Annotated in this window: 95 protein-coding genes and 1 pseudogene (1 of these 96 running past the window's edge); 57 read left to right on the forward strand and 39 right to left on the reverse strand. The window is 71.4% G+C overall.

Features of this window, described 5'->3' with window-relative positions; translation table 11 throughout:
- The first annotated feature begins 109 nt into the window (after positions 1 to 109).
- Positions 110 to 919, forward strand: a complete 810-nt coding sequence (locus FXF65_RS30305) for an N-acetylmuramoyl-L-alanine amidase (RefSeq protein ID WP_148353487.1) — start codon at positions 110 to 112, stop codon at positions 917 to 919.
- A gap of 61 nt (positions 920 to 980) precedes the next feature.
- On the opposite strand, the gene FXF65_RS30310 is transcribed toward FXF65_RS30305, so the two are convergent.
- Positions 981 to 1418 (reverse strand): MarR family winged helix-turn-helix transcriptional regulator, encoded by a 438-nt coding sequence (locus tag FXF65_RS30310; protein ID WP_148353488.1) that lies wholly within the window; start codon positions 1416 to 1418, stop codon positions 981 to 983.
- A 65-nt stretch (positions 1419 to 1483) separates the two neighbouring features.
- Between FXF65_RS30310 and FXF65_RS30315 the strand changes: the two genes are divergently transcribed.
- From FXF65_RS30315 to FXF65_RS30350, 8 genes are all read left to right on the forward strand, one after another.
- Complete coding sequence (locus tag FXF65_RS30315) at positions 1484 to 2530, forward strand: substrate-binding domain-containing protein (protein ID WP_148353489.1); 1047 nt, start codon at positions 1484 to 1486, stop codon at positions 2528 to 2530.
- Between the two features lie 48 nt (positions 2531 to 2578).
- Positions 2579 to 2923, forward strand: coding sequence for an alpha/beta hydrolase family protein (locus FXF65_RS30320; protein WP_222868791.1), 345 nt, complete (start codon positions 2579 to 2581; stop codon positions 2921 to 2923).
- 104 nt (positions 2924 to 3027) lie between these two features.
- Positions 3028 to 3996, forward strand: coding sequence for a DUF1702 family protein (locus tag FXF65_RS30325; RefSeq protein WP_148353490.1), 969 nt, complete (start codon positions 3028 to 3030; stop codon positions 3994 to 3996).
- 93 nt (positions 3997 to 4089) lie between these two features.
- Positions 4090 to 6105, forward strand: a complete 2016-nt coding sequence (locus FXF65_RS30330; protein ID WP_148353491.1) for a CRTAC1 family protein — start codon at positions 4090 to 4092, stop codon at positions 6103 to 6105.
- The gene (locus FXF65_RS30335) at positions 6102 to 7106 is read left to right on the forward strand and encodes an enediyne biosynthesis protein (protein WP_148353492.1); all 1005 of its coding nucleotides are present in this window, start codon (positions 6102 to 6104) and stop codon (positions 7104 to 7106) included. Before FXF65_RS30330 ends, FXF65_RS30335 begins: the two co-directional genes overlap by 4 nt.
- A 207-nt stretch (positions 7107 to 7313) precedes the next feature.
- Positions 7314 to 13172, forward strand: a complete 5859-nt coding sequence (locus FXF65_RS30340; protein WP_148353493.1) for a type I polyketide synthase — start codon at positions 7314 to 7316, stop codon at positions 13170 to 13172.
- Positions 13173 to 13177: 5 nt separating this feature from the next.
- A complete protein-coding gene (locus FXF65_RS30345) occupies positions 13178 to 13621 on the forward strand; it encodes an acyl-CoA thioesterase (protein ID WP_148353494.1) in 444 nt (147 codons plus the stop codon).
- Positions 13618 to 14154 carry a flavin reductase family protein gene (locus FXF65_RS30350; RefSeq protein ID WP_246199225.1) on the forward strand — a complete coding sequence of 179 codons (537 nt, stop codon included), beginning with the start codon at positions 13618 to 13620 and terminating at the stop codon, positions 14152 to 14154. The genes FXF65_RS30345 and FXF65_RS30350 overlap by 4 nt, the downstream gene beginning before the upstream one ends.
- Positions 14155 to 14366: 212 nt before the next feature.
- Here the strand turns inward: FXF65_RS30350 and FXF65_RS30355 are convergent, their stop codons facing one another.
- Positions 14367 to 15155, reverse strand: a complete 789-nt coding sequence (locus tag FXF65_RS30355) for a helix-turn-helix domain-containing protein (RefSeq protein ID WP_148353495.1) — start codon at positions 15153 to 15155, stop codon at positions 14367 to 14369.
- Between the two features lie 637 nt (positions 15156 to 15792).
- On the opposite strand from FXF65_RS30355, the gene FXF65_RS30360 reads away from it, so the two are divergent.
- Positions 15793 to 16464 (forward strand): ScbR family autoregulator-binding transcription factor, encoded by a 672-nt coding sequence (locus tag FXF65_RS30360; RefSeq protein WP_148353496.1) that lies wholly within the window; start codon positions 15793 to 15795, stop codon positions 16462 to 16464.
- A 107-nt stretch (positions 16465 to 16571) separates the two neighbouring features.
- Here the strand turns inward: FXF65_RS30360 and FXF65_RS30365 are convergent, their stop codons facing one another.
- From FXF65_RS30365 to FXF65_RS30380, 4 genes are all read right to left on the reverse strand, one after another.
- Positions 16572 to 18197 (reverse strand): DHA2 family efflux MFS transporter permease subunit, encoded by a 1626-nt coding sequence (locus tag FXF65_RS30365; RefSeq protein WP_148353497.1) that lies wholly within the window; start codon positions 18195 to 18197, stop codon positions 16572 to 16574.
- A gap of 16 nt (positions 18198 to 18213) precedes the next feature.
- Positions 18214 to 19020, reverse strand: a complete 807-nt coding sequence (locus FXF65_RS30370; RefSeq protein ID WP_148353498.1) for a class I SAM-dependent methyltransferase — start codon at positions 19018 to 19020, stop codon at positions 18214 to 18216.
- Positions 19021 to 19153: 133 nt separating this feature from the next.
- Positions 19154 to 20803, reverse strand: a complete 1650-nt coding sequence (locus tag FXF65_RS30375; protein WP_148353499.1) for a helix-turn-helix transcriptional regulator — start codon at positions 20801 to 20803, stop codon at positions 19154 to 19156.
- Positions 20804 to 20891: 88 nt separating this feature from the next.
- A complete protein-coding gene (locus FXF65_RS30380) occupies positions 20892 to 21341 on the reverse strand; it encodes a pyridoxamine 5'-phosphate oxidase family protein (RefSeq protein ID WP_222868792.1) in 450 nt (149 codons plus the stop codon).
- Positions 21342 to 21622: 281 nt separating this feature from the next.
- On the opposite strand from FXF65_RS30380, the gene FXF65_RS30385 reads away from it, so the two are divergent.
- The 3 genes from FXF65_RS30385 to FXF65_RS30395 all read left to right on the forward strand — a co-directional run bounded on the left by FXF65_RS30385 (position 21623) and on the right by FXF65_RS30395 (position 24391).
- Positions 21623 to 22162 (forward strand): hypothetical protein, encoded by a 540-nt coding sequence (locus FXF65_RS30385; protein WP_148353500.1) that lies wholly within the window; start codon positions 21623 to 21625, stop codon positions 22160 to 22162.
- A gap of 168 nt (positions 22163 to 22330) precedes the next feature.
- A complete protein-coding gene (locus FXF65_RS30390) occupies positions 22331 to 23662 on the forward strand; it encodes an aminotransferase class V-fold PLP-dependent enzyme (protein WP_222868793.1) in 1332 nt (443 codons plus the stop codon).
- Between the two features lie 48 nt (positions 23663 to 23710).
- Positions 23711 to 24391, forward strand: a complete 681-nt coding sequence (locus FXF65_RS30395; protein ID WP_148353501.1) for a winged helix-turn-helix transcriptional regulator — start codon at positions 23711 to 23713, stop codon at positions 24389 to 24391.
- A 68-nt stretch (positions 24392 to 24459) separates the two neighbouring features.
- Here the strand turns inward: FXF65_RS30395 and FXF65_RS30400 are convergent, their stop codons facing one another.
- On the reverse strand, positions 24460 to 25962 hold the full coding sequence (locus FXF65_RS30400) for a hypothetical protein (RefSeq protein WP_148353502.1): 1503 nt from the start codon (positions 25960 to 25962) through the stop codon (positions 24460 to 24462).
- Positions 25946 to 27748, reverse strand: coding sequence for a hypothetical protein (locus FXF65_RS30405; protein ID WP_148353503.1), 1803 nt, complete (start codon positions 27746 to 27748; stop codon positions 25946 to 25948). Before FXF65_RS30405 ends, FXF65_RS30400 begins: the two co-directional genes overlap by 17 nt.
- Before the next feature lie 208 nt (positions 27749 to 27956).
- Here FXF65_RS30405 and FXF65_RS30410 point away from each other — a divergent pair, with 208 nt between their 5' ends.
- Together FXF65_RS30410 and FXF65_RS30415 are read left to right on the forward strand one after the other, a co-directional pair.
- Complete coding sequence (locus FXF65_RS30410; protein ID WP_148353504.1) at positions 27957 to 29288, forward strand: phenylacetate--CoA ligase family protein; 1332 nt, start codon at positions 27957 to 27959, stop codon at positions 29286 to 29288.
- Positions 29285 to 30514 carry an aminotransferase class V-fold PLP-dependent enzyme gene (locus tag FXF65_RS30415; RefSeq protein WP_148353505.1) on the forward strand — a complete coding sequence of 410 codons (1230 nt, stop codon included), beginning with the start codon at positions 29285 to 29287 and terminating at the stop codon, positions 30512 to 30514. The genes FXF65_RS30410 and FXF65_RS30415 overlap by 4 nt, the downstream gene beginning before the upstream one ends.
- A gap of 92 nt (positions 30515 to 30606) precedes the next feature.
- On the opposite strand, the gene FXF65_RS30420 is transcribed toward FXF65_RS30415, so the two are convergent.
- Positions 30607 to 31305 carry a TetR/AcrR family transcriptional regulator gene (locus FXF65_RS30420; protein WP_148353506.1) on the reverse strand — a complete coding sequence of 233 codons (699 nt, stop codon included), beginning with the start codon at positions 31303 to 31305 and terminating at the stop codon, positions 30607 to 30609.
- A gap of 200 nt (positions 31306 to 31505) precedes the next feature.
- Between FXF65_RS30420 and FXF65_RS30425 the strand changes: the two genes are divergently transcribed.
- Both FXF65_RS30425 and FXF65_RS30430 read left to right on the forward strand, forming a co-directional pair.
- Complete coding sequence (locus FXF65_RS30425; RefSeq protein ID WP_148353507.1) at positions 31506 to 32357, forward strand: maleylpyruvate isomerase N-terminal domain-containing protein; 852 nt, start codon at positions 31506 to 31508, stop codon at positions 32355 to 32357.
- Positions 32358 to 32396: 39 nt separating this feature from the next.
- Complete coding sequence (locus FXF65_RS30430) at positions 32397 to 33356, forward strand: hypothetical protein (protein ID WP_246199226.1); 960 nt, start codon at positions 32397 to 32399, stop codon at positions 33354 to 33356.
- Positions 33357 to 33466: 110 nt separating this feature from the next.
- On the opposite strand, the gene FXF65_RS30435 is transcribed toward FXF65_RS30430, so the two are convergent.
- Entirely contained in the window at positions 33467 to 33946 is a 480-nt protein-coding gene (locus FXF65_RS30435; RefSeq protein ID WP_148353508.1) for a DoxX family protein, read from the reverse strand.
- Between the two features lie 168 nt (positions 33947 to 34114).
- On the opposite strand from FXF65_RS30435, the gene FXF65_RS30440 reads away from it, so the two are divergent.
- The 6 genes from FXF65_RS30440 to FXF65_RS30460 all read left to right on the forward strand — a co-directional run bounded on the left by FXF65_RS30440 (position 34115) and on the right by FXF65_RS30460 (position 43852).
- Positions 34115 to 34687, forward strand: a complete 573-nt coding sequence (locus tag FXF65_RS30440) for a TIGR03086 family metal-binding protein (protein ID WP_148353509.1) — start codon at positions 34115 to 34117, stop codon at positions 34685 to 34687.
- A 569-nt stretch (positions 34688 to 35256) separates the two neighbouring features.
- Positions 35257 to 38160 (forward strand): class IV lanthionine synthetase LanL, encoded by a 2904-nt coding sequence (lanL, locus tag FXF65_RS30445; protein WP_148353510.1) that lies wholly within the window; start codon positions 35257 to 35259, stop codon positions 38158 to 38160.
- Positions 38157 to 40058, forward strand: a complete 1902-nt coding sequence (locus FXF65_RS30450) for an alpha/beta hydrolase family protein (protein WP_148353511.1) — start codon at positions 38157 to 38159, stop codon at positions 40056 to 40058. Before lanL ends, FXF65_RS30450 begins: the two co-directional genes overlap by 4 nt.
- Positions 40059 to 40063: 5 nt before the next feature.
- Positions 40064 to 40216, forward strand: a complete 153-nt coding sequence (locus tag FXF65_RS44025; RefSeq protein ID WP_169809416.1) for a VenA family class IV lanthipeptide — start codon at positions 40064 to 40066, stop codon at positions 40214 to 40216.
- A gap of 148 nt (positions 40217 to 40364) precedes the next feature.
- The gene (locus tag FXF65_RS30455) at positions 40365 to 42149 is read left to right on the forward strand and encodes an ATP-binding cassette domain-containing protein (RefSeq protein WP_246199228.1); all 1785 of its coding nucleotides are present in this window, start codon (positions 40365 to 40367) and stop codon (positions 42147 to 42149) included.
- On the forward strand, positions 42146 to 43852 hold the full coding sequence (locus tag FXF65_RS30460; protein WP_148353512.1) for an ABC transporter ATP-binding protein: 1707 nt from the start codon (positions 42146 to 42148) through the stop codon (positions 43850 to 43852). Before FXF65_RS30455 ends, FXF65_RS30460 begins: the two co-directional genes overlap by 4 nt.
- An 11-nt stretch (positions 43853 to 43863) precedes the next feature.
- On the opposite strand, the gene FXF65_RS30465 is transcribed toward FXF65_RS30460, so the two are convergent.
- Positions 43864 to 44193 (reverse strand): plasmid stabilization protein, encoded by a 330-nt coding sequence (locus FXF65_RS30465; RefSeq protein WP_148353513.1) that lies wholly within the window; start codon positions 44191 to 44193, stop codon positions 43864 to 43866.
- Positions 44194 to 45058: 865 nt separating this feature from the next.
- Between FXF65_RS30465 and FXF65_RS30470 the strand changes: the two genes are divergently transcribed.
- The 3 genes from FXF65_RS30470 (at position 45059) to FXF65_RS30480 (ending at position 50727) form a co-directional block, all read left to right on the forward strand.
- Complete coding sequence (locus FXF65_RS30470; RefSeq protein ID WP_187412572.1) at positions 45059 to 46597, forward strand: M4 family metallopeptidase; 1539 nt, start codon at positions 45059 to 45061, stop codon at positions 46595 to 46597.
- 852 nt (positions 46598 to 47449) lie between these two features.
- Positions 47450 to 48019 (forward strand): TetR/AcrR family transcriptional regulator C-terminal domain-containing protein, encoded by a 570-nt coding sequence (locus FXF65_RS30475; protein WP_148353515.1) that lies wholly within the window; start codon positions 47450 to 47452, stop codon positions 48017 to 48019.
- A 932-nt stretch (positions 48020 to 48951) separates the two neighbouring features.
- Positions 48952 to 50727, forward strand: coding sequence for a CocE/NonD family hydrolase (locus FXF65_RS30480; protein ID WP_187412573.1), 1776 nt, complete (start codon positions 48952 to 48954; stop codon positions 50725 to 50727).
- A 71-nt stretch (positions 50728 to 50798) separates the two neighbouring features.
- Here FXF65_RS30480 and FXF65_RS30485 read toward each other — a convergent pair whose 3' ends face one another.
- Positions 50799 to 51503 (reverse strand): hypothetical protein, encoded by a 705-nt coding sequence (locus tag FXF65_RS30485; protein ID WP_187412574.1) that lies wholly within the window; start codon positions 51501 to 51503, stop codon positions 50799 to 50801.
- A 168-nt stretch (positions 51504 to 51671) separates the two neighbouring features.
- Between FXF65_RS30485 and FXF65_RS30490 the strand changes: the two genes are divergently transcribed.
- From FXF65_RS30490 to FXF65_RS30550, 13 genes and pseudogenes are all read left to right on the forward strand, one after another.
- A complete protein-coding gene (locus tag FXF65_RS30490; protein WP_148353517.1) occupies positions 51672 to 52274 on the forward strand; it encodes a TetR/AcrR family transcriptional regulator in 603 nt (200 codons plus the stop codon).
- A 138-nt stretch (positions 52275 to 52412) separates the two neighbouring features.
- Positions 52413 to 53108 carry a Crp/Fnr family transcriptional regulator gene (locus FXF65_RS30495; protein ID WP_148353518.1) on the forward strand — a complete coding sequence of 232 codons (696 nt, stop codon included), beginning with the start codon at positions 52413 to 52415 and terminating at the stop codon, positions 53106 to 53108.
- Complete coding sequence (locus FXF65_RS30500) at positions 53105 to 53575, forward strand: hypothetical protein (protein WP_148353519.1); 471 nt, start codon at positions 53105 to 53107, stop codon at positions 53573 to 53575. The genes FXF65_RS30495 and FXF65_RS30500 overlap by 4 nt, the downstream gene beginning before the upstream one ends.
- A complete protein-coding gene (locus tag FXF65_RS30505) occupies positions 53550 to 53987 on the forward strand; it encodes a Crp/Fnr family transcriptional regulator (protein ID WP_148353520.1) in 438 nt (145 codons plus the stop codon). The genes FXF65_RS30500 and FXF65_RS30505 overlap by 26 nt, the downstream gene beginning before the upstream one ends.
- 383 nt (positions 53988 to 54370) lie before the next feature.
- A pseudogene (locus FXF65_RS46300) lies at positions 54371 to 54535 on the forward strand (sigma factor); the annotation flags it as partial.
- Between the two features lie 211 nt (positions 54536 to 54746).
- Complete coding sequence (locus FXF65_RS45500) at positions 54747 to 55244, forward strand: sigma-70 family RNA polymerase sigma factor family protein (protein WP_246199229.1); 498 nt, start codon at positions 54747 to 54749, stop codon at positions 55242 to 55244.
- A gap of 70 nt (positions 55245 to 55314) precedes the next feature.
- Positions 55315 to 56469, forward strand: coding sequence for an NAD(P)/FAD-dependent oxidoreductase (locus FXF65_RS30515; RefSeq protein WP_148353521.1), 1155 nt, complete (start codon positions 55315 to 55317; stop codon positions 56467 to 56469).
- Between the two features lie 251 nt (positions 56470 to 56720).
- Positions 56721 to 57932 (forward strand): FAD-dependent monooxygenase, encoded by a 1212-nt coding sequence (locus FXF65_RS30520; protein ID WP_148353522.1) that lies wholly within the window; start codon positions 56721 to 56723, stop codon positions 57930 to 57932.
- Positions 57929 to 58180: a hypothetical protein gene (locus FXF65_RS30525; RefSeq protein ID WP_148353523.1), complete on the forward strand. Its 252-nt coding sequence runs from the start codon at positions 57929 to 57931 to the stop codon at positions 58178 to 58180. The genes FXF65_RS30520 and FXF65_RS30525 overlap by 4 nt, the downstream gene beginning before the upstream one ends.
- Before the next feature lie 55 nt (positions 58181 to 58235).
- Positions 58236 to 59132 (forward strand): intradiol ring-cleavage dioxygenase, encoded by an 897-nt coding sequence (locus FXF65_RS30530; protein ID WP_148353524.1) that lies wholly within the window; start codon positions 58236 to 58238, stop codon positions 59130 to 59132.
- Positions 59129 to 59557: a fumarylacetoacetate hydrolase family protein gene (locus FXF65_RS30535; protein ID WP_281288968.1), complete on the forward strand. Its 429-nt coding sequence runs from the start codon at positions 59129 to 59131 to the stop codon at positions 59555 to 59557. Before FXF65_RS30530 ends, FXF65_RS30535 begins: the two co-directional genes overlap by 4 nt.
- 724 nt (positions 59558 to 60281) lie before the next feature.
- Entirely contained in the window at positions 60282 to 61496 is a 1215-nt protein-coding gene (locus tag FXF65_RS30545; RefSeq protein WP_222868795.1) for an MFS transporter, read from the forward strand.
- A 10-nt stretch (positions 61497 to 61506) separates the two neighbouring features.
- The gene (locus FXF65_RS30550; protein ID WP_148353525.1) at positions 61507 to 61968 is read left to right on the forward strand and encodes a cupin domain-containing protein; all 462 of its coding nucleotides are present in this window, start codon (positions 61507 to 61509) and stop codon (positions 61966 to 61968) included.
- 116 nt (positions 61969 to 62084) lie between these two features.
- Here FXF65_RS30550 and FXF65_RS45505 read toward each other — a convergent pair whose 3' ends face one another.
- A complete protein-coding gene (locus tag FXF65_RS45505; RefSeq protein ID WP_246199231.1) occupies positions 62085 to 62306 on the reverse strand; it encodes a carboxymuconolactone decarboxylase family protein in 222 nt (73 codons plus the stop codon).
- Positions 62307 to 62340: 34 nt separating this feature from the next.
- Entirely contained in the window at positions 62341 to 62949 is a 609-nt protein-coding gene (locus tag FXF65_RS30560; protein ID WP_148353526.1) for a helix-turn-helix domain-containing protein, read from the reverse strand.
- A 182-nt stretch (positions 62950 to 63131) separates the two neighbouring features.
- On the opposite strand from FXF65_RS30560, the gene FXF65_RS30565 reads away from it, so the two are divergent.
- Entirely contained in the window at positions 63132 to 63884 is a 753-nt protein-coding gene (locus FXF65_RS30565; protein WP_222868796.1) for an MBL fold metallo-hydrolase, read from the forward strand.
- Between the two features lie 79 nt (positions 63885 to 63963).
- On the opposite strand, the gene FXF65_RS30570 is transcribed toward FXF65_RS30565, so the two are convergent.
- The gene (locus FXF65_RS30570; RefSeq protein WP_148353528.1) at positions 63964 to 64290 is read right to left on the reverse strand and encodes a hypothetical protein; all 327 of its coding nucleotides are present in this window, start codon (positions 64288 to 64290) and stop codon (positions 63964 to 63966) included.
- A 261-nt stretch (positions 64291 to 64551) separates the two neighbouring features.
- Complete coding sequence (locus tag FXF65_RS30575) at positions 64552 to 65805, reverse strand: DUF4407 domain-containing protein (RefSeq protein WP_187412576.1); 1254 nt, start codon at positions 65803 to 65805, stop codon at positions 64552 to 64554.
- A 19-nt stretch (positions 65806 to 65824) separates the two neighbouring features.
- On the opposite strand from FXF65_RS30575, the gene FXF65_RS44030 reads away from it, so the two are divergent.
- Positions 65825 to 66091: a hypothetical protein gene (locus tag FXF65_RS44030; protein WP_222868797.1), complete on the forward strand. Its 267-nt coding sequence runs from the start codon at positions 65825 to 65827 to the stop codon at positions 66089 to 66091.
- Positions 66092 to 66167: 76 nt separating this feature from the next.
- Here FXF65_RS44030 and FXF65_RS30580 read toward each other — a convergent pair whose 3' ends face one another.
- The 3 genes from FXF65_RS30580 to FXF65_RS30590 form a co-directional block, all read right to left on the reverse strand.
- Positions 66168 to 67109: a response regulator gene (locus FXF65_RS30580; protein WP_148353530.1), complete on the reverse strand. Its 942-nt coding sequence runs from the start codon at positions 67107 to 67109 to the stop codon at positions 66168 to 66170.
- 2 nt (positions 67110 to 67111) lie between these two features.
- Positions 67112 to 68161, reverse strand: coding sequence for a sensor histidine kinase (locus FXF65_RS30585; protein ID WP_148353531.1), 1050 nt, complete (start codon positions 68159 to 68161; stop codon positions 67112 to 67114).
- Between the two features lie 681 nt (positions 68162 to 68842).
- The gene (locus FXF65_RS30590; RefSeq protein WP_148353532.1) at positions 68843 to 69142 is read right to left on the reverse strand and encodes a putative quinol monooxygenase; all 300 of its coding nucleotides are present in this window, start codon (positions 69140 to 69142) and stop codon (positions 68843 to 68845) included.
- 141 nt (positions 69143 to 69283) lie between these two features.
- Between FXF65_RS30590 and FXF65_RS30595 the strand changes: the two genes are divergently transcribed.
- Both FXF65_RS30595 and FXF65_RS30600 read left to right on the forward strand, forming a co-directional pair.
- Complete coding sequence (locus tag FXF65_RS30595; RefSeq protein WP_148353533.1) at positions 69284 to 70240, forward strand: GlxA family transcriptional regulator; 957 nt, start codon at positions 69284 to 69286, stop codon at positions 70238 to 70240.
- Between the two features lie 565 nt (positions 70241 to 70805).
- Positions 70806 to 71351, forward strand: coding sequence for a DUF4360 domain-containing protein (locus FXF65_RS30600; RefSeq protein WP_222868798.1), 546 nt, complete (start codon positions 70806 to 70808; stop codon positions 71349 to 71351).
- Between the two features lie 66 nt (positions 71352 to 71417).
- On the opposite strand, the gene FXF65_RS30605 is transcribed toward FXF65_RS30600, so the two are convergent.
- Positions 71418 to 72650: an acetyl-CoA hydrolase/transferase family protein gene (locus FXF65_RS30605; protein ID WP_148353535.1), complete on the reverse strand. Its 1233-nt coding sequence runs from the start codon at positions 72648 to 72650 to the stop codon at positions 71418 to 71420.
- 219 nt (positions 72651 to 72869) lie between these two features.
- Between FXF65_RS30605 and FXF65_RS30610 the strand changes: the two genes are divergently transcribed.
- Complete coding sequence (locus tag FXF65_RS30610) at positions 72870 to 75233, forward strand: phosphoketolase family protein (RefSeq protein ID WP_148353536.1); 2364 nt, start codon at positions 72870 to 72872, stop codon at positions 75231 to 75233.
- The gene (locus tag FXF65_RS30615; RefSeq protein WP_342787632.1) at positions 75221 to 76330 is read left to right on the forward strand and encodes an acetate/propionate family kinase; all 1110 of its coding nucleotides are present in this window, start codon (positions 75221 to 75223) and stop codon (positions 76328 to 76330) included. The genes FXF65_RS30610 and FXF65_RS30615 overlap by 13 nt, the downstream gene beginning before the upstream one ends.
- On the opposite strand, the gene FXF65_RS30620 is transcribed toward FXF65_RS30615, so the two are convergent.
- Positions 76314 to 76988 (reverse strand): hypothetical protein, encoded by a 675-nt coding sequence (locus FXF65_RS30620; RefSeq protein WP_222868799.1) that lies wholly within the window; start codon positions 76986 to 76988, stop codon positions 76314 to 76316. The two genes, FXF65_RS30615 and FXF65_RS30620, sit on opposite strands and share 17 nt — an antisense overlap.
- Positions 76989 to 77194: 206 nt before the next feature.
- Between FXF65_RS30620 and FXF65_RS44035 the strand changes: the two genes are divergently transcribed.
- Both FXF65_RS44035 and FXF65_RS30625 read left to right on the forward strand, forming a co-directional pair.
- On the forward strand, positions 77195 to 77365 hold the full coding sequence (locus FXF65_RS44035) for a hypothetical protein (RefSeq protein ID WP_187412578.1): 171 nt from the start codon (positions 77195 to 77197) through the stop codon (positions 77363 to 77365).
- Positions 77366 to 77397: 32 nt separating this feature from the next.
- Positions 77398 to 78438: a zinc-dependent alcohol dehydrogenase family protein gene (locus FXF65_RS30625; protein WP_148353537.1), complete on the forward strand. Its 1041-nt coding sequence runs from the start codon at positions 77398 to 77400 to the stop codon at positions 78436 to 78438.
- 172 nt (positions 78439 to 78610) lie between these two features.
- On the opposite strand, the gene FXF65_RS30630 is transcribed toward FXF65_RS30625, so the two are convergent.
- A complete protein-coding gene (locus tag FXF65_RS30630; protein WP_187412579.1) occupies positions 78611 to 79123 on the reverse strand; it encodes a CBS domain-containing protein in 513 nt (170 codons plus the stop codon).
- 252 nt (positions 79124 to 79375) lie between these two features.
- Between FXF65_RS30630 and FXF65_RS30635 the strand changes: the two genes are divergently transcribed.
- Positions 79376 to 81019, forward strand: coding sequence for a sensor histidine kinase (locus FXF65_RS30635; protein ID WP_148353764.1), 1644 nt, complete (start codon positions 79376 to 79378; stop codon positions 81017 to 81019).
- A 71-nt stretch (positions 81020 to 81090) separates the two neighbouring features.
- On the opposite strand, the gene FXF65_RS30640 is transcribed toward FXF65_RS30635, so the two are convergent.
- The 3 genes from FXF65_RS30640 to FXF65_RS30650 all read right to left on the reverse strand — a co-directional run bounded on the left by FXF65_RS30640 (position 81091) and on the right by FXF65_RS30650 (position 83180).
- The gene (locus FXF65_RS30640) at positions 81091 to 81543 is read right to left on the reverse strand and encodes a pyridoxamine 5'-phosphate oxidase family protein (RefSeq protein ID WP_187412580.1); all 453 of its coding nucleotides are present in this window, start codon (positions 81541 to 81543) and stop codon (positions 81091 to 81093) included.
- Between the two features lie 232 nt (positions 81544 to 81775).
- Positions 81776 to 82636, reverse strand: a complete 861-nt coding sequence (locus tag FXF65_RS30645; RefSeq protein WP_148353540.1) for a universal stress protein — start codon at positions 82634 to 82636, stop codon at positions 81776 to 81778.
- A 160-nt stretch (positions 82637 to 82796) separates the two neighbouring features.
- The gene (locus tag FXF65_RS30650; protein WP_148353541.1) at positions 82797 to 83180 is read right to left on the reverse strand and encodes a hypothetical protein; all 384 of its coding nucleotides are present in this window, start codon (positions 83178 to 83180) and stop codon (positions 82797 to 82799) included.
- A 224-nt stretch (positions 83181 to 83404) separates the two neighbouring features.
- Here FXF65_RS30650 and FXF65_RS30655 point away from each other — a divergent pair, with 224 nt between their 5' ends.
- Together FXF65_RS30655 and FXF65_RS30660 are read left to right on the forward strand one after the other, a co-directional pair.
- Positions 83405 to 86050 carry a bifunctional acetate--CoA ligase family protein/GNAT family N-acetyltransferase gene (locus FXF65_RS30655; RefSeq protein WP_148353542.1) on the forward strand — a complete coding sequence of 882 codons (2646 nt, stop codon included), beginning with the start codon at positions 83405 to 83407 and terminating at the stop codon, positions 86048 to 86050.
- A gap of 312 nt (positions 86051 to 86362) precedes the next feature.
- Positions 86363 to 89377 carry a GDSL-type esterase/lipase family protein gene (locus FXF65_RS30660; protein ID WP_281288972.1) on the forward strand — a complete coding sequence of 1005 codons (3015 nt, stop codon included), beginning with the start codon at positions 86363 to 86365 and terminating at the stop codon, positions 89375 to 89377.
- Positions 89378 to 89490: 113 nt separating this feature from the next.
- Here the strand turns inward: FXF65_RS30660 and FXF65_RS44040 are convergent, their stop codons facing one another.
- The 4 genes from FXF65_RS44040 to FXF65_RS30675 form a co-directional block, all read right to left on the reverse strand.
- Positions 89491 to 89655 carry a hypothetical protein gene (locus FXF65_RS44040; protein ID WP_187412582.1) on the reverse strand — a complete coding sequence of 55 codons (165 nt, stop codon included), beginning with the start codon at positions 89653 to 89655 and terminating at the stop codon, positions 89491 to 89493.
- Between the two features lie 2 nt (positions 89656 to 89657).
- Entirely contained in the window at positions 89658 to 90701 is a 1044-nt protein-coding gene (locus FXF65_RS30665; RefSeq protein WP_148353544.1) for a glycosyltransferase family 2 protein, read from the reverse strand.
- A gap of 331 nt (positions 90702 to 91032) precedes the next feature.
- Positions 91033 to 91692: a class F sortase gene (locus tag FXF65_RS30670; RefSeq protein ID WP_187412583.1), complete on the reverse strand. Its 660-nt coding sequence runs from the start codon at positions 91690 to 91692 to the stop codon at positions 91033 to 91035.
- A 555-nt stretch (positions 91693 to 92247) separates the two neighbouring features.
- Positions 92248 to 93735, reverse strand: coding sequence for a substrate-binding domain-containing protein (locus FXF65_RS30675; RefSeq protein WP_148353546.1), 1488 nt, complete (start codon positions 93733 to 93735; stop codon positions 92248 to 92250).
- 572 nt (positions 93736 to 94307) lie between these two features.
- Here FXF65_RS30675 and FXF65_RS30680 point away from each other — a divergent pair.
- The 3 genes from FXF65_RS30680 to FXF65_RS30690 all read left to right on the forward strand — a co-directional run bounded on the left by FXF65_RS30680 (position 94308) and on the right by FXF65_RS30690 (position 97258).
- Positions 94308 to 94904 (forward strand): fascin domain-containing protein, encoded by a 597-nt coding sequence (locus FXF65_RS30680; RefSeq protein WP_148353547.1) that lies wholly within the window; start codon positions 94308 to 94310, stop codon positions 94902 to 94904.
- Positions 94905 to 95306: 402 nt separating this feature from the next.
- Positions 95307 to 96197 carry a pentapeptide repeat-containing protein gene (locus tag FXF65_RS30685; RefSeq protein ID WP_187412584.1) on the forward strand — a complete coding sequence of 297 codons (891 nt, stop codon included), beginning with the start codon at positions 95307 to 95309 and terminating at the stop codon, positions 96195 to 96197.
- A gap of 437 nt (positions 96198 to 96634) precedes the next feature.
- Positions 96635 to 97258, forward strand: a complete 624-nt coding sequence (locus FXF65_RS30690) for a superoxide dismutase family protein (RefSeq protein ID WP_148353549.1) — start codon at positions 96635 to 96637, stop codon at positions 97256 to 97258.
- Between the two features lie 155 nt (positions 97259 to 97413).
- Here the strand turns inward: FXF65_RS30690 and FXF65_RS30695 are convergent, their stop codons facing one another.
- The gene (locus FXF65_RS30695; RefSeq protein WP_148353550.1) at positions 97414 to 99675 is read right to left on the reverse strand and encodes an MMPL family transporter; all 2262 of its coding nucleotides are present in this window, start codon (positions 99673 to 99675) and stop codon (positions 97414 to 97416) included.
- 175 nt (positions 99676 to 99850) lie between these two features.
- On the opposite strand from FXF65_RS30695, the gene FXF65_RS30700 reads away from it, so the two are divergent.
- The 3 genes from FXF65_RS30700 to FXF65_RS30710 all read left to right on the forward strand — a co-directional run bounded on the left by FXF65_RS30700 (position 99851) and on the right by FXF65_RS30710 (position 103756).
- Entirely contained in the window at positions 99851 to 101038 is a 1188-nt protein-coding gene (locus FXF65_RS30700) for a sensor histidine kinase (protein WP_148353551.1), read from the forward strand.
- Positions 101013 to 101675, forward strand: a complete 663-nt coding sequence (locus tag FXF65_RS30705) for a response regulator (protein WP_148353552.1) — start codon at positions 101013 to 101015, stop codon at positions 101673 to 101675. The genes FXF65_RS30700 and FXF65_RS30705 overlap by 26 nt, the downstream gene beginning before the upstream one ends.
- A gap of 212 nt (positions 101676 to 101887) precedes the next feature.
- Positions 101888 to 103756, forward strand: a complete 1869-nt coding sequence (locus FXF65_RS30710) for a CocE/NonD family hydrolase (protein ID WP_148353553.1) — start codon at positions 101888 to 101890, stop codon at positions 103754 to 103756.
- A 133-nt stretch (positions 103757 to 103889) separates the two neighbouring features.
- Here FXF65_RS30710 and FXF65_RS30715 read toward each other — a convergent pair whose 3' ends face one another.
- The 3 genes from FXF65_RS30715 to FXF65_RS30725 all read right to left on the reverse strand — a co-directional run bounded on the left by FXF65_RS30715 (position 103890) and on the right by FXF65_RS30725 (position 107725).
- Positions 103890 to 104408: a flavin reductase family protein gene (locus tag FXF65_RS30715; protein WP_148353554.1), complete on the reverse strand. Its 519-nt coding sequence runs from the start codon at positions 104406 to 104408 to the stop codon at positions 103890 to 103892.
- Positions 104405 to 104650, reverse strand: a complete 246-nt coding sequence (locus FXF65_RS30720; protein ID WP_148353555.1) for a phosphopantetheine-binding protein — start codon at positions 104648 to 104650, stop codon at positions 104405 to 104407. The genes FXF65_RS30715 and FXF65_RS30720 overlap by 4 nt, the downstream gene beginning before the upstream one ends.
- Positions 104651 to 104824: 174 nt before the next feature.
- Positions 104825 to 107725, reverse strand: coding sequence for a helix-turn-helix transcriptional regulator (locus tag FXF65_RS30725; protein WP_222868801.1), 2901 nt, complete (start codon positions 107723 to 107725; stop codon positions 104825 to 104827).
- A 514-nt stretch (positions 107726 to 108239) separates the two neighbouring features.
- Between FXF65_RS30725 and FXF65_RS30730 the strand changes: the two genes are divergently transcribed.
- Positions 108240 to 108893: a TetR/AcrR family transcriptional regulator gene (locus tag FXF65_RS30730; protein WP_187412586.1), complete on the forward strand. Its 654-nt coding sequence runs from the start codon at positions 108240 to 108242 to the stop codon at positions 108891 to 108893.
- Here the strand turns inward: FXF65_RS30730 and FXF65_RS30735 are convergent.
- The 6 genes from FXF65_RS30735 to FXF65_RS30760 all read right to left on the reverse strand — a co-directional run.
- Positions 108883 to 109920 (reverse strand): LLM class flavin-dependent oxidoreductase, encoded by a 1038-nt coding sequence (locus FXF65_RS30735; protein ID WP_148353558.1) that lies wholly within the window; start codon positions 109918 to 109920, stop codon positions 108883 to 108885. The genes FXF65_RS30730 and FXF65_RS30735 overlap by 11 nt on opposite strands.
- Positions 109921 to 109942: 22 nt before the next feature.
- Positions 109943 to 111607, reverse strand: a complete 1665-nt coding sequence (locus FXF65_RS30740; RefSeq protein WP_148353559.1) for a dipeptide ABC transporter ATP-binding protein — start codon at positions 111605 to 111607, stop codon at positions 109943 to 109945.
- Positions 111594 to 112454: an ABC transporter permease gene (locus FXF65_RS30745; RefSeq protein WP_148353560.1), complete on the reverse strand. Its 861-nt coding sequence runs from the start codon at positions 112452 to 112454 to the stop codon at positions 111594 to 111596. Before FXF65_RS30745 ends, FXF65_RS30740 begins: the two co-directional genes overlap by 14 nt.
- Positions 112451 to 113410, reverse strand: coding sequence for an ABC transporter permease (locus FXF65_RS30750; RefSeq protein ID WP_222868802.1), 960 nt, complete (start codon positions 113408 to 113410; stop codon positions 112451 to 112453). Before FXF65_RS30750 ends, FXF65_RS30745 begins: the two co-directional genes overlap by 4 nt.
- Positions 113407 to 115023 (reverse strand): ABC transporter substrate-binding protein, encoded by a 1617-nt coding sequence (locus tag FXF65_RS30755; protein WP_148353561.1) that lies wholly within the window; start codon positions 115021 to 115023, stop codon positions 113407 to 113409. Before FXF65_RS30755 ends, FXF65_RS30750 begins: the two co-directional genes overlap by 4 nt.
- Positions 115024 to 115217: 194 nt before the next feature.
- A protein-coding gene (locus FXF65_RS30760; protein WP_148353562.1) for an MFS transporter crosses the window boundary here: on the reverse strand, positions 115218 to 115343 show its final stretch. The gene runs 1395 nt beyond the window's last position; the window shows 126 of its 1521 coding nt (coding positions 1396-1521); the start codon falls outside the window, past its right edge; it ends in the stop codon at positions 115218 to 115220.

The raw sequence follows: 115343 nt of genomic DNA on the forward strand, positions 1-115343 counted from the left end.
CCCTCCCGGCAGAGGGCCATCATGCCGTGGTTCAGGCCCGTGTTTAGGCACGGCTGGACGGCGCAGATTGGGAGAGTCGGGGACCGGAGCGTCACGGGGGGATGGGCCGGTGAGGATATTCGGGGCCTCCGTCCTGCTGTGCGCCGGAACGGCGCTCGCCGCGTGCGGCGGCGGTGGGAACGGTGGGAGTTCCCCCGCGCCGACGCCCGCCACGAGCACGGTTCCGCCGACCGCGCCGTCCGGGGCCCCGCCGGGCACGGCCTCGTCGCTGCGCGGGAAGACGATCGTGATCGACCCCGGCCACAACGGCGGCAACGAGGCCCATCCGGAGGTGATCAACAAGAAGGTCTTCATCGGGAACGGGTACAAGCCCTGCAACACCACCGGGACGAGCACCGGGCAGGGCTATCCCGAGCACGCCTTCACCTGGGACGTGGCCAACCGCCTCGCGGCGGTCCTGCGCGCACAGGGCGCCGAGGTGTCGCTGACCAGGAAGAACGACACCGGGGTCGGGCCGTGCGTCACGACGCGGGCGGAGATCGCGAACCGGCTGCGCGCCGACGCCGTCGTGTCGATCCACGCGGACGGCGCCGAGCCGTCCGGGCACGGGTTCCACGTCATCGAGCCCGAGCCGGTGGGGAGGAACGCGGGAATCGTCCAGCCGTCCGGGCGGCTCGGCACGGCCCTCCGCGACGCCTACCGCTCCGGGACGGGCATGCCCCCCGCCACCTACGTCGGACGCGACGGCCTCGACCGGCGGGACGACCTCGGCGGCCTCAACATGTCCACGGTCCCGGCGGTGTTCATCGAATGCGGCAACATGCAGAACGCGGGCGACGCGGCGAAGATCTCGAGCGCCGCGTTCCGGCAGCGGATGGCGGACGCCATGGCCTCCGGCGTCGGGAACTTCCTGCACTGACCCGCCGCCTGGGACGGGCGACAACTTTCTGGGAGAAGTATTTCTCCGTGAACCGGTGGCCTCAGTCGAGCTGCGCGGACATCCGGGTCAGCAGCGCCTGGAGCAGCGCCAGCTCCTCCCGGCCCACCGACTCGCGGACCCGGCTCCACTCGCCCTCGGTCGCGGCGGTCAGCCGGTCCAGCGACTCGCGGCCGTGCTCGGACAGGAACACGAGCACGCGGCGCCGGTCGGCGTCGTCCACCCGGCGGAACACCCGGCCCGCCGAGACCAGCCGGTCAACGATCTTGGTGAGGGTGGGGGCGGGGAGCAGCGCGAAGTCGGCGACCTCGGTCATCGTGTGGCCGGCGCCGTCCGACAGCAGGGAGAGGACGCGCCATTCCTCGACGGTGGAGCCGGCGGCCTTCAACGCCGCGCCGAGCCGGGCGGCGATGCCGCGCTCGACCCTGGAGAGCACGCGGGGCAGGTCCAGCTCGGCCTGCGGGATACCTGTTGTAGTCATCTTGGAACCGAAGATTACCGTCTCATTGAAACTATTTCGGCGTCGGTATCTACTAACGTCCCAGTATGGACGCCCTCGACGTCGCCCTCGTGGTGCCACGGCAGGGGCCCGCGGGACTCTTCGGGCCCTCGGCCGAGCTGTGCGCCCGGCTCGCCGAGGAGGAGGTCAACGCGGAGGCGGGCGTCCTCGGGCGGCGGCTGCGGCTCCGGGTCGTGGACGGCGGCGGCCCGCCCGCCCGCGTCGCCGCCGCGGTCGACGAACTGGTCCGGGACGGCGCCGTGCAGGCCGTGACCGGCTGGCACATCTCGGCCGTCCGGCAGTGCCTCGCGCCGCGCATCGCGGGCCGCGTGCCGTACGTGTACACCGCGCTGTACGAGGGCGGCGAGCGGTCGCCCGGCGTGTTCCTCACCGGCGAGACGCCCGAGCGCCAGCTCCGCCCGGCGCTGCGCTGGCTCGCGTCCGAACTGGGCGTCCGCCGCTGGACGATCCTCGGCGACGACTACGTGTGGCCGCGCGGCACGGCCCGCGCCGTCCGGGCCTACCTGGCCGAACAGGGCGCGGTCCTCTGCGACGAGATCTACGTCCGGCTCGGCACCCAGGACTTCGGCGAGCCGCTCCGCCGGATCGAGGCGAGCGGCTGCGAGGCCGTCCTGATGCTGCTGGTCGGCGACGACGCGGTGGCCTTCAACCGGGCGTTCGGCAAGGCGGGCCTGCCGCAGATCCGGTTCAGCCCGCTGATGGACGAGAACATGCTCCTCGCGACGGGCGTCGAGGGCACCCGCGGGCTGTTCGCCGCGGCGGGCTTCTTCGAGACGCTCCCGACCGGCGACGGACTGGACTTCGGCGCCCGCTACCACGGCCGGTTCGGCGCGCAGGCGCCGCCGCTGAACAGCATGGGGGAGTCGTGCTACGAGGGGGTGCGGCTGCTCGCCGAGCTGTTCCGGCGCAGCGGCGAGCTGGACGTCCGCTCGATGAACGCCGTCTCGGAGGGGCTCGGCTACGACGGCCCGCGCGGGCCGGTCGAGGTGCGCGACCGGCACCTGCGGCAGAACGTGTTCATCGCGGCCGCCGACGGGCTGGAGTTCGACGTGTTGCACCAGCTCACCCCTTGATTTTCGGTTCCGGCCTAAATAGTTTCTCTGGAAACTAAGGGGGGACTCATGCCCACGACCTTCGATCTCGGCGACCTCGTCCTGCAAGGCGGCGCGACGCTGCGCGGCGCGCAGCTGCTCTGGACGTGGCAGAACTCCGACGTCGGCCGCACCCCCGGGTTCGACGGGAACACCAGGGCGGCGCTCGCGTCCATCAAGGCCCGCGCGCTGGTCATGCCCGCCGAGAAGGACCTCTACTTCCCGCCCGAGGACGAGGCGTGGGCCGTCCAGCACATCCCGAACGCCGAGCTCCGCGTCATCCCGGGCGTGTGGGGCCACTTCGCCGGGCACGGCAGCAATCCCGAGGACACGGCCTTCATCGACGCCGGGCTGAAGGAGCTCCTCGCGACCTGATCCGCGCCGGCCCCCCGTTTAAGCCAGGGCAATTCAGAAGATGACGGTCGGACCTGACCGGAGCCAGGCTGACTGTGAAGATGCCCGGGCGACAGGGAGGACCGATGCCGACGCTGTCAGGGACGCTTCGAGACCGGCTGCTGACCCCGGACCCGGCGGAGGCCACGTTCGCGAAGAGGGGTTTCCACGCGCGCGACCCCCAGACCCGCGACCATCTGGAACAGGCGGGAGGCAACTTCCTCACCGGGTTCAAGCACGCCATGGTCAGCCGCGACCTGGGTGAGGCGGCACGGCTGTTAGGCACGGTCGAGCGCCCCTACCAGGGCTTCGCCTATGAGGGCGCCGCCATGGCGTTCGCGATCGTCGACGCGATCACGCCGTGGCGGTCCGCGAAGCTGCCGGAGTTCATCGCGGGCGCGGCCGACCCGCACGTGTACATGGCCAACGTCGGAGCGGGCTGGGCGATGGCGCGGCTGCCCCGCCCGCTCTGGCGCCGGATCAGGCTCCCGGACCCGCTGCTGCGCTGGCTCGCGGCCGACGGGTACGGCTTCCACCAGGCGTACTTCGCGACCGAGCGGCACGTCACCCGCCGCGAACCGCCCCGGCTGAGGCTTCCCTGGCCGGACGGGACGCGCTACGCCTCCCGCGCCGCCGACCAGGGCGTCGGCCGCGCGCTCTGGTTCGTGTGCGGCGGCGACGTGGAGCGCCTCGCCGCGACGATCGGCGGGTTCGGCCCCGGCCGCCGCGCCGACCTGTGGAGCGGCGCGGGGCTCGCCGCCACCTACGCGGGCGGCGGCGACGGCGCCGACCTGGAGAAGCTGCGCAAGCTCGCGTCCGGGTTCCGCGCCGAGGTGGCGCAGGGCGCGGCGTTCGCGGCGGCGACGCGGCTGCGCGCGGGACTCGTCGTCCCGCACACGGCGGTCGCGACCGACGTCTTCTGCGGCTCGTCCGTGGAGGAGGCGTCGGCCATCACGCAGGACACACTGCACGGCCTTCCCGCGGACGGCGCGATGCCCGCCTACGAGGCGTGGCGCAGGCGCATCCAGGCGGTGTACCGGCCCGCGGAGGGCTGACTCCCACGCCGTGACGGCGTTTCCCCGTAAATCCTTCCGCTCTGGCATGCCCATGGGCGAAAGAAAATCACCGAACATCAGAGGAGGACGCAAATGGCCGTTCTTTGGACGCGAGGCCGGAGGTTCGTCCCAGCGCTGGTCGTCGTCGTCCTGGTCACCGCGCTGTTCTTCGCGGCCCGGCTCCCGCAGGCGTCGAGCGCCGACCGGGACCGGATGGCCGACCGCTACAAGTTCACCGAGATGCCGATCGCGATGCCGCCCGGCTATTCGCCGACGCGGACGATCCGGCAGGTGAACCCCGCCTATTACCACGTGCGGTCGTGGATCTCCGCGGTCGGCGCGGGCGTCGCCCTCAACGACCTGCGCGGCGACGGCCGCGAGGACGACCTCTGCATCGTCGACCCGCGCACCGACCAGGTCGTCGTCACCTACGCGCCGACCACGCCGGCCGCGGAACGGTACACGCCGTTCACGCTCAACCCGGCGCCGCTCCCCATGGGCCCGGCGATCGCGCCGATGGGCTGCACGCCCGGCGACTACAACGGCGACGCCCGGATGGACCTGCTCGTCTCCTACTGGGGACGGACGCCGATCATCTTCCTGGCGAAGTCCAACGCCAAGGCGCCTGCGGCCGCCTCGTACGAGCCGGTCGAACTCGTCCCCTCGGGGACCGTGGACGGCTCCTACCGCGGCCCGAAGTGGCACACCAACACCGTCAACGTCGCCGACTACGACGCGGACGGGCACCCCGACATCCTGATCGCCAACTACTTCCCCGACTCCGACGTCCTGGACCCGCAGGGCCAGAAGAACGTGCAGATGAACGCGTCGATGTCGAACGCCAAGAACGGCGGCGGCGCGCACGTCATGCGCTGGCACGACGGGTCGGCGGGAGAGCGGCCGACGGCGCGGTTCGCCGAGGTGACCGCGGCGATCCCGCACGAGCAGGCGACGGGCTGGGCGCTCGGGGCGTCGAGCGCGGACCTGTCCGGCGACGGCCTCCCGGAGCTCTACATCGCCAACGACTTCGGCAAGGACCACCTGTTCGACAACGTCTCCAAGCCGGGCGCCATCAAATTCAAGGAGGTCCTCGGAACGCGCCACCCGCACACGCCGAAATCGTTCGTCCTGGGGAAGAGCTCGTTCAAGGGAATGGGCATCGACTTCGCCGACCTGAACGGCACCGGCCGTTTCGACATGGTGGTCAGCAACATCACCACCGCGTGGGGCCTCGAAGAGAGCAACTTCGCCTGGATCAACCAGGCGAAGGACGAGTCCGAAATGGCGAGGCTGCTCGCCCGGGGCAAGGCGCCGTTCGAGCAGAAGGCGCGCGAGCTCGGCTTCGCGTTCACCGGCTGGGGCTGGGACGTGAAGGCGGGCGACTTCCTCAACAGCGGACGGCCCGACATCGTCCAGGCGGAGGGATTCATCAAGGGGAAGATCAACCGCTGGCCCTGGCTGCAGGAGATGGCCATGACCAACGACGACCTCTACACCGACCCGAAGATGTGGCCGGACATGCAGCCGGGCGACGACATCGCGGGCTCGCAGCCGATCGCGTTCTACGCGCGTCCGAAGGACGGCGGCGCGTTCGTCAACCTCAGCAAGGAACTCGGGCTCGACGTCCCCATCCCCACCCGGGGCATCGCGATCGCCGACACGCGCGGCGTCGGCGCCCTCGACTTCGCCGTCGCGCGGCAGTGGGGCCCGCCCGCGTTCTACGCCAACAACTCGCCCGGCCTCGGCAAGCACCTCGGCCTGCGGCTCTACCGGCCCGCCGCGGGCGGCGCGGGCAAGGGCGGCGCGGGCAAGGGCGGTGCGGACAAGGGCGGCATGCAGGCGCTCGGCGCGCCCGCCTACGGGACGACGGTCCGCGTCCGCACCGCGGACGGCCGGACGCGGATCTCCCGGCTGGACGGCGGCGGCGGGCACAGCGGCAAGCGCGGCTTCGAGGTCGACTTCGGCCTCGGCGACGCGACCGGCCCGGTGTCGGCCGAACTGCGCTGGCGGGACGCGCAGGGGCAGCCGCACACGCAGACGCTCAGCCTCGCGCCGGGCACCCACGACCTTCTCTTGGACGGAACCGCACAGGAGGTTCAGCGCCGATGACATCCACAGCGTCCACCCCGGCCACGGCGGCCGCGACGGCCGCGACGTCCACCGCCCCGCCGGTCGACGCGAAGGCGCCCGCGGCGCCGGCCGCTCCGGCGAAGCCGAAGCCGGACGTCCGCTACCTCGCGCTGCGCAACTTCGCCATCTCGCTGACCGTCTTCAACACCCTCGGATACACCGTCCTCGGGTTCGAGCAGGCGTGGATCTGGCCGATCCTCGCGGCACTCACCGGGTACACGGCCGAGCTGAGCTTCGAATGGATCAGCGCGTGGGCGGAACAGCGGAGCCCGCGCTACCGGGGCCGGGGCATGCGCGGCCTGTACGAGTTCCTGCTCCCGGCGCACATCACCGCCCTCGCCGTCAACATGCTGCTGTACGCCAACGACCAGTGGTGGCCGGTCATGTTCGGCGTCGTGGTCGGGGTGGGCGGCAAGCACGTGTTCAAGGCGCCGGTGAACGGGCGGATGCGGCACTTCATGAACCCGTCCAACTTCGGCATCACGGTGACGCTGCTGTGCTTCGGGTCGTGGGTGAGCATCGCGCCGCCCTACATGTTCACCGAGTATGCCGGGACGCTGTTCCGGGTCCTGATCCCGCTGGTCATCATCACCGCCGGGACTGTCATCAACTCGATGCTCACCGGCCGCGTGATGCTGATCGTCGGCTGGGCGGGCGGGTTCGCGATCCAGGCGCTCGTCCGGCACTGGATCTGGGACGCCCCGCTCTACACCGGGCTCGCGGTGATGACCGGCGTCGCGTTCGTGCTGTTCACCAACTACATGATCACCGACCCGGGGACGACGCCGTCCAAGCCGATCCCGCAGTTCATGTTCGGCGGGAGCGTGGCGTTCGTGTACGGCGTGCTCATGCTGTTCAACGTCGTGTACACGCTGTTCTTCGCGACCTCGATCGTGTGCGCGGCACGCGGCGCCGGCTGGTGGGTCGCGCACTGGCGGGCCCGCCGGAGCGCGCTGCGCGAATCCGCCGAGCACAATTAATTACGCCATTATGAAACGTCGTTATCCAATACCGAAGCACAACGGAAGAAGACGGTTGGTTTGTCCTGGTGCATCCTGAAAAGGCCGGGCCGGATAAATTGCGAGGCAAATAAATTCGATGGCCACCCGATGCGGGCCCGAATCCGGCCCGGCCGCCGCGGCGACCGCCGCGGGCCGGTCCGGAACTCGGAAAGAAGGCATCGCATCATGGTCGGGATCGCCGTCGTAGGAATGGCCTGCCGTTACCCGGACGCCGCCTCCCCGCGGGAGCTGTGGGAGAACATCCTCGCCGGGCGGCGCGCCTTCCGGCGGCTGCCCGACGAGCGGATGCGGCTGGCGGACTACTGGGACCCCGACCCGGCGGCGCCGGACCGTTTCTACGCCCGGAACGCCGCCGTCATCGAGGGCTACGAGTTCGACCGGGTCGGGCACCGGGTGGCGGGCAGCACGTTCCGCTCCACGGACCTGACGCACTGGCTGGCGCTGGACGTCGCGGACAGGGCCCTCGCCGACGCGGGATACCCGCGCGGCGAGGGCCTGCCGAAGGAGACCACGGGCGTGGTCGTCGGCAACACCCTCGCGGGCGAGTTCACCCGCGCGAACCTGATGCGGCTGCGCTGGCCCTACGTGAAGCGCGTCGTCGGCGCGGCGCTGCTCGACCAGGGCTGGCGGGACGACCAGTTGGCGGGTTTCCTCGACCGGCTGGAACACGTCTACAAGAGCCCGTTCCCGGCGATCGACGAGGACACCCTCGCGGGCGGCCTCGCCAACACGATCGCCGGGCGGATCTGCAACCACTTCGACCTGAACGGCGGCGGCTACACGGTGGACGGCGCGTGCTCGTCCTCGCTGCTGTCGGTGGCGACCGCGTGCCGGGCGCTGCGCGACGGGGAGGCGGACGTCGTCATCGCGGGCGGCGTCGACCTCTCCATCGACCCGTTCGAGATCATCGGATTCGCCAAGACGGGCGCGCTCGCCCGCGGCGAGATGCGCGTGTACGACAAGGCGTCCAGCGGGTTCTGGCCCGGCGAGGGCTGCGGGATGGTCGTGCTGATGCGCGAGGACGACGCCGCCGCGGCGGGACGTCCCGCGCACGCCCGCATCGCCGGATGGGGCATCTCCTCCGACGGGCGGGGCGGGATCACGCGCCCCGAGGTCGGCGGGTACCGGCTGGCGCTGAGCCGCGCCTACGAGATGGCGGGCTTCGGCATCGACACCGTCGGCCTCTTCGAGGGGCACGGCACGGGCACCGAGGTCGGCGACGACACCGAGCTGACGGCGCTGTCCGAGGCGCGGGCGGAGGCCGTGAACGGGTCCGGCGGCCCGCCGGCGGCGATCGGCTCCATCAAGGGCATGATCGGGCACACCAAGGCCGCTGCCGGGGTGGCGGGGCTGATCAAGGCGGTGCTCGCGGTGCGCGAGCAGGTGCTGCCGCCGACCGCCGGCTGCCTCGACCCGCACCCGCTGCTCACCGCCGAGTCCGCGCCGCTGCGGATGCTGCGCAAGGCCGAGCCCTGGCCGGACGGCGGCCCGGTCCGCGCCGGGGTCATGTCGATGGGGTTCGGCGGCATCAACACCCACATCGTGGTCGAGGGGATGGAGGAGGGCACGCGGCGATCCGCTTCGCTGCCCGGGCCCGCGCGCGAGCTGGCCGCGTCCGCGCAGGACGCCGAGCTGCTGCTCGTCGACGGCGCCACCCCCGACGAGCTGCGCGACCGCCTGAAGCAGCTCGCCGACTGGGCGCCGCGCCTGTCCTACGCCGAGATCGGCGACCTCGCCGCCGCGCTGCAGCGGCGGCTCCGCGACCTCCCGTACCGGGCCGCGATGGTCGTCTCCTCGCCGGAGGACGCGGAGCGCCGCCTGGGCGAGGCCCTCGACGCGCTCGACGCGGGCGACGACGTCCCGGTCACGGCGGACGGGCGGCTGTTCGTCGGCCGCGCGTCCGGCGGCTGCCGGATCGGCTACCTGTTCCCGGGCCAGGGCTCCGGCCGGGGCACCGGCGGCGGGGCGCTGCGCCGCCGGTTCGCCGAGGTCGAGGACGTGTACGCGGGAGCAGCGCTGCCCGCGTCCGGCGACATGGCCGCGACCGCCGTCGCGCAGCCGCGCATCGTCACCGGGACGCGGGCCGGGCTGCGCGCGCTCTCGCTGCTCGGCGTCCGGGCGTCCGTCGCCGTCGGGCACAGCCTCGGCGAGATCTCCGCGCTGCACTGGGCCGGGGCCCTGGACGGCGAGACCCTGCTCCGCGCGGCCGTCGCCCGCGGGCGCATCATGACCGAGCGGTCCTCGTCCGGGACGATGGCCGGGATCGGCGCGCCCGCCGAGGCGGTGGAGCCGCTGATCGGCGACCTGCCCGTCGTCGTCGCCGGGTACAACGGGCCCGCGCAGACCGTCGTCGCGGGCGAGCGGGAGGCGGTCGAGGCGCTCACCGCCCGCGCGCGGGACGCCGGGCTGCGCACCACGGCCCTGCGCGTGTCGCACGCCTTCCACTCGCCGCTCGTCGCCCCGGCGGCGGACGAGTTCGGCGGCTGGCTCGACGGGGAGCCGTTCGGGCCGCTCGCCCGCCGCGTCGTGTCCACGGTGACCGGCGACGTGCTCGGCCCGCGGACCGACGTCCCGGACCTGCTGCGCCGCCAGATCACCGCGCCGGTCCGGTTCGCGCAGGCCGTCGGGCTCGCGGCCAAGGAGGTCGACCTGTTCGTCGAGGTCGGCCCCGGCCGGGTGCTCTCGTCCCTGCTGCCGGAGGTCACCGACGTCCCGGCCGTGGCGCTCGACACCGACGCCGAGTCGCTGCGCGGGCTGCTCCGCGTCGCGGGCGCCGCCTACGTGTCCGGCGCGCCCGTCGACCACGCCGCGCTGTTCCGGGGACGGCTCACCCGCCCGCTGGAGATCGGCGAGGAGCAGGCGTTCTTCACCAGCCCGTGCGAGAAGGCCCCGACCGTGAGCTTCGCGGACGTCCCCTTCAAGGATCCCGCGGTGGACGGGCGGGCCGAGGGCGGGGCCGCCGCCGAGGAGGAGGCCGCCGACGGCGTGTCCGGGGTCGAGCTGCTGCGGCGGCTCGTGGCCGAGCGCGCCGAGCTGCCGGTGGAGATGGTGTCCGACGACAGCCACCTGCTGGACGACATGCACCTCAGCTCGATCACGGTCGGCCAGGTGATGAACCAGGCGGCGCGGTCGCTCGGCGTGCCGGTCGCCCAGTCGCCGCTGAACTTCGCCACCGCGACGATCCGGGAGCTGGCCGAGACGCTGGAGGCGCTCGCCGCCGGGGCGCCGGACGGCGCGCCGCCCGCCGTCGTCGAGGGCGCGGAGGCGTGGGCGCGCCCGTTCGCCGTCGACCTGGACGAGGTCCCGCTGCGCGCCGCGTCCGAGCCGGGCGGGGAGGCGGGGGAGTGGTCGCTGTGGGCCGACCCCGGCGACGTCCTCGCGAAGCCGCTCCGGGACGCGCTGCGGAGCGCCGGTCTGGGCGGCGGCGTGCTCGTCTGCCTGCCCGAACGCTGCGCGGAGGAGCACCTCGCCCTCGCCCTGGAGGGCGCGCGGGAAGCGCTCGCGGGAGCGCCGGACGGGCGGTTCGTCCTCGTCCAGCACGGGCGCGGCGCGGCGGGTCTCGCGAAGACGCTGCTGCAGGAGGCGCCGAAACTCCGGGTGACGGTCGTGGACGTCCCGGCGAGCATCGAGGCGGTCGACTGGATCGTCGCCGAGGTGGCGGCGACCGGCGCGTTCAGCGAGGCGCACTACGACGCGGACGGGGTCCGGCGGGTGCCGACGCTGCGCCCGCTGCCCGTCGAGAAGGCCAGGACGCACACGCCGCTCGACGCGAACGACGTCGTCCTCGTCACCGGCGGCGGGAAGGGCATCACCGCCGAGTGCGCGCTGTCGCTGGCGGCCGAGACGGGCGCCCGGCTGGCCCTCCTCGGGCGCTCGGACCCGTCCGCCGACGCCGAGCTGTCGGCCAACCTGCGCCGGATGACGATCGAGGGCGCCACCGCCCGCTACTTCCGCGCCGACGTCACCGACGCGGCGCAGGTCGAGGCGGCCGTCGCCGAGATCACCCGGACGATGGGCCCGGTCACCGCGATCCTGCACGGCGCCGGGCGCAACGAGCCGCGCGGCCTCGCCGACCTGGACGCCGCCGCGATCCGCGACGCGTTCGCGCCCAAGATCGACGGGCTGCGGAACGTCCTCGCCGCGACCGGCCGCGACCGGCTCCGCCTGCTCGTGACGTTCGGCAGCATCATCGGCCGCGCCGGGCTGCGCGGCGAGGCCCACTACGCGACGGCCAACGAGTGGCTCGCCGACCTCACCCGCGAGTTCGCGGCCGAGCGGCCCGGCTGCCGCGCCGTCTGCATGGAGTGGTCGGTCTGGTCCGGCGTCGGGATGGGGGAGCGGCTCTCGGTCGTCGAGTCGCTCGCCCAGGAGGGCATCACCCCGATCACCCCGGACCAGGGCGTCGAGATCATGCGCCGCCTCGTCACCGACCCCGACGTCCCCGCCGTCACCGTGATCAGCGGCCGGACGGGCGGCGTCGACACCGTCCGGCGGGACGCGCCGCCGCTGCCGCTGCTGCGGTTCGTCGACCGTCCGCTCGTCCGCTACCACGGCGTCGAGCTGGTCGCCGAGGTCGAGCTGAACCCGGGCACCGACCGCTACCTCGCCGACCACCGGGTGGACGGCGACCTCCTGTTCCCCGCCGTGCTCGGCATGGAGGCGATGGCGCAGGCGGCCGCCGCCGTCACCGGGCGGACGGGCGCGCCGGTGATCGAGCAGGCGGAGTTCCCGCGCCCGATCGTCGTCCCGCCGGACGGGTCCACCACCATCCGGATCGCCGTCGTCGTCACCGGGACCGACACCGTCCGCGCCGTCATCCGCAGCAGCGAGACCGGGTTCGCGGCCGAGCACTTCCGCGCGGTCCTGCGCGTCCCCGCCGAGGGCGGGGCCAGAGCTGAGGCGGTGCCGGACGGTCCGCCCTACGCCGCGGGCGACGAGCTGCCGGGCGTCCCGCTCGACCCGGCGACCGACCTGTACTCCGGCCTGCTGTTCCAGGGCGACCGGTTCCAGCGGCTCCGCCGCTACCACCGCGCCGCCGCCCGCTGGGTGGAGGCCGACGTCGCGCTCCAGGACACCGACTGGTTCGCCGGCTACCTTCCCGGCGACCTCGTCCTCGGCGACCCCGGCATGCGCGACGCCCTCATGCACGGCTGCCAGGTCTGCGTCCCGGACGCCACGCTCCTGCCCATCGGCATCGACCGCCTGCACCCGGCCGGTCCTGATCTTGGTGGGGGGACGACCCCCCACGCCCCCCGGAACCCCCAGGAGGTGGCGTCGGGCACCGGTGAGCTGCGGTTCTGCGCGACCGAGCGCTACCGGGACGGCGACACCTACGTGTACGACATCGCCGTCCGGACGGGCTCCGGGGAGGTCGTGGAGCGCTGGGAGGGGCTGCGGCTGCGGGCCGTCCGGAAGAACGAGCGGCCCGGGTCCTGGGTCGCCCCGCTGCTCGGCGCCTACCTGGAGCGGGCCGTCGAGGACCTCGCCGGCGCCCGCGTCGCCGTCGCCGTCGAACCCGTCGTCGACCCCGACCGGACCCGCGAGCACCGCGCCCGCACCGCCCTCGCGGCGGGCCGCGCGCTCGGCCGCTCCGCGCTCATCACCTACCGGCCGGACGGCAGGCCCGGCCTGCGCGACGGCCGCACGGTCACGGCGTCCCACGGCGCGGGCGTCACCCTCTGCGCGGTCGGCGAGGGCACGCTGGCCTGCGACGTCGAGCCGGTCGCCGGGCGGGCGGCGGGCGACTGGGCCGACCTGCTCGGTGCGTCCGCGCCGCTCGCCGCACTGCTCACCACCGCGATGGGCGAGGACGCGGACGCGGCCGGCACGCGGGTCTGGGCGGCGCTCGAATGCCTCCGCAAGGCGGGCCTCCCGCCGGACTCGCCGCTCTCCCTGCTGCACGCGCGGCCGGGCGGCTGGGCGGTCCTCGCGTCCGGCGGGCTGTCGGTCTGCACCCTCGTCACCACGCTGCGGGACGTGCCGGGCCCGGTCGTCCTCGCGATCCTCACCGAAGGGCGGTCATAGTCCCCATGGCGGAGTATTTCGAGTACCTCCACACGGTCGGCTTCGAGGAGACGAACCTCGTCGGCAACGTCTACTACGTCAACTACCTGCGCTGGCAGGGACGCTGCCGGGAGATGTTCCTCAAGCGGAGGGCGCCCGAAGTGCTCGCCGACCTCCAGGACGACCTGAAGCTGTTCACCCTGAGGGTCGACTGCGAGTTCTTCGCCGAGATCACCGCGTTCGACGAGCTGTCCGTCCGGATGCGGCTGATCGAACTGGCGCAGACGCAGCTCGAGTTCGGGTTCGACTACGTCCGGCTCGGCGACGCGGGCGACGAGACGCTCATCGCCCGGGGACGCCAGCGCGTCGCGTGCATGCGCGGGCCCAACGGGCGGACGGCCCCGGCGCGCGTCCCGGACGTCCTCGTCCGCGCGCTGGCGCCGTACGCGCAGGTGGGGAGCCCGGTGTGAGCGCGCACCCGCCCGCGTCCGAGGAGCTCGGCTCCGAGGCGGTGCGCCGGACGCTCGGCGCGTTCGCCACCGGCGTGGTCGTGATGACCGTCGGCGGCGAGACCCCGCACGCGATGACGGCGAACTCGTTCACGTCGGTGTCGCTCGACCCGCCGCTGGTGCTCGTCTGCGTGGGCCACGACGCGGTCATGCACGCCTGCATGGAGGGCGCCGAGCACTTCGGGATCTCCGTCCTGGCGGCGCACCAGCACGGGCTGGCCCGGCACTTCGCCGACCGGGGGCGTCCGCTCGGCGCGGCGCAGTTCGAGTCCGTCGACTGGTCGCCGGGACGGGCGACCGGCGCGCCCATGATCGGCGGCGCGCTGGCGGCGCTGGAGTGCGAGGTCTGGCGGCGCTACGAGGGCGGGGACCACTCCATCTTCGTGGGGCGGCTGCTCTCCCTGGAGCGGCATCCGCATGACGCCGCGCTCGTCTTCCACGCCGGGCGCATGCTGACCCTGGACAACGCGCGGTCGCTTCCGCGGCCCACCTGACCTGCTCGAAGGCCCCGGCCCGCCGCGTGCTGCGCGGCGGGCCGGGGCCTTGCCAGGACCTGGTCCGGACGTGATCCGGATATGGCGGGTCGGCGGGAGCGTGGTGGATCGAAGTCGAGTGTGGTGGGCGGCGTGATTCGGGCGGCGTGTGTGGGCGGCGTGGTTGATCGGCGGCGGCGTGGTGAGCGGGTGGCGTGGGGTCGGTGGGCGGGTCAGATGGCGGCGGTGGCCATGCCGCGCGGCTCCAGCGGGGCCAGCAGGATCGGCGGGTCGAGCGGGGTCGCCGGTCTCAGCCGGACGTCCGCCGCCGACGCGACGCTGCCCGGACGGACGACGATCGGCCCGTTGACGCCCACCGCGGGAGTGCGGTCGGCGCCGGTGGCGTCGCTCCGCATCGTGTCCGCACCGCCCAGGCCCGCCAGTTCGGAGCAGGCCATCTCCGAGCAGGCCAGGACGTGCCACTCGCCCGGCGGGACGTTCTTCAGCGAGTAGGGGCCGGGGCCGGGCAGCTCGGCGCACCGCACCGGCCAGCCCTGCGGGATCGCGTCCGGGAACAGGCCCACGAACGTCTGCCGGCCGTACATGCCCTCGGGGAGGGTCACCATCCCGTGGATGGTGGCGGACCCCTGGTCGTCGTGGCGGCGGCCGGAGATGCCGTCGCGCGGCGGCGTCCCGCCGGTCTCGCGGTAGACGCTCGGCGCGACGCCGACGTTGATCTTGAAGCGGGAGCTGAACGTGCCGACGCTGGAATAGCCGACGCGGTTGCTGATGTCGGCGACGCTCAGCTTCGTCTCCGTGAGCAGGCGCTTCGCCTCCTCCAGCCGGAGCGCCGACAGGAACCTGCCGGGCGACGTCCCGGTGGAGTCCCGGAAGATCCTGGAGAAATGGAATTTGCTGAACATGGCGATCCTGGCCATGTCGTCGATCGTGATCGGTTCACCCAGGTTCTCGCGCATCGCGTGGATCACGCGTGCTATGGACCGCTCTACGCTGTCCTCCATCGTGTCCCCCTGGTCGGGTGTCCTATGCGTTCCATATATCGCAGACGACCTGCCGTCCTGCGGGTGACGACTTGTCATTTCCCCCCGGCCGCGGACCTTGTCCGCGGGGTTTTTCAGATCTGGAGAACAGCCCACCCCCAATGCGAGCCGATGGGTGTCGAAGCCGGAGCCGCCAAGGACGGCGGCACTCCATCGTTGATCAACTCTGGACTCCGGTGCAACATTTGGCGACGACCACTCTCGGTGAGGAGTCATGCTGGCCGGGTAGTAAAATCGGCCCCGCTCACGTATGAGCTCAGTTCTCATTCATTTAAAACCGGCGAGTTGGTTTTTGCAAGCGCCAGATGTGGCCAGCTTTGCCGTCCGGGCATATTGCAAAGGCAGGGGTTGATCATCTGGAGAGTCTCTGGTATTCCTTGCGCCCCACCGGCGAGTTCGATTACGGCTGTTGCAAGTGGTGCATCTACCCAGGTCCGAAGCCTGTTTTGTGACGGTCATCAGAACGGCTTGGGTCGTGTCCGTATCGGGACACTTCCTTAGTGTGACTGCCTATTGATTATCATCGTGGAAACGGGCATTGTTGACTGTACGCAACACGAGTCACCGTGCTCCCCGCCGCTGATAGAGGGGTCGCCAGATGCAGGAACGGGCCAGTCGAACCCGCGTGCAGATACTTCGGGCGGCCGCCGAGCTGTTCGAGGCCAAGGGGTATGCGGGTGCCCGGCTGGACGAGATAGTGGCACGTCCCAAAATGAGCAAAGGTGCGCTCTACTTCCACTTCTCCTCAAAAGAGGCGCTCGCCACCGCGATCCTCGACGAGTATCGCGAACTTTGGCCCTCGCTGATCAACTGCATGCGCGCCGAGTTCCCCCGCGCGATGCCCCTATTGTTCGCGCTCTCGGGCGAACTCGCCGGCCGCTTCCGCGCCGACGCCATAGTCCGCGCCGGAATTCGCCTCACCATCGAACGAAGCCTGGTCTCGCCTTCGGTGCGCTCCCTCTTCCAGCATTGGGCGGACGAGATCGGCGAATTGCTCCGGGAGGCGCGCACGCAGGGCGACCTCGCTCCCGGCGTCGACGTCGAGGCGGTGGCCGGTTTCCTGGTCGCCGCGTTCACCGGCTGCCAGCAGGTCTTCGCCGCGATGGGGGACCGCGAGGAACCGCTGCGCTGCGTCCGGACGATGTGGGCCTCGCTGCTCCCCGGGCTCATCGAGCCCGGCCGGCTGGCGGAGATGCGGCGGCTGCTGGACGAGGTGACCGACGCCGGCGCGGCGCCCGAGGTCATGGCCCTCTACACCGCGCGCTCCTGAACCACCCGGTCCCGATCCCCCGAACGGGAGACCCCCGACGCGCGTACGCGGCGGTTCCGCCGGCCGGAACGTCCCGGCGGAACCGCGCGCGCTTGCCGACCGGCGTCTCACCCCACCGGATCCTGTTGCTGGCGCGGGGGCATGGCCTCCGCCGCATCCGCGGTCGTCGCCGCCTTGGCCGCCTTCGCCCGCTTGGGCAGCAGCAGGAAGGTCGGGGCCACCACCAGCAGCAGGATGATGAGCATGTAGAGCGTCGGACGTTCCGCCGCGGCGAACGCCGCGCCGTAGGCGTCGTGCGTCAGCCGCTGGACGAGGCCGGCGTCGCCGCCGGGACCGGCCTGCTGGCCGGAGGCGAACCCGCCCTCGCCGACCGCCTTGCTGAGCTGCGACACGAAGGTCGCGCGCTGCTCCGGCGGCAACTGCTGCGCGACGCGCTCGGCCTCGGGCGTGATCTGGTGCGCGAGGCCGGTGCTGAGCGCCGCGCCGACGACGGCGATGCTGAGCGCCCCCATCATCTGCCGGCTGCTGTTGAACACGCCGGACGCGGCGGCGACGAGCCGCTCGGGCAGGTCCATCATCGCCTCGGTGGTGGCCGGGGCCATGACGAACGCGACGCCGATCCCGACGACGAACAGCGGCAGCAGGAAGTCGGTGGACGTCGAGGTCGCCGACTCCACCACCGCCATCGCGCCGAACCCGGCCGCGAGCACGAGCGTGCCGCCGAAGATCAGGTAGCGGGCGCCGGTCCGGTCGGTCAACCGGCCCGCGACGGCCGCGAAGATGCCCATGGCCAGGGCCATCGGGACGTAGGTGAGGCCGGTGCGCAGCGCGCTGTGCCCCGACACCGACTGCAGGTGCAGCGTGACCAGCAGCGTCACTCCGTACATCGTGAGGTACATGACGGAGTTGAGCAGCGTGGCGACGGTGAAGGCCCGGTAGCGGAAGAGGTTGAGCGGCAGCAGCGGCTCCGGGTAGCGCCGTTCCCACCAGACGAACGCGACCAGGACCAGGGCTCCCACGACCAGGATGCCGGGGATCGTGATGACGCCGGTCACCTGGCCCCAGTCGTAGCGCTGGCCCTCGATGAGCCCGTAGGTGATGGCGCCGAGCCCGGCGGTCACGAGGAAGACGCCCATGAGGTCGAACTTGTGGCGGTTCGCCGGTCTCGCGTCAGGCACGAACAGCAGCGTCAGCACGATCGCCGCCGTGCAGACCGGCACGTTGATGTAGAAGATCCAGCGCCAGCTCCAGTCGTTCAGGATGAGCCCGCCGAGGACGGGCCCGCTCATCGCGGAGATGCCGATCGTCCCCGTCATCACGCCCATCGCCGCCCCGCGCCGTTCGGCGGGGAAGATGTCGGAGATGAGCGTCATCACCTGCGGGACGAGCAGCGCTCCGGTCACTCCCTGAAGGAACCGGGCGAGCACCAGTTGGGTGACGTTCTCCGAGACGCCGCAGAGGGCGGAGGCCACCAGGAACCCCACCAGGCCGACCAGGAACATCCTGCGGGCGCCGAGCACGTCGCCGAGCCGCCCGCCGGTGACCAGCAGGGCGGCGTTCACCAGCACGTAGCCGTTGACGACCCACAGCACGTTGTCCATGTCGCCGTCGAGGCCGGCGGCGAGGCTCGGGAGAGCCACGTTGACGATGGTCGCGTCCAGCGAGACCACGAGCATCCCGAGGCTGAGGGTGGTGAGGACCACCCCCGGGTGCTTCAGCGCGGTAGAGGTCATGTCGGTCCTCCGGCTCTCAGGCCTTGACGACGATCGTTTCGAGGTAGTCCGCGTGGGCGACCAGCGTGCCGTCGGACGCCTGGTTGCCCGCGCCCCACACCGCGACCATGTCCGCGTGCAGCGCCTTGCGCCGCTCGTCGTCGAGACGCTCGAACGCGCCCCGGGCCGGGCCGTACCAGGCGCGGAAGTACTCGACCGCGAACTCCACCGACGGATGCCGGAAGGGCTGGGCCTTGCGGACGCTGTCGACGGACCGGGCGCGGTCGGCGAACAGCTCGCGCGCCCGCGCCGGGGTCCCCCATTCGAACGGGGACCGCAGCCCCGGCGGCGGCTGGATGTACTTGCCGATGGTGGCGGCGTACTCGCCGATGATCCCGTCGGGGCACCAGGCGAGGACGCCGATCCGGCCGCCGGGCCTTACGACGCGCAGCAGCTCGTCGGCGGCCCGCTGCTGGTCGGGCGCGAACATCGCGCCGAACGTGGACACCGCGACGTCGAAGTACTCGTCCTCGAACGGCAGTTCCTGGGCGTCGGCGGTGTGGGTCTCCAGTTTCAGGCCCTCGGCCGAGGCGAGCCGCTCGGCCTTGACGAGCCCCTCGGGCACGAAGTCGGTGGCGATGACCTCGCAGAACCGGCGGAGCGCGGCGATCGAGGTGGTCCCCGTCCCGGCGGCCACATCGAGGACGCGTTCACCCGAGTGCAGGTCGAGCGCCTCGCACAGCGACTCCGCGTAAAGCGGCGGTGTATGGGCGGCCAGTTTGCTCAGGTCGCCCAGAGACCAGGCCTTCTGCTGGGCCTGCGTCACGATGGCGTATTCGGTCATGGAAGCGACGCTACGGACGGCGGGCCGGTGGCGGCTTCGACCGAGCGGGCCAACCGGCCATCCCGGGGGAGTGGCCCGAACGGGCCATGTCCCCGGCGAGCGCGCGGTCGGCGCGCCCGGTGGCCCGGACGGGTCAGAGCAGGTCGACGCGGGAGGCGTAGGCGACGGCGGCGGCGCGGGACGGGAGGTCGAGCCGGGTGAGGATGTTGGCCACGTGCCGCTTGACGGTGTGCTCGCTCAGCACGAGCCGTTCGGCGATCTCGCGGTTGGTCAGCCCCACGGCCAGCAGCCGCAGGATCTCCACCTGGCGGGCCGTGAGTTCGAGGGTGGACGTGCGCCGGGCCAGCCCGACCAGCCTGCTCGCCCGGCGGGCGTCGGCGATCGCGCCCAGCTGCTCGAACGTCTCCTGCGCGGCCAGCGCCTCCTGCGCGGCGGCGCCGGTGCGCCCGCTGTCAGTGAGGATGGCGGCGAGGTCGAGCCGGGCACGGGCCGCGTCGTAGGGGCCGCGGGCGCTCTCGAACAGCTCAACGCCGCGGGTGAGCAGGGTGATGGCCTGGTCGGTGTCGCCCTGCATGCCCCAGCCGACGCCCTGCGCCCACAGCGCCGAGGCTTGGAGTGCTTCGCCGCCGACGTCTTCGGCGATCTCGGTCAGTTCCTTCGTCGCGCCGGGGAGCAGGTCGGGGCGCTTCGCCGCGGCGGCGGCCCGGACGAACGCCTCCAGCACCGGACTGCGCTCAAGGCGGTCCTCGTCGGAGATGCCGTCCAGGACCCGTTCGAGGACGTCGACGGCCTCCTGGGCGTCCCCTCGGTCGAGCAGCAGCTCGGCCTTGCCGAGACGGGCGGCGGGCAGGGACCGGCCGCGCTCGAAGAGTTCGGCGGCCTCGTCCCAGTGGCCCTGGCGTCGGCGCAGCTCACCGAGCCGCGCCCACGCCTCCGCGGCGAACCGGGGGCGCTGCTCCTGGAGTTCGTCCGCGGCGCGCAGGAGCTGGGTCTCGGCCTCGTCCCAGTCGCCGCGCCACAGCAGGACGGTGCTGTAGTGGGTCCGGCAGCGGGAGAAGGGCGACCCGAGGTCGTACCGGCGGCAGAAGTCCATCACCCGGCCGCACCACTGCTCGGCCCGCTCCCAGTCCCGCGTCTGCTCGCACCCCTGGACGAGGTAGCAGGTCGGGATCCAGACCGAGCCGACCTCGCGCACCTCCCCGGCGAGCGCGGCGGCGGCCGCCTCGTCCAGCAGCCGCATGCCCTCGCTGATCCGGCCCTGGCTGACGTAGGCGGTGCCGCTGAGCGCCATGCCCTGGATCTCCAGGTCGGGCGAGTGCAGCCGGCCGCCGATCGCCATCGCCTGCTCGGCGTAGGCGATCGCGTCGGTGAGCTCGCCGCGCAGGCGCGCGGCCATGCCCTCGAACAGGGCGAGGAGCCCGTGCTCCTCGCTCTCGGGGAGGTTCGCGAGGAGCCGTCTGGCCCGTTGGAACCAGCCCTGCGCGATCGCGGTCTCGCCTTTGAACTGGACCGCTCCGTTGCCCAGCCAGGCCGAGACGCGCGCCGCGCCGCAGTCGTCGCCGACGGCGCGGTAGTTGCGGTACGCCTGCTCGTACCGCTCCGTCATCTCGGCGTCGTCGTCCAGCCACCACGCGGCCGCCGCGGCCCCTTCGGCGGCCGTGGCCTCGGCGGCCGCGTCCAGCGGGGAGGCGAGCGCCGCGGCGAACCTCGCGTGGGCGTCCCGCCAGGCTCCGCGGCGCAGCAGGTCCCATCCGTCGAACAGAACGCCATCGGTTGCCGTCACGCTGCCATCATCGCTCACCACCGGCCTGGCGGCACCCCTGGACGGGGCAGCGATGATCAACGGTTTCCGATCGCGCGCGGGGGTCCGGTCACGGCCAGTCGGTCTGGTCCTGCGACAGCCAGTTCTCCGGACGCATGGACACCGCGATCATCATGGGGGTCGCCTCGGCGGTGGCCTGGACGAACGCCTCGCCGAACTCCGGGCCCAGGTAGCGCGCGGCGAGCTGCTTGCGCTCGTCGGGCGTGACCGTCTCCTGGATGGAGACCGGCCCCTCCACGGTCACGTACCGGTAGGGCGGCTCCGGCGACTGGACGCAGAGGGTGATCCGGCCGGCGCGGCGGATCATCTCGGCCTTCTGGCTGTCCCCGCGCGTGATCACGCGGACGTCGCCGCCGGGCTCGTAGCCGTACCAGATGGGCAGGGCCAGCGGGCCGCGCCCCTCCTGGGAGACGGTCAGCACGGCGGTGTGCGCCTCCGCGAGGTACTTCTCCCGCGCTTCCGGGCTCATCTGCGGCGGTCGGGTCAGTTCCTGCGTCACAGCCGGTTCCTTTCGTCGAAGCCGCCGCGGGGACACGGCCGGTGGGCTACGGCGATGGACGCTACGGCGGACCCGAAGTGGTCGGCTTCGCCTGCGCGGGCCATTCGGGGCGTCGGGGCATGGCCCGAACGAGCCATGCCCCGCGCGGGCCCGCGCCGGGCCTGCGCCGACGGCCGACACCTGGCCCTCCAATGACTATCCAAACGTGTAGCAATTTGGGAGATGACGGGGTTCTGGGGTGCGAATCACTATGTATTTACACACCGATTGGAGGGGTCCCCATGACCCAGACCGCCACCATCCTCGGCAGCAAGCACTTCGCGGGCGTCCGCCTCGACGGCGAGATCACCCTGCACTTCCTGCAGGGCGAGACGTTCGACTGCCGCAACGTCGAGGGCATCAGCGGCGTCCGCACCGCCTCCGAGGTCACCCGCGACGCCGACGGCCGCCCGCAGGTCGCCCTCGAGCGCCTGCTCACCCACTTCCACAGCGACGAGGCCGACATCCTCATCGAGCAGAACCACGCCCGTCAGAACAAGGGCACCCTGACCGGCCACGGCGAGGAGCTGCTGCCGGGCACCGCGACGTTCGAGCAGTACCTGCTGATCACGGTCGGCGACAAGGTCTACGCGAACCGCGACGCCCTGGTCATGACCTCCACCGACGTGTCCGAGTGGGCGCCGGTCGGCTCCACCTTCACCTCGAAGGCCGCCGTGGACTTCTACGCGGTCGACGAGATCGACGACGCCGCCGCCAAGCCGGTCCTCACGCTGGCCGCCAAGTGCGCCGCCGAGATCCGCGACGAGCTGAGCCTCGGCTGAGCTCCCACCGCGGTGAGCTGAGCTTCGGCTAGCTCTCAGTGGCAGAGGAGGCCCCCGGATGGCATCGGGCCGGGGGCCTCTTCTCACGTGTCACGCACCTTTTCCCCGCGTTTCTCCCCGCCGCCGTCCGGTGCCGCCCCCGATGCCGCCCCATGCAAGGAGTTCGCCGTGATCCGCAGGTACGTCAACCCGACCCGCAGGGCCGTGATGCGCGGCGCGCTCGCGGGCGCCGGGATGTCCCTCGCCGCGCCGGGCGCGGCGGCGCTCGCCGCGGGCCCCGGCGAGTCGCGCGGCGGACGCTTCGACCCGGGCGACTGGGCGTCGGTCCGGGCGCAGTTCCCGCTGAACCGCCGCCACCTCCAGTTCACGGCCTACTACCTCGCCGCGCACCCCGCGCCGGTCGCGGCCGCGATCGACCGGCACCGCCGCGCCCTCGACCGGGACACCGCGATCTACGTCGAGAGCTTCGACGCGCGGCAGGAGGCGGTGCGCAAGGCGGCGGCGGCCTTCCTCGGCGGCGGTTCCGACGAGATCGCGCTCACCGACAGCACCACGATGGGCCTCGCCCTCCTCTACGCCGGGCTCCGCCTGAAGCCGGGGGACGAGGTGCTCACCACCGAGCACGACTTCTACGCGACGCACGAGTCGCTCCGCCTGCGCGCCGCCCGGGACGGCGCGGCGGTGAGGAGGGTCCGGCTCTACGAGGACCCGGCCGCCGCGTCCGCCGACCAGATGGTCGCCCGGCTGCGCGCCGGGATCACGCCGCGGACCCGGGCCGTCGCCGTCACCTGGGTCCACTCCGGGACGGGCGTGAAGCTCCCGGTCCGCGCCGTCGCCGACATGGTCGCCGACGCCAACCGCGGACGCGACGAGGCCGACCGCGTCCTGCTCTGCGTCGACGCCGTGCACGGCTTCGGCGCGGAGGCGCCCACCCCGCTCGAACTCGGCTGCGACTTCTTCGTCACCGGCACCCACAAATGGCTGTTCGGCCCGCGCGGGACGGGCGTCATCTGGGGCGCCAAGGCGGCCTGGGCCCGGATGGACCCGACGATCCCGAGCTTCTCGATGCCCGCGCTGCTCGGCTGGTGGAGCGGCAAGCCGCCGGAGGGGCCGGCGGCGGTCCTCACCACGCCCGGCGGGTTCCACACCTACGAGCACCGCTGGGCGCTGCCCGAGGCGTTCGAGTTCCACCGCGCGATCGGCCCGGCGCGGATCGCGGCGCGCACCCGCGAGCAGGCGGCCCGGTTGAAGGACGGCCTCGCGCGCATGCGGCACGTCACGCTGCTCACGCCGCGCGACCCGGCCGTGGCGTCGGGCCTCGTGTGCTGCAACGTCACCGGGCGCAAGCCGGGCGACCTCGTCACCGGGCTGCGCGAGGAGCACGGCATCGTCGCCAGCGTCACCCCGTACCGCGACCAGGCGCTGCGGTTCGGGCCGAGCATCGTCACGACCCCGGCCGAGGTGGACGCCGTCGTCCGGGCGATGGCCGGGCTGGGATGATCCGCCGTGCTCGCTCCCGTTGATCAACAAGCGGTATATGATCGTGAAGTGCCGGTACGAGACAAGCAGGCCGAGAGCGGGCGCCGCCGCCGCGCCTACGGGCAGTACTGCGGGCTCGCCGGGGCGCTGGACGTGATCGGCGAGCGGTGGTCGCTGCTGATCGTCCGCGAGCTGCTCACCGGGCCCTGCCGGTACAACGAGCTGCTCGCCAGCCTGTCCGGCATCGGCACGAACCTGCTGGCCGCGCGGCTGCGCACGCTGACCGAGGCGGGCGTCGTGCGGCAGGTCCCGCGGCCCGGCTCCAAGGTGCGGGCCTACGAGCTGACCGAGCTCGGCACGGGCCTGCGCGGCGCCGTGCTGGAGCTCGCCCGCTGGGGCCTCGGCGTCCTCGGCGCGCCCAGCGAGGGGGACCTGGCGCGCCCGCGCTGGGGCGTGCTGGCGCTGGAGGCGATGATCGTCCAGGACGCGGCGGGCCCGGACGAGACGTACGAGTTCCGCGTCGACGACGAGGTCTTCCACATCCGCGTCGCGGACGGCGCCGCCGGGGTCGTGCAGGGCCCGGCGCCCGGCGAGCCGGTGCTGGCCGTCCGCACCGACGCGTTCACGTTCATCGAGATCGGCGCGGGGCGGCTCAGCCCCATCGAGGCGACGCTGACCCGGCGGCTCGTGATGGACGGCACCGACCAGGCGATCATCCGCTGCTCGCGGCTGCTCGGCCTCACGGCCTGACCGTGTGAGCGGTTGACCGCCTGGTCGGCGCTTCGTCTTCGTATCGCGCTCTCCCCTTGCCCGTCCGCTCAGCGGAGCGGGCCGGTGGCGACGGTGATCGTCCCGCCGGGGAGCCAGCTCGTGCCCGAGTGCGGATGCTGCGCGAGCACCGCGGGCGGCATCAGGTTGACGAGCGACGCCGAGTACAGCCGGGCCGGGCCGGTGTCCGCGGCGCCCCGCCACGCGCGGAACCCGGCGGCGGACGGCGTCTCGTCCGGGAACCGGGACCGCAGCTCGGCGGCGTACCGCAGCGGCTCGGGGTCGCGCGGGGAGAACCGCAGCGGCAGCATCTGCCCGGCCGGGACGGCGAGCAGCGGCGCGGTGAGCAGCCACGGCGCGAGGTAGGCGCCCTGCCCGCGCAGCGCGCCCCGGGCCAGGTCGCGGAGCGTCGCGTCCGCCCCCGACCAGCCCGCCACGACGACGACCGGACGGTCGGCCGCCGCCTTCGCCGCGACCGTCACCCCGGCCTTCGCGCACGCCTCCCGCACGACCGCCTCCGCCGCCGCCGAGCGCGGCGACCCGTCGCCGACCAGGTGGACGGACCGGACGCGCCGCCCGGCGATGAACGCGACCGTCGCGCGGAGCGCGTCCGCGTCCGCCGCGTCGAGCCGGTCGGCCGGGCACGGGACGTCCGCGCCGCGCGTCCCCGCGACCAGCGCCCCGAGCGCGGCGCTCGCGCATTCCGGGCCGTCCGTGCGCAGCCGTGGTGACGCGGGCTGCACACGTCCGGTGTCGACCGCGACGGACGCCGTCCGCCCGCCCGAGCCGACGTACAGGGTGCTGCGCCCGGACGGCAGCCACACCGTCCGCCAGGTGCCGGGCGCGCCCGCCAGCCGCTCCGTGGCGCTCAGCCGGTCGCGCGACGTCCCCACCGAGACCGGGGCGTCGCCCGCGTGGACGAGGTTCCACCCCGGCCGCTGCGGCGTCACGAGGATCGACGGCCGCGCGCCGCCGAGCGCGACGTCGCGCAGCAGCGGGACGCCGGGCACGGCGCGGTCCGGGCCCGGCGCGGCGGCGGTGAGCGAGCCGCTCGCGACGATCGCCGCGAGCGCGCCCGCCAGCACGGTGCCGACCGCGACCGAGCGCCGGGGGTGGGGGAGCAGGCGCGGCGCCGCGAGCGCGACCGCCGCCAGGGCGAGCGCCAGGACGACGCGGTCCACGGCCACGAGGTAGCCGACCGCGCCGACCGCCGCCGCGACCGACACGGCGGCCGTCAGCCGCCGGGACGGCGGTCCGGTGCGCGGCCGGAGCAGCGCGGCGCCCGCGACGACGGCGGTGGCGAGCAGCGCGACGACGCGGATCGCCGTCGTCGGCCAGCCGCCGCCGGACACCGCGCCGTGCCCGCCGTGCCCGCCGTCCGCCCAGGCCGTGAAAGCCGGAGCGGCGAGGGCCGGGGCGGCCGCGACCAGCAGCGCCCCGAGCGCGGCCGTCCGCACCGCTCCACGTGCCGCCGTCCGCGCGTCGGCGGACGGGGAGCGGCGGGACGGCCGCGCACGTTCCCGGCCGTGCCCGACGTCAGCGGACGTCGGCATCGGAGACCGCGAACAGGACGCCGTGCGGGCGGGCGTCGCCCGTCGCGCCGTGCGGCCACTCGGCCCGGTTGAACTCCACGCACGGGTGGCCGGTGCGCTCGTCCTTGAACCGCTGGTCCAGCGACAGCTGCTGCTTCGGCGAGATGTTCACCATGCAGACCCGGTGGTCGCCGTCGAACGGCGTCGCCGCGACGAAGTAGTTCGCCATCGCGAGCCGGTCCGGCCGCCGCGTCTCCCGGTAGAGGCCGTCGTAGCCCGGCCGGAAGTTGTCCAGTGCCGCCCAGTGCGGGCCGCCGGACGTCGGGTCCTCGATCGGCAGGACGCTCACCAGCGACGGGCAGTCGGGCTCGCGGCCGCCGCGGGTCGTCTCGTCCAGCGTGTCGATGCTGCACTGGGTCTTCTTGCCCGACGCGACGAGCTTGCGGATGTCGAGCACGTACACCATGCCGGTGTCCTTGCCGCCGGACGACTCGTCCCCCCGGCGCATGACCGTGTGGTACAGGTACTTGTCGTCGGCGCTGGTCTGGAGCCAGGCGCCGCCGTCCATGCCGACGCGGTTCTCCAGTTGCGGGGCGAGCCTGGTGAACGCGGTGGTGTCGTCGAACACCTCGCGCCACTTCGGCTTCGGGTCGGTGATGTCGGGCGTGTAGAAGATGGAAGCGCCGCCCATCGTCGACGCGAACGCGCCCCGGTGCCGACGCTCGTTGGTGACCGTCGTCTCCATCACGACGCGCGGCTCCTCGTAGGTGCCGAACGGCTCCTTGCGCGGGCCGTCGGGCAGGTGCGAGACCGACAGCAGCTTCGGACGGTCCCGCTTCGCGATGTCGTAGATCCGCACCGTGTCGCGGGTGATGTAGAAGTCGGCGGGCGGCGTCCCGAGCAGGTTGCGGACCTCGGCGAAGTCGCTGGTGATGAGCCGGTTCAGGTCCTCGCGCGCCTGGATGCCGTGCGGGTTCGCGCAGCTCGGCGGGTCGAGCTGCGGGATGCTGTGGCAGGTCTCGGCCTCGGGTCCCTTCGTGGCGGCCGGGTACTCGACCCGCACCTTGCCGTTCTGGTCCAGCCGGAGCACCTCGCCGGGCGTACCGCCCGCGCCGTTGCCGATCCGCGTCTCGCCGTGCGTGTACGTGCAGGGGCCGGACACGTTGGGGCCGCCCATGTAGGCGCCGTAGGCGGTGCCGTCCTTGAGCGTCCAGAAGGCGTCCGGGACGGTCCCGCAGGGCGTGTCGGTCGGCGTGACGACGCCGCTGAGCTTGATCTTCGGGAGCTGGCCGACGTCGAACACGTACGTGGTGTCGCTGAGCAGCCCGCCCGCGAAGACCTTGTCGCCCTTGTGCCACACGTACTGCATGTGGTGCGGCTCGTTCTGCAGCGTCGGGCCGAGGGTCGCCGTGTTGACGACCTTGCCGTAGTCGGGGGAGCCGCGCGTCGCGTCGATCACCGCGAGGAAGTCGGGGTCGGCCGAGCCCTTCGCGCCGGTCTTCCCGTGCGCGGCGTGGCCCTTGCCGCCCGCCTCGGGGCCCGCGTCGCCCGTCCAGACCAGCAGCCACTCCTTGCGGTGGCCGCGCGCGTCCTTACCGCGAACGATGTGGTTCGTGACCGTGTAGTCGGTGCCGTCGCCGCCCTTGAAGCTGGACGTGCTGACGGCCGCGTCGGCGGCGCCGGCGTCCGCGCCGGCGGCGGGCTGGAACCCGACGCCGGCCACCAGCAGGCCGGCGGCCGCCGCCCCGAGCGCGGCGAGCGCGGGCGTTCTTCGGCGCGGGAACGAGCGCGGTTGAATGCTGGCCATGACCTTCTCCTGAGTTTCCGCAGCGGGATCGCCAATTGGCGTCAATTTACTACACGAATAACCGCCTTCCTAGGTCGGGAAATCAATCACTGTGTTTTATAACTCGGTTATTTAATGGGCTGATGAGTGAGCAATCCAGAAGATGGACAAGGGCTCGCGAGATTACTTTGCTTGGCGTTGTGGGGGTGCCTCGAAGAGGAGGATTCCGGTGGCCGAGTACTCCGTTCTGCAACGCCGCCGCCCGGCGTTCGACGCGGACGCCTTCGAGGGCGCCGTCGCCGACTTCGAGTTCGCCCGCGCGCGGGTTCCCTTCTTTCGGCGAGAAGGGCGTGAGCAAGGCCCCGCGCGGATCGACGGGCCGGCGGATTGGGCGCGCGTTCCGCTCACCCGCCGCGCCGACTATCGCGCCGATTTCCCGCGCGGGGTGCTCGCGCGGGGCCGGACCCTGGGCGAGCCGGGAACCCTCGTCCAGGGGAGCGGCGGAGTGGGCGACGACCGGGTCGCGACCGCAGTGCGAGCCGTCCTCCTGGCCGCGCGGCGGGCCGTGACGCTGGCCGCCCACCCGCCGCTCCGGGACGCGATCCTCGGCGGCGCGTCCGGGCGGTCGGCCCGGTACACCGCCCCCGAGTGCTCGGGCGTCGAGTGCGCCAGCCCGTACACCCCGATGGAGCGGCGGACGCTCGGCGACGGGACGCTCGTCCTGCCGTCCACGCCGGACCCGCTCGCCGCCCCCGACGCCCTGCTCGGCCGCGCCGCCGACGAGCTGCGCGCGCACGCCCCCGCCTGGCTGGAGGCGGACGCGACGGCCCTCGCCTTCCTGCTCCGCCGCCTCGCCGCCGCGGGACGCGAGGCGCCGCCGGTCGGCGCGATCGTCCTGACGTACACGCCCGCCACCCGGGTGGCGCGCCGCCGGATCGCCGAGCACTGCGGCCCGGCGGTCGTCGCGGAGGCGGTGACGATGTCGGAGTTCGGCTGGCTCGCCGTCGAATGCCCGCGCGGGCTCACGCACCTGAACAACCGGTCCTACTTCGTGGAGCCGCTCGCGGGCGGCGGCCGCCCGGCCGCGCCCGGCGAACTGGCCGAAATGGTCGTGACCAGCGTCGGCGACCGCCTGTCCCCGCACATCAGGTACCGGACGGGCGACCTCTACCGGGTGTGGGACGAACCGTGCCCCTGCGGCTCCGACCTGCCGCTCTGCCGCTTCGAGGGGCGCTCGGGCACGCTGCTCACCGTCCCCGGACGTCCAGCGCCGATCGGGGCGCGCGACGTCGACCGCGCCGTCGGCGACTGCCCCGAGCTGGACGTCTACCAGGTCAGCCAGCACCGGGAGGACGAGGTGCGCGTCGAGTACGTCCCGAACGTCAAGGACACGCGGGCGCTGGAGGACGGCCTGGTCGAACGCCTCCGGGCCCTGCTCGGCGAGCGGGTCCGGCTGACGGCGTCCGCCGTCCGCTACCTGCCCGCCGGACCGGACGGCCGCCTCCGCCCCTGCGTCTCCGACCTGCCCGTCCGTCCCCTGGACCAGGAGAGGCCAGCATGATCGACACGGAGTCCGTCACCGACCTGCCGAGGCGCGTCCGCGCCGACTTCCCGATCCTCGGACGCCGCGTGGACGGGCGCGACCTCGTCTACCTGGACAACGCCGCCACCACCCTCAAGCCGCGCCCCGTCGTCGACGAGCTGACCCGCTACTACACCGAGGTCAGCGCGAACATCCACCGGGGCAAGCACCGGCTCTCCGAGACCGCGTCGGCGGACTTCGAGGCGGTGCGCCGCCAGGTCGCGCACTTCGCGGGCGTGCGCGGCGACGAGGTCGTGTTCACGCTGAACACCACGGAGGCGCTGAATCTCGTCGCGTCCGGGCTGGGCCTCGGGTCGGGCGACGTGGTGCTCGTCCCGTTCGACGGGCACCACTCGAACGCGCTGCCGTGGCGGCGGCACGCCCGCGCGCGGCACATCCCCGTCGACGGCTCGGGCCGCGTCGACCTCGAAGCCTACGAGAAGCTGCTGCGCGGCCGTCCCCGCGTGGTGGCGCTCAGCCACTGCTCGAACGTGACCGGGGTGTACGCGCCCGTCCAGAAGATGGCGACGATGGCGAAGGAGGCGGGCGCGGTCACGGTCGTGGACGCCGCCCAATCGGCCCCGCACGGGCGGCTGCACTTCGACGACGTCGACTTCTTCGCCTTCTCCGCCCACAAGATGCTCGGCCCGACCGGTGTGGGCGTCCTGTGCGGGGCGGACGGCGCGCTCTCCCTCCTCGACCCGCCGAACCTCGGCGGCGGGACGGTCGACTGGGTCGACACCGAGCGGTATCAGCTGCGCCGCCCGCCGCACCGCCTGGAGGCGGGCACGCCCAACATCGGCGGCGTCTACGGGCTCGGCGCGGCGATCGCCTACCTGGACCGGATCGGCGCCGCCGCCCTCGCCGCGCACGACCGGGCGCTCGCCCGGCGGCAGGCCGCGGAGGCGCTCGCCCGGCCCTACCTGCGGGTCCTCGGGCCCGTGTCGCCGTCCGCCGACCGGTCCGCGACGATCAGCCTCGCGATCCGCGGGGTGCGGAACCTGCGGGAGGTCGCGCGGATCCTCAGCGACTCCTACGGGATCATGTGCCGGTCCGGGCACATGTGCGCGCAGCCGCTGGTCGACAGCTTCACCGACAACGAGGTGCTGCGGATCTCCGCCTACCTCTACAACGACGAGGGCCAGGTCGCGCGGGTGTTCGCCGCGCTGGACGAGATCGTCGAGACCGTCGCCGCCCCCGCCTGACCCGGCTGGAGCCCGGCTCGGATCGCCGAGCCGGGTGGTCAGGCGGGGTGGTCGGGCCGGTCTGGCCGGGCGGGCGTCAGGCCGGGCGGGTGTCAGGCGGAGCGGGCGGCGACGCCGTCCTGCTTGAGCGTCCACGGGCGGATCAGCTCGTCCTCCAGCCGCCGTCCGGACGCCTCGACCGACCGCGCCGCGGTCTCCGGGTCGTCGCCGACGCCGACCATCAGCGACACGAGCTGCGCCTCGAAGCACGTCTCCGCGTCGTAGGGCGGGATGAGGTAGCCGCCGAGCTCCAGGATGACGAGGCCGTGTGTCGCGCTCCACATCTGGTGCGCGACGAGGCCCGCGTCGTCCGCGCGGAAGCGGCCGGCGGCGATGCAGCGCCCGGCGCAGGTCGCGACCCGGGTCAGCGTGTACCGCCCGTGCTGCCGGTCCTCCTCGGACAGGCTGAACCCGGCGAGGGACGCGGCGCCGAACATCACCGCGTACAGGTGCGGGTTCTGCATCGCGTTGTGCCGGTAGGCGCGGCCGAGGAGGGCCATGTCCGCCACCGGGTCGTCCGAGGCGCGGATCAGGCTGAAATGGTTCTCCAGCCGAGCGAAACCCTCGTAGACGATCTCTCTCGCCAATCCGGCCATGCCGCCGAAATTGGTGTAGACCGGCATTGTTGAACTGCCCGCCTCGGCCGCTATCCGGCGCGCGGACAATGCTTGCGGCCCTTCTTCGGAAAGCAGTCTCGCGGCGACGTCCAAGAGTAGGGAACGCGCTTCGGGATCGACCTTTCTGGGGCTCATCCGGCAGGCATTCCCTTCCGCGCGCAAGCGCTCCCCGCTGCCTTTGCACGGCTCAGCCTAGCGACGCCCCGTGTCGATCATCTTCTCCGAGCTTGCGCAGTGCGCCCGGCCGTCTTGACCGCCGCCTCCGCGTCGGGTTCCGTCGCAGTTGACAAGCATTCCCGGCGGACCGCCGCTCGGCGGAGAGGAGCGTGCCGCCCATGGCCGCACCGGTGACATCCGACCAGCTGCAGTCCGCGCGACGGGCCGTCGACAAGGCCACCCGCAGATTCGGCGACCTGCTCTCGGACGTCTCCGACCCCGCGGCGATGGCGACCAGGGACTGGACGGTCGCCGACACCGCCGCGCACGTCGCGACCATCGCGCGCCTCTACACCGCCCTCGTCCGCGGCCCCCGCGAGCCGCTCCCCTTCGACGGCATGGACGGGCTGCGGACGGCCACCGTCGACACCGTCGCCGACCTCAACGAGGTGATGCTCGGCCAGTTCCGCGAGCGGGACCCGGCCGAGATCGCCGCCGCGCTGCGCGCCGACGTCGCGGACGTCCTGGAGGTCAGCGCGGGCGCGGAGCCCGGCGAGCCGGTCCACTGGCTGGGCGGGGCACGCGTCCCGATGGCGGGCCTGCTCGCGCACCTGCTGAACGAGATCCAGCTCCACGGCCGCGACATCGCCCGCGCGAGCCGCGCGGACTGGACCATCCCGCCGGGCGACATCGGCATGTTCTTCGAACTGTTCGTCGCGGGGATGACCCGCAACGGCCTCGGCCACCTGCTGGACTCGACCGCGCCGCCGCCGCGCCGCCGCGTCGCCGTCGAGTTCCGGTCCAGGCACATGACGCCGGTCACGATCGTGCTCCAGGACCGGCGGGTCTTCGTCGAGGAGCCGGGCGGCGACGTCGACGTCCGGCTGACGTTCGACCCGCCCGCGCTCAGCCTGATGCTCTTCGGGCGCATCAGCAAGGCACGCGCCCTCCTCAGCGGGCGGGTGGTGGTCCGGGGACGTCGCCCGTGGCTGCTGCCCGTCTTCATGCGCACGGTCCGCTTTCCCGGATGAGCCGTGCGCCCACCCCCGTTTCCCGATGCGGAGGCCACCGTGACCCGAGCAGCCGAACCCTCGCCGATCACCGTCCCGAAGCCCGCGCCGGCGTTCGTCGTCGGCGCCTTCCCCCGCAGGCGCCTGCTGGTCCTCGCGGCCAGCGTCCTCGCGGGATTCCTGCTGACCGTCGTCTGGTCGGCGGAGTTCGTCGACCAGACCATCGGTGACAACGTGGCCGACACCCTCCTCGGCCACCACGCGAAGGGCACCCCCATCGCCGGGACGATGGCGGGCATCGCGTTCGCCCTCGCGTCCGGTGTCGCGGGCACCTTCACCGCCTGCAACATCGCCGTGTTCGGCGCGCTCGCCCCCATGGTCGGACGCCGGTCCAAGCGCGACCGCCTCGTCCAGGCGCTCAGGCCGCTGGGCTGGCTGTCGGTCGGCATGATCTCCGTGTCGGCCACGTACGGCGCGGTCGTCGGGCTCGTCGGCACCCACATGCCGCAGTTCCAGACGACGAAGACCATGGACGTGTGGACCCCGCGCCTGATCCAGGCGATGGTCGTGTTCGGGATCATCGGGGTGACGCTGATCTGCCTCGGGCTGTCCGCGCTCGGCATCATCCCCGACCCGCTCGCCCGGCTGTCGGCGAAGCACCCGAACGCGCCGCTGGTCGTCATGGGCGCGCTCATCGGCGGCTTCCTGGTCGGACGCCCGTTCGCCCTGTTCCGGCAGATGTTCCGGGACGCGGCCGAGAGCCACAACCCGCTCTACGGCGCCGCGGCGTTCAGCCTCCAGTCCCTCGGCAACATCGTGATCCTGTCCGTGCTGTTCCTCGCCGTCGTCCTGCTGGCCGGGAACCGGCTCCAGGGCTGGCTGGCCGCGAAGCCCGGACGCGCGTCCGGCATGGTGGCGGCCCCGCTGCTCACCGCGGGCGTCTTCACCGTCCTGTACTGGAACGTGCGGATCCTCGGTTCCCGCGACCTCATCTGGTACCCGCTGGCGCCCTGGACGTAGATCCCTTCGTTCGCGAACGCCGAAAGCCGACCAGGGGAACCTGGTCGGCTTTCGCGCGGGTCCGGGCCGGGACCGGGCTGGGGTCGTGCTGGGCTGGTCCGGGGCTCGGCTCAACGGCGGAACAGGTCGAGGAGCCCGCGGGCCTTCTCGCGGCGGTTCCAGGCGATCACCGCGAAGACCACGCCGAGCAGGGCCGGGAACGGCACGACCTCGGGGCTGCCGAGCCCGATGTTGGTGATCACCGCGCCGATCATGACGCCGACCAGCCCGGTGGCGGCGGCGGCGGACAGCCGGGGGATCAGCAGCCCGAGGCCGCCCGCGATCTCGACCGCGCCGGTGAAGTAGCGGAACCACTGGCCCCAGCCGATGTCCTCGAAGACCTGCACGGCGGTGTGCTCGCCGAACAGCTTCGGCAGGCCGGACGCGACGACCATGAACACGGCCAGCGCGATCTGCACGGCCCACAGGACCCGGCTCCGCCAGCGGACGCCGGAGCCGGCGGGGGACTGAGCCGCGGTGCCCTGGGAGGTGGCGGCGCCCTGGGAGGCGGCGGGGGTCTGAGCGGTGGCGGGGGTCCGGGTGGCGGCCATCGTGCTCTCCTTCGGTGGGGGTTCTCGCCAAGGCAGACCAGGGGCGTCCGGAAAACTCATCGGTCCTCCGGGGCGAACTTTTGTTCGAATGTGGGAGCGCGGCCGGATCGGGCGAGGCTAAGATCCGCCGGGTATCCAGTCGGCCCGAGAGCACAGGGGATGTTCGCCATGGCGCTGCCCGACCGTCCGGACGAGAGGCACCGGCACATCGCCGGACTGTTCACCGACAGGGTCCGCGCCGTGCGGTCGTGGGACGTCCCGTCCCCGGTCCCCGACTGGACCGCGCGCGACGTCGTCCGGCACCTGACCGGATGGTTCCCGGGGTTCCTGGCGTCCGGCGCGGGCATCGAGCTGCCGCACGGCCCCTCGGTGGACGACGACCCCGTCGCCGCCTGGCAGGTCCATTGCGACGGCGTGCAGGCCGTCCTGGACGATCCCGGCACGGCCGACCGGGAATTCAGCAATCCGCACACCGGAAATCTGCCGCTCGCTGCCGCGATCGACCAGTTCTACACCGCTGACGTGTTCATGCACACCTGGGATCTTTCGCGGGCCACCGGCCAGGACGATCGGCTCGACCCCGACTTCTGCGCGCGGCTCCTCGGCGGCATGGAGGGAATGGAGGACGTCCTCCGCTCCTCGGGCCAGTACGGCGCCCGGGTCGACGTCCCCGCCGACGCGGATATCCAGACCAAACTGATAGGTTTTATAGGCCGCGATCCATTCTGGTCGGGCGCCTGAACGAGCTCGGCGCCGCCCCGTCCCGTGCGAATGGGGGCGGCCGTCACGACCTTCGCCGAACGTCGGAAAGGCTTACGGCGTAGGGGATGCGGGCATGTCGGACGGCTGCCCGAGTGCTCCGTCGCGACCCTTTTGACCAGTGTTCGATCACATCGCGTGACGGTTCGTAGCACATCTCCAGGACGCCGTGCCAGCGGCGCGCGTGGCAGTCTTCGGCCATGACCCGGACCAAAACCGATTCGGAGTCAAATTGGCGGAAGCCCCGCCGATCTGCCAGTCAGCAAAGCTGGACATAGTTCACATTTTGGTCTTCTCTCCGGCTTCGTCCGGCTCTGTCGTCACACTCGTCACCCGACGACTTTCCGCTGAGTAAGGTTTCTATTCCGCCGCAGTAAAGATCAGTTGTTAGTCCCCTCTGGCGCTTTTCGGGGATTCGTGGCTACCGTGTCCTCGTTCGCCCTGAGACGCACATTGATCGGTGGAAATGATCGATCGATAAAGGGCGGACCGGACCACATCGCGTGGTCCACCGAGGCCGGCGGAACGGGAAAGAGGGCGGCGAACCCAGCATGGCGGAATTCAATTTCAGCGTCTTCTCCGGGGCCGCGGCCCCGGAGTCCGGCGACGCCCGCCTGACCGAGGTGCTCGACCGGGCGCTCGCCGCGCTTCCCGCCCCGTCCGGCTGGACCGTCCGCCGCAGCCCCGTGTGGCGGCACCTCACCCGCGACGGCGGCGGCTGTCCCGCGCAGGGGTGGAAGCTGCACGTCTCGGCGACGCCCGCGTCGGCCGAGGAGGTGCTCGACCGGGCGCTCGCGGTCCTCCTCGCCGGAGGCTCCTCGTTCAAGTTCGCGGCGAGCCACGACCAGGTCGCGGTGCTGAACGCGCGGAACACCTCGCGCGGCCACTCGGGCAAGTTCCTCACCGTCTACCCCGGGAGCGACGACGAGGCCGTCCGGCTGGCGGCGGAGCTGCACGAGGCGACGGCGGGGCTCGCCGGGCCGCGCATCCTGTCCGACCGCCAGTACGCGCCGGGCAGCCTCGTGCACTACCGGTACGGCGCGTTCGTCGAGGACCGCCGGATCACCAACGACGGGTTCTACGCCTGGATGATCCTCGACCCCGACGGCAACCCGGTGGAGGACCGGCGCGCCGGCACCTACCAGCCGCCCTCCTGGGTGACCTCCCCCTTCCCCGACCGCCCCGCGAGCGCGGGCGGCGGCGACGGGCAGGGGGAGATCCTCATCGGGACGCGCTTCGCGGTGCGCGAGGCGATCCGGCACACCAACAAGGGCGGCGTCTACCGCGCGCTCGACACCCGGACGGGCGAGCCGGTCGTCCTCAAGGAGGCGCGCCCGCACGTCGCCGCCGACGAGACCGGGCGGGACATCCGCGACAGCCTCCGGGCGGAGCACCGCGCCCTCGCCGCCATCGCGCACCTCGGGGTGGCGCCGCGCCCGGTCGAGCTGTTCACGCAGGGCGGCCACCTGTTCCTCGCGGAGGAGATGATCCCGGGGACCGCGCTGCGGCAGTGGAGCTCGGACCTGATCGTCGTCCGCGGCTGGGGGCCGCACCTGCCCGCCGCGCTGGAGATGGCGGAGCGGCTGACCGGCCTGATGATCGCGGCGCACGGCGCCGGGCTGATCGTGCGCGACTTCAACCCGAACAACATCATGGTCCGCCCGGACGGGACGCCCGTCCTCATCGACCTGGAGCTGGCGGTGCCCGCCGACGATCTCGCGGGCGCGCCGCTGCGCTCGGGCACCCCCGGATACTCCGCGCCGGAGCAGATGGACGGGGCGTCCCCGCACCTCGCGGCGGACTACTTCAGCCTCGGCGCCACGCTCTGCCACGTGATCACCGCCGGGCCGCCGTACCTGCTGGGGGAGCGTCCGGCGGCGCGTCCGCTGGCCGAGCGGCTCGCGGAGCTGCTGCGCGCCCGCACCCGCGGCCTGAACCTGCCCGCGCCGGTCATCCCGATGCTGCTCGGGCTGACGGCCGACGACCCCGACCAGCGCTGGACCCCGGCCCAGGCGCGCGAGGCGCTGGCCGACCTCCGGACCGCCGCCCCCGATACCACCACTGAGGCCGCGTCCGCCCCGGCCGCGAGCGCACCGGCGGTCAGCGCCCAGAATGCGGGCGTGCCGGCGGCGGACGCGGCGGTCCCGGGCGAGGCGGGCACCGGCGCGGAGCGGCGGGGCGCCGGACGCTCGGACGGCCGCCGGGAACGGCTGCGGGAGCAGGCCCGGCAGGCCGTCGCCGGGATCAGCGGACACCTCCTCGCCACCATGACCCCCGGGAACGGCGACGCGCTGTGGCCCGCGTCGTGCGTCCACGGCGCACCCGATCCGTGCAGCGTCCAGCACGGTGCGGCGGGCGTCCTCGGCGCGCTGGTCCGGTGCCACGAGCTCGCCGCCGTTCCCGGCCTCCGCCCGGCCGTCGGCGAGGCGGCCCGCTGGACTCTCGCGCGGCTGGACGACGGTTCCGCGCGTCCCGCCGGGCTTTACTTCGGCGCCGCGGGCGCCGCGTGGGCGGTGCTGGACGCGGGCCTCGCGCTGGACGACCCCGACCTCGTCGACGGCGCCCTCGCCGCCGCCGACCGGCTGCCGTTCGCCGTCCCCGGCCCCGACATGACCCACGGGACGGCTGGCCTCGGCATGACCGCGCTCCACCTCTGGGCCCGCACCGGGCGCGAGCGGTACGCCGACCGGGCCGTCGCCGCCGCCGACGCGCTGGTCGACGGGGTTGTGGCGGCGCCGGGCGGTCCGACCTGGAGCACTCCCGCGCAGCACGAGTCCAAGCTCGCCGGGAAGCGGTTCCACGGGTTCGCGCACGGCGTCGCCGGGGTCGGCTGCTTCCTCATCGCCTGCGCCGAGGCGACCGGCCGCGACGACTACCGGGGCCTCGCCGTCGAGGTGGGGGAGAGCCTGCTCGACGCGGCGACGATCACCGACCGGGCCGCGATGTGGGGCGCCGGGCACGGCGACGCGCCGACCGCGCCGTTCTGGTGCCACGGCGCGGCCGGGATCGGCGCGTTCCTCGCGCGGCTCGGCGCGGCGACCGGGGACGAGCGGTTCAACCGGTACGCCGAGCGCGCGGCGCGGGCCGTCCTGGACAACCGCTGGCGCGCCGCGCTCGGGCAGTGCCACGGGCTGTCCGGCAACGGCGACTTCCTGCTCGACATGGCGGCCCTCACCGGCGACGACCGCTACCGCGACGGCGCGTGGCGGCTCGCCGAGCTCGTCCTCGCCAACCGGGCGCGGCGCGACGGGCACCTCGTGTTCCCCGACGAGTTCGGCCAGGTGTCGGTGACGTGGGGCGACGGCATGAGCGGCATCCTCGGCTTCCTGCTCCGACTACGGCACGGCGGCGCCCGGATGTGGACGGCGGACGGCGCCGCCGACCTCGCGACCGACCTCGCCGCCGACGACGCGGGCGTCCCCGCAGCGGCGCTCGACTCCGGGCGGCTCTCGTGAACGCCGCCGCGACGGACCTCGCCGTCCCGGACCTGCCGCCGGTCCCGACCCGGTTCGGGTTCGCGTTCTCCGCGGGCGGACGGTGGGCGGCGTGCCTCAGCGCCGTGCTCGACGACGTCACGCTCGAACGCTGGGACCTCGCCGGTCCGGCGCCGACCCGCCGCGCGCTCGCCTCCACCGACGAAGGCGCCGCCCCCGCGCACACCGCCGACGGGCCGCTCGTCGGCCGCGCCTGCGCCGTGCTCCCGCTGGACGACGGCCGCGTCCTGGTCGTGCGGCCCGCGACCGGCGACCACGGGGAGCCCGCCGGGCACGGATCCGTCCTCGCGGCGGGACCGGTCGGCGCGGGCCTGCGGATCACGCGGTCCTGGCAGGTCCCGTCCATGCTCGCCGGGTTCCTGCTCGCCGGTCCCGACCGGACGGCGCTGCTCGTCACCGTCGAGGACGAGCGGAGTTCGAGGATCTCGCGGCTCACCGCCACCGGGCTCGAAACGGTCCTGCGCGTTCCCGGCGTCCTGTCGGGCGGCGTGTGGATCGACCGGGGGCGCACCCTCGCCCTGGACCACTCCGAGCCGGGACGCCGCACCGACGGCATCCTCGTCGACCTGCGCGAACGCTCCTGGCGTCGAGTCTGGTCGGTGTCCGACACCACGTCCGACCGGATCGCCGCGTACAACCCGCGCTCGGGGGCGCTGGCCGTCACCACCACGTCGCCGGGCGTCCAGCAGGCGGGGGCGCAGCAGACCGGGCTGCGGTTCCCGGACGGCGGACCCGTCCGGTTCCCGGAGACGCTGAACCGGTCGTCCCGGCTCCGGACGCCGCTGACCTTCGACCCGAGCGGGGAGCACCTCCTCCTCCGGGAGATCCACGGCGCCTCGGCGCGGCTCGCCGTCTACACGCCGGACGCGGACCGCGTCACCCCGGTGCCCGGCCCGCGCGGCATGCTGTGGGGGCCCGCCCGCTGGGCCGACGACGGCCGGATCCACGTGCGCTTCGCCGCTCCGCACCGTCCGCCGACCCTCGCGACGGCGCCCGGACCGGCGCCGGGCCCGGCCGGACCGGCCTGGACGTTCGCCCCGGCCGCCCCCGGCGCGGGCCGCGGCTGGCGGCGCGCCGAGCTGATCGAGCTGCCCGGACCGGCGGGCCCGATCGAGGCGATCGTCTACGGCGACCTCGGCTCCCGCCGCCTCGTGCTGGCGCTGCACGGCGGGCCGCTCGCGGCCTGGCGGTTCGAGTTCGAGCCGCTGTTCCAGCACCTCGCGGCGGCGGGCGCGGCCGTGGTCGCGCCGAACTACCGGGGCAGCACCGGCTACGGCGAACGGCACCTGCGGCCCGTCCTCGGCGACTGGGGCGGCCCCGACCTGGACGACGTCGTCCACCTCGGCGGGATGATCGCCCGCGACCGCGACGACGTCGGGCTGCCGCGCCCGGTCGTGCTCGGCGGGAGCTACGGCGCGTTCCTCGCGCTGCTCGCCGCGTGCCGGTTCCCGGAGCTGTGGTCGGGCTGCGCCGCCCTCGCGCCGTTCACCTCGGCGGACGGCCTGCGGGCCGCCGCGCCCGGCGCGGTCGGCGACCGCGTCGCCCGGCTCAGCCGGATCGCCGCCCGCGGCGAACCCGGGCCGGGACGCGACGTGCTGGCCGAATGCGCGTCGCTCACGGTGCCGCTGCTGCTCGCGCACGGCGCGCGGGACGAGATCGTCCCCGTCGCGCAGTCCCGGGCGCTGCGGCGGCGCCTCCTCGAACTCGGCAGGACCGAAGGAGTCGACTTCGACTACCTGGAGGCCGACGGCGACCACCACGGCGTCGTCCAGGCATGGCCCCCGGTCCTGCGCGAAACGGTGGTCCGGTTCTGCCTCACGGCGGAGCGGACCTACGCGATCGACCAGGAAAGGAGGTGAACACCATGGACACGTTCGACGGCGACCTCGTGGCCGCTCTGCAGGAGCTGCCGGAGACCGACCCGATCGAGATCGACGGCGTCCAGCTGGGCGGCACGTGCGCGTGCACCGGTCTGCTGACCCTGCTGAACACGATCTGCATCGGCGTCACCTGCTAGTACGACGCATCCCATGCGGAACCCGGGACCCCTGAGAAAGACCCCGGCCCGCAGAACCCCGGTCACGGACCGGCAACAGCCGGTCCGTGACCGGACCCACCTCTGATTCTAGAAAGACTTCGGCCAGAACGGAACGGAGCCGACCAGGGTGGTCCGGAAACCGACGGTCGACGCGGCGCCCGGCGGGTCCGCCCTCCTCCGCGCCGGAGGACGGCGGCTGATGCGCGCCGCCGTCCGCCGCTTCCGGGTGCGGATGGGCGTGCTCGCGGCGCTCACCGCCGTCCGCGTCGCGGCGACGCTGACCACGCCGGTGATGCTCGCCCGCGCGATCGACGCCGCGCAGGCGCAGGAGAACCTGGGCGCGGCGACGACGGCGCTCGCGGTGACGCTCGGCGTCGCGATCCTGGCCGACGCGGGGGAGGACGTCCTCGGCGCCTACTGCGGCAGCCACCTCACCGCCTGGCTCCGGCACCGGATGCTCGGCCGCGTCCTGGCGCTCGGGCCGCAGGGCCGGCGGCGGTTTCCCACGGGGGACGTCCTCTCCCGGCTGACCGAGAGCGCTTCGGGGCCCGCGGCGTTCCCCGTCCTGCTGCTGGCAGCGGCGGCCGCGATCGCGTCCACGGCGGGCGCGGTGATCGCGCTCGCGCTCATCGACTGGTGGCTCGCCGCCGCGTTCGCGGCGAGCGTGCCGCCGCTGGTCCTGGCGCTGCGGGTGTTCGTCGTCCAGGCCACCGAGCCGTTCGCGCGCTACCAGATCTCCCAGGCCGCCATCGCCACCCGGCTGCTGGACGCCCGGCAGGGCATCCGGACGATCCAGGCGAGCGGCACCGCCGACGCCGAGGCCCGGCGGATCCTCGCGCCGCTCCCCGAACTGCGCGAAGCCGGACGGGAGACGTGGGAGGTGCAGGGCCGGGTGAGCCGGCGGCTGGCGCTGCTCGCCCCGCTCACCCAGGTCGTGGTCGTCGCCGTCGCCGGGGTGCGGCTCGCCACGGGCGACGTCACCACCGGCCAGCTCGTGGCGAGCGCGTCCTACGCGGCGATGGCGGTCGCGTCGGCGTCGCTGTTCGACACCTTCGTCCAACTGCTCAACTGCCAGGTCGGCGCGGGACGGATCGAGGAGGTCCTGGCGGCCGTCCCAGCGGTGCGGCCGCCCGCGCGGCCCCGTCCCGTCCCGGACGGGCCCGGACGGCTCCGCCTCCGGCGGGTCACCGTCCGGGCCGGGGGCCGCGCCGTCCTCGACGGCCTCGACCTGGACGTGCCGCCCGGCGCCGCCGTCGCCGTCGTCGGCGCGTCCGGCGCCGGGAAGAGCCTGCTCGTGGCGACGATCGGACGGCTCCTCGACCCCGACGACGGGCACGTGGAGCTCGACGGCGTGCCCGTGACCGCGCTTCCGCTCCCGCGGTTGCGGCACGCCGTCGCCTACGCCTTCGAACGTCCCGCGCCGCTCGGTGCCACCGTGCACGACACGATCGCCTACGCCCGTCCGGACGCGACGCGCGCCGAGGTCCGCCGCGCCGCGCGGGCCGCCGCCGCCGACGACTTCGTCCGGGCGCTGCCCGAGGGATACGACACGCCCCTCGCGCGTGCCCCGTTCTCCGGCGGCGAGCTGCAGCGGCTCGGGCTGGCGCGGGCCGCCCTCGCCGACGCGCGGATCGTCGTCCTCGACGACGCCACGAGCAGCCTCGACACGGCCACCGAGCTGAAGGTGACCGAGGCGCTGCGGCGCGTCCTCGCCGGACGCACCAGCCTGGTCGTGGCGCGCCGTCCGGCCACGGCCGCCCGCGCCGACCTCGTCGCCTGGCTCGACGCGGGCCGGATCCGGGCGCTCGCGCCGCACGCCGAGCTGTGGCCGGACCCCGGCTACCGCGCCGTGTTCGACGCGCGGCCCGCGGCGGACGGCGCCGCCGCGCCGGAACCGGCCGCGGGCGCATGACGGCGCCGCCCGCCGCCCGCCTGCTGCACCGGCACGTGCGCGGGCAGTGGCCCGCCGTGCGGCGGCTCGCCGCCTGGTCGGCGGTCGAGGCCGTCCCGACGTTCGCGTCCGGGCTCCTGCTGTCCCGCGCCGTCGACCGCGGGTTCCTCGCCGGGCGTCCGCTGACCGGCCTCGGCTGGCTGGCCGCGCTCGCCGTGCTGTACGTCGTCGGCGCGGTGGCGACGGGCCGGGTCTACCCGTGGCTCGCCGCGACCGTCGAGCCGCTGAGAGACTCCCTGGTCGGCGAGGTCGTGTCCGCCGCGCTGCGCCGGATGACCGGCGGCGCGCCGGACGCGGCGGGCGCCGGGGTCTCGCAGGTCACCGAGCAGGCGGAGGCCGTCAGGGCGCTGCTCGGGGCGGCGCTGCGCAACGTCCGCCAGCTGCTGTCGGCGGGCGTCGCAGCGCTCGTCGGGCTGACCCTCCTCGCCCCCCGGCTGGCGCTGGCCGTCGGGCTGTCGGTGGCGCTCGGCGTGGCGGTGTTCGGCGCGTTCGTCGGGCTCCAGGTGCGCCGCTACCGGGCCGTCGTGCTGCGCGCGGAGGAGATCGGGGAGAGCGCGGCGGCGGTCGTCCACGGCGTCCGGGACGTCGTCGCCTGCGCCGCCGAGGACCGCGCGGCGGACACCGTCGGCCGCGTCGTCGACGCCCAGGCGCGGGCCCTGCGCGCCTATGCCAGGACGCGGCTCGTCCGCCTGCCCGTGCTCGCGCTCGGGGTGCACCTTCCGTTGCTGGCGCTGCTCCTGCTGTCGCCCTACCTGACCGCGCACCAGGGGTTCACGGCGGGGGACATCGCGGGCGCGGTCGCCTACCTCGTCACCGGGCTGCAACCGGCCGTGACCGTCCTCGTGGACGCGGGCGGAACGCTGCTGCTCAGCCTCGCCGTGGTGCTAGGACGGCTCGCGGAGATCTGCGCCGTCCCGGCGGCTGCGGCGCCTTCCGCGCTTCCGGCGGCGGTCGAGTCCTTCGACGTCGAGACCGAGCGGGTGACGTTCGCCTACTCGCCGCGCGCGGCCCCGGTCATCGAGGACCTGTCCCTCTACGTCCCCGAGGGGACGCACCTGGCCGTGGTCGGCCCGAGCGGCACCGGCAAGTCGACCCTCGCCAACCTGCTCACCGGGCTTCTCGCACCGCAGCGGGGCCGCGTCACCCTCGGCGGCGTCCCCCTCGACCCGGCCCACGCGCGGACGGCCATCACCCTCATCCCGCAGGAGAGCTACATCTTCGCCGCGCCGCTGCGCGACAACCTGGCCTACCTGTGCCCGCAGGCCAGCAAGGCGCGGCTGGACGACGCCGTCCACGCCGTCGGACTGGGGGAGACCGTCGAACGGCTCGGCGGGTACGACGCCGAGATCCCACCGGGGGGCGGGGGGCTCTCGCAGGGGGAGCGCCAGCTCGTCACACTGGCGCGGGCCTACCTGTCGCCTGCGCCGATCCTCGTCCTGGACGAGGCGACCAGCCACCTGCACCCGGCCGCCGAGGCCCGCGCCGAGCGGGCCCTCGCCGACCGGGGCGGCACGCTGATCGTCATCGCCCACCGCATCAGCTCCGCCGAGCGCGCCGACATGATCCTGCTTCTCGACGGGCCGTCCGCCGTCCTCGGCACGCACGAGACGCTGCTGCGCCGCAGCCCCCTGTACGCCGAGCTGGTCGGCCACTGGCACACGTGATCGGGGGCGCGTCAGACGCCGAGCGCCTTCTCCAAGTCCGCCTTCGACATCTTCGAGCGGCCCTCGATCTTCTTCCGCCTGGCCTCGGCGTACAGCTGCTCCTTCGTCCGGCCGCGCGGGCCGGACCCGCCGGAACGGAGCCCGCCCCGGCGCTGCGGGGAGATGTCCTCGGTCGACGTCCTGCTCTTCTGCTTGGCCTCCCCGGTCCGCGCGCGGTTCTTGTTGACGGTGCGCGCGGCGATCTCCTCCGCGCGGCGCGTCCCGGCCCCGCGCTCCTCCTGGGACTGCTTGATGTCCTCGTACTGGCGTTCGCGCTTCTTGCTCCACGCCCGCTGCGGCATCTCGGCCTCCTTGAGTCGCCTGTCCAGACCCCTTCCCCGTCTGCGGATGTGAAACAGAAGGTCATGGCGTCCCCTGCCGTCGGCCACGGGGCGGCCCGCGCGGCGCCGGCGTCGGCTCCCGGCTACTTCCATTGTTGCTGGAACGGTGAACTGGCCTGCGGTTTCACGGGGTCCGCGACCGCGGTGTTTTAACTTTTCAATTAGGGCGTCAAGTTCGCCGATCCAGTTATTCATGGTCCATTCAATCGCTGATCACACCGGAGGCGCGCCGTCTGCCGTGTAGTGGTTCGCCGACGTGTGTGCAATTCCCAAGATCAATGATCATTGCACACCCGACGGACCCATTGACGGAGGGCTCCCGGCGTCTTCGATCGCTCCAGAAGCTCGGATCTCGGAGCCCTGGCTCCCTGCATCGTCGCAGGTAGAGATGCTTGTGCGGGCAGGGCGTCCAGCGGGCTCGGTATCCGGCAGATGTCTCCGTTTGACCTGGAACGACGGCGCGACCACCAATGTCGGACGGGCCGCATCGCCTTCGGCCCGTCGCCCGTGAAGTCCTATCTGGCCGGTATTCGAAAATGCCGCAGTTCACGCCCCATAGCGCGAAGCTATGCCGAAGTGGAAGGCCCCTTTCGGATTCGCAGATGTCACTCTCGTGTTCGCAAGGCGCAACCCGACCGTCCGCCCGCTCCGGTGCCCGCTCCCGATCACCCCGCATTTTCACCGTCCGCCGTAAGGAACCGGCCAACTCCCCGCCGGCCCGCGCGTGACATGGGCGCCCGGCCCGCCGGCGGCGGTCGTCGTGCCCTGCGGCCGCCCCAACCCCCCGCGGGGCGGCCTCCCCCCATGTCGATGGAGGCATGCAGCAGTGAAACGCACACATCTCCTGGCGGTCCCCGCGTCCGTCGCCCTCGTCGCGGCCGGGCTGTCGCCGCTGGTCGCGCAGGCGCTCCCCGCGTCGGCCGCCCCCGACCCGACGCTCGCCGCCCGCGCGACCGCCGAGCGGATCGTCGCCGCCCGCGCCCCCGAGCTGCACCCGAGCGCGAACGACGCCTTCGTCCGCACGCAGGTGATCGGGACGCCCTGGAACCTGAACTACGTCGCCTACGAGCGCACCTACCGCGGGCTTCCCGTGGTCGGCGGCGACTTCGTGGTCGTCACCGACAACCAGGGCGAGGTCCGCGACCTGTCGGTCGCCCAGAAGCAGGCCATCGACGTCGGCATCACCTCGAAGATCGGCCAGGCCGCGGCGGCGAAGACGTCCCGCGCCGCGCTGACCAAGGCCGACGGCACCGCCGTCAAGCCGCGCCTCGTCGTCTACGCGCTGGGCGCCCCGCGCCTCGCGTGGGAGGCGACCGTCTCCGGCCGCGACGGCAAGGAGAACAGCCGCAAGAAGGTGTACGTCGACGCGCGCACCGGCAAGCGGTTCGCCGAGCAGGAGCTCGTCTACGCGGGCACCGGCACCGGCATCTGGGAAGGCTCGAACCTGACGATCGGGACGACCCAGTCCGGCGGCCAGTACACCCTGAGCGACCCGGCCCGCTCCGGGCTGACCTGCGGCGACTACAGCGGCAAGCAGATCTTCTCCGGCCCGGACGACCTGTGGGGGAGTGCCTCCAAGACGAACAAGGAGTCCGGCTGCGTCGACGTCATGTACGCCGGCGCCGGATTCTGGGACCTGCTGAAGTCCTACGGGCGCAACGGCCTGAACGGCAGCGGCCGCTGGTCCCCGGCGTACGTCGGGCTCAACCAGGTCAACGCCTACTGGACCGGCAGCGAGGCCGACTTCGGTCACAACAACCAGAACCAGTGGATCACGTCGACCGACGTCGTCGACCACGAGTTCGGCCACGGCCTGGACAACTTCACCCCGGGCAGCATGTCCGGCGGCGGCACCCAGGAGTTCGTGGGCGACGTGTGGGGCGCGTCCGTCGAGGCGTTCCTGAACAACCCGGCCGACACTCCCGACTACACCGTCGGCGAGCTGGTCAACCTCACCGGCAGCGGCCCGATCCGCAACATGTACAACCCGTCGCTGGTCAACAACGACCCGAACTGCTACTCCAGCTCCGTCCCGAACATGGAGGTGCACAAGGCGGCCGGGCCCGGCAACCACTGGTTCTACCTGCTCGCCGAGGGCTCCAACCCCGGCGGCGGCAAGCCGACCAGCCCGACCTGTAACAACAGCCAGGTCACCGGCGTCGGCGTCTCGACCGCCTCGAAGATCTTCTACAACGCGATGGCGATGAAGACCTCCGGTACCAGCTACCCCCGGTACCGCGTCCTGACGCTGTCCGCGGCGAAGAACCTCGACCCGACCTGCGGTCTGTACGCCAAGACCAAGGCCGCGTGGGACGCCGTCAGCATGTCCGCGCAGTCCGGCGAGCCGACCTGCACGGCCCACTGAGGATGACACCGCGGTGCCGGAGCCGGTCGGGCTGAGCGCGACTCCCGGCCGCACGCACCGAGACATGTTCGGCCCGGCCCTCCGCCGATGGGGATGGACGGCCGGGGCCGGGTCGGACATTTCGATTTCGCCGAGATCGACATTCGGATTACCGGACCGTCCGGGCGCACATTGCCCTGGCGGTCCTTCGAACGTTTATGATCGCGCGGGGCGCCGCCGCGGCGGCCTGCCGAAGGCCGTACCGGACGGCCCCGCGATGGGTGACGACAACGGACTTGCGCGCCCTGTGGGAACCGGTCACGCGACTGGTCACCCACCCTCTTCGCGCACGCCGACGATGCCGCGCGGCGACTTCCGGGGCCCCGGCCGCCCGGCCATTCGCAGTGAGGCAGAGCGCTGGGTTCGCGGGCGGTTCCGGGGCTTTCTTGCCCGATGACGCATCGCCCGCATGAACGAATATGTCGCTAAATAGCGGCCAATTCCCTGAACGGTTTCGATGCCGAGATGAAGATCACTGATCGGCCCGGTGAGACCCGGTAGGCGCGCGGGACGGCACGACGTACCGGCCGGACGGTCGTGACGGTCCCGTGCGCGCTCCCGGAGGTGCGGCCGGACCGGCGATCCGGCCCGCGCGGAGGTGCTGCCTGGGGACGGTCAGCGCCGCGGCCCGACAAGTTCCTGGTGGGCAAGATTTTGTTTTCGTTGCGTCGAAAAGGTGTGGCCCCATATGTTGGATTCGCCATCACGCGATGCCGGTCATTAGACGGTTGCGGCTTTATGCGCGGGTGCCCGTCCCCCAACCGAGGATGGCGCGTCGCAGGTGATGGGGAGGCCAAATGACCTGGGGAGATCATGCAGCCCGAACCGGCATCCGCGTCGAGTTCCGCGCCCGAGAGTCCCGCCGATGGCGTGCGGCGCCTCGTGGTCGAGGCGGTGAGCCATTCCATGCGGTCGGTCCAGGGCACCGAACACGGTGAGTTGCACCTTTACCTCTCGCTGCTCCAGGACCGGCTGCCCGTCTACGTCGGCACCGTCGCCGATCTCCTCGCGCACGCCGGAGGCGCCGGCGTCCGCAAGAACCTGGTGATGGTCGCGGAGGCGACCATCAATTTCTACAGCGAGGTCCTCGCCGCCAAGGTCGCGGTATTGGCCAACCCGGCGCAGCTCGTCCGGCTGCGGCAGGTGATGCGGCCGCGCCGCCTCGGCCCCCACCAGGCGGAGCACGCCGTCGCCGTCTACCTGCGGCAGGAGCAGGAAATCGGCCGGGTCGCGGCGGACGCGGACCCGGTCGGCGCCGCCCGCCTGCTGATCGGCGCCTGCCTCAACTACGCCTTCACGCTCCTGCTCCTCGGCGACGACGCGCTACCGCCCCGCCACGAGTACGCCGCCGTCCTCGTCCAGGGAATGCGCGTAACCCCCTGACCCGGGTACGGCTATGGCAGCAGGGCCGAATTGAGCTGACCCTTGTGCTGTTCGACCCACCGGTACGCGGCTTGCACTTCGGTGACGGCACCGGCCTGCCGAAGCCGGGCCATCGCCGGCTCCCCGACCTGGGCAGCGGCCTCGATCCCGCGCGTTCTTCGGTGACAGATCGTTGTGGCAGACCACTTCCTCGCGTCCGGCCAGGACGTCGCGGCCGTCAGTACGAGGAGTTCGTGGACGGACCCGAACGGGCCGCGGGACGCCTGCGAACCGTGTCGCCCACACGGACGCTGGCGTTCACGAACCCACCGGGCAACGGTGACTCGGACACCCCACCATCCTGCACGGCTGAACGAAGGCCCGGACGGCGGCCGGCCTCGCGCGTACGCCGGACTGGCCGCGGCGTCACGCCGCCGGATAGGCTCCCCGCGCGGCATGATCACGGCGGGGCCGGAGGCCCGGGACGCCGCCGAAGCCGAGTGCACCTTCCGAGCGGCGCAATCGTCCAACGGCCCTGATCGAGCGATGATCGACCGCGGCGATCGGCGAACGGTCGGTTCGGCGCGTCCGACGGCGGCCGACCGTCCGGAACACACCAACAAACCTGGGCAATCTTCGCGAACACCCCGTTCGTCGCGGGCGGTGGTCCGTTCGGCGGAGGGCCCCGTGCTGCTCGCCGCGGCAGGCCCGTGACTCGCCGCAACGCCGCGGCCGACCTCCTGACCAGCCAACATGATCATGCGATGCTCCGGCCGACGACGTCGAGCGGTCGAAGGGCGAGCAGGAGGCCCCCGGAAGGCCGACGACCGGCCCACCGGCCTCGACCGGGAAGGGAAGCGGCGATGCGAGCGAAGCGGCGAATGACCTGGGCGGGCGGACGAAGGCGGAGCTGGCGTCTGTCTCTCGGGGCCGCGGTCTTCGTGCTGGGCGGGATGGCGGTCGCCCCGGGCGCCAGCGCGGCCGGGAAAGGGGCGGCGGCGGACCAGTGCGAGTTCACGGTCCAGAAGGACGTGCCGACCACCATGCGCGACGGGACCGTCCTGCGCTCCAACGTGTTCACCCCGAAGGGCGACGGGGATTTCCCCGTCATCCTGATGCGGCTGCCCTACAACAAGGAGGGCGCCGAGAACATCTTCTACGCCAACCCCGACCGCTACGCCTCCGCCTGCTACCTCGTCGTGGTCCAGGACGTCCGCGGCCAGTACAAGTCGGACGGCGAGTTCTACACCTACAAGTACGAGGCCGAGGACGGCTACGACACCATCGAATGGTCCGCGAAACTGCCGCACTCCAACGGCAAGGTCGGCATGTACGGGTTCTCGTATCCGGGGCTCACTCAATGGCTTCCGGCGACCCTCACGCCACCGCACCTGGTCACGATCGTCCCGGCGTTCACGTCGTCCGACATCTACGACGGCTGGACCTATGAGGGCGGCGCGCTGTACCAGTCGTTCACCGAGGACTGGCCGCTGAGCTTCCTCGCCAGGGGCGCCATCCAGCGCCTCCCCGACTATCCGAAGCTGTCGGCGGAGATGAGCCAGGCGTCGCGGGCGCTGTTCGCCAAGTGGTACTGGCATATGCCGCTGAACGAATTCCCGCCGCTCTACCCGAAGGACAAGCGCGTCGCGCGCTACTTCTACGACTGGGTCGACCACCCGAGCTTCGACTCGTACTGGAAGCGGTGGAGCATCCGCGAGAAGTACCCGAAGGTCACCGTCCCGGCCCTGAACTACGGCGGCTGGTCGGACATCTTCCTGAACGGGACGGTCGAGAATTTCGCCGGAATGCAGGCCCGCGGCGGTTCGGCCACCGCCAGGAACGGCACGAAACTGCTCGTCGGGCCGTGGACGCACGGAAGCTCCGGCCGAAGGGTCGGCGCGCTCGACTACGGCCCGGAAGCGGTCGTGTCGATCGACGAGGTTCAGTTCCGCTGGTTCGACCATTGGCTGAAGGGCGTCGACAACGGCGTGGACAAGGACCCCGCCGTGAAGATATTCGTGATGGGCGCCAACAAGTGGCGCACCGCCGACTCATGGCCGATCCCCGGCACCGCGTTCACCGAGTACTACCTGCACAGCAACGGCGACGCGAACACCGTGACCGGCGGCGGCACGCTCAGCACCGCCGCGCCGACCACCGAGACGGCCGACCAGTACCGCTACGACCCGGAGAACCCGGTGCCGAGCTTCGGCGGACGGTTCCAGAGCTCGGTGCCCGGCGGCCCGCAGGACCAGCGGCTCATCGAGCAGCGGCCGGACGTCCTCGTCTACAACACGCCGCGGCTGGCGAAGGACACCGAGGTCACCGGCCCGATCTCGGTGACGCTGTACGCCTCGTCCTCGGCGCGCGACACCGACTGGACGGCGAAGATCACCGACGTCGGACCGGACGGCACCTCGATGCTCGTCCGGGACGGGATCCAGCGGGCCCGCTACCGGGTCTCCCTCGAACGCCCGTCGCTGATCCGTCCCGGAAAGGTCTACAAGTACACGATCAAGCTGTGGCCGACCAGCAACGTCTTCCAGGCGGGCCACCGCCTCCGGCTGGAGATCTCCAGCAGCAACTTCCCGATGTACGACCGCAACCCGAACACGGGGGGGCAGTTCGGCAACGACGACCGGACGAAGCCCGCCGCCCAGACGATCTACCACGACGCCGAGCACCCGTCCTCGATCACCCTGCCGATCATCCCGACCCCCATCGACTGACCGGCCGAAGCGTTCGCGACTGAGAGGTGCCCGGGCGGAAACGCCCGGGCACCTTCGTTCCTCCGCCGATTTCAGCCGAGGTGCGTGGCCACCCGCTGCCCGGACCGGACGGCGGACGCCCGCGGCGCCGTGGTCGTGCTCCGTGCGCTCCGGAGGATGCCGACGCTCACGGCCAGCGTCCAGACGCTCCAGAGCGCGCCCATGCTGGCCGTGGTGCCCCAGCCCTGCGCGCTGTAGAAGTCGGCCGCGTCGTCGCCGAAGTACACCGCCGGGACGAACGCCAGGTTGATCGCGGCGACGACGAACGCCGACCGCCCCACCCACGCGGGCAGCAGCCTGAGCCGCAGGACCGTGATCCCGAAGGCGATCAGGAACAGCGCCATGAGCAGCCGCGAGATCCCGCCCTGCATCAGGTACTGCGCCGCCGCGAACGGGCCCTCCGTCGTGGTGTCGATGTCGTGGTCGACGGAGATGGCCGCCCCGACCTCCATGGATTGCGGGACGAACACCATGGCGACCCAGAGCAGCCCCGCCATCTGGACGATCGATCCCAGCCAGTCGTGCGCCGGGCTGACCTTCACGATGAGCTGCCGGAGCCCGATGAAGTAGACGACGTACAGGGTGCAGCCGGTGATGCCGATCAGGCTGCGGGTGAGGATGTTCCAGTCCGGCGGCGCCCCGGAGTACAGGAAGTAGAGCGGCACCTGGACGATGATGAACAGGCTTGCGACCACGCCGAACAGGCCGGCGTACCTGCGGGTTGATGCCTCGCTCACGGCGAGCCTCCTTCACGGGCCCCTCCGGGACCCGGTCGGCCGGACCGGTGCCGAACAGCGCACGGCCCTAGAACGGGACGAGACGTCTCGTCTTGTTTCGCCTCGACGATAGGAAGCCGCCACCCCACTGTCAAGACGCTCCGTCTCGTCTCGTATAGGATTCCGGGCATGAACATGCCGAACGAGCAGCGGCGCAGCGAGCGCTCGCGCCAGGCGATCCTGGCCGCGGCGCTCGACCTCTGCCGCGAGCGCGGCCTCGCGCGGACGACGGTCGAGGAGATCGCCAAGCGGGCCGGGGTCGGCAAGCAGACGATCTACCGCTGGTGGGGGTCCAAGGCGGCCGTCGTCCAGGAGGCGCTCAACGAGCGCGTGAACGCCACGACCGACTTCCCGGACACCGGCGACCTGCGCGCCGACCTGCGCGCCCAGATGGTCGTGGTCGCGGAGGCGTTCGCCAGCGCGGACTTCGCGCCGTACGTCAGCCTCATCGCGGCCGCGCAGGAGGACCCCGAGATCGCCGCGTCCCTCCGGAAGGTCATGCTCGAGCCGCGCGTCCGGGCCTGCGCGGAGCGGCTGCGGCGAGGCCAGGAGCAGAGGCAGTTGCGCGAGGACGTCGACGTGGACGTCGTCGTCGAGATGCTGTACGCGCCCCTGTACTACCGCCTGCTGCTACGCACCCGTCCGGTCACGCCCGAGCAGGTGACGGAGATCATCGCAATGGCCTTCGAAGGGCTGGCACCGCCCGGTCGCGACGGGACGCCCGGCCGCTAGCCGGCGGTGCCATGGCCTGTGACTAAGGGGCCGAGGCCACACCGAAGATGAGGTCCCGCGCCGGAAGCATCCGGTCTTCGGCCATCTTCTTGGCGTGATGTCTTGCGCTTCGCTAGAGGTAATAATACCTTTAGACGCATGGCAGCGGATCGGTACAGGCCAGGGGAACCCTTCTTCACCGACGAGCAGCTCGCCATCTTGAAGAAGGAGGGTCAGATCCTCCAGCGCCCTCCGAAGCACCTGTTCTTCAAGGAGGGCGAGTGGACGAACTTCGTGCTCGTCCCTCTCAAAGGGCACCTGAAGGTGACGAAGGGCGCGCCCGAGCGCCTCATCGGGATCCGCAAGGGCCTGCAGCCCGTCGGCGAGTCCTCGGCCCGGTACGGCTCGCCGCGGTCGGCCAACGTCTGGTCGATCCGCGACGTCGAGGTCCTGCACCTGTCGGCCAACCAGTGGAACGACTTCGTCGACGAGAACCCGCGGGTCCTCGACGCCCTCATCTACATGCTGACCAGCCGCCTGGGGGAGGCCGACACCCGGCTGACCCACAGCGAGCTCGCCGCCGAGCCGCGGCTCGCCCTGGCGCTCCAGGAGCTCATCGAGAGCGGCCTCGGCGACGAGATCGCCACCGGTGTGCTGCTGGAACTCGACCACGAGGAGCTGGCGCAGGTCTCCGGCCTGTCCGTGGAGTCGGTGAAGAAGATCATGAAGATCTTCCGGGACGGCAACCTCGTCCGCACCGGGCGGCGCCGGGTGATCATCCAGGACGTCCCGTTCCTCCGCAGGATCGCCACCGGCGACCGGACCGCCTCCGCTCGAAGGGACACGGCGGAATGACCCACGACAACGGCTCTCCCGCCGGGCTGCTGGAGCACCCCCTGCTCAGACGGCTCGCCGCCATGGACCTCGACCCCGACGACTTCGTCATCTTCGGCAGCGGCCCGCTCCTCGCGCACGGCCTGCGCCGCGGCGTCAGCGACCTCGACATCGTGGCCCGCAACCACGTCTGGGACTACGCCTACGTCCGCGGCGTGCACGGCCGCGGCCGGTACAGCGGCGACATGATCGTCTCGCTGTGGGGCGGACGGCTCCAGTTCTCCCGGCAGTGGATCCCCGGCGCGCGCGGGGCCGACGAGCTCATCGACGACGCCGACGTGTTCGGGGGCCTCCGGTTCGCCCCGCTGCGGGACGTCCTGGCCTACAAGCTGCGCTTGCGACGGCCGAAGGACCTTCTCGACATCTCCACCCTGAGCGGACGGCTGCGGGAGGAGGCCGGCTATGGCCCGCGTGCCAGCAGCCAGTGACCGGCTCGTGGGCGTCCTGCCCGACTTCCTCTCCATGTTCTCCGCGGCCGAGCGCGCCGACCTGCTGCGGCGCGGGCTGCGCCGGATCTGGCCCGCGCGGACGACGCTGTTCAGGCAGGACGAGGACGACACCACGGTGGTGATCGTTCTGTCGGGCGAAGTGGAGGTCGGATCCGGCGCCGACGACCGGCCGCCCCAGATCTCAGGCCCCGGCTCCCTGCTGGGTGCCGTCTCGGCGCTCGGTCGCCGACCTCGCTCGGCGACCGCCGTCGCGACGACGTCCGTCCAAGGGGCGGTGCTACCCGTGGAGGAATTTGAGGGCTTCCTGCTGAGCCATCGCAGCGACACCGCGTTCCAGTTCCTGCGGATCCTCTGCGAGCGGTTCGCTCGCGTGGATGTGCAGCCGCCTTAGCCCATGAACGCCGAGGGCGGCCCCTTGGGTTCAGCAAGAGGCCGCCGTAACGGCTACTCCCGTCCATCCCGTGCGACAGAATGTCTAGGAGTCCACCCATGAGCGTACAACGAACACCCATCGAAGACACCCGTCCAGTCGGTGACTGGAGATGAGCCTGCAGGTGACCGGGAGCAACCCGCCTCCGGCTCGAGCTGTCCGGCGTGTTCATTCCGATGCGCGTCCTGCTCCATACGTCCGTCGTCCTCGCCTCCGTCCCGGCGGCCTGGCCGTCCCCGTCATGCTCCGCCCCTAGCGCCACGAGGCACCGCACCGACCGGCCCGGAGGACGGCCGTCCCTAGAATCGGCGGTCGATCGCCGAGCCGGGGGAAGGGGACCGCGGATGGAGTCGACCGGGGCGTTGGCGGAGTCCGACTGGGAGGCGCATCGTCCCGCGGTCTTCGGCGCGGCCTACCGGATCCTCGGGACGGTGGCCGAGGCCGAGGACGTGACGCAGGAGGTCTGGCTGCGGGCGGCCGCCGCCGACCTGTCCGAGGTGCGGGACCTGCGGGCCTGGCTGGTGACCCTGGCCGCCCGGACGTCCTTCAACGTGCTGAAGTCGGCCCGCGTCCGGCGCGAGTCCTACGTCGGCCCCTGGCTGCCCGAACCGCTGCTGACCGGCCCGGACGCGGCCGCTCAGGTGATCATGGACGAGGCGGTGAGCACCGCGATGCTCGTGGTCATGGAGACCCTCAGCCCCGCCGAACGCGTCGCGCTGGTTGCTCCACGACGTCTTCGGCCTCCCGTTCGGGCGGATCGCCGAGGTGCTCGGCGGCACGCCCGCCGCCGGCCGCAAGCTCGCCTCCCGCGCCCGGGCGCGGGTCGCCGCGGTCGCGGAGCGGCCACGGGCCGGCCGTGCCGAGACCGAACGCGTGCTCAGGGCGTTCAAGGCGGCCGCCGACGCGGGGGACCTGGCCGCCCTCGTCGAACTGCTGCACCCCGAGGCGGTGTACGTCGCCGACGGCGGCGGCGAGGCGACCGCGGCGCTCGCGCCGGTCCGGGGCGCGGACCGGATCGCCCTGCTGGCGATCAGGCAGGTCGAGATCAGGCGTCCCGACGCGTTCCGGATCGTCGAGGCCAACGGGTACCCGGCCCTCGCGACATACCGCGCGGGCACGTTGGTCTGGCTCGACACCGTGGAGGTCGCCGACGGGCGGATCACGGTGTTCAGGAGACTGGTCAATCCCAAGAAGCTCGGCCGTATCGGTCACGTTTGAGTCCGCTGTCTTGACTCCCTGCCGATTCCCTCCGATCCGCGGAGGGCGAGGCTGGGAGAGGACGACCACGATGGCGCACGTTGTGATCATCGGAGGCGGTTTCGCGGGCGTGTGGAGCGCGGCGGGAGCGGCGCTGGCACGCGGGGACGCGGACCTGCGCGTCACGCTCGTCGCGCCGGGCGAGCACCTGGTGCTTCGTCCGCGCCTGTACGAGCCGGAGCCCGACCTGGCCAAGGTGGAGCTGAGCGGGATCCTCGACCCGATCGGCGTCGAGCACCTGCGGGCCACGGTGAGCACGATCGACGCCGAGCGCCGCACGGTGGTGGCCGACGGCGCGGAGATCGGCTACGACCGACTGGTGCTGGCGGCGGGCAGCAGGCTCGTCCGGCCCCGGAACCTGCCCGGGGCCGACCGCCTCTTCGACATCGACACGCTGGACGGCGCCCGGCGGCTCACCGGCTTCCTGCACGGCCGGAGGGACTGCTCAGTCGTGGTCGTGGGCGCCGGATTCACCGGCCTGGAGATCGCGACCGCCCTTGCGGCCCGCGGCAGGGTCCTGCTGGTGGATCGGTCCGAGACGGTCGGGAGCCGGTTGGGTCCGGGCCCGCGCGAGGAGATCGAGTCGGCACTGGACGAACTCGGCGTCGAACGCCGCCTCGCGACGACGGTGACGGAGGTCGGCGACGGATACGCCGTCCTGAGCGACGGCACCAAAGTTGAGGCGGACGCGGTGGTGTGGTCGGTCGGGATGAGGGCGAGCGAACTCACCGCGCAGATCTCGGACGAGCTCGACCACCTCGGGCGGGTTCCGGTCGACCGGTGGCTGCGCGCCCGGCCCGGGGTGTTCGCCGCCGGGGACGCGGCCAGCGCGGCGTTCGACGACGAGCACACGGTCCTGCAAGCGTGCCAGCACGCCACCCCGCTCGGGAAGGTGGCCGGATACAACGCGGCGGCCGACCTGCTCGGCGTCCCGCCGCGCGACTTCACCCCCGGCCCCTACGTCACCTGCCTGGACCTGGGCGCCGCGGGCGGCGTCTTCACCCGCGGTTGGGACCGCAGGGTGATGGCGTCGGGCGCCGAGGGCGCGGACATCAAGAGGAGGATCAACCAGGCGATCCACCCGCCGGTCGACGACGCGTCCGCGATCCTCGCCGCCGCCGACCGCGTCCACATCGAACTGCCCTTCTTCCCCCGCGACGACGAGGCGGCCTCGCTCGCCGGGTGAACGTCCGACCCCGTGGCCGCGGCGGCCCGCCGCGCCCACGGGCCGGGCGAAGAGGACGTCCAAGAAGCGAGAACCCAGGGTCTCCCCCGTTCACGGGTACGGGGCATGCGGGGAAGCTACCTCCCCCTCGGCCTCGGGTGGGCGACAGCCCAACAAGCATGTCCATCAGATGAACACACTGATGGCGTGCGAGGGGCGGGAGGGAATCATCGCGGTACCGGGTTGGCCGAGGAGTGCGGGAGCGTGAGCGGATGATCGACGCAGGGGCCGAAGGCCCGCGGATCGCGATCGTGGGAGGGGGCATCGGGGGCCTCGCGGCCGGTGCGTTCCTGCGTCGCGAAGGGATCTCGGCCACGGTCTACGAGCAGGCGTCGCAGCTCAGGGAGGTGGGAGCGGGCCTGGTCGTCGCCCCGAACACGGCCCGGCTGCTGCGGCGGCTCGGTGTGCTCGCCGCCCTCGCCGCCCGCGCCGTCCGGCTCGACGTCGGCTGGGAGTTCCGGCGGTGGCGCGACGGCGCCGTGCTGTCCGCCGAGGACCTGGCCTCGGCATGCGAGCGGCTGTACGGGGAGCACACCTATACCGCGCACCGCGCCGACCTGCTGGAAGCCCTGCGGTCGGCCGTTCCCGACGGCGGCGTCCGGCTCGGCAGCCGGTGCGTCGACCTGACCGTCCGGGGCGACGGGCGGCCGGTGCTGCGCTTCGCCGACGGCGAGACCGTCGAGCCCGACGTCGTGATCGGGGCGGACGGGATCCACTCGGTCGTGCGGGGCGCGATCACCGAGTCGGCGTCCGCGACCTACTCGGGCCTCTGCGCGTTCCGCGCGCTCGTCCCGTCCGAACACGCCCCGGACTTCGCTCGCCGCGCCGCCCAGACCCTGTGGATCGGACCCGGCCACCACCTGGTCCACTACCCCGTCTCCGCCGGGCGTTCCGTGAACCTCGTCGCGTTCGCGCCCGCGCGGGACGACGCCGTCGAGTCCTGGACCGCGACGGCGACGGTGGAGGAGTTCCTGGCCGAGTTCGAGGGCTGGGACCCGAGGCTCACCGCACTTATCCGCGCGGCCGGGACCCCAGGCCGCTGGGCCCTCCTCGACCGGGCGCCGCTGCGGCGCTGGAGCGAGGGCGCCGTGACCCTCCTCGGGGACGCGGCCCACCCGATGTTCCCCTTCTTCGCGCAGGGCGCCGCCCAGGCCGTCGAGGACGCCGCCGTCCTCGCCCGCTGCCTGGCCGATGACCTCGACGATCCGCCCCGTGCCCTGCGGCGCTACGAGCGGCTGCGGATCCCGCGCACAAGTCGGCTGCAGGATGCGAGCCACACCAGGTCGCTCGTGAACCACCTGCCGGACGGACCGGACCAGCAAGCCCGGGACAGGTCCTTCGCCGAAGCCGACCCGCTGGTGGCCAACGGCTGGATCTATGCCTACGACCCCGACGACGCCCTGCTCAACACGGCGGACGCATGAACGCGCCCGACCCCTCCTGGCGGATGCGCTTCGAGCACGAGACCCTTCCGCAGCGGGTCCGGTTCGCCTCCGGCGAGGCCGCGGCGGCGCTCGCCGAGGAGGTCGCTGCGGTCGGCGCGTCCCAGGCGATGGTCATCGCCGCGGCGCTCCGACCTCGTTGCGCGACCTCGGCGTGCCCGAGGACGGCATCCCGGCCGCCGTCCAGGCCGTGCTGCACGTCCTTCCCGCGGGGAACCCGCGAACCGTGACCGCCGACGACCTCACCGCCCTGCTTCGGGCGGCCTGGATAGGAGCAGAGCCCCGATGACCCACGATCACAGCGCGCCCGACATCGCCGCCGAGCGGGCACGCCGCGAACAGGACCTCCTCGAACGAGTGCTGCGCTCGTTCGACGACTGCGCCGACCCACGGCTCAAAGAACTGATGCGGGCGCTGGTGCGGCATCTGCATGCCTTTCTCCGCGAGGTCCGGCTCAGCGAGGAGGAGTGGCGGAAGGGCGTCGAGTTCCTCACCCGGGTCGGCCACATCACCGACGACGTGCGGCAGGAGTTCATCCTGCTCTCGGACGTCCTCGGTGCGTCCATGCAGATGATCACGATGAACAACCCGGCCCACGGCGACGCCACCGAGGCGACCGTGCTCGGACCGTTCTTCGTCGACGGCGCGCCCCGGATCGAACTCGGCGGCGACGTCTCCGGAGGCGCGCCGGGCGAACCGTGCTGGGTGGAGGGAACCGTCCGCGACACCGCGGGCGCCGCCGTCCCCGGTGCCAGGGTCGAGGTGTGGGAGGCCGACGCCGACGGCTTCTACGACGTGCAGTACGACGACGACCGCACCATGGGACGCGCCCACCTGTTCACCGGCCCGGACGGGGAGTACCGGTTCTGGGCGAACACGCCGACCCCGTACCCGATCCCGCACGACGGCCCGGTGGGCGCGCTGCTCGCCGCCGTCGGCCGCTCTCCCATGCGTGCCTCCCACCTGCACTTCCTGGTGAAGGTGGACGGGTACCGGACGCTGGTCACCCACATCTTCGTACGAGGCGACGACCTCCTGGAATCCGACACCGTCTTCGGCGTGCGGGACTCACTCGTCAAGGACTTCGAAAGCCGCCCCGCCGACACACCGACCCCCGACGGCCGCGCGATCAACGGCCTCTGGTCGAAGGCCCGATTCGAAATCGTCCTCGCCCCCGTTTGATCCGCCGGGCCGTCCTGCTCACCTCGCTGGCGCGCGGCCCAGAGCGCCGCCAGCGTCCGAGACAGGGCGAGTCGCTCGGACCCGCGGTGGTGACGGCCGACGAGGTCGGCGATTTCGGCGCACTGCGGCTCACTACCGCGGTCAACGGCGAGACCGTGCAGGACGCCCCGCTCTCCGACCTCGCCGTGGAGGTGCCCCACCTCATCGAGCGGTTCAGCTGGCACTTCGCCTTCCGGCCGGGCGATGTGATCAGCACGGGCACGCCCGCCAGGGTGGCCGCCGGGCGACGTCCGCCCGTCCACCTGCGGCGCGGCGACGTCGTCACGGTCGCCGTCGCGGAGATCGGAGAACTCACGAACACCGTGGCGGGGCACCATTCGGATGAAAGGCGTATTCGGGTGGAAGAGAGAAGAGATGCCGACTGATCGTCTACGGAGCGGGAGGGCGGAGCGATGCGGAGCCCGGTGGTGAGCGAGGGTCCGGCGAGCACCGAGGCCGAAGCGCTGCGCGAGGCCGAAGCGCTGCGCGAGGTCGAGCGTCGCGTCCTGTGGCTGTCCAGCGCGATCGTCCACCATGCCAACCAGGTGCGGCCCAACCCGTCCGGGCTCAAGGTCGGCGGCCACCAGGCGTCCTCGGCGTCGCTGGTGTCGATCATGACCGCGCTGTGGTTCAGGCACCTGCGGCCCGAGGACCGGGTGTCGGTGAAGCCGCACGCGTCGCCGGTGCTGCACGCGATCAACCACCTGCTCGGCCGTCTCGACGCCTCCTACCTGCCCCGGCTGCGGGAGTTCGGCGGGCTGCAGAGTTATCCGAGCCGGGCGAAGGATCCCGATCCCGTCGACTACTCGACCGGGTCGGTGGGCATCGGCGCCACGGCGCCGATCTGGGGCGCGATCTCCCGCCGGTACGTCGACACGGCGTTCGGCGGGACGGGCGCCGGGCGGCAGTACTCGCTGGTCGGCGACGCCGTCGGGATCGCTCGCGGACGTCTACCGCCACCACGGCATCGACACCGACGGCATCGTCCGATCCGCACTGGACCTCGCCGACTGAGCACGTTGACGGCGAAAAGCCGCCAGAGCTTCGCGGGTGATGACTGTTGGGTGGGACGCACTTCCAGTGCGCTCCCCAACCAACAGGGTGGAACCGATGTCGATGGTCGACACCGCGCCGTCGTCCCGCTCGTCGATGACGGGCTGGGCGGCGGTGCTCACGGTGACGATGGGAATCTTCTCGATCGTCACCACCGAGATCCTGCCGATCGGGCTGCTGACGTCCATCGGCTCCGGCTTCGCCGTCTCCGACGGGACGGCCGGGCTGACGATGGCCTTGCCCGGGTACCTGGCGGCGGTCGCGGCTCCCACGGTCACCGTCGCCACGGCGCGGATCGACCGGCGGCTGATGCTGTGCGCCTGCATGTTCCTGCTGGCGTCGGCGAACTTCATCGCGGCCGCCGCGCCGGGCTACTGGGCGATGCTCGTCTCGCGCGTTCTGGTCGGGATCGTCATCGGCGGCTTCTGGTCGATCGGCGCGGGACTGGCGAACCGGCTGGTGCCCGAGGGCTCGACGCGCCGGGCTACCGCGCTGATCTTCTCGGCCGTCCCGCTGGGCTCGGTACTCGGCGTGCCGCTCGGGACCCTGATCGGGGACATGGCGGGGTGGCGGGCCAGCTTCGCGGTGATGGGCGTGCTGTCCACGGCGGTGCTCGTCGCGCTCGCCGTGCTGGTTCCGCCGCTGCCCGCCGAGCACGTCACCCGGCTCGCCGTGCTGCGCGACATGACCCGGAACGTCGGCACCCGGTTCGCGCTGCTGGTGACCTTTCTGATCGTCCTGGCGCATTTCGGCGCCTACACCTATGTGACGCCCTTCCTTGAGCGGGTCACGCACGTGTCATCAGGACTGATCACGGTGTTTCTGCTGGCTTACGGCGTCGCCGGAATCCTCGGCAATTTCCTGTGCGGTACGGCTGGCGCCCGCTACCCGTACGCGGCCTTCGGCCTCGCCGGGGGGCTCATCGCCTTCGCCACGCTGATGTTCCCCCTTCTGGGGCGATGGGACGCGGGCGCCGTCGCGTTGCTGATCGTGTGGGGCGTGGGCTACGGCGCCGTTCCGGTCTGTTCGCAGACTCTGTTCGTCAGGGCGGCCCCGCACGCGCCGGAGGCCGCGTCCGTGCTGTTCACGGCGTCCTTCCAGGCGACGCTCTCCACCGGTGCCCTGGTCGGGGGCATCGTGGTGGACCGCACGTCCCCGTCAACGATCATGTTCCTCGCCGGGATCGCGGCCAGCGTCATGACGATGACCGTGCTATCTCGCTCGGGTTCCGGACTGGCCCGACCACGTAGCCGACCGAGGCCCGTTGGGTAAGGGTGGGATCGTGACGGACGAGACGCGGGTACGGGGAACGGCGGCCTGGCACGGGCGCATCGAGCACGTTCGCGGCGCCGACTTGGGCGCCGACACCGCTCAGACCTCGGGAATGCGCAGGTACGAGGCGATCTCGGAGAAGAGCGTGGGCTCGGAGCGGCTTTGGATGGGCCGCACGCACGTCGGGCCCGCGACCAACTCGGGCGACCACCACCACGGCGAGGCCGAGACGGCGATCTACATCGTCTCCGGACATCCCGTGTTCGTCTTCGCCGACGGCGACGATGAGGTCCGGGTGGAGACGGGGCCGGGCGACTACATCTTCGTCCCGCCGTACCTCCCGCACCGGGAGGAGAACCCTTCCCCTGACGAGGAGGCCGTCGTGGTGATCGCCCGCAGCACCCAGGAGGGCATCGTCGTCAACCTGCCCAGCCTTTGGGCAAAGGTCGAGCGCCCCGCCGACGACGCATGACGACCGCTCCAACGCTCACCGAGCTCTGTCAGCCGTGGACGGGGTACCGGCTGGTGGTCGCGACACGGTTGAAGGCGTTCATCACCGTCGTCAGCCAGACGACCGCCGAGACCTGCTCAGGGGAGAGGACCGTCGCGGGTGTGCATGCGCAGACAGAACGCGCAGTCGTTGATCTGGGAGGTGCGGATCCTCACCAGTTCGAGCAGGTGGGTGCGGGCGAGGTCGGTCCGGACCATCGCCATGCGCCTGAACGGCTCGCCGTGCGCGGCGCGCAGATCCTCCAGCCGGTCGGGCCGCCGGGAGGTGGCGACGACACAGTCGACTTGGTCAGGTGCCACCGCCTCGGTGGACCTCGTAAGAACCGGCGGCCGATCAGGCTCTGCGCGAGATGACCATGATGTATTCGCAGGGAGCATTCGTTCTGTTGGCGAAGCCGTGGTCCGCGTCGGCTTGGAAGAACAGGGAGTCGCCTGTGTTCAGGGTCTCGCTGATTCCGCCGATCGCGACGTCGAGGGTGCCTTCGAGCACCACGAGTTGTTTCTCCGTCCCCGGCGGGTAGGCGGGCAGGAGCCCGGTGGAGACCTGCGCGGGAAGGTAGTGGACGACCATGTCGGCTCCTCCCGCGCCAGGGGCCGCCGACACGATGTGCCGCTCGAAGCCGGTCTCCGGGTCACGGAAAACAGGGCGATCGTTCTTGCGCATGACGACGGCCACACCAGACGCGGCGGCGGCCGGTGCGCCGATCAGGTCCGAGAGCGACGTGTCGAGCGCGTGGGCGATCCTGGACGCGACGCCGATCGTCGGGCTTTTCTCACCGCGTTCGACCTTGGACAGCATCGCCCTGCTGACCGACGACCGCGTGGACAGCTGCTCCAGCGTCAGGCCCGCCTCCTCACGGCGTCGCCGCACGTTGCCGCCGAACGCGCCGGCCAGGTCGTCACCGTGCTGCGGGTCGGCCGCGTTTCCGTCTAGCTGGACCACCGTGCTCCTTGATCGATGGGTGCCTCGCTGCGCACAGCGTAGTAGCTTCTCCTAAAGAAGAATGTATCTTCCATTGAAGATGGCGCGCGATGTGCGCCCCACATGACGGAGGTTCCATGCGTTTGATCTCGAGTGGACGGCACCATGCCAGGTTTGAGTTCGGCGATCTGCAGGTGGTCTCCTTGCGAGACGGGTACATCGACATGCCGCCGACACGGCTCCGCGACGAGGACGGGTGCGCGCTCGACGAATTGCCGACCGCTGTCCCGCTCGTGGGCGACAACTTGCGGCTGTCGGTCAACGCTTTCTTCGTCACCGACGGCACGCGGTCGGTTCTCATCGACACCGGCGCGTCCAACGCCTGGCACGACCCCACCATGGGTTTGATCTACGACGCGCTTGACGAGGCGGGAATCGACCGTGCGCGCGTCACCGATGTGGCCATCACCCACAAGCACGAAGACCACGTGAGCGGTCTGATCGCGCCGGACGGCCCAGAGGCGTTCACCGAACTCGAACGCGTGTGGATCGGCGCGGGCGACGCCTCGGTGTTCACGGGGCGGCTGGAGCCGATCCGCGACCGGGTCGTACCCGTGCCGGAGAAGGTCGCGATCAACGACTGGACCACCGCCGTCCCGACACCGGGCCACACACCCGGTCACACCGTCTTCGAGGTCAGGAGCGGTACCGGCTGCCTTCTCGCCTGGGGCGACACCGTTCACGTTCCCACGCTTCAATTCGATCGGCCGAACGTGGCCTGGGAGTTCGACGGCGACCAGTCCCAGGCCCGCGCCGCGCGAGCGGTACTCCTCGAACAACTGACCCGACCGCACCATTTCGTAGCCGGCGCCCACCTCGACTCACCCGGCATCGCGCGCGTAACCGCGTCCGGCGACGGTTACGCGCTGGAGTACCTCGCCCCACCGATCGGCTGATCAAGCCCCTCCGGTAGGCGTCCAGGCGGGCCGCTGACCGCGACCGTGGGCGTGCGCGCCCACGGTCGCCGGCCCACCGTCATCCCCTGGTTTCGTATGTGACGAAGATGTTCTGGTGGATGCTGCAGGTCACGCTCGAGACGGCTCCGACCGCCACCCACGGCCCATAGCAATCGAGGTCGCCGAGGAACGGGACGTACTGCCGTATCCACACCCGGTGTTCTCCGGTGCCGCCGGTGCACCGGCTCTCCGCGGTGCGGGCGTCACTTTTGAGGGTGGTGGAGCAGCCGGTCGGGCTGGCAAAGGCGCTGGACGCGGTGCCCATCAGTGCCGTCGCGGCGGCAACACCGGCGAGCGAGATCGCCGCCGTCCGTCTGCCGATCCGCGATACGCGTGTGCCCTTCATGGTTTCGTCCCTTCAGGTAGCGGTGGTCTGCGCCGCCCGCGCTTCCCGGTGACCGCTGGGTCACGACCACCAACCGCGAGCGACAACCCGGGATTCGCTTCCGAAGGATCGCTGGATGACCGATCAATGAGATTTCTGATCGGCGCGGCCGCACGACCCGCGACCCGCGACCCGCGGCACGTGGCGGCGTCGCCGTGGCTGAACGCGGATGTCCAAGTCCCCCCGGAGGCCGCTGAGCGCGCCGGGACTGCGCCGTTCCTCTTATGCTCCGTGCTTTTTGCGGCGGGCGTTCAGGTCGCTGACCGTCGCCTGTTTGCCGGTGGCGCGGCGTTGCTGCGCTTCGTACTGCTGCCTCAGTTTGAGGCGCAGCATCTTCTCCTCGGCGCGCTGGCGCAGCCGGGTCAGCGCCTGCCGATGCAGATACGCCAGGATCGTCCGCTGCGTTTGCATCTGCTCCTTGAGCGCGGTGGCCGGATCCGGAGGTCCGCCGCCCGGGCCTCCGCCGGGGGTGTCGTCGCCCAGGTTCTCCCAGAAGCTGCGTATGCGGTCGCGCAGGTTCTCATCGCGTACGCGTTGGTCGTGTACTTCCGCCTTGTGAGACAGCTTGTAGATGATCGGTGAGAGGTCGATCGCCAGAAGCAGGAGAGCCAGCATGACGCGGAAGAACAGGACGACCCCGCTCGACTTGGTCAGCGACCAGAATGCCTCCTCCTTGGCGAGCAGGCCCTTCACCGCTCCCGTGTCGGAGACGACCTTGGTCTTACGCCGGTCACGTTCGGCGTTGAGCCGGTCGATCTCTGGTTGGTTCTTCTCTTCGGCCTTCACGACGGCGTCGTGTGCCTGTTTCTTCTGCTGGCGCAGCGCGTCCAACGAGTTCTTGGCCTCGGTGAACAGCGGGCCCGCACCTGCCAGACCGCAGCTGCCCTGCAACTGGCAGTTGGCCTGCCGCTCGCGCGCGGCGTAGTCGTCGGCCACCTTTCCCTCGTACTTCTTCGCTTTGTCGATCTCCCTCTGGAACGGCTGGACGCGGCCCTTGTACTCGCGGTCCAGCCGTTCTTGAGCAGTTGTGATCTGCGCGCCGTGGTCGTTGTCGAGTTGCTGGCCTATGAGATCCTGGAAAATGTAGGTCAGTACGATCTCCGAGACCAGGAGGGACGCCACGACCGCGATTGCGATGCGCGGTCCGATCACCCCCCAGCCATGGCCGGGCGGATCCTTTTTCACCTCTAAGGTGGTCTCGGACGGCAGTTTCACCTCACCGAGAGGCGCTTTCACCGTCTTGGCGGATTTCTTCGTTACGAAGCGCACGTTCCGGTAGTTCGGGACGTAGCTGGTCACCGAGCGGTCGATGAAGAAGACGAAGCCGCCGAAGAAGAGCCCGACCGGCAGCATCGCGAGCATCGAACGATGCGTCGCCATGGCGGCGAGGGCGGTCGCGGAGCCGATCGCCAGCGCCGTGGTGAAGATCATGAGCATGCCCAGGTTCACGAACCTGATCTGCTCGTTGGGATTCATGTACTCCCAGCGACCTCCGGTGAGCGCGATGACGCGCCTGCTCAGCCATCGACCGGTCGAGGCGTCGCGCCGTGCCTGGTGGCGCCTGCCGGACGTCCCGCGCTTGGACGGCGTGCCGGGCTTCTTCGAGGGAGACCCGCCGGGCTTCTTCGAGGACGCGTTCCCGGATGATCCGGCACGTGCGGAGCCCCCGGAATTCTTCGGCCCCTTCGCTTTCGACTTGGGAGGTTTTCTTGGCGGAGGAGGTGAGGCAGACTCATCTTTCATGACCGGCCGCTTTCTCTGAAGATGGCCGAGCCTTGTGCACCGGCTCACCTTCGAGCCTCTCCGATTCCGGTCTTCCAGCGTTTCCTGGATTCGGGCTATTTCTCCGGGCAGTCTCCCGCGCACAGGCCGAGGCGGCGTGCCCAGAGCCGGGCCGCGGTCTGGGCCTTCAACTCCGCCCGGTCCTCCGGCTCGCCCGGCAACGTGAGGCGGAGTTGGCTGACCTTGCGCAACTCCGCGGGGTCGTAGCGCGCGGCCTCATCCGCGAACACGGGATGTCCGGTCTCACGGTGCAGCCATTCGACCACGGCGTAGTCGCGCTCGAACGCCGCCTTGAAGCTGGCCAGGAGCAGGCTGAGTTCGCGGCTGAAGTTGCTCTCGGTCTTGCCTATCAACTCGGCCATGTCGGCGTTGCTGGAGACGCCGCCGCAGGCCACCGCCCAGGCGACCCGGCGCTGTTCCAGGGTCAGCTTGCGTCCGCGCAGACCCACCGCGAGCGTGCGGAACAAACGTTGCAGTTCCTGCTGGTCCGCCTCGGGTGCTATTGGACCGCCATAATATTGGCACTCATAGCGGCGTAAGGTCTTTCGGTCCCAGGGGCTCAGGACCTTCTCTTTTCGGAACTCTTGAAGAAACGCCTCGGCGAGCTCCGCGGACATGTGCAGGAGCCCGTCGGCGACCCGCACGACGGCCCATTCCACCAGCTTGTCCGGGCGTGAGCTCGGGATGAAGCCGTTCGCCCCCGCGACCACGCACTCGAGCATCTGGAGGCGGGGCGCGGCATGTGAGAACAGCAGGACGTTCCAGCCCTTCGACTTCAAATGGGCCACGGCCCGGCTCCCGAACAACCTGCCGCGCCCGAGATGGATGTCGCACATCGCCACGCTCCGCGCGTCCGGCGCCGATGGAACGGCCTCCACCCGGTCGACCGGCAGCAGAACGCTACAGCCCCGCGGTTCCAGTAATGCGCGCAGGGCGTCCGAGTACAACTGGGAGAACCCGGGGTGGTCGTCGATGACGATGACATGCCTCTCGATCATCGCTATTCCTCCTCCGCCGGCCATGTGATGTGGACCTGTGTGCCCTCGCCGGGAGTCGAACGGACCTCGAAGGAGCCGCCGATATCGCGGACCGCCTGTGGGAGCCGCCCGAGCCCGCCGCCCGGACGGACGGAGTCGACGTCGAAGCCCGTCCCCTCGTCGACCACGCTGACGATCAGGACGCCGTCAGCGTCGAACGCGGCGAAGAACGTGGCCTCCGGGGCCGGTCCCGAGTGCCGGCGGACGTTGGCGAGCGCCGCTGCCGCGGCGCCGAGGACGGCGTCGGCGACGTCCTCCGGCGGTTCGTCGTCGATGTGGAAGCGCGGATGGACGAGCATGCCCCGCAGCCGATAACGGGAGGTCAGCTCCATCAGGCGGGCGTAGAAGGCGGGCTGGTCCCCGTGAACGCCGCGGAGCAGGTTCCGCGCGGCGCGACCGCCGGACGCGGCGAGGTCGCGCGCGTCCTCCGGCAGCCGCATGTCGACGGCGAGGAGGTCGAAGATGCCCACTACGTCGTTGTGCATGTCCCGGAAGATGCGTTGGTGGTCGAGTTCCGTCTTGGCCTTGTGGGCGGCGGCCGTGGCTTCGGCTGTCTTAACGGCCATCGACCGCAACTGCGTGGCGACGTACAGGCCGACGACGAACCACATGACGAAGCCGAGCAGGTCCGAGCCGAGCTTCAGCCCGACGTCGGGCAGCAGGGCCAGGCACCAGGAACCCCACAGGACGAGGATCGCCAGCAGCGAGCGGACGCGGAGCCCGATCGCGAAGGCGAGGATCAGCGAGGCGATCAGGCTGAACGGGATCACCTCGGTCATGATCACGTTGCGGTCGTGCGGCGCGGCGGCCTGCGACCCGACCGTCATCAGCATGATGCAGAACGCGACGTCCACGACGGCGAGCCGCACATCGTCCCTGATCTTCTTGGTGTCGCGCAGCCGCTGCGCGACGTAGGCGGCCTCGGCCGCCGCGGCGAGAAGGGCGAGCACCGCGAGCCAGGGATGGACCAGCTTGTGCCACCCGAACAGCGGAATGACCAGGAAGACGACCATGAAGACACGGACGAAGGCCGCGACGAACGCCAGCCCCCGCTCGGTGTCCCGAACGAAGTCGTCCTTTATGTCCGGCGGAACGGTGCTCCAATCCAGAGCCTGTCTGATCCTTTTCGAACGTGACGGACTCTCCGAAAGCGCCACAGCCGCCCCTCCGCTCTTCCGGCTCTCAGCGCCAATGAGACGATCGGACGCCGAATCTCGTTGAAGACGTGCCGGTTACGCGGATCCGTATTCGCGAAATCAGAACGCCCGCAACGCCGCCCTGCGAGATCGTTTCGCAGCGGCCCGGAGACTCCTGCCAGCCCGTTTGAGCGCGCACGGCTCAGATACGGACGAAAGAGGAGTCGCCCGTGAGGCTTCGCGCAGAAGTGCAGTGAGACCCTCGTTGCGGCGACCATCCTTGTTTTGGGAGCAGCCGAGAAGCGCTCCGCAAATGGCCGTGTCATGCTTTCTGATCATTATCGGGGCGGGGACGCGCGCGCCGTTGATCTTGTTCGTCTCGGATGGGACGACCAACTTGAAAGTCGCATCGTCTAGCTCCAGCCTCGATCAGGCCCCGGCCGCCGTCTGGGACGGGTCAGTGCTAAGCGTCCAAGGTCGACCGGTTCGCCTGGAACATGACTGAGGCGAACCGGATCCTCACCGACCCGTCCCATCGAGGCGTCTTATTCGGCCCGGTCAGGGAAGCTTGGCGGCCAGGACATCGAGGGGCCGGATCTCAGGCGCTTCGCTGAGCATGGTCTCCGCGGCCTCCATCAGCGCGGCGGCGATCCTGCCCTCCAGATGCTCCTGGCGCCCCTGCTCGTCATCGAAGGTGTCGAAGACGCCGAAAGTGGTGGCGCTCAGCCGGAACGCGAACCAGGCGACGGTCTTGTCCTCCTGCAGCGCGAGTTGCAGCGCGTCGTGCAGCAGGGCCTCGACCTTGTCGGCGTACTCGGGCTTGGCCTCGATCTTCGCCAGCAGTCCGAGTTTGGTCATGATGCACTCCCGTGATGTGGATTCGTGGAAACGTGTGGCGCCGGTACAAGCACTGGATCTCGTCCGGACATCGAAGAATCTAGGCCGCTCAAGCCCACCCCACCCAGTGGCGGAAACGACCTGATCGATATCGTTTCCGCCATGCATGTCGCTGTACTCGCATACGACGGCGTTTTCGACTCCGGGCTCGCGGCCGTCCTCGATGTGCTGGCCGGGGCGAACGACATGCGGGGCGAGCTTCCAGAACCGCCGCCGCCCTGGAAGGCCACCACGATCGGCTTTCGCCGACAAGTCCGTACGGGCGCCGGGCACCTGGTCGAGACCACCCCCGTCAGTGCGGCCGAGGACGCGGACCTGCTGCTGGTGCCCGCTGTGGCCGAGAAACGGCCCGATGCCCTGATCGCGCGCGTCTCGAGTTCGGACGCCGCGCCGGTGCGGAAGTTGGTGGCCACGACACGCGAACGCCGCACACCCATCGCCTCCGCTTGCACGGGTACATTCCTGCTCGCCGAGTCGGGAGTCCTTCAAGGGCTGCACGCCACTACGAGTTGGTGGCTCGCACCGTACTTCCGCATGCGCTACCCAGAGGTCACGGTCGACGAGACTCGCATGGTCACCACATCGGACGGTGTGACAACTGCCGGGGCGGCTTTCGCACATGTCGACCTCGCACTCGCGATCGTCCGGATGAGCAGTCCGTCGCTTGCGGATCTGGTCGCCCGATATCTGGTCGTCGACGAGCGCCCGTCACAGGCGGCGTACACCATCGCCGCGGCACTCGCGCAGAGCGACCCGACGCTCGCGGCCTTCGAGCGCTGGGCTCGGACCCACCTCGATCAACCGATCTCGATCGCCGACGCGGCGCAGGCCATCGGTGTCAGCGAACGCACGCTCCAGCGGGCCATGCGCCGCACGCTCGGAACGTCACCCGTCCGCTTCGTCCAGGACCTGCGCGTCGAACGCGCCTCGCACCTCCTGAAAACCACAGACCTACCCCTGGAGATCGTTGCTCGGAAGGTCGGCTACGAGCACGCCAACACACTCCGGATCCTCCTGCGCGAGCGCACGGGCACAACCGCAGGCGCCTTGCGTCGATGACCTGCGGGGGATACATGTGATGGCCAGTAGTCGCTGTCCGACGCCCCTGTGCAAGGAACCGGGCAGCGTGCGACCGATTTCAGAAGACGCTGGCGAATCGTCGTCGGGGCCGGTGAGAACGCGGTACCGGGGGAGTTGTCGATCCTCAGCCGTGCGGGCGAGCCGCTCAGCGTCCACACCCCCGGCGAGATGACCGAGCCCATCAAGAAATACCGGCGCTAATCAGCAAGGTGACCCACGCGGCCAAACCGGATCACTCACCAAACGGAGCCCCGACGGCGTTCAGGAGACCCCGACAGCGGCCCATCAAGTTAAAAGGTGAAAGGAAATAGAACGAATTCAACATTGACATTGTTCATTGTGTGGAATTAATCTGATCGGGATTCTCGGCTCCAGGATCACCGTGGCTGTGCCGAGCGCCGGCACGGCCTTCGCTTACGCCTGCCTGGAGTGCTGCCCAATGATGAACACCGGACGCACAACGCTCGTGGCTCTGAGTGCCACTCTCGCCCTGCCCTGCCCGACCTCCGTCGCGGCGGCCGCGGACCCCCTCCCACCTGGGGAGATGACCCTGGGGGTGGTGGGATTCGAAGGTACAGGATGCCCGCCTGGACCGGACGGAAAAGTAGAGGTCACCCTTAAGAAGGACCACACCGGATTCACCATCCGGCTGGGCTCGATGGCTGCCCAGGATGGCGCCGGCTCAGGTCCGGATGACTACCGGAAGCAATGTGACCTCTTCCTTGATTACCACATTCCGTCGAGCCACACCTTTGCCGTCAGGCCGGTGAACTACACGGTCCGCGGACAACTGCAGTCCGGTGCCTCGGCTGTTCTGACATCGCGGATCTTCTTCCCGGGCGACCCAGGTCCGCGGACGAGAGTAGAGAAGCTCAGTGGCCCGTTCAGGGGGGTCCGGCAACTTCCGGGCTCTGACACCGAACTGAAGTACAAAGCTTGTGGGGAGGACCCGCTCATTCGCATCCAGACGGGCATGCTCATCGACATCGGCACTTCGGACAAGAACAGGAAGAGCTTCCTGGAACTGCCCAACGCCGACGTCTATGAATTCGCCTGGAAAGAGTGCCCCGCCCCACCCCGACCCCGGTAATGGCGCCCCCAGCGCGCCGCCTCGACCAGGCGATCCGGGAAAGGCTCAGCGGAGCGTGTGGGGTTGCTAGGTGAGTGGGAAGCCGAGTTGGCGGCCTTGTTCGCGTAGGTCGCCGCGGGCGGAGGGGTGGGCGACCTGGTCGACGATTTGCTGGGCTTGGGAGGCGGCGTCGTGTCCCCAGATGGTCGCGGTGCCTTGTTCGCTGACGATGTAGCTGTGTTGGAAAGAGGTGACCGGCCCGGCGAGGCGAGGGATGACGGTGGAGACGTCGGCGCGGGGGTGCCAGGACGGGAGGGCGATGATGGCGTGTCCGCCGTGGGAGTGCAGGGCGCCGACGACGAAGTCGGTCTGGCCGCCGAACCCCGAATAGACGACTCCGCGTACGCGGCTGGCGTTGGCCTGGGCGTACAGGTCGACTTGCAGGGCTGAGTTCACCGAGATCAGACGGGGTCGGCGGGCGATGAGGCTGGGGTCGTTCGTCTTCTCGGTTCGCAGCATCCGGACGCGTTCGTTGTGGTCGACCCAGTCGTACAGTTCGCGGCTGCCGAAGGCGAACGAGGCGGTGATGGGGACGGTCCGGTCGAGCGCGCCGGCCTTCTCCAGTGCCAGGACGCCGTCGCTGAACATCTCCGACCACACGCCGAGGCCGCGGCGGTCCAGGAGGGAGTCCAGGACCGCGTCCGGGACGGCGCCGATGCCGAGTTGCAGGGTCGCGTGCTCGGGCACCAGGTGGGCCACGCGTTGGCCGATCCGGGTCGCGATCTCTCCGGGCGGACGCGTCGCCGGCGTGGCCGGCGGCTCGTCGGTCTCGATGGCGTGGGCGATCTCGTCGATGGGCAGGACGGCGTCGCCGTAGGTGTAGGGCATGTGCCGGTTGAGCTGGGCGATCACGAGTCCGCCGCGGGCGCGGACGGCCTCGATGGCGGCGGGCAGGATGTTGACCTCGATGCCCAGCGAGACCGTCCCGCCCACGGGCACCGAGGTCTGCACGACGACGACGTCGGGAGGCAGCGGGCCCTTCAGGAGCTCGGGCACCAGCGACAGGCGGGACGGGAAGTACCGCAGGTTGCCTCGGCCGCGCATGCCCGCGCCGACGAACGGGGTCTCCAGGGCGACGCCGTCCCGGTCGGGCAGGTCGCCTTGGGCGTTCAGCATGAACAGCCGGTACTCCGGGAGCGCTTCGTCGAGGATCGGCAGGATCCGGCGCGGGGTGGCGAAGTTGCCCCCGGCGACGACGCGCGGCCGTCCCGGCAGGCTGGCCAGGACGGCAGCGAGCCGATCCTCCGAGATCACCCGCATCGGCGCGCCCTCCGGGGTACGGACATCCGTTCCATGGCTCGCATCGTTCTCTCCTTCGCGCCTCGCGGCGAAGTTCCGTCTCAACAGCGAATACCCCGGGATCTCGGTGTGCAACGGACCAAGGTCCTTTTCCGAGCCCGCCCGGGTGTGACCTTCGACCCTGCCCTGGTGCCGCCGCGGCGTGATTCGCTGAGATCAACGAGCGCAATTGGAGGAGCAGTGACGTCCACGACCGCAGACCCCGTTCGCACCGAGATCGAGCTGATCGACGCATATTGGCGGGCGGCGAATTATCTGTCGGCCGGGCAGATCTATCTGCTGGACAATCCGCTGCTGCGCGAACCGCTGCGGCCGGAGCACATCAAACCGCGATTGCTGGGCCATTGGGGGACCTCGCCGGGGCTCAACTTCTGCTACGTCCACCTGAACCGGGTCATCAAGGCGCGCGACCTGGACATGATCTACATCATGGGGCCGGGGCACGGCGGCCCGGCGGCCGTCGCGAACGCCTGGCTGGAGGGGAGTTACAGCGAGGTCTATCCTCGAATCTCCCAGGACGAGGCCGGGATGCAGCGTCTGTTTCGCCAGTTCTCCTTTCCCGGCGGAATTCCGAGCCATGTCGCGCCGGAGACGCCGGGCTCCATTCACGAGGGCGGCGAACTCGGGTATTCGCTCGCGCACGCTTACGGCGCGGCGTTCGACAATCCGGATCTCGTCGTCGCGTGCATCGTCGGGGACGGGGAAGCCGAGACCGGGCCGCTGGCGACCGCCTGGCATTCCACCAAGTTCGTTGACCCGGTGCACGACGGGGCGGTGCTGCCGATCCTGCACCTGAACGGCTACAAGATCGCCAATCCGGCGGTGCTGGCCCGCATTCCGGAGGACGAGCTGGTCCGTCTCTTCGAGGGGTACGGCTACGCCCCGATCATCGTGTCCGGGGACGACCCGGCCGTCATGCACCGGGAGATGGCCGAGGCGCTCGACCGCGCCCTCGACGAGATCGCCCGCATCCAGCGGGCGGCGCGGCAGGAGGGCTCGGCGCGGCGGCCTCGCTGGCCGATGATCATTCTTCGGACGCCGAAGGGCTGGACCGGCCCCGCGCAGGTCGACGGGCTCCCCGTCGAGGGGACATGGCGCGCTCACCAGGTCCCGCTCGCGGGCGTCCGCGACAACCCCGGACACCTCGCGCAGCTTGAGGAGTGGCTGCGGTCGTACCGTCCCGACGAGCTGTTCGACGGCGAGGGACGCCCGGTCGCGGCACTGCGCCGACTCGCGCCCGCCGGGGAACGCAGGATGAGCGCCAACCCGCACGCCAACGGCGGCCTGCTGCTGCGCCCGCTCGACCTGCCCGACCCGCGCGCGTACGCGGTGCCGGTGAAGGAGCACGGCCGGGCCACGGCGGAGGCGACCCGCGTCCTCGGCGACTACCTGCGGGAGGTCGTCGCCGCCAACCCGTCCAATTTCCGCATCATGGGACCGGACGAGACCGCGTCCAACCGACTGGGCGCCGTTTTCGAGGTCACCGACCGGGTCTTCGCGGGCGAACTGCTCCCGACCGACGACCACCTGGCCCGGGCCGGACGGGTCATGGAGGTGCTGAGCGAGCACCTCTGCCAAGGCTGGCTGGAGGGATATCTCCTCACCGGACGGCACGGCCTGTTCAACAGCTATGAGGCTTTCATCCATATCGTGGACGCGATGTTCAACCAGCACGCGAAATGGCTGAAGGTGACCCGTGGGTTGCCGTGGCGACGCCCGATCGCGTCCCTCAACTACCTTCTCTCCTCGCATGTGTGGCGGCAGGACCACAACGGCTTCACTCACCAGGACCCCGGTTTCCTGGACGTCGTCATGAACAAGAAACCGGAGATCGTCCGGGTCTACCTGCCGCCGGACGCCAACACCCTCCTGTCGGTCGGTGACCATTGCCTGCGCTCCCGCGACTACGTCAACGTAATTGTCGCCGGAAAGCAGCCCGCTCCGGTCTGGCTTCCGATGGACGCCGCCGTCGCGCACTGCACCCGCGGAATCGGGATCTGGGAATGGGCGTCCACGGATGGCGGAGCCGATCCCGACGTGGTGCTGGCGTGCGCGGGCGACGTCCCGACGCTGGAGACCCTCGCCGCCGTCGACCTGCTCCGTCAACTGCTCCCGGAACTGCGCGTCCGGGTGGTGAACGTGGTGGACCTCATGCGCTTGCAGCCGGTCGAGGAGCACCCGCATGGGCTGTCCGACACCGAGTTCGACGCGCTGTTCACCACCGACAAGCCGATCATCTTCGCCTTCCACGGCTACCCGTACCTGATCCACCGGCTCACCTACCGCCGCGCCGGGCACCACAACCTGCACGTCCGGGGCTACAAGGAGGAAGGGACGACGACCACGCCGTTCGACATGGTCATGCTCAACGACCTGGACCGCTTCCACCTGGTCATGGACGTCATCGACCGCGTCCCGACCCTCGGCGGACGGGTCGCCCACATCAGGCAGCGCATGGCCGACGAACGCCTCCGCCTCCGCGCCTACACCCGCGAACACGGTCAGGACGCCCCCGAAATCCAGAACTGGACGTGGCCGCATTGAGAGTCCTCACCGTCAACCCCGGCTCCAGCAGCGTCAAGTTCAGCCTGGTGGAGGCCGACGACACCGTGCGCGCGCGTGTCGAACTGTCCACGGGCGGGGCGGATCGGGAGGCCGAGCGCGTGCTCGCCTCCGTGGCGCGGCTGCCGCGGCCCGACGCGGTCGGCATCCGCTTCGTCCACGGCGGACGCGACTACACCCGTCCCGTGGTGATCGACGACGAGGTCGCCGAGCGCCTGCACGAGCTGGCCGACCTGGCGCCGCTGCACCAACCGCTGTCGCTGTACGCGCTGGGAGAGATCCACCGGGCGTTCCCCGACGTCCCCACCGTGGCCTGCTTCGACACGGCCTTCCACGCCACCCTCCCCGAGGCCGCCGCGACCTACGCGCTGCCCGCCGAATGGCGCGAACGGTACGGGCTGCGCCGCTACGGCTTCCACGGCCTGTCGCACGCCTACGCCGCCCGCCGCGCCGCCGAACTGCTGGGCGCCGACCTCTCCGACCTGCGTATGGTGGTGTGCCACCTGGGCGCGGGCGCGTCGCTGGCGGCGGTGGCGGGCGGCAGGTCCGTCGACACCACGATGGGGTTCACCCCGCTCGACGGACTGGTCATGGCCACCCGTGCGGGGGCCATCGACCCCGGCATCCCGCTGTGGCTGCTGGCGCACGGCGTCCCCGCCGAGGAACTGCGGGACGCCTTCGAGCACCGCTCCGGGCTGCGCGCCCTGGCGGGGACAGGCGACATGCGCACATTGCGGTCCCGAGCCGCCGCCCACGACGAACAGGCGGTGTCGGCGCTGGCCGTCTACCATCACCGGCTGCGCGGCCAGGCGGCCGCGATGACCGCCGCCCTGGGCGGGTTGGACGCGCTGGTGTTCACCGGCGGGGTCGGCGAGCACGCCCCCGAGACGCGCCGGCGGCTGGCCGCCGACCTGGCCTACCTGGGCGCCCGGCTCGACCCCGAGCGCAACGACGCCGCCCGGGGCGACTCGGTGATCAGCCCGCCGGACGCCGCGGTCGCGGCGGTCGTGGTCACCGCCCGCGAAGACCTGGAGATCGCCGCGGGCGTCCGCTCGGCCCTCATCAGGCAGGTGCAATAGAAATCGGGTTTCGGGCGAGGGCCTCGGCGCGTTCTTTGATGCCGAGCAGCATTCTGCGTTCCATGATGAGGCTTCCGGGTTCCATGACCAGTAGATTGAACAGCCGGGCAGGGATCGAGGCGTGCGGCATCGCGATGCGGTTGCGGCTGATCAGCCGAATTCCCTCGGCGCAGTGCAGCAGCGCGAACGCCCATACCCAATTGCCGTCCTCGGATCGGAACACCAGCGCGTGGTCGGGGTCAAGGATTTCCACGCGAAGGCGCGGCCCCTTGGGGCCCAGCGGATACGTTTCGCCGACCTTTAGATTCTGGAATTCGGGGAGGACTTCCCTGGCGCTGTGCATGTCCAGGCCCAGGAGGTTCTCGATCCAGTCGTAGGTGTAGGCGCCGCCTCTGCCGCTGCCCATCTGGACCAGCCAGGGCCAGACCGCCGTGGCGGGGGCGTGCACCGTGATCGCCCGGGTGGCCAGGACGGCGGGCTCGGCCAGCAGATCGTCCCCAGGCATGGTCATGCTCGCCTCGTCGCCGGTCGCGCCCCACGTGAGGCACCGCTCGCGCAAGAACACCCGATAGGCCGTCGCGAGGCCCCCAACCGCCAAGCCAAGCCCGATAAGCGTTCTAGCCCTGCCGAATCCATTGATCCCTAGCGGAGTGGTCATCTCGTCTCCCGTTGGCACTGTTCGGCTTCGCTTCCAGGCTCTGTCGGCTAAAGGAACGGCGCCAGGGACCTTCGTCCTTCGAGGTACGCGGCACCGTCGAAGTGCACTGTCAGTGGGTGCGGGGGGCGAGTTGCGGACGTTGGTCCTGCCGGTTGCGGACGTAGCTCCCTCGCCGCGGCGGTCCGGGTCGACGAAGGTGAACGTAGGTGCTGTTCACAAGCCCCCATCCGCGCGGAATCTTCGACTTCGTCATGGGGATGAACCGCTGGGAGCTGCGGGACGTCCGCTATGCATTTCTGATGAATGACCGCTATCCGCCATTCCGACTAGATATGGGCGGCGCGGGGCCCGTGCGCGAGCACCCGGTTTCGCGGTGACCGAGAAGAGACTTCAATGAAGGAGGCATGCCATGCGTGCGCTCATTTACCACGGCCCTGGGAAGAAGGCATGGGAGGAGGTTCCCAAGCCGCAGCTCATCGACGACGGTGACGCGATCGTCCGAGTGGACGCGGTGACGATCTGCGGCACGGATCTGCACATCCTCAAGGGCGACGTCCCGGCCGTGACGGACGGGCGGATCCTCGGGCACGAGGCGGTCGGCACGGTCGAGGCGGTCGGTCCCGGCGTGCGGACGGTCAAGCCGGGCGACCAGGTGCTCGTGTCGTGCATCACCGCCTGCGGAAGGTGCCGGTTCTGCCGCGAGAGCCGCTACGGGCAGTGCCTGGGCGGCGGTGGCTGGATCCTCGGCCACAAGATCGACGGGACGCAGGCCGAGTACGTGCGGGTGCCGTTCGCGGACACCTCCGTCCACCCGCTGCCCGCCGGGGTGCCCGCGCAGGACGTGCTGATGTTGGCCGACATCCTGCCGACCGGCTACGAGGTCGGCGTGCTGAACGGGGCCGTCGGCCCGGGCGACGTCGTGGCCGTGGTGGGCGCGGGCCCGATCGGGCTGGCGGCGATCATGGGCGCGCGGTTGTTCAGCCCGAGTCACGTCATCGCCATCGACCTGGCCGACAGCCGACTGGAGGCGGCCAAGGAGTTCGGCGCCGACATAACGATCAACAACTCGCGCGAGGACGCCCTGAGCGCCGTCCGCGACCTGACCGACGGGCTCGGCGCGGACGTGACGGTGGAGGCGGTCGGCGTGCCCGAGGCGTTCGAGTTGACGGTCGCGCTGGCCCGGCCGGGCGGCCGGATCGCCAACATCGGCGTGCACGGCGCTCCGGCGGCGCTGCACCTGGAGGAGCAGTGGATCCGTGACATCACCATCACCACGGGCCTGGTGGACACCTTCTCCACCCCGACCCTGCTCCGCCTGCTGTCGGGCGGCCAGTTGGACGCCGGGCGCTTCATCACCCACCACTTCACGCTGGACGAGTTCCCCACGGCGTACGACGTCTTCGCCGACGCCGCCCACACCGGGGCTCTCAAAGTCGTCCTGACCCGCTGACACCGCCGAAAGAGGAGCCGCAGCCGTCGATCGATGGCTGCGGCTCTTTTCGCGCCCGCACACGTAGTCACGCCGTGGGCTTCTAGACATCGACGACCTTCGGCCCCGGGACCCGAGCGGAGCCGCGACCCAGCGTCGACCTGGCCGGATCAATGGCGTTGGCAGGCCACGGTCAATCAGGGCCTATCCGGCTCCGGTCCGGGTGACCCGGGGTTTGGGGGAGTACCGGCTCCACCCGGTACAGGGACGGCATCCCCGCGCTGCGCGGTGCGATGTCGCGGTGTGCACCGGCGAGGGCGGCGATCAGGTCACGGGCGGTGATCAGACCGACGAGGGCGCCGTGTTCGTCGGTCACGGGCGTGTAGTCGGTGTCGGCCTCCAGCATGGCCCGGGCCGCCTCGGCCACGGCGGACTGCGGGCGCACCGTGGCGGGGCGGCGGTGCGGCAGAAGGGTGGTCACGGGACGCCGGGCGTCGCGTGGGGTGGTGGCGTTCCAGGCGGCGGTGAGGGTCTGGGCGTCGATGACGCCCAGAAAGCCGCCCTGGACGTCGGCGACCGGCAGGTGGTGCACCTCGGCCTTGCACATCAGCTCCCAGGCCATGAGGACCGACTCGTCCTCGGCGATGGTGAGCAGGTCGCGGGACATCAGTTCGGCGACGGCGCGCTGCTCCAGTGGCTCGGTCATGGCTCCCCCCAGGCGTGTTCCCGTTCCGCCGGCGGCTCCGCCGTCCAGGGCGGAACCTCCTGACGCTCCCCAGCCTGCGTCCAACATGCGCCTGCTCCCAGGGCCGAAGGTCCCACGGATCGGCTCGGTGTTTCTGGAGCATGACTCTCGTCGCCGTCGGTGGGCGATACTGGCGGCGTGGCCGAGGGACCTGACACCAGCCCGGATCGGGCGCGGCTGATCCTGCCGCAGTTGCAGTTGGACGACCTGCTGATGGAGTTGCAGGCGCGGTTGGAGGCGGCGCGGTCGACGCGAGACCGTGTACACGCGCTGCTGGAGGCCGTGGTCTCGGTGGGCAGTGAGCTTGATCTGGAGTCGGTGCTGCGGCGGATCACCGAGGCCGCGATCACGCTGGTCGACGCCCGTTACGGCGCGCTGGGGGTGATCGGGGAGGAGGGGGAGCGGCTGGTCCGGTTCGTCACGGTCGGTGTCGGTGAGGCCGAGATCGAGGCGATCGGGCACTGGCCGGAGGGCCACGGCATCCTCGGGCTGCTGATCCGCGAGCCGCACCCGTTGCGGTTGCCTGATCTGGGGGGTCATCCGGCGTCCAGTGGTTTCCCGGCGAATCATCCGCCGATGCGGTCGTTTCTGGGTGTTCCGATTCGGGTGCGGGATGAGGTGTTCGGCAATCTGTATTTGACGGAGAAGGCGGGTGGTGGGGAGTTCGATCAGGAGGACGAGGTCGTGGTGACGGCGCTGGCGACGGCGGCGGGGGTGGCGATCGAGAACGCGCGGTTGTATGAGGAGACGCGGCGTCGGGAGCGGTGGCTTGAGGCGTCGGGGGAGATCTCGACGGCGTTGTTGTCGGGGACTGATCCGTATGAGGTGACCGCGCTGGTCGCGCAGCGCGCCCGGGAGATAGCCGACGCCGATTTGGCGGCGGTGGCGCTGGTCGAGGAGGGCGCCGGACATTTCACGGTGGCGGCCGCGCACGGCTCGGGCGCCGAGGGGCTTGAGGGACTGCGGGTGCCGCTGGACCATTCCGTCGCCGGGCCCGTGTTCGCCGAGGGCGCCGCGCTACGGCTGGCCGACGGGAGCAAGGCGGCGCAGGAGGCGGGCGTCCCGGTGCACGTGCCGATCGGTCCGCTGCTGGTGGTGCCGCTCGGGTTGGGTGCTTCGGCGCGCGGCGTCCTGTCGGTGATCAACGCGCCCGGTGGTGCGGTGTTCTCGGCGGGGACGCAGCGGTTGCTGGAGGCGTTCGCCGGGCAGGCGGCGGTCGCGCTGGAGTTGGCCGGGCGGCGGCGGGACGCCGAGCGGTTGACGTTGCTGGAGGATCGTGACCGGATTGCCCGGGATTTGCATGACACGGTGATCCAGCGGTTGTTCGCGACCGCGATGGGGCTGATGGCGGCCATCAAGATCACACAGAAGCGGGATGTGGCGGTCCGGGTGCAGCGCGCCGTGGACGACCTGGACGACACCATCCGGCAGATCCGCTCGACGATCTTCGCGTTGCAGGGCCCGGAGGTGGAGGAGTCGCTGCGCAGCCGCCTGCACGCGCTGGTGGACGCCGCGACCGAGCAGCTCGGGTTCGCCCCCTCGGTCCGGTTGGACGGGCTGCTCGACACCGCCGTCGACGACGAGACCGGCGACCACCTGCTCGCCGTGGTCCAGGAGGCCCTCTCCAACGTCGCCCGGCACGCGCGCGCGACCGAGGCGGCTGTGAAGATCGACGTCGGTGACGACGTCACGGTTCTGGTCGAGGACGACGGCGTCGGCATCCCTGAGGGCGGCCGTCGCAGCGGGCTTCGCAACATCGACGAGCGGGCCAGAGCATTGGGCGGTTCATGCACCGCCAAACCACGGCCCGGCGGCGGGACGGTGCTGTCCTGGTGCGTCCCGCTCAAGGAGGCGTGACCGGGGGCACCCACCTACAGGAAACGCGGCGATCGACGAGGTCAGGGACGCCTGACCCGGGTGGCGCGGTTTCAGGCGGAGTCGTCTGTGGGGTCGACGTGTTCGACGGTGACTCCGCCCGGGTGCAACGGGATCCGGCGGCCGGAGACGCTGTGGGGACTCAGTCGTACGAAGGAAGCGTCGGGCCAGTGGATCCAGGGGGTGAGGGGCAGCGTCCGGAGTCGTTCCAGCTCGCCGGGGTCGGTGACGATCTCGGGGCGGCCGGTGATGAGGACGCTCCACGCGGTTCGGAGCGCGGGTTCGAGGTCGTCGGCTTCGAAGGTGAGCGGACGCCCCGCGCGGACGGCGTCGAACTTGGATCCGGGTGCGGTCATGAAGACGGGCGTCTCCCCGTCCATGACGAAGTTGACCGGCAGGACGTCGACTATCCCGCCGTCCCCGGCCCAGGCGATGCGGCCGACCTGGACGCGGCGGAGCAGGTCCAGGCAGGTGGCTCGGTCGAGTGTTTCCAGGTCGGTGCTCATGTGGCCTCGATTCGCGTGCCCGTGGCGACGGACGGGAGCGCCGGGACGTCGGTACCCCATGGTCACGCATGACGGCGGTGACGTCGGGGAGGAGCAGCAGCGTGTCAGCCGTGTCGCGAGCGGCGCGGCCCGCCAGGTCCTTACGACCCGGCGCCACGCGGTCCCGTCCCGGCGCAGCGCCCAGCCGTGCTCCGCCCGCATCACTCGGCGGACCGAGGTCCGTACAGTCCGGTCATTCGTAGGGGCGGACGACGGCGACCGGGCAGTGCGCGTGGTGGATCACGCCGTGGCTCACCGAGCCGAGCGGGAGGGAGCGTCCGCGCGAGCCCACGACGAGCAGGGCGGCGTTGGTTGAGGCCATGGCCAGCGCCTCGGTCGGGTGCCCGGCGACCACGCCCTTGACGACCTTGACGTCGGGGTAGCGCTCCCGCCAAGGGGCGAGGGTCGTGGCCAGGTGGCCGCGGAGCGAGTCGGCGAGGATCGGCCACTCCACTCGCGCCTCGATCGCGAGCGTGGGCAGACGGCAGGCGTGCACCGCTCGCAACGGCGCGCCCCGGACGGCGGCCGCGGCGAACGCGTGGTCGAGCGCTGGTGCCGGGTCTTCGACCAGGTCCAGCCCGACCACGACCTCCTCGGTCGTGGGGTCGTCACCCTCGGGCCGGTCGCGGATCACGATGACGGGGCCGGGGTAGTGGCCGGCCAGGCGCAGGCTCGTGGAGCCGAGCAGCAGTCCGGTGAAGCCGCCTCGGCCGCGATGCCCGACGACGACGGCGGTGGCTTCGTCGGCGTACTGGCGCAGCCCGGCCGCGACGGTGCGGTCATGGACGAGCATGGTCTCGACCGCCAGAGCCGGGCGGCGGTGCAGGGCCAGGGCGCGGGCCTCTTCCAAGATCTGGTTGCCGGACTTCACGAGGGCTTCGGAGATGCCGTCGGTGGTGTGCCCCGGCCCGTCCAGAGTGGCCGTCTCCACCACGTGCAGGATGCGCAAGGTCGTGGCGGTGCGCGCGGCCTCGTCCGCGGCCCAGCCGATGGCGTGATCAGAGGACGCCGAGCCGTCGGCTCCGGCCAGGATCGTCGTTCGTTGCGTGGACATGTCCCTCTCCTCAGGTCAGTGCGGTCACCGGGGTGTCAGCGGCGGCAGCAACTCGTGCGCGGCGCGCCCGCCCGTTGCGGACGCTCTGCCGATCTCAGCGTCCGCCGCGCGTCCGCCCGTCCGTAGGGACCTTCGTCCCGGCGCGGGCGGCGTCCGTCCCTCATCCGAGCCGTCGGTGTTCTCCCTTGCCGGACGCCCGGGTGTGCCGCGGCGTCCTGCGGAAGGCGTCCCGGCGCTGAACCGAACTCTCCACGCGGGCGCGCAGCCGGGTACCGGCCAGGCCGATGGCCTCCTGCATCGATGCCGCCGCGGCGTGGGCGTTGACCGGCAGCCCGTTGAGATCGACGCGGAGCGAGACCAGATTGGGCCGGGGCACGGCGGGATCGTGGTGCACGCTCAGCGTCACACTGACGTGCAGGACCGGGCGCGGTGCGTGCGCCAGCACCCGGGTGACGATCTCGTGGGCGCGTCGCACGTCGTCCTCAGCGACGTCCGTGGTGGTCGTGACCTGGATGTCGAACTGCTCCGGAACTGTGCCAGGCATTGGGAGCCTCCTTCTGCGCGTGGACCGATGACATGAGCATTGGCCGTTGAAATGAGCATTGGCCGTGCGCGGTGGTTCGCCCTAGGGACCTTGGCCCCCGGCGGCCTGGCCATTGGCCCCGGCGCCGCCAGCCGCGGCACGTACGAAGGTGTGGGACCAAGGTCCCTGCGGCCGGTGACCTTGGGACGCTGATCTGCGGGTCCGTCTCGTCGGACCCTGGAGGCATGACAGAGAGCCTCTCGGGCGCGCGGGCGTTCGCCCTGCTGACCGATGGAACGCAGGTGGAGATCAGGCGGCTGGACGCGACGGACCGCGACGCGGTGTGCGAGCTGCACGGCGGCTTGAGCGAGGAGAGTCTCTACCTGCGGTTCTTCGGCCTGAACCGGGGCATGGCGAGCGCGGTGGCCGGACGGGTCTGCCGCCCGGACGGCGACGATCACGCCGCGTTGGGCGCGTGGCTGGACGGGGACCTGGTCGGCGTGGCGGAGTACGAGCCGACCGACGTACCGGGGGAGGCGGAGGTCGCGATGGCCGTGGCCGACCGGATGCACCACCGGGGCGTCGGGACGTTGCTGCTGGAGCATCTGGGGTCGCTGGCCCGCGCCAACGGGTTCCGGGCGTTCCGAGCCGACACGCTGGCCGAGAACACCGCGATGCTGCGGGTCTTCGCCGACGCCGGGATGCCCGCCCGCCGCCGCGTCTCCGGCGGCGTCGTCGACCTGACGCTGCCGCTCGCAGTCGACGAGCGGTACCTGGACGCGGTGGCCGAGCGGGAACGCCGCGCGGACGTGGCCAGCCTGGAGCCGTTGCTGCGCCCGCGGACGGTCGTGGTCGTCGGCGCGTCCCGCAACACCGGGACGGTCGGCGCCGAGGTCCTGCGCAACATCGTCGCCGGTGGCTTCAAGGGGAGCGTCCACGCGGTGAACCCGCACTGCGCGGGGCCCGACGACCTGCACGGTGTCCCGTGCGTGGCGTCCCTCGCCGACCTCCCCGAACCGCCGGACCTGGCGGTCGTCACCGTGCCCGCGGAGTCGGTGCCGGGCGTTGCCGCCGCGTGCGGGCGGTTCGGCACGTCCGCCCTGGTGGTGCTCAGCTCCGGGCTGTCCGCCGCGCAGGGACGCGACCTGCTGGCGGTGTGCCGCGAGCACGGCATGCGGCTGGTCGGGCCCAACTGCCTGGGAATCGCCAACACCGCCATCGGGCTGGACGCGACGTTCGGGGCCCGTCATCCCGTCCCCGGGCAGGCGGGCGTGGCGGTGCAGTCGGGCGGCGTCGGGATCGCGCTGTTGGAGCAGTTGTCACGCTTGGGCATAGGCGTCTCCTCGTTCGCTTCGGTCGGTGACAAGTACGACGTCAGCGCCAACGACCTCCTCATGTGGTGGGAGTCGGACGAGACGACCCGGCTGGGAATCCTGCACGTGGAGTCGTTCGGCAACCCGCGCAAGTTCGCCCGCACCGCGCGCCGGGTCGCCGAGCGGATGCCGCTGCTGACCGTCCTGGCGGGACGCTCGGCGCCCGGGACCCGGGCGGCCGCGTCGCACACCGCCGCGGCCGCGACCCCGGAGCTCACCCGCCGGGCGCTGTTCGAGCAGGCCGGGATCGTGGCGACCGACGACCTGGGCGAACTGGTGGACGCCGCCGCGCTGCTCGCGACCCAGCCGCTGCCGGACGGGCGGCGGGTGGCGGTGGTGTCCAACGCGGGCGGGGCCGGGGTGCTCGCCGCCGACGCCTGCGCCGACACCGGACTGACCGTTCCCATCCTGGGAGCGGACACGCAGCGGCGCCTGGCGGCGCTGCTTCCCGCCTGCGCGGCGGTCGCGAACCCCGTCGACACCACCGCGGCGGTATCGGCCGGGGCGTTCCGCCGCGTGCTCGATGCGGTCGCCGCAGACGAATCGGTCGACCTCGTGCTGGCGCTCTTGGCGCCCACGGCTCTCGGTGACCTGCGAGGGGCGCTCGGCGGGGACGGAAAGCCGATGGCCGCCGTCGTCCTCGGGCAGCCGGAGACCGTCCTGATCAACGATGACGGTGTTCCGTGCTACGCCTACCCGGAGAACGCGGTCCGCGCGTTCGCCCACGCCTGGTCCCACGCCCGGCGGCGGGGCGTCCCGTCCGATACGCCGCCCGCCATGCCGGACCTGCGGCCGGAGGAGGCTGCGGCCATCACCGCCCGCTTCCTGACCGGATCCCCGGACGGCGGATGGTTGCCGCCCACCGACACCTTCCGGCTCCTGGAGTCCTATGGCCTGCCGCTGGCCCCTTGGCGATGGGCGCGGTTCGAGGACGAAGCAGCGGCGGCGGCCCGCGAACTCGGCGGCCGGGTCGCGTTGAAAGCGCACGTCCCCGGCATCGTGCACAAGACCGCGGCGGGCGCCCTGCAACTGGACCTGCACGGGGACGGCGACGTCCGCAATGCCTTCCGCCAGTTCGCCGCCCGGTTCGGTGACGATCTGGAGGGCGTGGTCGTCCAGGCCATGGCGGCAGACGGCGTCGAGGTGCTGTGCGGCGCCGTCCAGGAGGAGGTGTTCGGCGCCGTGGTCATCTTCGGCGCCGGAGGCATCGACACCGACGCGCTGTCCGACCGCGCCGCCCGGCTGGCCCCGCTCACCGAGCAGGAGGCCGACGACCTGATCCGCGAACCGCGCCTGTCCACTCTGCTGCTGGGGCATCGAGCCCGTCCGCCCGGCGACCTCGCGGCACTGCGCGACACACTGCTCCGCCTCTCCAGACTGGTGGCCGACCACCCCGAGATAGCCGAACTCGACCTCAACCCCGCCATAGTCCGCCCGGACGGAGTAGTGACCGTCGACGCCCGCATCCGCCTAGCGCCACGCCGAACATGGGACCCCCACCTCCGCCGCCTGCGCTGATCTCTGTGCGGACGCTTGCTTATCTGATTATTCCGTTGGACGGGTCTGACGCCGTTCTGATGGACGGTGGTAGCGCTGGCTGTACCGGGCGGTTCTCGTAGGCGGGATTGAGCGCCGGAGCCTGTGACGGCAAATTGCTTAGTACCGGCATGCCTGGTGAGGGATCGCCCGCCGCGAACGGCTCGCCGCATGGGGGCGCGTTTCCCGAAAAGGACGGTGAGGAACTCGTATGCCGCGCCGCAGGCACGAAGGTATTTGTCAAGTTCACGTCACCTTCCGAACGGAATTGGAACCACGAATGGGCACATCATGATGAGACGGGTCTCCCCCGAGAGACCGTGGTCGCGCGGCCTGGCCATAGCGCTGATCGCGGTGCTGGCCGTTCTCGGCGCCCCTGCCGCGCCCTCCGCACGGGCCATCATCAACGGTGAAGTGGCCTTAGGCAGCTGGGGGCAGGTCGAGGTGCTGCTGGATGGAAGCTACAGATGCACCGGATCGCTCATCGCGCCGAACTGGGTCCTCACGGCAGCGCACTGCGTGCCCAGCGCAGGGCGCATGACGGTTCGGGTCGGCGGCAGAATCCGCGGCCTCGGAGAGACCTTCGAGGTGAGGCGCAACGTGCCGCATCCCAACACCGATGTCACCCTGCTTGAGCTCAACGGTGAAGTGGAGAATTTCAACCGGATCATCGAGTACGACGACACCCGCAGGCCGCCGGTCTTTCAGCAAGTCGACATCCACGGCTTCGGACCGACCGAGCCAGGTGGTCCGCCGGCGTTGGAGCTCAGAAGCGCCAGGCTCGAAGTGGAGCTGAACCGCGCTGTGCCGCCCATGCGGGATTGGGGCCCCGACGGGGCGTTGCTGCAAATGCAACCGTTCCGTGGCAGCCCCATCCAAGGTGACTCCGGCGCCGGTGTGATCCGTGACGGCAGGCTCCAAGGGGTTTACGTCGGCCTCCATGGCCCGCAGCAGTACGCGGTGGCCCTGCAGGCCATCCAGGGATGGATCTACCAGCAAACGAGGCGGCGGCCGGCGGGCGCCGCCGAGCGGATCGAAGATCTGGCGGTCATGCCCATGGGTGACGGCCGCGCCCAAGGCTACGGAAGCTCGCACGGATCCGGCTTCCGGGACGAACTGCGCCGCAGGGCGATCAGCGAGGTCCACAGCCTGGACTTCGTCGGCTCGCAGCGGTCCGGGCAGACGCCCGACCCCGACCACGAGGGCTATCCCGGCGCGACGATCGGCGAGATCGCGCGCCGGGCCGACACCGCGGTCGGGCAGTACAAGCCCAACGTCGTCCTGCTCAACGCCGGGACCACCGAAATGGAACGCGGCGTCGCCGGCGCCGCTGCCGAGATGGGGACGTTGATCGACCAGGTTCTCGAGGACGCCCCCAAGGCCGCGGTGCTGGTGTCCACGCTGGCGCCCGTGCGGGACGAGACCGTCCAATCCAGGATCGCCGCCTTCAACAAGGAGATCCCGGGCGTCGTCGCGCAGCGGGCGAGAGCCGGCAAGCACGTCGCCGTGGTCGACATGGGCGAGGTCACGACCGACGATCTGGCCGACGACGGCCTGAATCCCAATGACCGCGGGTACACCAAGATGGCCGAGGCGTTCGACGCCGCCATCGCAACGGCATCGGTCGAGAACTGGATCGTCGGCCCCGGTGACGAGCAGCGGTACGCCTACCGCGCCATGCCGCTCGGGTCATCGACCACCTATGGCGAGAAGAGCTCGGACGGAAACGGCTACCGGGACGTCCTCGACCAGGGATTGCAAGGGATAGCCGAACGCAACGGCGGGGAGACCGGCGAGGGCGGCGCCAAGGTCAAGCTCATGAACGACACCGACGACACCCCCCAGGTGGACATGGTGGGCTCGGTCCGGGTCGGCCGGATGGCGGACCGGGACAACGAAGGCTGGCCGGGACGCAGGATCCATGAGATCGCCGACAAGGCCACTTGTTCCGTCAAGCTCTACAAACCCAACGTCATCACGCTCATCGCGGGCGGCAACGACGTCAACCAGAACTACCAGATGGACGGCGCGATCGGACGGCTGGAATCGCTGATCAGGCAGATCAGCAAGGACGCCGAGAGCACCCTCGTGCTCGTGGCCGGGGTGCAGCCCTACACCGACCCGGCCTGGGACGCGCGGGGCAAGACCTTCAACGCCCAGATCCCCGGCCTGGTGGAGCGGCTCGGGGACGAGGGCGTGAACGTGATGTACGTCGACCACGGGCTGCAGCTCTCCGACATCGGCCCGGACGGCAACCATCCCACCGACCAGGGATACGACAAGATCGGCGCGGCGTTCGTGAAGGCGGCCAACGAGGCGAACGCGCAGGGACGGATCCTCGATCCCGTCTACCAGGACTCCGGAGAGGTGTCCGACGCCTGCGGCATTACCGACGGCGGCACGGGCACCGACGACAAGAGCTCCAAACTGGGCACGCACTGGGATGACCGCGGAGTCATCCAGGCCAAGCAGTTCCCCTCCACCGACCGGTTCTGGATGGTCGACATCAACCAGGACCGCAAGGCCGAGTTCGTCACGGTGGACAAGAACCAGAACTTCCGGTTCTGGTGGAACGGCGGCCCGTCCGGCAATGCCTGGGTCCCGTTCGTCGAAGGCCAGAACTCCTACAAGCCCCGGGCCGGGGCGGTCGGCAATCAACTGCGGTTCGGTGACGTCGACGGGGACGGCTTCCCCGACTGCATGGTCGTCGACCTGAAGGGCACCATCGACCTGCACACCTGGAAGGCCGGCAACCCGGCCGGCTCACGCATGTGCATGGAGCCCCGCGACAACACCCACGTCTATTCCAACGGCTCCGCGGGAGAGCGGCTGAACATCGACCCGTCCACCAAGATCCGGTTCGCCGACGTCACCGGCGGGGGCCGCGACGACTACCTGCTGATCAAACCGGACGGCGCAACGACCGCCTGGTACAACCGGGGCTTCGCCACCGAACGGCAACTGACCTACCTGGACTGGACGCCGCCGCAGCAGATCAGCGGCGCCCTGCAGAACCCCAGGGAGATCAGGTACGCCGACATCAACGGCGACAAGCGCGCCGACCGGATCCTCATCACGCTCAAGGGCGGCGCCAGGGCCTGGATCAACGAGGGGCCCCGGGGCTCGGGCGGAACCTACCGCGACATCGGCAAGATCGCAGAGGACGGCGACCTTCCGCCCAAGGACATCCAGTTCGCCGACCTCGACGGAGACGGCAAAGCCGACTTCCTGCGCATCGGCTGGACCGGCGTCACCCACGCCTGGCTCAACAAACTCCCTGCCGACTACTTCGACACCTTCCACCCATAGTCCGCGTTCCCCATAGGACGGTCCTGCGGCCTCGAATCAGGCCGCAGGACCGAACGCTTTGAAGCTGCCTTCAGTGGCCGATGTGTGTCGGCCATGGCTGCGGTCCGGCCGGGTCAGTGCCCGCGGGCGGGGAGGATCCGCTTAACCGCCAGGGCGGCGGAGACGACGGTGAAGAGGGCCAGGCCGATCCAGAGGGCCTGCAGGCCGAGCCAGGGGGAGGCGGCCGCCGCGCCGCCGAAGCCGGCGGCCACGCCGCCGATGGGGGGATTGTTATACATGCCTACCATTTCCTTTCTTTGCGCCAGGCGGCCTGCCAGAAGGCACGGGCCTGGACGATCTGGAGGAAGACGTCGAAGATCATTTCGACGACGATGGTGCCGGCGAGGGCCATCTGGAGCGGCCCGCGCTGCCGGACGGTGACCACCCGCTCGACCATGAAGATGACGGTGACGGCGGCCCAGATCGGGCTGATCTGGATCCCGCCGAGCCAGATCGCCGAGTAGGCGAGCGAGGACAGGTAGGCGGTGATCACCAGGATGCCGATCAGGGAGAGGAACTGCCGGCCCCAGTAGGGGCGGGTGATCGGCGTCCAGCCGTAGTCGAGGAGGTTCTCCAGGGCGCCGCGTTTCCAGCGCAGCCGCTGCTGGGCCAGCTCGCGCCAGGTCGGCATGACCTCGGTGGTGAGGGTGCACTCCTTCGGGCACAGGATGCGGAATCCGAGATGAAGGATGGCGAGGGTGAGTTCGTTGTCCTCGGTCAGCACCCGGACGTCGTAGACGTGGGGGAGGCCGGGGAGGCGGCGTTCGCGGCGGGCGGCGACCACCTTCTGAAGGGTGGCGGCGCGGAAGATGGTGGCCGTGCCGGTCAGGACGAGCGCCTTGCCCTGGAGCCGCCGGACGTCCCGGGCGTAGCGGGCGTACTCGTTGCGCTGGAACATCCCCACCGTGCCGCCGCCCGGTTTGCCGGTGAACGTGCCGCCGACCGCGGCGTAGCGGCCCGAGGCGAGGTAGTCGACGCCGTTGCGGATGAAGCCGGGGTCGAGCGCCGAGTCGGCGTCCATCACCATGATCGCGTCGTCCGGGCCGAAGATCGGGAGCAGCCGGTCGAGGACCTGGTTCAGCGCGCCCGCCTTCTTGTGCCGGTTCCCGCGCGTGCCGACGATCTCGACGCCGCAGAGCTGGGCGAACGCGGCGGTGGCGTCGGTGCAGTTGTCCGCGATGACGACGATGTGGTCCGGCGGGCGTTCCTGCTGGCGCAGGGAGGCGATCGTCTCGGTGATCTGCTTCGCTTCGTTGTGCGCCGGGATGAGGACCGTCACCCTCATCGCGTCCGCGTGGATGGGCGGCAGGTCGCGTTTGCCGTCCCGGGGGTGGGACCGGGTCGGTGCCGGGCGCGGGTGGGGCGGTGGCGTGGCGACCGGTCGGCGAGGAGCGGCGGGTGCACGTGGTGCGACCGGTTGCGGGGGTGCCGGGCGGCGGCGCGGCATCACCCGGTCGGGGACGGTGATGGTCGGTGAGGTGCCGAGGTCCCATGCGGTCGGGACCGCCAACCGGCCGGGTGCGGGGGTTTCGCGCTGGGAGAGCCGGTGGTGTCCCAGGTGGCGACCGGTGGGACGCTGCGGGACGGTCATGCCGTGCTCGGAGTCGGGGCGCATGTCAGCGGGCCCCCGTGCCGCTGACCCGGGCCAGGTGGCCGAAGGCGATGACGTTGTCGGTGTAGTGGCCGCTGCGGCGGTCGAAGCGCCCGCCGCAGGTGATCAGCCGGATCGCCGCATAGCCGGGGTCGCCGTACACCCGCCGGGTGGGGAACCGATTCTTGCCGACGTGTTCGACCGAGTCGATCCGGAACTCGGCGGTGCGGCCATCGGTGCGCAGGACGTTCGCGCGGTCGCCGGGGCGGAGGGCGCCCAGGCGGTAGAAGACCGCGGGGCCGTCGGCCGTGTCCACATGTCCGATGATCACGGCCGCCCCGCGGCTGCCGGGAGCGGCGCCGAGCCGGTACCAGCCCGCCTCCTGGGCGCGGGGGAGCGGCGGCGTCTCGACGGTCTGGTCCGGATTCTTGGCCAGCATCATCAGCGGTGTCCGGACGGCGATCCGCGGTACGTCGAGACGCAACGGCACCGAAGGCGGCAACACCAGGGACGACGCTGTGTGTGCGGGGAGCCTGGACGCGGCCTCACCGGGCGTGGGCGGAGCGGCGGCCTGGTGTTCTTGTTCTCTGAACGCTTGCACGATCAGAAGGGCCGCCACGACCAGGCCGGACAGCCCGACGGCGGCGGCCGCAAGGACGCGCGGGCGCGGGCCACGATGCACCACGGGACGTACCCCCCGCTCGACCGATGGTGATGGCGCCGTGTATTGCGGCGCAGATGGGAACCGTAATGCTTCGTTTGAAGATTCATGCTTTGTGTGAGTAAAACCGCAATTGAACGGCATGTGACTTGTGAGGTTCTCCAATCATGATCGGCTAATGATGGTTCAGTTGGCGAAGGCGCTTCTATCGCCCGGCCCGGACCAAAGCGGTCGCCTGGCAGTGCTTGCTCGTGGGCTCCGACCTGCGGGGATGCGGTTCCTTCGGGCAGAGGGTGGGGCTCGTCCGGAAGGGTGGTGACGACGAATGGGCGCCCGGGCCGGGGTACAAGTGGTGCTGGCCGGAAGCGGCCTCTCTATCGTCCGCAAAACCCGTCGTCACCGGTCAAGGTCAAATTGAGTGGTCCATCGCCTGCGTCCGAAACACTTTCAGCGAGGGGGCCACGTAACGGGTTTGCTTTGACGCCACGTCCACAGTCGCTCAGTGATGCCGCAGTCGTGCCGCCCGGACGGCTCGTCGGGGCGAGCGTTTCGCGGCGGTCGAACCGCAATGGTTCACGGTCAGGTGCATTGGCCGGCGAGGGCGGTGCCGGATAGTTCCGAGCAGCCGACGTAGTTGTGGTCGCGCAGCCGCGCGGTCATCGGGTCGCTGGTGAGGAATTCCAGGTAGTCGGCGGTCAGGCCGCGCGGCTGTCCCGCGGTGTAGAGGTACTCGGTCGCGACGAAATGGTAGGAGCCCTTCAACGTGGCCGAGCGTGTGGCCGGGATGCCGTCGATGCGGAGGGTTCTGACGTTCGGGAAGTAGGTGAGCGCGTCGGCTTCGGCGTATCCGATGGCGTTCGGGGTGCGGTCGATGTAGGTGAGCAGGTCCATGGTGGTGTTCATCGTGCAGGCGGCCGGTGTGCTCTGGGGGGCGGTCGGGCAGGTGGCCGAGGCTGGGAAGTCGGTGCTTCGGGTGCCCAGGACGCTCTGCTCGAAGCTCCTTCGGGTGCCCGAGCCGTTGTCGCGTCCGACCACGATGAAGCTGCCGTTCGCCGGGGACGGGCTGTTCCGGAACAGGTCGCGGAGTTGTGCGGTGGTCAGGTCGGACAGCTTGAGGTTCTTGTTGGCCACCACGGCGAAGATCACCAGTCCCACCGGGCGGACGCTCAGCCCCGGCGTGTTCCCGTCCTCCTCGCCGTCGGTCATGGCGATCACTCCCGGGGTCGGACGCTGGCGCAGGTCGTCCAGGCCGGCGCCGCTTCCCACGGCGGAGATCGTGATCGACGCGCCTGTGCAGGCGTTCTCGTACTCGTTGGCCACGTTGTTGGCGATCGGCGCGAATGCGGTCGAGCCCTGGACGGTCAACGCGCCGATCGCGCAGTCGGGGGCGGGGGTGACGACCCGGTTCGCCAGATAGATGCCACCGGTGAGGCCGAACAACAGCAAAAGGACCGTGCCCACGGCGATCACCCTGAACCAGTAGCGACGATCGTGGGGTTTGCGGCGCTGGATCTCGCCGCCCCGCACCGTGCCGCCGTCGACGACCTCGTAGTTGCGGTCGTTGGATGTGCCGGTCCCCGAGGCCGTTTCTTTGAGCAGGACCAGCAACTTGAAGCCGATTCCCCGGTTAAGCGAGAAGAGAGGCAGGACGATCTTCGACCGATCGTCGGGTGGCTGCATCTCCTCATCGGGGGCGTCGATGGTCTTTCTGCGCACGTGCTCTGAATCGCGGACCTTGAAATGGACGACCTCGCGTCCGGGGAACTGGAACGACAGCGGCAGAGCGAAGTCCTGTTCCACGATGTCGTCCCGGCCGGCGCTGGCGATGTCCAGGACGACCAGGCTCCCCTTGTCGATCTCCTGTCCCTGGGAGGAGATCTCCCACATGTCCGGACCGTCGTCCTGGAAGGTCCGGTTGATCGGCTCGTCGTACAGCACGGCCCAGCTGATCAGCCGCCGCTTGCGGAACCTGCCGTACACCAGGCCGCAGACGAACGTCACCACGCCGACCGTCAGCCCGGTCAACAGCCCCCGACTGTCAAGCGCCGAATTCAAGCTGGTCAGCATGAGCCTTCTCCCTGAACGCGGAGGAACCGGCCACAATGAGACGCTCAAACTACCGCGAACCGTTCAGTAAAAGGCTTGCACATTCCGACGTCACCCGCCGTTAACCAACAAGTGAACCGCGATTGGCGGTTGATTCATCCGCGAGAAAATCCGACCGCTGCTCGCGGCCCACAATGGACCGATTCAATGGCTGGATCCGCAGGTCCACTGGAGCCCCACCCCGCCCAACCGCGCCTTCATCGACTCCGACGAGCCACCGCTGCGGCAGACCAGAGACGCCGCACCGTACGGGTCTTGCCTGCGGTCTACTCCCGGCTCGTCGTGCGGCTCTTTCGTCAATGGTGCCTGGCATTCTCGTCCGGTGGTGGCCGGGACGTCTGGCGGGGTGGCGGGGACGTCGCGGAAGCGGTGCAGGCCCGCGCGCCGGAGGCGGGCCGCTGACCGGACAGGTAGGCCATAACCGGTCAAAGTACCCATATGTGGCCTTGTGGCAACAAACGGTGCGCGTTCATACTCGCGGCACAACCCGGGCTCCCATTCAAAAAGCCGGGAAACGTGAAAGGTATTCACGCATGCGTCGTTCATTTGTGGTGGTCATGCTCGCCCTCGCGACCGCCTTCGCCCTCGCCGCCCCACCGGCTACGGCGGCACCGGTGCGCCCCGCCACGCACTTCGGGTGGGTCCATGTCACTTCGGCCAACCAGGCCACTCTGCTCCACGGCCGCAGCGTCCAGGATGCATTAGCAGGGACCACCATCTACTCCACCGCCAACAGCCGCTATGTGTCCGCCGAGCTGGGTTACACCGGCGGCGATCAAGGCATGCTGCGGGCCCGCGCAACAGCCATTGGCGCGTGGGAGCAGTACAGCTTCTATGTATCTGGGTCCACCGTGACGATCTACTCCACCGCCAACAACCGGTACGTGTCCGCCGAGTTGGGCTACACCGGCGGCGACCAGGGCATGCTGCGGGCCCGCGCGACGGCCGTCGGCCCGTGGGAGAAGTTCAACCTGCTCTACAACCAGAGCACCGGCAGGTGGGCGTTGCAGTCTCAGGCCAACAGCCGGTATGTGTCCGCCGAGCTTGGCTACACCGGCGGAGACCAAGGGATGCTGCGGGCCCGCGCGACAGAGATAGGCCCGTGGGAGCAGTACGTGCTCAACGGCTGAGGCCGCTGCCCGCGATTAGGCCAACTCGGTGCCGACGGGGCTAACGCACCGTCGGCACCGAAGCACGACAACCTGACCGACCAGTGGACGATCGTGTCGACCGCACCCAGTTCTGACAGTCTCACCAAGACCCGAGCCCAGCAAGCAGCAGACTCAACCTGACGACCGGTCAGACAGTTTTCAGAACACGCACCTAGCCGTCCAGCCCAACCATGCCCATGGGCCCCACGTACCCCTTCGTCACGACGATGTTCAGGTGATCCAAATCGTGTCAGGGCGGCCGTGCCCACGCGCACTGGGTGACAGGATCGCGATCAACGCCAACGCATGGCCGGAGGCGGACGGGCTGCCGCGGCCGGTTCGCCGCACATGATGGCCTGGTCAGCGCTTACCGTGCCGAAGGTGAGCGATCCGGCCGAGTCTGGCACACCCCCGAATGAGCCGGTGGACCCGGCGGACGCGGAGGGAGCGAGTCCTCCCCTGGCCACAGGCCGCGGGCGGCGGCGTGCCCGGATCACCGAACCCACGCAGCAGGAACTCGACGCGCTTCCCGTCGAACAGCGTCTTGAGCTCCTGAGCCGGCGGCGGGCCGGTCGACACCAGACCCTCAATAGCATCGGCATCCTGTTCGGCGTGGTGTTCACGTTGGCCGGCCTCGTCGCCACGTGGCTGACCCTGCACAACGCCGAACAGGGTCAGATCACCGACCGGTACAACAAAGCCACCGAGCAGTTGAGCTCGTCCGATCCCGCTGTCCGGCTCAGTGCCATCTACGCTTTGCGGCGACTTCTCGATGACTCCGCACGGGATCGACGCGGCATCATCCGGACCTTGGCGGGCTACGTACGGTTACACGCCCAAGATCGGGCCACTGGTCCCAACACCAACAAGAGCGATCTGGCCGTCGATGTTCGAGCCGCCCTCGGCGTGATCCCTGTCCGGCGACCGCACTTCACCACCTGCTGGCGCGGGGGCTGTAACTACGAGGCTGATCTGTCAAACATCAGCTTCCGCGGCAAGAGCCTTGTCGAACTGGACCTGGGTGGGACGAACTTGGGCGGCGCGGACCTGCGGTCGGTGGATCTGAGCTTCGCATCCCTGGTCCATGCGCGCCTGGAAGGCGCGAAACTCGAAGGCGCGAAGCTCTCCGATACCAGGCTCACCGGCGCCACCCTGCGCGGCGCGACGTGGTCCAGGACAACGCAATGGCCCGCGAGCGTAGGAGGAGCAACGGGGATGCGGACCCGCTCAGCAGAACGCAAGAAGGGTATCTATGTCGTAACTCTGCCATAGGCCGACCGGTCGGACGACACCTTGTACAGCACAACGCACCGCGCGACTGCACCCTACTGCTCAGCGGGATACCGGCGAGTTGGCTGGTGGGCTGGGCCGTGCCCGTGTTGGGCATCACGCTGCTCGCCTTCCTGGTGAGCGGTTCTCTGGATTCGCGGCCCGCGATCGGGTGGCGATTCGACGCAGGACTCTCGTCCGCGACTTCTCATGAATCCCCGGCATGCTCATCGCCGTTCTCCCAGGTTGGACAGCAGGTTGACGGCCGACGGGCTGTTGGAACGGGATAAGGGGGGTGCGCGGGGCAACCGGTTGGCCATAGGTGACTGGGTTTTGTTGAAGGCTGCCGGATTTGCTTTGCGCCGTTGATGTCCCTGTGCGGGTGCCACTAGCAAGGCATGCGGTGTAGAAGGTCTTCCCACTCCTAGAAAGAGACGGACATGAAGAGAGTCGTTTCAATCGCTCACCTGGCGATCCTGGCCACGATCGGGGGAGCGGCGGGGGTCGTGGCGGTCTCGGCGGCCGTCCAGGCGGCCACCGGTCAAGGACGGCAGGGCCTGACAGCGCAAGTCCTGGACGTCCAGGGCAAGGAAGTCGGGAAGTTGACCGTCGCGGGAGCCGACGGGGGATTCCAGCGAGTGTCGGTCCAGGTGTGGGGCCTGCCCGCCGGTTTCCATGGTTTCCATATCCATGCGACCGGCAAGTGCGATCCCGGGGCCGTCGATCCCAACACCGGCAAGGTCAGCCCCTTCTTCACCGCCGGTCCGCACCTGGACCTGGGTGGGACGCACGGTCACGGGGCGCACGCGGGTGACCTGCCGAACCTGCTGATCGGGCAGGACGGGCGCGGAACGTCGGAGACGGTCACCGACCGGTTCCGGGCCGAGGACCTGCTGGACGCCGACGGCAGCGCGATCGTGGTCCACGCGCTGGCCGACAACCACGGCAACATCCCGGAGCGGTACGAGTCCGGCGGCAAGAAGGGCCCGGACGCCGACACCCTGAAGGCGGGCGACTCAGGCGGCCGCACGGCCTGCGGAGTGATCGCCGACCATAAGAACTGATACCGCGCTGGTCCGGAAGGCTCCATAGCCCGCTCTGAGATACGGCCACGTCGCGGACAGCCCGCAGTTCATCCCCGTCCTGAAGAAGGTGAGGGTAAGCGGTCCCGTCGGCCGATCCCGCATCCGGCCGGACGCCAAGGGCGGCAGGGTTTGAGTCAACGGTCAACCAGCCGTGGACGTGTGGCCTCACCCGTGGATTCCGCGTCGGTGCCGACCGGGCCGCGGGGAAGCATCCGGTCCAGCCACCTCGGCAGCCACCAGTTGGTCCGGCCGAGGAGTGTCATGGTCGCCGGTACCAGCACCATGCGTACGACCGTGGCGTCGATGAGGATCGCGGTGGCCAGGCCGAGCCCGAACATTTTGGCGGAGGGGTCGTCGGCGACGGCGAAGGACAGGAAGACCGCCACCATGATGAGAGCGGCTGAGGTGATGATCCGGGCGGTGCCCGAGACGCCCTCGACGATCGCCGTGCCGTTGTCGCCGGTGCGCAGGTACTCCTCGCGTACGCGGGAGAGGAGGAACACCTCGTAGTCCATCGACAGGCCGAACAGGATGGCGAAGAGGAACATCGGGATGAACGACACGATCGGAACCGTCGCTTCCAGCCCGATGAGTGCGCCTCCCCAGCCCCACTGGAAGACCGCGACCATGATGCCGTAGGCCGCGCCGATGCTCAGCAGGTTCAGCAGTACCGCCTTGAGCGGTACGAGTATCGAGCGGAAGACCAGCATCAGCAGCAGGAACGACATCGCCAGCACGGCGGCGACGAACAGCGGCAGGCGTTGGCTGGTGCGTTGGCCCACATCGGACAGGCTCGCGGCGGCGCCGCCGACGTGGGCCCTGGCCGGGCCGTGCCCGATCGCCGTGGGCAGCACGTCGGTGCGCAGCCGGGCGATGGTGTCGGTCGTGGCCTTGTCCTGTGGGCTGGTGGTTGGGAACACCGCGAGGGTCGCGATGCCGGTGGCCCGATCGACATGCGTCGGCGCGACGGATGCGATGCCCGGATCCGCCGTGACCGCTGCGACGACTCGGTTCAGCGCCCCCGGATCACCGGCGGGGTCCGCGGCGATGACGAGGGGACCGTTGGTGCCCGGGCCGAACCCCTCGGCGACGAGGTCGTAGGCGCGGCGCTCGGTACGGCTGCGGGGCAGTGAGCCGTCGTCGGGCAGGCCGACGCGCAGGCCGAGTACGGGCAGCGTCGCGGTCAGCAGCAGCCCCGCCGCGCCGACCGCGTACGGCAGCGGGTGCCGGTTGACGTGCCCGATCCAGCGCCGCCATCCGGTGGCGGGGGCGGCGCCCGCCGCCGGGTCCCGCCGCCGTGCGAGTCGGCCCGGGTTCCTGGTCCGCAGGGCCCGGCCGATCCGGCCGGGCCGGGCCAGGCGTGGGCCGGCCGCGCCGAGGAAGGCCGGCAGCAGCGTCACCGACGCGACCACCATGGTGAGAACGACGATCGAGACGGCGAGCCCGCCCACCGTCATGAACGGCACGTTCGCGACCGCCAGGCCGAGGATCGATACGACGACGGTGCCGCCGGCGAAGACCACGGGCCTCCCCGCCGTGGCCACCGCTCGCCCCGCCGCCTCGCGGGGATCGAACCCGCGCGCGAGGTACTCCCGGTGCCTGGCGAGCACGAACAGCGCGTAGTCGATGCCGACTCCGAGCCCGACCATGCTGCCCAGGACAGGGGCGAAGGTCGGGACGTCCGTCACCCCCGCCAGCACTGTCATCGTGGCGACTCCGACGGTCAGCCCGAAGACCGCCATGCCTATCGGCAGCGCGGCGGCGACGAGCGAACCGAACGCCAGGAACAGGATCGCGGCCGCGGCGAGGATGCCGATCAGCTCGCTCGGGCCGCCGTCGGGGTCGGAGAAGGCATAGAAGAGGTTTCCGCCCATCTCGATGCGCAGGGGCAGCTCGGCGCGCAGCCGGTCGCCGAGATCGACGAGGGCGTCGAGGTCCCTGGCGGACAGCCGGCTCTGGTCGGGGTACTGCACCCGGACGACCGCGATCCGCCCGTCGGCCGAGACAAGGCCGCCGCGCGCGGCGGTGTCCCGGCCTGCGTCGAGCACCCCCGCCGGGTCGCTCGTGCCGAGGACGTGCGGCAGCCGCCGCACCTCGGTCTGCAGCCGCGTGAGAGCCATGCGCGCGCTGCCGTGGTCGAGGAACGTCGCACCGTCGTCGAGGGGGGTGACGACCACTTGGGCGGTCATCCCCTCCTGGCCGGTGCCGGCCCGCTCGATCAGTTGCGCGGCCCGTTGGGAGTCCAGTCCCGGAGCGGTCATCGAGTCCGCGGTCCGCCCGCCGATGGCGCTCGCGGCGAGGACGGCGAGCGCGGCGGCGACCAGCCATGCCGCGATCACCCGCCAGGGATGGCGGGCGGAGCTTGCGCCCAGGCGCAACAGGGCTTTCGAGAGCATCGGGTCCTCCAACCACCTCGTCGGCCGTCCGTGTACGGCCGACGATGCCGAGGTTCGTCGCCGCGGCGCTGTGCGGCATCGGCTCGTGGGCTGCGGATTCGTCGGCCCCAGGGCGGACTGACGTCCCGTCCTTTCGGCCGATGCGCGGCACGGCGCGGTCCCTAGGCTGAGAACCGTGCTGCGAGAGAACCTGCGAACCCTGTGGACCGAACCCCGGCCGCCCGACGCGCCCGCCCGGGTGTGGCGGGACTGGGCGCTGCTCGCCGCGGGCCTGGGCGGTGTGGTGCTGGAGGCCACCCTGCGCGAGGACGTCGTGTGGCGGCCGGTGGCGGTGGTGTTCGCCGTGTGGCTGTGCCTGCTGCCCCTGTGGCGCCGGACGCGCCCGCTGGCGATGGTCACGCTGGCGTTCGGTTCGACGAGCCTGCTCCAGGCGGCCTCGCTCGTCGCCGCACCGCGCGAGCCCGTCGGCCTGGACACCGGCGTGGTCGTGCTCGTGCTGGTGTACGCGCTGCTCCGCTGGGGATCGGGACGCGAGATCGTGCTGGGCGGCGTGGTGATCCTGGCGACCTTCGCGCTGTGCGTCGTCACGTACGACACCCCGGCCGCCGAACAGGTCGGGGGCTTCGTCTTCCTGTCGCTGCCCGGCTTGATCGGGGCCGCCGTGCGGTTCTGGGAGACCGCACGCGAGCGGCAGTTGGAGCAGGTTCGCTCCCGCGAGCGCGAGCAGCTCGCCCGGGAACTGCACGACACGGTGGCCCACCACGTGTCGGCCATGGTGATCCGCGCCCAGGCGGGCGGGGTGCTCGCGGCCACCGACCCGTCCGCCGCCGTCGAGGCGCTGGAGGGGGTCGAGGAGGAAGGGGCACGCACGCTGGAGGAAATGCGGGCCATGGTCGCCACGCTGCGCGACCGCGGGGTCGGCGCCGAACTTGCGCCGCCTGCCGGCGTCGCGGACCTGGAGCGCCTGGTCCGCACGCCGAGTGTTCACCTCAAGGTCGACCTGGGGCTCGACGGCGAGCTGGACACGCTTCCCCCGGCCGTGGACGCGGCCGTCTACCGCATCGTGCAGGAGTCGGTGACCAACGCGATGCGCCATGCGGTCAGCGCGACCGAGGTCGTGGTCCGGGTCACCGGCGAACGGCACACGGTGCGGGTGAGCGTGCGCGACAACGGCCAACGCACCGGCCGAGGCCGTGCCGGATACGGCCGTGCCGGATACGGACTTGCCGGACTGCGCGAGCGCGCGGCCCTGCTCGGCGGCGAACTACAGGCCGGTCCCGGCGCCGACCAGGGCTGGCATGTCGAAGCCGAGCTGCCGAAAGGGAGGGCCGAAAGCGGTGCCCATCAGCGTCCTCGTCGCTGACGACCAGACCATCATCCGCACCGGGCTGCGGATCATGCTGAACGCCCAGCCCGGCATCGAGGTGGTCGGCGAGGCCGCCGACGGACGGGAGGCCGTACGCCTTGCCCGCGAACTGCGCCCCGACGTCTGCCTGTTCGACATCCGCATGCCCGTGACCGACGGGCTCGAGGCCACCCGGTTGGTCGCCGGCCCGGACGTCGCCGACCCGCTTGCCGTGGTCGTCATCACCACTTTCGACCTCGACGAGTATGTCTACGGCGCGCTGCGCGCCGGCGCCCGCGGATTCCTCCTCAAGGACACGGGACCAGACCTTCTGGCCCAGGCCGTACGGTCGGCGTCCGACGGTGAGGCGCTCATCGCGCCCAGCGTCACCGTCCGCCTGCTCCAGGCATTCGCGGACCTGCCCGCCGGCCGCCCCGCGGCCCAGCCGATCTCCGCCGTCACCGCCCGCGAGGAGCAGGTGCTCCTCGCCGTCGCCCGCGGGCTGACCAATACCGAGATCGCCGATGCGCTGCACATCAGCCTCAGCACGGTGAAGACGCATCTGGCCAGCCTGATGGCCAAACTCGGCGCCCGCAACCGGGTCGAGATCGCGATGTGGGCCTACGAAACACGCCGTATCCTCCCCGGAACCTGAGCCGGGCGCCGGGCCATGCCCGATGAGTCACCTGGCAGCGCATCCCGGCAATTCGCCACAAACGGGACCGTTCGTCGCACCCGACTGACCGTTCGACCGAGAGCCCCTGACCACCCTCCTGACCAGCCGTCGTGATCATGCGATGCTCCGCCCGACGATGTCGACCAGTCGGCGGGCGGCCCCGCCGCCCCGGCCAGAAAGGGGTTGCGGCGATGCGCGCGAGACGGCGGACGACCTGGGCGAACAGAAGAAGTCGCAGCTGGCGGCTGTCCCTTGTCGCGGCGGCCGTGATGCTGCTGGGTGGCGTCGCCGCCGTGCCCGGCGCGGCGGCCGACGCCGCGGCGAAGGCGGAGGTGTGCGAATTCAGCGTCGAGAAGGACGTCCCGGCCACTATGCGGGACGGGACGGTGTTGCGCAGCAACGTGTTCACGCCGAAAGGGGACGGCAAGTTCCCCGTCATCCTGATGCGGCTGCCCTACAACAAGGAGGGCGCCCTGAGCTTCGTCTACGGCGCCCCCGACCGTTACGCCAAGGCCTGCTACCTCGTCGTGGTGCAGGACGTCCGCGGTGAGTACAAGTCGGACGGCACCTTCTACCCGTACCGGAGCGAGGCCGAGGACGGCTACGACACCATCGAGTGGTCCGCCGCTCTGCCGCACTCCAACGGCAAGGTCGGCATGTACGGGTTCTCCTATCCGGGGCTCACGCAGTGGCAGCCCGCCACCCTCACGCCCCCGCACCTGGTCACGATCGCCCCGGGGTTCACGTCCTCCGACATCTACGACGGATGGACCTACGAGGGCGGCGCGCTGTACCAGGCGTTCATCCAGGACTGGCTGCTGAGCTTCCTCACCGGAGGCGTCACCAGCAAGCTCCCGGACGGCGCGAAGCTGCGGGCGGAGATGAACCAGGCGTCCAAGGACCTGCACACCAAGTGGTACAAGTACCAGCCGCTGAACAACTTCCCGCCGCTGTACCCGCAGGACAACCGCGTCGCGCCGTACTACTTCGACTGGATCGACCACCCGAGCTACGACGACTACTGGAAGCGCTGGGCCATCCGCGACCACTACGCGCAGGTCAAGGTGCCGTCGATGAATTTCAGCGGCTGGTCCGACATCTTCCTCAACGGGACGGTGGAGAACTTCGCCGGGATGCGCGCCCAGGGCGGGTCCGAGGTCGCCCGGCAGGGCACGCAGCTCCTCGTCGGGCCGTGGACGCACGGCGGCTCGGGCCGCAAGGTGGGCGCCGTCGACTTCGGTCCGGAGGCGGTCGTCGCGTGGGGCGATCTGCACGTCCGCTGGTTCGACCACTGGCTGAAGGGGATCGACAACGGCGTCGACAAGGATCCGCCGGTGAAGGTCTTCGTGATGGGCGCCAACAAGTGGCGCACGGCTGAATCCTGGCCGATCCCCGGCACCGCCAACACCACGTACTACCTGCACAGCAAGGGCGACGCGAACACGGCGAACGGCGGCGGCACGCTCGATGCCACCGCGCCCGCGACGGCCGAGAAGGCCGACCAGTACCAGTACGACCCGGCGAACCCGGTACCGAGCGTCGGCGGCCGTTTCCAGAGCTCGGTGCCCGGCGGCCCGCAAGACCAGCGGTCCGTCGAGCAGCGGTCGGACGTGCTGGTCTACAGCACTCCGCAGCTCACCAAGGACACCGAGGTCACCGGCCCGATCTCGGTCACGCTTTACGCCAGGTCCTCGGCGAAGGACACCGACTGGACGGCGAAGCTCACCGACGTCTACCCGGACGGCACCTCGATGCTGATCCGGGACGGCATCCAGCGCGCCCGGTACCGGGTCTCGCTGGAGAAGCCGGAGCTGATCACCCCCGGGGAGGTCTACAAGTACACGATCAAGCTGTGGCCGACCAGCAACGTGTTCAAGGCGGGCCACCGCATCCGGCTGGAGATCTCCAGCAGCAACTTCCCGATGTACGACCGCAACCCGAACACGGGCGGGAAGTTCGGCGCCGACACGACCACGCAGCCCGCGTCGCAGACCGTCCTGCACGACCCGGAGCACCCGTCGGCGGTCACGCTGCCGATCATCCCGGTGCCCGTCCGCTGACCTCGCGCAACGGCTGGCCCGCGCCCCGCGCGGGTCAGCCGGAGGCAAGGCAGACCTGCTCGAAGTGGGCGTTGCCGAACGTCCGTCCGGAGAAGTCGTTCTCGGGCCAGTCGCCGGTCTGGCCTGCGCCTCGTCAGTGGGTGTCTTCGAGGTCGTCGGTGAAGCGGCCGTAGTTGCCGGAGTAGCGCAGTAGCGGGTCGGCGCCGGTGTTCGCGTGTGCGAGTCGGTGGACGCGGGCGACGACGATGACGTGGTCGCCGGCGGGGTGTTCGGCGTCGATCTCGCATTCCAGCCAGGCGAGTCCGCCGTCGATGACGGGCAGCCCGGCCGGTGACGGAGTCCAGGGCACGCCGTGGAACTTGGCGGCTCCGGAGGTCGCCAGGCGCCGCGCCCGGTCCAGTTGCTCCGCCGCGAGGAAGGTCACGCAGAGTCCTTCGCTGGAGCGCATCCGGGGCCAGGTGGTGCTCGTGTGGGCGACGCAGAAGGAGATCAGGGGAGGGGCCAGCGACACGGCGGTGAACGAGTCGACGATCAGGCCGACCGGGGCGCGGGAGTACAGGCCGGTGACGGCGGCCACGCCTGTGGCGAAGTGGCCCAGCACGGCCTTGAGCGAGGCCGGGTCGAGCCGGGCGGGGCGGGTGCTCGTCGTCATCGGCGGAGCTCCGCGGGGTCGTCCGCGACCAAGCGGTACACCTGCTCCAGGCTGGCCGCCTCCAGGACGTCCGGCAGGGAGACGCGGCGGCCGGTCTCCCGTTCGATCGTGGTGAGCAGCACCAGCAGGAGTACGGAGTCCCATCCCTCGATCTGGTCGAAGCCGAGGCCGATCGTCTCCGTCGTCACGGGCAGGCCCAGCTCGTCGCGGACGAGGTCGACGAAGTCTTCGATGGTGTTCACGCGGGGTTCCCTTCAGGGATCTCGGTGCGCCGGACGTCCTCCACCGGGTCGAGCGGCTCCTTCGGCGGTGACTCGGGGCCCGCCACCATCGTCCCTCCCGGATCAGCGCTGTGACGATCCTCGCGGGAGGGGCTTAAACGCACCTTAGGCAGCCATCTGGTGTCCCCGACCGGGTCAGTGCGCGATCGCTCCGGTCGTCCAGAGGTCGCCCTCCGGCTGGGCCGTCCGGGCGGACGCGGTCATCAGGCGGGCCAGCGCGGCACGCGAGCCGATCCCCAGCTTGCGGTAGGTCCTGCTCAGGTGGACGTCGATGGTCCGCGGGCTCAGCGACAGCTCTTCGGCGATCTCCCGGGTCCGTTTGCCCATTCCGGCCAGCTCGGCGATCTCGCGCTCCCGCGCCGTCAGCAGCGTCAGCCGCTCGTCCACAGGGGCGGCGGGAGGACCCGAGACGCGCAGCCGGACGCCGCGGACCAGGGGGTCGATCGCGCGGATCCCGTTGCGGCGGGCGAGTTCCTCGACCAGTGCCAGCGTCGCCCTGACCTCGCCGGCCCGGCCGTCCGCGGCCAGGCACGCCGCCTTGGCGGTGAGCGCGAGCGCCTGCGCGTGCGCGAGCCCCGCGACGCAGAACAACTGGGCCGCCCGCTCGTACAGGTGCCGGGCGCCGCGCGGGTCGCCCTCGGCGCGGGCGGCGTGCCCGCGGGCCGCCAGGGCGAACGCCCGGTGCGCCGGCAGGCCGACGGCATCGGCGATCTGCTCCGCCTGGCGCGCCCACGCCGCGACCTGCCCGGCCGGTACCGCGGGCTCGGCGCCGTGCCCGCTGAGCGCCGCGGCGGCGCCGGTGAGGGTCTCCAGGGACGACGAGCGCAGCACCGCCGGGAGCTGCCGCTGGTCGAGACCGCCCACGTCGAGCAGCAACGTGAGGCAGCGTTGCGGGTCGCCGCCCAGGCGGGCCGCCGTGGCGAGCGCCATCGACGCGAAGGCGCTCCAGTGGAAGTCGTGTCCGTGCAGGATCTCCTCGGCCTGTTCGCCCAGCCTGACGGCTTCCTCGCCCTCGTCCCGCCAGGCGGCGCTCAGCGCCTGGACGGCGATGGAGAGGCCCTGCGGATGCACTGCGTTGATGCGCTCGGCGATCTCCCGGGCCTCGGCGGCGAGCCGGCCGCCCTCGCTCGGGCGGCCGGTGATCACGTGTGTCATGGCCGTGCCGAGGAGCAGCACGGACAGGACGTGGACGTGTCCGTACTTGCGGGCTATCGCGACGCCCCGCTGGAAATGCCGGCGCGCGTCGCCGAACCGGCCGGTGAGGGCCTCGGCCCAGGCCAGCACCCCCAGGTACTCCGGATGGGTGGCGAGATCGGTGTCGGCCAGCCGGTTGGTGAGCGCGGCGCTGTCCGCCAGCACCGCGCAAGCGCCCTCGATGTCCCCGTTGAACGCGTCGCACAGCCCGCTCAACGCCAGCGCGCCGGCCTCGGCGACGAGGTCCCGGTGCTCGCGGGCCAGGCGTTTGGTGAGGTTCACGAGGTCGCAGGAGGGCACGTCCCCGTCGAGCGCGCCGATGACGCCGTGCTCGATGAGCAGGGCGGTCGCCTCGCGCGGCAGGTCGTCGGTGCCGAGCCGCGAGAACTCGCCCGCCAGCAGGGCTCGCGCCTCGGTGTAGTTCCCCAGCAGGCATTCGATCAACGCGCAGAAGGCCACCGTGTCGACGCGGGGGCCGATCGACTCCTCGGGAAGCAGCCGGAGGGCTTCGTGCAGCAGGTCGCGGCTCTCCCGCAGCCGTCCGGTGAGGCCGAGGGCCCGGGCGAGCATGAGCATCAGCCCGCCGCGTTCCAGGTCCTCGTCCTCGGGCGTGATGCGTACGGCGAGGCGCAGCCAGCGCGTCGCGGTGGCGGGGTCCTGGAACAGGACGTCCTCGGCGGCCCGGCGCAGGATCTGCCGGTCGCCGGGTGTCGCCCTCGCGACGCACCGCTCGATGTGGACGGCGAGCCGCCCGGCCGAGGCCCCGCGCCCGGCGAGGAAGTTCGCCGCCCTTCGGTGCGCTCCGACATGCCACCCCTGGCCGGAGCGCCTGTAGACGAGCTGCCGGACGATGGGATGACGGAACGAGAAGGAAGAAGAACGTTCCATAGGGCGTAAGAGGTCACGGTGGGTGAGGTTGGCCAGCGCCGCGTGCGTGTGGTCCAGGTCGGTCTCGGCCACCGCCGCCAGGGTCTCCATGTCCCAGTCCTCGCCGAGCACGGCCGCCGCCGCGACGATGAGCGACTCGCACGGGCCGAGCCGCCCGATCTCGTCGAGGATCAACGTCGCGAGCTGCTCGGGGATGTCGCCCTGCGAGCGCATGCCCGCGAGGGCGAGCAGGTAGAGCGGGGTGCCCTGGCTCTCCTCGTGTATTTCGCCGAGCCGGTGGTCGTCGACGGGAAGGCCGAGGAGGGCGGCGGACTGAGCGCTGGTCAGCGGAGGAAGTTCGACGCGGCGCACCGTGCCCAGTTCGAAGCCGTGGGCGAGCGCGCCCCGCAGCCGGGCGGACGCCTGCAACGGCCGCTGGGCGATGACGACGAGCAGGGGCGCTTCCACGCGGTGCTGGGCGAGCTGTTCGATCAACTCGATGGACGCGTTGTCGGCCCATTGGAAGTCGTCGAGCAGGATGACCAGGCCGTTCTGGCCCCGGGCGGAGGAGGCCACGCGTTCCGCCAGGCGGCGGACGAACGGCGCGTAGTCGCGGTCCGGGGTCTCGGCGGGCCAGCCCCAATGGTCGGGGGCGTCGACCGCCAGGTCCCGGCGCTCCGACGGCGAGGCGTCGGGCAGGCCGGGGGCCTCGTCCAGGACCAGGTGCGCGAGCGCGCGCACCAGGGCGTCGCGGCCCTTCTCGGTGCAGCGCCGACTGAGGACGGTGAGGCCGCGGGTCGTGGCACGGGAGGCGACCTCGGCCAGCAGGCGGGTCTTGCCCATGCCCGGTTCGGCGACGACCTCGATCAACTGGGCGCGGCCGCGGCCGCCCAGGCGGTCCACGGCGGTCCACAACTCCGCTGATTCGGTACGGCGGACGAGATGAATGTCGGGAGCACTCCGGGTCTTTGCCACAGGCGACTGAGTCCTTTCGCCGCACCTCGGCGGGCCGGCCGGGGCCGAAACCGACAATCCTGACCATGGACAGAGGGCTCAAGGCATGCTGAGTACGCTAACAGATTTAGTGTAAATCCGATAGGTTAAGTAGGATATCATCCTTCATATTGGACGATCAGGCAATTTGCCGCGTTTCCCCGCCGTTCACCGGCGATAAATACGCTTCGGATGCGCGCGTCCCCCCTCCTGACCTCCGGAGTTCGCGTGTGCGGCCCCTCACCGTCCGCGAGAGACTCCTGATTGCCGCTCCGCCGATCGGCCCGACCGTCGAGCCATCCGCTCATGCGCGATGAACACCCATCGGTGCGAGGTAACCCAGAGTGAGCGCGGCTGGCCTGTTTTGGTCACGCGGGATGCGCGTCGGAGAAGGGCGCCGCGGCCGTGGGCGTCCCCGCGCCGGGGCATAGGCGGCGAACGCCGTCCGGGTACCATGGAAACGCTGGGAGACGCCTACGTTCACTGGAGGCGGGGGATGGGCAGGGCCGCCGCCGTCGGGCACGCCGACGACGCCGCGGGAGCGCCACGGCGACACGGGGCGGAGCTCCAGCAGGCCATCTTCGACGCGGTCTTCGAGCAGTTGGCCGACGTCGGCTTCACCCGGATGACGATGGACAGCGTCGCCCTCGCCGCCCGCACCGGCAAGGCCGCGCTGTACCGCCGCTGGAGCAACAAGAAGGAACTCGTCCTCGACGCGCTGAGCAGCGTCCTGCCGTCGCCCTTCGACGTCCCGCAGGCCGAGACCGTGCGCGACGACCTGGTCGCCCTGCTGTCGTGCGTCAAGCGGGGAGCGGACGCGACCTGCGCGGGAGCTTTCACGGTGGTGGCCGTCGAGGGCGACCGCGACTTCCGCGCGATCTTCGACCAGCGGGTGCTGCGGCCCTGCAAGGAGCTGATCCTGGAGGCGCTGCGGCGGGGCGCCGAGCGCGGCGAGGTCCCCGCCCCCATGGTGGACCCGCTGGTCGCCTCGGTCGGCCCCGCCCTGCTGCTCGACCACGTCGTCGCGGGCGGCGGCCGGATCCCGGACGCGCTGGTGACCGCGATCGTCGACCGCGTCCTGCTGCCGCTCACGGCCGGGCACGGCGCCGCCTCCGCAACGGCCTCCCCGGCCGGGCCGGTCAGCCCGTGACGGACACGCCGTCCCGCGCCAGGCCGACCGCCTGGGCGAGCAACTCGTAGGAGCGGATACGCGCCTCGTGGTCGGGGATGCCGGTGAGGGCCATCAGCTCGTCCGCCCCCGTCTCGGCGAGGAACTCCGGCACCTTCTGCGCGAGGGTCTCGGGGCCGCCGATCAGCTGCGGGCCGAGGTACTCGTCGAGCAGCTCCCGGTCGCCCGTCGTGTAGACGAAGGTGTCGGCCTCCCGCTGGGTGGGCAGCGGGTCGCCGACGGGCACGCCGCGCCGGTGCAGCACGTACGTCAGCCCCATGGGCCCGATGAGGCGGTGGGCCTTGGCGTCGTCCTCGCCCGCGACGACCATCGCGCACACGATGGAGTGCGGGCGCCGCAGGTCGGGGGACGGGCGGAAGTGCTCGCGGTAGGCGCCGATGGACACCGCCGTGAGCTGCGGCCTGATCTGGTGGGCGTAGGCGTAGGGCAGGCCCAGCAGCCCGGCGAGCTGGCCGCTCGCCGGACTGGAGCCGAGCACCCACACCTGCGGGCGGTGCTCGCCCGCCGGGACGGCGTTGATCAGGCTCTTGGACGGGCTGCCGTCCGGCCCGGCGAAGTACCCGAGCAGCTCGGAGATCCGCTCGGGGAAGTCGTCGCCGGACGAGGTGCGGTGCAGCGCCCGCGCGGTCAGCGGGTCGGTGCCCGGCGCCCGGCCGAGGCCGAGGTCGATCCGCCCGGGGTGGATCGCCTCCAGGGTGCCGAACTGCTCGGCCACCACGAACGGGGCGTGGTTCGGCAGCAGCACCCCTCCCGACCCGACCCGGATCGTTGAGGTGACCCCGGCGACCGCGGCCGTCATGACGCCCGGGACGGAGGTCGCGAGGCTCGGCGTGTTGTGGTGCTCGGCCATCCAGTACCGCCGGTATCCGAACCGCTCGACCCGCCGGGCCAGGTCGAGGGTGTTGCGCAGCGCCTCGGTCGCCGTCGACCCGCGCCACACGGGCGCCACGTCGAGCACGGACAGGGGGATTCGGCTTGCCTCGGTCATGGAGGGCTCCCAATCATGGTCGTCAGGAGGGGCTGGGCGAGCTGGTGGCCGCGGGACCGGCGTCCCGCAGTTCGGGCAGGGCGGACAGCAGTTCCCGGGTGTGCTCGTGCCGGGGGCGGGCGAAGACCTCGGCGGCCTCGCCGGTCTCCACGACGCGGCCGCCCTTCATCACGATGACCCGGTCGCTGACGTGGTAGATCACGCCGAGGTCGTGCGAGATGAACAGGAGCGCGACCCGCAGGCCGCGCTGCAGGTCGGCGAACAGGTCGAGGATCTGCGCCTGGACCGACACGTCGAGGGCGGACACCGGTTCGTCGCAGACGATCACGTCGGGTCCGGGCGCGAGCGCTCTCGCGATGGCCACCCGCTGGCGCTGGCCTCCGGAGAGCTGGGCGGGGCGCCGGTCCAGCAGGGCGCCGTCGAGCCCGACCTGTTCCAGCAGGTCGGCGATCCGGTCCCGGCGGCGGCCCGGGCCGGGCCGGTCCCGCAGCCCTTCGGCGACGATCCGCTCGACGGTGTAGCGGGGATCGAACGAGGCGAGCGGGTCCTGCTGGACGAACTGGATCCGGTGGCGCAGCGGGCGGCGGGCCGGTTCGCGCAGCGCCGACCACGGGCGGCCGTGCAGCGCGACGGACCCGGCGTCGGGCTCCAGCAGGCCGAGCACGATCCGGGCGACGGTGGACTTGCCCGATCCCGACTCCCCGAGGACGCCCAGCGTCTCGCCGGCCTCCAGGGTGAACGAGACGTCCTCGACCGCGGTGCGGCGCCGCCGCCCGACGGTCCGGAAGGTCTTGGTCAGCCCGGACACCTCCAGGACGCGGCCGCTCGCGACCTCCGGCGGGGGCGCCTTCGCGGGGGTCGCGGGCGGCTCCAGGCTGAGGCGCGTCCCCTTGGCGTGCGCCGACGGGACGGCGGCCAGCAGCCTGCGGGTGTAGGGGTGCGCCGGCTCGGTGAGGATCCGCTCGGTCGGGCCCGTCTCGACGAACACGCCGTCGTGCATGACCGCGATCCGGTCGGCGAGCCGTCCCACCACCGCCAGGTCGTGGCTGATGAGCAGGATCGCCACGCCCTCGGCCTTGCGGGCGGCCAGCAGGTCCAGGATCCGGGCCTGCACCGTGACGTCCAGCGCCGTGGTGGGCTCGTCGGCGACCAGCAGCCCAGGGCCCGCGGCCAGCGCCGTCGCGAGCACGGCCCGCTGGCGGAGCCCGCCGGACAGCTGGTGCGCGTACTGCCGGGCGCGCAGGTCCGGCTCGGGGATCCTGGCCAGCCTCAGCAGCTCGACGACCCCGGCCCGGACGTCCGCCCGGCGGGCCGGGCGATGGTTGCGCAGTCCTTCGGCGACCTCGGCGCCGACCTTGCGCAGCGGGTCCAGCGCGGACAGGGCGTCCTGCGGCATGAACCCGATCCGGCCGCCGCGCACCTCGCGCCACCTGCGCTCGCTCAGGCCGAGCAGGTCCTCGCCGTCCAGGGTCAGCCGCCGGGCCCGGACCCGTGCGCCCGGGCCCGGCAGGCCGATGAGGGTCCGGGCGGTCACGCTCTTGCCGGACCCGGACTCCCCGACGACCGCCAGGCACTCGCCCGGCGCGACGGTGAAGTCCACCGTCCGCACGGCCTGGACGACGCCTTGAGGGGTGTGGAACGCGACCTGGAGGTCCTCGACGCGGAGCAGGGGCTCAGCGGACGACATGGCGCCGCCCCTCGAACCTCCGCTGGAGGCCGCGGCCGGCGACGTTGCACGCCACGACGGTCGCCGTCAGCGCCAGGCCGGGGAACACCGCGACGGCCCAGTCGGCGGCGAGGAAGCTCCGCCCCTCGGCGAGCATCGCGCCCCACTCGGCCGTCGGCGGCTTCGGCCCGAGCCCGAGGAAGCTCAGCGACGAGCCGCCGATGATGGCCGCGCCGACCTGGACGGTCGCCAGCACCAGCACGGGCGGCAGCGCGTTCGGCAGCGTGTGCCGCAGGTGGACGTCGAGCGGACGCCGCCCGAGCGCCCGCGCCGCCTGCACGTAGTCCGACTCGCGGATCACCAGCATCTGGCCGCGGATCAGCCGTGCGAACCCCGGGGCGCTGGACATCCCGATGGCGAGCGTCGCGTTGAGCGTGCTGCCCCCGAGCACCGCGACCACGAGCATCGCGAGCAGCAGGCCGGGAAAGGCGAGGAACACGTCGGTGGTCCGCATGACCAGCTCGTCGGCGGCCCGTCCGCCGAGCGCGGCCAGGGTGCTGAGGACCGAGCCGGCGACGACCGCGAACGCGGTCGCGCCCAGCCCGATGGTCACCGACGCGCGCGTCCCGTACACGATCCGGCTGAGGACGTCGCGGCCGAGCTGGTCGGTGCCGAAGGGGTGGCCGGCCCCGGGCCCGGCCAGGGCGTGCGCGGGATCGACGGCGTTGGGCTCGTGCCCGGCCAGCAGCGACGGCCAGAGCGCGGCGACGGCGACCAGCGCGAGGAACGTCCAGGCCAGCGCGGCCCCGGGCCGTACGCGGCGGTCACCGGCCCCGGCCAGCCGCTCGGCGCTCGCGACGGCGGTCACGGCGCCGCCTCCCGCAGCCGGGGATCGAGGATCCGGTACAGGAGGTCGACCGCGATGTTGAGCAGGGTGAACGCCGCCGCCGCGAGCACGACGATGCCCGTCACCAGCGGCAGGTCGTGGCCGGAGATGGCGGTGGCCAGCGTCCGGCCGAGGCCCTGGCGGCTGAACACCGACTCGACGATGACCGCGCCGGTGAGCAGCGTGCCCATCGTCCATCCGGACATCGTCACGATGGGCGTCAGCGCGTGCCGGAGCGCGTGCCGCAGCCGGACGGCGGTCTCGCCCGACCCGCGGGCCCGGGAGTTGAGCGCGAACGGCTCGTCCAGCGCGCGTTCCAGCCCCTCGCGGAGCACCTGGGTGTAGGCCCCGGCGATGCCCAGCGCCAGCGTGATCGCGGGCAGCGCCAGGCCGCGCGGGCCGGTGCCGCCGGTGGCCGGGAACAGGTGGAGCCGGAACGACAGGAACGTCAGCAGCACGATCCCGGTCCAGAAGGACGGGGTGGAGACCGACAGGAGTTCCAGCGCGGCGGAGGCCCGGCGCACCAGCGGGCGGCGCCCGGCCGTGGCGGTGGCGAGGACCACCGCCGCGCCGAGCGCCAGGACGAACCCCGCGGCGGCCAGCTCCACCGTCGAGCCGAGCTGGGCGGTGATGACGCGCCAGACCGGCTGGTCGAGCTGGTAGGAGCGGCCGAGGTCGCCGGTGGCGAGGCGGCCGAGGAACCTTGTGTACTGGTCGGCGACCGGCCGGTCGAAACCCAGGTCGTGCCGGACGTGCGCCACCAGCTCGGGCGGCGGGGACGGATTGTTCAGGACGGCGTAGGTCGGGTCGCCCGGGGTGAGTTGCAGCGTGGCGAACGTGACCGTGGCCGCGCCGAACACCACGATCACCGACAGCAGGAGCCGGCGCAGCGTCCAGCCGATCAGGCCGTCCGCCGTCCGGCCCTCCGCTCGCTTCACGCCTTGCCCCCCACCGTCACGTCATAGAAGAGGGGGTAGGCGTTGGGCTCGAAGGCCAGTCCCTTGACCTTGGCGGAGTAGCCGACCAGGTCGGCCGGGACGTAGCCCGGCAGCGCGAGCGCGTGCTCGGTGACGAACCGCTGCGCCCGCACGTAGGCGGCCACGCGGGCGGCCCGGTCGGCCGAGCTCTCCGCCTCGTTCAGCCAGCGCTCCAACTGGGGGAACCCGGTGCCGAGGATGGCGCCGCCGCCCTTGGCCGAGCTCTGCCCGCTGGTGAAGAACAGCCGCAGGATGTCCGGCTCGGCGCGCACGAAGCTGGAGGAGTACAGGTCCAGGTCGCCCTTGACGTACTCGCGGCCGAAGGTGCCCGAGTCCGCCGGAGCCAGGTCGATCTTGAACCCGGCCTGCTTGGCCTGCGCCTGGATGCCCTGGGCGACGACCAGGAACTTCGCCAGGAACTGCGGCACGTACGGCCAGCGCAGCTCCAGCGGCTTGCCGTCCTTGGTGCGGTAGCCCTGCGAGTCGCGGGCGGTCCAGCCCGCCTGGTCGAGCAGCCGCCCGGCGAGCGCCGGGTCGTACTTCCAGGTGCCGGGCGCCCCGGTGTCGTAGCCCGGCGTCGACGGGCTGAGCACGCTCCACGCCCGCTCGAACTGCCCGAAGTAGGCGGACCTGACCAGGGTGTCGAGGTCGACCGAGCGCACCAGCGCGGTGCGCACCCGCTCGTCGGCGAGCGGGCCGCGCGAGGCGTTCAGGAACGTCGTGAACACCACGCCGGGGATGTCGGCGTGCGCGAGGCGCAGCCCGGAGGACGCCTTGAGGGTCTTCACGTTCACCGGCGGCACGTCGTCGATGGCGTCGACCTGGCCGCTGGCGAGCGCGCCGAACCGGGCGGCGTCCTCGGTGACGAACTTGACGGTGATCTGGTTCAGCCGCGCGGGCCCGGTGTGCGCGGCGGTCGGCGGCCCCCAGGCGTACTTGGGGTTGCGCTTGAGGATCAGGCTGACGTTGCGCGTCCAGGCGTCGAGGCGGAACGGGCCCGATCCGACCGGGTGGCCGCAGGCGGCGCCGGGCGCCCGCAGCGACGACGGCGACTGGATGCCGAGGTAGGTGGTGCTCAGCGCCTGCAGGAAGGGAGTGCTGCGCCGCTTCAGCCTGATCCGCACCGTGCGGTCGTCCGCGACGGTGGCCTCGTCGAAGGCGCTGATCAGCCGGGCGGCGTAGATGGACTTGGTCTGCGGGTCGACGATGTGGTCGAGGCTGGCCTTGACCGCGGCGGCGTTCAGCGGCGTCCCGTCGGAGAACGTGACGCCCTGCCGGAGCGTGAAGGTGTAGGTCTTCCCGTCGGGGGAGACCGTCCACTTCTCGGCGATCCACGGCCGGAACGTCCCGTCGGGCGCCTGCGCGACCAGCGAGTCGAAGATGTTCCGGCCGATGAGGGCCACCACGTCCTGCGGGCTGACCGCGGGATCCAGGCACTGCGGCACCTGGTCGGTGGCGAAGGCGAAGGAGCCGCTCTCGGCGGCCTCGCCCGACCCGCAGGCCGAGGCCGCCGGGGACAGGACGGCGGCGGCGCCGAGGACGGCGATGGCGCGTTTTGCGTGCCCGGGCTTCATGGCTCCTCCGGTCAGTCGCTCGACAGCACGATCAGCCGGCCGGTCACCAGGTCCGCGTTCGCCTCATAGGTCATGCTCAGCTTCCTTCCGCCGTGCTCGGTTCCGGGTGGGTCGTGTGAAGTCCCACCAAGGATCGTCGCGGGAGCTGAAGCGACCCCTTGGAGCCGTCTTAAGTGGGACGGGACGGCCGGACGTCAGGCTTCGGCGGCGTTCGTCTCGGCGGTCTCGGCGGTCTCGGCGGTCTCGGCGGTTTCGGCGGGCGTCTGCGCGGCGGGCGCGGGACGGCGGCGCGCGGTGAGGCTGATGAGCAGGATCACGAC

It is taken from the genome of Actinomadura syzygii, from assembly GCF_008085905.1.
Classification (GTDB): Bacteria; Actinomycetota; Actinomycetes; order Streptosporangiales; family Streptosporangiaceae; genus Spirillospora; species Spirillospora syzygii.

Bases quoted from the DNA above. Each gene is read 5' to 3' on its own strand.
- FXF65_RS30310 (WP_148353488.1), bottom strand. From the start codon at position 1,418: ATGACTACAACAGGTATCCCGCAGGCCGAGCTGGACCTGCCCCGCGTG.
- FXF65_RS30315 (WP_148353489.1), top strand. From the start codon at position 1,484: ATGGACGCCCTCGACGTCGCCCTCGTGGTGCCACGGCAGGGGCCCGCG.
- FXF65_RS30320 (WP_222868791.1), top strand. From the start codon at position 2,579: ATGCCCACGACCTTCGATCTCGGCGACCTCGTCCTGCAAGGCGGCGCG.
- FXF65_RS30325 (WP_148353490.1), top strand. From the start codon at position 3,028: ATGCCGACGCTGTCAGGGACGCTTCGAGACCGGCTGCTGACCCCGGAC.
- FXF65_RS30330 (WP_148353491.1), top strand. From the start codon at position 4,090: ATGGCCGTTCTTTGGACGCGAGGCCGGAGGTTCGTCCCAGCGCTGGTC.
- FXF65_RS30335 (WP_148353492.1), top strand. From the start codon at position 6,102: ATGACATCCACAGCGTCCACCCCGGCCACGGCGGCCGCGACGGCCGCG.
- FXF65_RS30340 (WP_148353493.1), top strand. From the start codon at position 7,314: ATGGTCGGGATCGCCGTCGTAGGAATGGCCTGCCGTTACCCGGACGCC.
- FXF65_RS30345 (WP_148353494.1), top strand. From the start codon at position 13,178: ATGGCGGAGTATTTCGAGTACCTCCACACGGTCGGCTTCGAGGAGACG.
- FXF65_RS30355 (WP_148353495.1), bottom strand. From the start codon at position 15,155: ATGGAGGACAGCGTAGAGCGGTCCATAGCACGCGTGATCCACGCGATG.
- FXF65_RS30360 (WP_148353496.1), top strand. From the start codon at position 15,793: ATGCAGGAACGGGCCAGTCGAACCCGCGTGCAGATACTTCGGGCGGCC.
- FXF65_RS30365 (WP_148353497.1), bottom strand. From the start codon at position 18,197: ATGACCTCTACCGCGCTGAAGCACCCGGGGGTGGTCCTCACCACCCTC.
- FXF65_RS30370 (WP_148353498.1), bottom strand. From the start codon at position 19,020: ATGACCGAATACGCCATCGTGACGCAGGCCCAGCAGAAGGCCTGGTCT.
- FXF65_RS30385 (WP_148353500.1), top strand. From the start codon at position 21,623: ATGACCCAGACCGCCACCATCCTCGGCAGCAAGCACTTCGCGGGCGTC.
- FXF65_RS30400 (WP_148353502.1), bottom strand. From the start codon at position 25,962: ATGCCGACGTCCGCTGACGTCGGGCACGGCCGGGAACGTGCGCGGCCG.
- FXF65_RS30405 (WP_148353503.1), bottom strand. From the start codon at position 27,748: ATGGCCAGCATTCAACCGCGCTCGTTCCCGCGCCGAAGAACGCCCGCG.
- FXF65_RS30415 (WP_148353505.1), top strand. From the start codon at position 29,285: ATGATCGACACGGAGTCCGTCACCGACCTGCCGAGGCGCGTCCGCGCC.
- FXF65_RS30420 (WP_148353506.1), bottom strand. From the start codon at position 31,305: ATGAGCCCCAGAAAGGTCGATCCCGAAGCGCGTTCCCTACTCTTGGAC.
- FXF65_RS30425 (WP_148353507.1), top strand. From the start codon at position 31,506: ATGGCCGCACCGGTGACATCCGACCAGCTGCAGTCCGCGCGACGGGCC.
- FXF65_RS30435 (WP_148353508.1), bottom strand. From the start codon at position 33,946: ATGGCCGCCACCCGGACCCCCGCCACCGCTCAGACCCCCGCCGCCTCC.
- FXF65_RS30440 (WP_148353509.1), top strand. From the start codon at position 34,115: ATGGCGCTGCCCGACCGTCCGGACGAGAGGCACCGGCACATCGCCGGA.
- lanL (WP_148353510.1), top strand. From the start codon at position 35,257: ATGGCGGAATTCAATTTCAGCGTCTTCTCCGGGGCCGCGGCCCCGGAG.
- FXF65_RS44025 (WP_169809416.1), top strand. From the start codon at position 40,064: ATGGACACGTTCGACGGCGACCTCGTGGCCGCTCTGCAGGAGCTGCCG.
- FXF65_RS30460 (WP_148353512.1), top strand. From the start codon at position 42,146: ATGACGGCGCCGCCCGCCGCCCGCCTGCTGCACCGGCACGTGCGCGGG.
- FXF65_RS30465 (WP_148353513.1), bottom strand. From the start codon at position 44,193: ATGCCGCAGCGGGCGTGGAGCAAGAAGCGCGAACGCCAGTACGAGGAC.
- FXF65_RS30475 (WP_148353515.1), top strand. From the start codon at position 47,450: ATGCAGCCCGAACCGGCATCCGCGTCGAGTTCCGCGCCCGAGAGTCCC.
- FXF65_RS30480 (WP_187412573.1), top strand. From the start codon at position 48,952: ATGGCGGTCGCCCCGGGCGCCAGCGCGGCCGGGAAAGGGGCGGCGGCG.
- FXF65_RS30490 (WP_148353517.1), top strand. From the start codon at position 51,672: ATGAACATGCCGAACGAGCAGCGGCGCAGCGAGCGCTCGCGCCAGGCG.
- FXF65_RS30495 (WP_148353518.1), top strand. From the start codon at position 52,413: ATGGCAGCGGATCGGTACAGGCCAGGGGAACCCTTCTTCACCGACGAG.
- FXF65_RS30500 (WP_148353519.1), top strand. From the start codon at position 53,105: ATGACCCACGACAACGGCTCTCCCGCCGGGCTGCTGGAGCACCCCCTG.
- FXF65_RS30505 (WP_148353520.1), top strand. From the start codon at position 53,550: ATGGCCCGCGTGCCAGCAGCCAGTGACCGGCTCGTGGGCGTCCTGCCC.
- FXF65_RS30515 (WP_148353521.1), top strand. From the start codon at position 55,315: ATGGCGCACGTTGTGATCATCGGAGGCGGTTTCGCGGGCGTGTGGAGC.
- FXF65_RS30520 (WP_148353522.1), top strand. From the start codon at position 56,721: ATGATCGACGCAGGGGCCGAAGGCCCGCGGATCGCGATCGTGGGAGGG.
- FXF65_RS30525 (WP_148353523.1), top strand. From the start codon at position 57,929: ATGAACGCGCCCGACCCCTCCTGGCGGATGCGCTTCGAGCACGAGACC.
- FXF65_RS30530 (WP_148353524.1), top strand. From the start codon at position 58,236: ATGACCCACGATCACAGCGCGCCCGACATCGCCGCCGAGCGGGCACGC.
- FXF65_RS30545 (WP_222868795.1), top strand. From the start codon at position 60,282: ATGTCGATGGTCGACACCGCGCCGTCGTCCCGCTCGTCGATGACGGGC.
- FXF65_RS30570 (WP_148353528.1), bottom strand. From the start codon at position 64,290: ATGAAGGGCACACGCGTATCGCGGATCGGCAGACGGACGGCGGCGATC.
- FXF65_RS30575 (WP_187412576.1), bottom strand. From the start codon at position 65,805: ATGAATCCCAACGAGCAGATCAGGTTCGTGAACCTGGGCATGCTCATG.
- FXF65_RS30580 (WP_148353530.1), bottom strand. From the start codon at position 67,109: ATGATCGAGAGGCATGTCATCGTCATCGACGACCACCCCGGGTTCTCC.
- FXF65_RS30585 (WP_148353531.1), bottom strand. From the start codon at position 68,161: ATGGTCGTCTTCCTGGTCATTCCGCTGTTCGGGTGGCACAAGCTGGTC.
- FXF65_RS30590 (WP_148353532.1), bottom strand. From the start codon at position 69,142: ATGACCAAACTCGGACTGCTGGCGAAGATCGAGGCCAAGCCCGAGTAC.
- FXF65_RS30595 (WP_148353533.1), top strand. From the start codon at position 69,284: ATGCATGTCGCTGTACTCGCATACGACGGCGTTTTCGACTCCGGGCTC.
- FXF65_RS30600 (WP_222868798.1), top strand. From the start codon at position 70,806: ATGACCCTGGGGGTGGTGGGATTCGAAGGTACAGGATGCCCGCCTGGA.
- FXF65_RS30605 (WP_148353535.1), bottom strand. From the start codon at position 72,650: ATGCGGGTGATCTCGGAGGATCGGCTCGCTGCCGTCCTGGCCAGCCTG.
- FXF65_RS30620 (WP_222868799.1), bottom strand. From the start codon at position 76,988: ATGACCACTCCGCTAGGGATCAATGGATTCGGCAGGGCTAGAACGCTT.
- FXF65_RS30625 (WP_148353537.1), top strand. From the start codon at position 77,398: ATGCGTGCGCTCATTTACCACGGCCCTGGGAAGAAGGCATGGGAGGAG.
- FXF65_RS30630 (WP_187412579.1), bottom strand. From the start codon at position 79,123: ATGACCGAGCCACTGGAGCAGCGCGCCGTCGCCGAACTGATGTCCCGC.
- FXF65_RS30635 (WP_148353764.1), top strand. From the start codon at position 79,376: ATGGAGTTGCAGGCGCGGTTGGAGGCGGCGCGGTCGACGCGAGACCGT.
- FXF65_RS30640 (WP_187412580.1), bottom strand. From the start codon at position 81,543: ATGAGCACCGACCTGGAAACACTCGACCGAGCCACCTGCCTGGACCTG.
- FXF65_RS30645 (WP_148353540.1), bottom strand. From the start codon at position 82,636: ATGTCCACGCAACGAACGACGATCCTGGCCGGAGCCGACGGCTCGGCG.
- FXF65_RS30650 (WP_148353541.1), bottom strand. From the start codon at position 83,180: ATGCCTGGCACAGTTCCGGAGCAGTTCGACATCCAGGTCACGACCACC.
- FXF65_RS30655 (WP_148353542.1), top strand. From the start codon at position 83,405: ATGACAGAGAGCCTCTCGGGCGCGCGGGCGTTCGCCCTGCTGACCGAT.
- FXF65_RS30660 (WP_281288972.1), top strand. From the start codon at position 86,363: ATGAGACGGGTCTCCCCCGAGAGACCGTGGTCGCGCGGCCTGGCCATA.
- FXF65_RS44040 (WP_187412582.1), bottom strand. From the start codon at position 89,655: ATGTATAACAATCCCCCCATCGGCGGCGTGGCCGCCGGCTTCGGCGGC.
- FXF65_RS30665 (WP_148353544.1), bottom strand. From the start codon at position 90,701: ATGAGGGTGACGGTCCTCATCCCGGCGCACAACGAAGCGAAGCAGATC.
- FXF65_RS30675 (WP_148353546.1), bottom strand. From the start codon at position 93,735: ATGCTGACCAGCTTGAATTCGGCGCTTGACAGTCGGGGGCTGTTGACC.
- FXF65_RS30680 (WP_148353547.1), top strand. From the start codon at position 94,308: ATGCGTCGTTCATTTGTGGTGGTCATGCTCGCCCTCGCGACCGCCTTC.
- FXF65_RS30690 (WP_148353549.1), top strand. From the start codon at position 96,635: ATGAAGAGAGTCGTTTCAATCGCTCACCTGGCGATCCTGGCCACGATC.
- FXF65_RS30695 (WP_148353550.1), bottom strand. From the start codon at position 99,675: ATGCTCTCGAAAGCCCTGTTGCGCCTGGGCGCAAGCTCCGCCCGCCAT.
- FXF65_RS30710 (WP_148353553.1), top strand. From the start codon at position 101,888: ATGCGCGCGAGACGGCGGACGACCTGGGCGAACAGAAGAAGTCGCAGC.
- FXF65_RS30715 (WP_148353554.1), bottom strand. From the start codon at position 104,408: ATGACGACGAGCACCCGCCCCGCCCGGCTCGACCCGGCCTCGCTCAAG.
- FXF65_RS30730 (WP_187412586.1), top strand. From the start codon at position 108,240: ATGGGCAGGGCCGCCGCCGTCGGGCACGCCGACGACGCCGCGGGAGCG.
- FXF65_RS30735 (WP_148353558.1), bottom strand. From the start codon at position 109,920: ATGACCGAGGCAAGCCGAATCCCCCTGTCCGTGCTCGACGTGGCGCCC.
- FXF65_RS30740 (WP_148353559.1), bottom strand. From the start codon at position 111,607: ATGTCGTCCGCTGAGCCCCTGCTCCGCGTCGAGGACCTCCAGGTCGCG.
- FXF65_RS30755 (WP_148353561.1), bottom strand. From the start codon at position 115,023: ATGAAGCCCGGGCACGCAAAACGCGCCATCGCCGTCCTCGGCGCCGCC.